Origin of the sequence: Bradyrhizobium sp. CSA112, assembly GCF_029051645.1 — a bacterium.
Classification (GTDB): Bacteria; Pseudomonadota; Alphaproteobacteria; order Rhizobiales; family Xanthobacteraceae; genus Bradyrhizobium.
Genome location: NZ_JAACFS010000001.1, coordinates 847,876 through 961,668, shown reverse-complemented (window position 1 = coordinate 961,668; position 113,793 = coordinate 847,876). Strand labels below are relative to the sequence as shown.

Below are 113,793 nucleotides of genomic sequence, written 5' to 3'. Positions count from 1 at the left end.
GGGATGCCGCTCGCGGCCGCCTTTCCCAGCCCGAGGGCATCGGCCCGGTTGGAAATGACGGCGACGATCTCGGCCGGAAAATCCGCAGCCTTCGCCGCATCGATCAGCGCGGCCATGTTCGATCCGCGCCCGGAGATCAGGATGGCGACACGGCGCTTCATTGCGCGAGATCGAGATGGCCGTTGTAGACCACGCGATGTTCGCCCGTAGCCGGGATCACTTCGCCGAGCACGGCGACGGTCTCGCCGCTTTCGGTCAAAACTTCCGTCACCTGCTCGATTGCGTCCGGCTTGACGATGGCGATCATGCCGATGCCGCAGTTGAAGGTGCGCAACAATTCGAGTTCGGCGATGCCGCCCAGCTCCGCCAGCCACTTGAACACCGGCAGCACCGGCAGCCGTGCCAGATCGATGCCGACGCCGAGGTGCTTTGGCAGCACGCGCGGGATGTTGTCGGTGAAGCCGCCGCCGGTGATGTGGGCGAGCCCCTTGATCGCGCCGGTCTCGCGAATCGCGCGCAGGCAGGACTTCACATAGAGCCGCGTCGGCACCAGCAGCGCGCCGCCCAGCGTCATGACCGGCGAGAACGGCGCCGGCGCATCGAAAGCCACGCGGGATTGTGCGACGATTTTGCGGACCAGCGAAAAGCCGTTGGAATGAACACCGGATGACGCCAATCCGATCACGGCGTCGCCCACGGCAATGTCCGCGGTCGGCAACAGCGTGCCGCGCTCGGCAGCCCCCACCGCAAAGCCTGCGAGGTCGTAATCGCCGTCCTTGTAGAGCCCCGGCATCTCGGCGGTCTCGCCGCCGATCAGGGCGCAGCCGGACTCCCGGCACCCCTCGGCGACGCCGGCCACGATGGCCGCCGCGGCCTCGGGGTCGAGCTTGCCGCAGGCAAAATAGTCGAGAAAGAACAACGGTTCCGCGCCCTGGACCACCAGATCGTTGACCGACATCGCCACCAGATCGATGCCGATGCCGCCATGCAGGCCGGTCTCGATCGCGATTTTGACCTTGGTGCCGACACCGTCGGTCGCCGCCACCAGCACGGGATCCTTGAAACCCGCCGCCTTGAGATCGAACAGGCCGCCAAAACCGCCGATTTCGGCGTCGGCGCCGGCCCGGGCGGTGGCGCGGACCATCGGCTTGATGAGATCAACCAGGCGGTTGCCCGCATCGATATCAACGCCCGAATCCGAGTAAGTCAGCCCGTTTTTGCGGTCGATCATGCCCAATTTCCGTATGATGACCGCTGGTTACGAGGAATTCCGCGATCCTGCAATGGCTCGCGAACGCTTCTCGCATATACTATGTAGATAAGGTCCGTAGATAAGGTCCGGCCGAACCCGCCAAGGGCCGGATCTAGGCCGGGAGCCGGGAAGCGACCGAGTTGAGCATTCCAAATATCATTACGCTGGGGCGCATCATTCTGGTGCCGGTAATCGTCTGGGCGATCGTTTCCAGCCAGATGGAAATCGCCTTTGCGATCTTCGTCATCGCAGGGGTCAGCGACGCCGTCGACGGCTTTCTCGCCAAGCGATTCAACATGTCGAGTGAGCTGGGCGCCCTGCTCGACCCGCTCGCCGACAAGGCGCTCTTGGTTTCGATCTTCGTGGCCCTCGGCATCTGGGGCGCGGTGCCGCGATGGCTCGTCATCCTCGTGGTGTCGCGCGACATCATGATCGTCACGGCCGTCATCGTGTCATGGCTGTTCGACAAGCCTATTCCGATGAAACCGCTGATGGTCTCGAAGCTCAACACGGTGGCACAGGTGGCGTTCGCGGCGCTGGTGCTGGCTTCGCTCGGTTTCAACTTCAAGCCGGCGCCCTATGACGTAATCCTGATGGGTTTCGTAACGGTCTTTACTTTGGTTTCCGTCTCGCTCTATCTCGTCGAGTGGGTGCGGCACATGAGCACGATCGAAGCGCGCTAGATCATGCATTTGCCTGAGATCCCGGCCTGGAGACTTGCGTGGCAGTCCGCGTTCAACCTCGTCAGCTTGCCTTTGCACTGCCGCATGCGGAGAGCCTGACCCGCGACAATTTCCTCGAAGGGCCGGCCAATGAAGCCGCTCTCTCGCTGATCGAAAGCTGGCCGGACTGGCCGAACCGCATCATGCTGCTGGTAGGACCGGAGGGCTCCGGCAAGAGCCATCTCGCCGCGATCTGGGCCGAGCAGGCCGGCGCGCGCTCGACATCGGCGCATGCGCTTAACCCTGCTGCGGTCCCCGGCGCGCTCGCCACCGGGGCCCTGGTGGTCGAAGACCTGAGGCCGGCCGACTTCGACGAACGCGCGATGTTTCACCTCCTGAACCTGGCGCGCGAGGACGAAGCCTTTGTCCTGATCACGGGGCGGGTTCCGCCGGCGGCGTTCGAGGTCGAACTGCGCGATCTCGGGTCGCGGCTGCGCGCCGCACCCGTCGTTTCGCTATCGCCGCCCGACGACCTTCTGTTTCGCGGCCTGATCGTCAAATTCTGTGCCGATCGCCAGTTGAGCATCGACGAGACGGTCGTGAGCTACCTCGCGACCCGGATCGAGCGCTCCTATGCGGCCGCCCGCCAGGCAGTCGACCTCCTGGATACCGAGGCGCTGCGGCTCGGCCGGCCGGTGACCCGGGCACTGGCCGCGGAACTGCTGCGCAACGCCTGATCGGTCGGCGCGTGCTGCTTACTGCCGCCTTGACGGCGGCTGTAAGCGGACCATCAATGTCATTGAAACGTCATCGGCGTATCACATGCTGTGGGCCGCATTCCCATAAAGTCAGCCCGCACCGCCAGAGATGGATCAAAGCCTTATGGAATTGGTACAAGCTGTTGAAATAAAAGAGAAAGAGCCAGTTGTTGAGGCTCTGCCGACGATTGCCGCGAGTCCGGAGCGCTTCATCAATCGGGAACTTTCCTGGCTGCATTTCAACCGCCGGGTGCTCGAGGAATCAGTCAATCCCGGCCATCCGGTGCTGGAACGGGTCCGGTTTCTGTCGATTTCCGCCAACAACCTTGATGAGTTCTTCATGGTCCGTGTCGCCGGCATCAAGGCGCAGGTCCGTGAAGGCATCGCCGAACGCAGCCCCGACGGCCTGACGCCGGCCGAGCAGCTCACTCTCATCAACAGGTCGGTTTCGGAACTCGCGTCCGACCAGCAGGCGATCTGGCGCGATCTACGCAATATCCTGTCCGACACCGGCATCATACTGGTCGACGGCCACGACTTCACCAAGGCGGAGCGCGGCTGGCTCGAGGATCATTTCCTCCGCAACATCTTCCCGCTGCTGACGCCGCTGGCTATCGATCCGGCGCACCCGTTCCCGTTCATTCCGAACCTCGGCTTCACCATCGCCCTGCAATTGTCGCGGACCTCCGACGGCAAGGCGATGAACGCGCTGATCCGCATGCCCGGCAAGATCGACCGGTTCATCCGCATGCCCACGGGCAAGGATGGTGCCGTGCACCTGATTCCGCTGGAACAGGCCACCGGCCTGTTCATCGGCCGCCTGTTCCCAGGCTACACTGTCAAGGGCCAGGGCGCCTTCCGCATCATCAGGGACTCCGAACTAGAAATCGAAGAAGAGGCCGAAGATCTGGTCCGCCTGTTCGAGACCGCGTTGAAGCGGCGGCGGCGAGGTTCGGTGATCCGGCTGGAGATGGAAGCCAAGATGCCGGAGGAGCTGCGCGCCTTCGTGCAGCAGGCGCTTTCGGCTGCCGATGACGAGGTGTTTCTGGTCGATGGCGTGCTGGCGATGAACGAACTCTCACAGCTCACGCGGCTCGACCGGCCCGATCTTGAATTCATGCCCTATGTTCCGCGCCATCCCGAGCGGGTGCGCGACCATGGTGGCGACATCTTCGCCGCGATCCGGCAAAAGGACCTCATCGTCCATCACCCCTACGAATCCTTCGACGTCGTCGTGCAGTTCCTGCAGCAGGCCGCGCGCGATCCCGACGTCGTCGCCATCAAGCAGACACTCTACCGCACTTCGAACAACTCGCCGATCGTGCGCGCGCTTGCCGAGGCTGCAGAGGCCGGCAAATCGGTGACGGCCCTGATCGAACTGAAGGCGCGGTTCGACGAAGAAGCCAATATCCGCTGGGCGCGCGACCTCGAACGCGCCGGCGTGCAGGTCGTGTATGGTTTTCTCGAACTGAAGACGCACGCCAAGCTGTCAATGGTGGTACGGCGCGAGGGCGGTAGCCTGACGACCTATGTGCATACCGGCACCGGCAATTATCATCCGGTCACCGCGCGCATCTATACTGACCTATCCTACTTCACGTCGGACCCGATCATCGGCCGCGATGCGGCACGGGTATTCAATTACATTACCGGCTATGCCGAGCCGAGCGACATCGAGCGGATGGCGGTGTCGCCGCTGACGCTGCGCAAGCGCATCATCGAACACATCAAGGGCGAGAGCAATCACAGCAGGCACGGCAAGCCCGGCGTGATCTGGATGAAGATGAACTCGCTGGTTGACCCCGATGTCATCGACGCGCTGTACGAGGCTTCGCAGGCCGGCGTGTCGATCGAGCTGGTGGTGCGCGGCATCTGCTGTCTGCGCCCGGGCATTCCAGGACTTTCGGAGAACATCCGTGTCAAATCCATTATCGGCCGCTTCCTGGAGCACGGCCGTGTCTACTGCTTTGGTATGGGTCAGGGCCTGCCCGGCCCGAAAGCGGCTGTGTATATCTCGTCCGCCGACATGATGCCGCGGAACCTCGACCGCCGCGTCGAAATTCTCTGTCCATTGCAAAATCCCACGGTACATCAGCAGGTTCTCGAACAGATCATGGTCGCGAATCTGAAGGATACCGAGCAGAGCTGGCAGTTGTTGCCGGATGGGTCGTCAACGCGTATGAAGGCCGCGAAAGGCGAAGAGCCATTCAATCTGCACAACTATTTCATGACGAATCCGAGTCTGTCAGGCCGTGGAAAGTCTCTCAAGGAATCTTCGCCGCGCCGCCTCACGCGCCGTAACGAACGTCAGCAATCGTCATAAGGAGTTGCGGCTGTGAAGCGGCCGCGTAAGCGCGCTTCCAGCGTCGCCGTCATCGACATCGGTTCGAACTCGGTTCGTCTCGTCGTCTATGAGACGATGGCGCGCAGCCTCGTCACTCTCTTCAACGAGAAGGCGCTGTGCGGGCTCGGCCGCGAGGTGCAGAGCACCGGCCTCTTGGCCGAGGACGCGGTTGCCAAGGCGCTGACCGCGCTGCGGCGATTCCGGGCGCTGTGCCGCATCCAGCAAGTGGGGCGCGTCTTCGCCATCGCCACCGCCGCATGCCGCGACGCCAAGAACGGTCCCGACTTTATCGCGAAGGCCGAGCGCATCTGCGGCGCGCGCATTCAAATCCTGTCGGGGCCGCGCGAGGCGAAGCTTTCCGCGCTCGGCGTCGTCTCCGGCATCCACAATCCCGACGGCATCGTCGGCGATCTCGGCGGCGGTTCGCTCGAACTGATCGACGTGCAGAAAAACCGAGTCCACAGCGGCGTCACCCTGCCGCTGGGAAGCCTGGCGCTGCAGGATCTCTCGGACAAATCGCTGAAGCGCGCCGAGCGCATCGTTCGCGACGATCTGTCCAACGTCGCCCAACTCAAGGCCGGCCATGGCCGCACCTTCTATGCGGTCGGCGGCACCTGGCGCGCGCTGGCGCGTATCCACATCGTCCAGAGCGGCTATCCACTGCGCGTGATGCACGGCTATTCGATACCTGCCGCCGACGCGCTCGATTTCGCCCGGCGCCTGCGCCGGCTGGCGGCCGCCAACATGCTCGCCGATATCGAGGTGGTCGCGGATGCCCGGCGTCCGCTCCTGACCTATGCGGCGCTGGTGCTCGAATACATCATCCGCGTCGGCCAGCCGAAGACGATCGTGTTCTCGACCTTTGGCGTACGCGAAGGCCTGCTCTACGAAATGCTGCCGCCGCAGGAGCGCACCAAGGACGGCTTCATCTGCGCCGCCCAAACCCTGAACGGGCTGCTGTCGCGGTCCGCGCGCCATGCCGAGGAATTGGTGGCATGGACCGACCGGCTGGTGCGAGTCGTGAGGCTGCGCGAGACCGCGGAAGACCGCCGACTGCGCCACGCCGCGTGCCTGCTTTCCGATATCGGCTGGCGCGTACATCCCGACCATCGCGGCGAGGAAACGCTGAGCCTGATCACCAACGGCAATTTCGGCTCGATCAGCCATCAGGGCCGCGCCTTTGTCGCGCTGTCGGTGTTCTACCGTTACGCCGGCCTGAGCGAAGAGAACGAACCGCCGACGCAGATTCGCGAACTGGTGCCGCCGGCGATGGACGAGCGCGCCCGCATTCTCGGCGCCGCCTTCCGCGTCGCGCATCTGATCTCGGCGGCGCGCACCGGCGTGTTGCCCGCGACGCATTTCCGCAGCGGCAGCCGCAAACTGATGCTGGTGTTCGAGCATCGCATGGTCGATCTCGTCGCCGACCGCGTCGGCAGCCGCTTCAAGCAACTGGCACGGCTGGTCGGCCGCGCCGGCTCGATCGTGCGGAAGTGAGGTTCGTCGTAGAAGTAGATCATATCGCGTGAGGCAACGCCCCGCCCTATAGCCCGCGCACGAATGCTTCGAGCGCCGCGTTGGTCTCCTTTGCCGCTTCCTGCTGCACCCAATGTCCGATCCCCGGGATGATAGTTGAGCCGCGAAAATCGGAGCAGGCGATTCCGGGTTCGGCGTAGAGGTCCACACCTGGAATGAAGGCGCGCACGGGATCGCGCTCGCCGGCGATGAAGAGCGATGGCGGCGTAATGCCGCGTCCGGTCAATTCAGCCAGGTCGGCGAAGTCGAGGGTCTGCGCGCGGTATCGGTTGAGTGGGCCGCGAAAGCCGCCGGCCCCGAAGGCATCGGCATAGACCGCCAGATCGCTCTCACTCATCCAGTCCGGAAAGGGCAGCGGATCAACGAGCCCGTCCAGCAGCCTAGCCTCCGGCGGTTTCGACTCCAGCCACTTGTTGTGGGGCGCCGCCCCGGACAGCGCGAAATACACCTTGCGCAGGGCACCCGCGACATCTGCCTCCAGTTCCGCTTCCGCGACGCCCTCTTGCTGGAAGTAGATCTGATAGAAAAAGCGCCCCTTGTAGATGGATCGGGCCAGTTCGATGAAAGGCGCGGGTCCGCGCGGACGGAATGGCACGCTCAGACCGGCCACCGCCCTGATTTTGTCGGGATGAAGCAGTGCCGTGTGCCACACGATGGGCGCGCCCCAGTCGTGGCCGAACAGAACGGCCGGGCCATCTCCCACATGATCGACCACGGCAACAACGTCCGAAGCGAGATGACGTAGCGTATAGGCCGAGATTTCTTTTGGCTTCGAGCTTCGCCCGTAGCCGCGCACGTCGAGCGCGGCCACCCGAAAGCCGCGTGCCGCGAAGTGCGCCATCTGATGCCGCCAGGAATACCAGAGCTCCGGGAATCCATGGACGCAGACGATCAGTGGGCCCGAGCCGCTGACCGCCACATTGAGTTCCGTCGCTCCATTTCGGACGGTGAAAAATTCCATCGCGGTTTCCCCCAGCACTGTCCCATCATATCAGCGACATCACGCGCGCCGCCAGCATCGGCTCTCGCAGCGCCGCCTGCGGCTTGAGTAGCTGGGAGACTTCCACAGTCAGCCGGTGCACCTCGGGATCCTGCGCGGCGAGCTTGGTCAAGGCCATGCCGTATTGCAGGCGCTGGGCTAGATCGGTCGGCCGAACACCGCGCGTGGCAGGGTAGACGAAATCGTTGACGGCAACACCCCACGGCGTCGCGATGGTGTCCTGGATGGCAGCGAAGAAGTCACGCGCCAGGCGCTCCATCGGGACATCTTCCGCCAACAACCGGTCCAGGATTACGGCTTCCTGTGCCGCCACGCTCATGCCCTGGCCGAAGATCGGATTAAAGCGGCAGATAGCATCGCCTGTCGCAAGCAGCCCCGCCGGGAAAGACTCAAGGCGCTCGAAATGCCGCCGTGTGCTGCAAGGCAACTGGTAGCGGACAATATCAGTCACTGGTCGGGCGTCCCTGACAGCGTCATAGATGGTCGAGGTACGCAGGCTCCTGACGAAATCCATGAAGTCCGCGCGGTCGCCCGGAGGCGCGTCGCCGTGATTGCCTCCGATGGAAAGCAGCCATCGCTGCTTCTCGATCGGAAACAGGAACGCCCCGCGGCTGCTGGCGGGTGCGGATGGCAGCATGATATTGCCCAGCCAGTCGGCATTGTGATCGAGCGGCCGCTCGACGATGGTGCTCGCGTAAGCCTGATCAATGCCGATCTCGGTTTCTTCGGGCTTCTGCAGCGAAAGCTCTTCAAGCAGCTTCAGCGTCAGGCCGCAGCGGCCGGAGGCTTCAACAACCAAGTCAGCCTCCACCGCCATAGCAGGTCCATCTTCGCTATCATAACGGACCGCCTCGATCCGCATTGCATCGCGCGACGGGACAAGGCTGATCGCGCGAGAGCGGACACAAATTTTGATGTTCGGGGTCTGCTGAACGCGTCGTCGCGTAACGGCTTCGAGCAGTGGGCGCGACATGCTGAAAATATCGAAGCCGAGATCGCGAATCGGGAAAGGATCGAACCCGGGACGCTCGAACCTTATATCCTTCCCGGTGCGGATCTTCACGGCGCCCGCCTCCGCCAGATCGCTCTCAAATCCCGGAAACAGAGTCTGCAGGGCCTTCAGCCCGCCCGCGAGCAGCATGTGGGCATGCTGGGCCTGCGGCGTGCCGCTTCGTGGCGCGGCCTCGGCGGGAAGCATATCCCGCTCGATGATCGTGACTTTCCCGAAATGCCTGGAGATCGCCTGAGCGGCCGTAAGGCCGGCCATGCCCGCACCAATGACCACGGCATGACTTCTCGCAAAATCTGGCACGTGTTCCTCCTGCGGAAGGGAGTAGCGGTATACCCGACACAGCGCCTCCGATTGCCCGGAGCTTATCCGATCTTTTTTGGCGCGATAGTGAAAGGCGTCACAAGTGCAAAGCTGAAGCTGCCAGTCTAGATCTAGCCCGGCCGAGCGCTGCCCTCGTACATGAACGTCATCGCCTTGGGTCCGGGCATATAGCCGGTCTCCACCCGATCAATCTTGAAGCCGGCACTTTCGATCATCGCGCCGATCGGTCGATTGAGATGACAACCGCCGCTGATGCGCTTCCAGGCAGGCGTCAGCCAGTCCTGCCATCGCCGTACATTCTTGTCCGGCGCCATGCCGTGCTCCACGAACAAGAGCTTGCCGCTCGGCCGAAGCACGCGATGCATTTCGGTGAGCGCCATGGCGGCATCTGGGATGCTGCATAAAGTCCAAGTGGTCACAACGGTGTCAACGCTGTGATCGTCGAGCGGAATGGCTTCTGCTGACGCTTCGACGAAGTTGACCTGCATGCCCGGATGCTGAGCGTGGCGAGCCATCACCGTGAGTTGAGGAGACGGCTCCAACGCCAGCAATTCGGTTACTCGTGGCCGATAGAATGGCAGGTTCCGGCCCGAACCGATCCCGATCTCGAGCACGCGGCCTTCGGCCGCGCCGATCACCCGCTCGCGATACGGCCGAAGTTGCTTGTTCCGCATCGCGAGATCGCAGAGCCTTGGCAGGATGATGTCACTATAAAAGGCCATCGATTTCACACCTGCGATTGCCGAGACCATAGTATGTGGAGGCGGCCGGCCGCCGATACCAGGCCTCTCAACACCGCGCTTCGATCGCCTTGCTGATCTCTTCCGGTGCGGCAAAAATCACGTCTGCCCGGTCACCCATCATGCCCGCGGGCACAAGCGCCGGTGCACCGCTTTGCGGACCATCCTTTCCGGAATCGGTTTTCAGGCGGAGATTGCGCTCCCAAAAGGCGCGGGTTTTGCCATCGGCCGTGGTCACCCGATAGGTGTCGCGACAGTAGGTGATCGTCTTCACCTGCATGTTCGATTCCAGGCTCTTCAAATTGGGAACGCGGCCGCCGCCCATCATTCCACCCATCATCCCGCCCATGCCTCCCATTTGCCCTTCAGCGTACCGCTCCGGCGCGGCTCCCGGTTTTGTTGCTTCCTTCAGAAAGGCGAGCAGGTCTGCGCGGTGCTGCGGCTCCTTGATGCCGTTAAACGGCATTTCATTGTCCGGCACCATGCGGTTGGGATCGGTCAGAAAGGCGTCCAGCGAGCGGTCGTCCCAGATGATGCCGGACGATTTGAGCGCATCGGAATAGCGTTCAAAGCTTGGCAACGATCCGGCCTTCCGCTCCCACAGACCGGCAAGGCTGGGCCCCGTCATGTTTAGGTCCGGCTCAAGCGAATGGCATGGCGCGCAGATCCGGAAATTCCGCTGGCCCCGCGCCGCATCGCCCGGCTCGGCAACAGCGGGAGACAACCATGCGACCGTCGAAAGCGCGATTACAAAGAGTCTGTTCATTGCCAACCTCCTCGTTTCCGCATCTGCTCCGAGAGATTCGCGCACGCCTCATCGGGCCGTCTCCAGAATCCGCTTCTTCAGCCGGCTGGACGGAGCCGTCGAAGGCGGAAGCCCTGCCGCGGAATCGTCGTCGGTCTTCAGCCCAAATCCCTTCACCAGGCCGAAGATCGCCGGAATCACAATCAGCGTCAGCAAGGTCGAGGAAATCATGCCGCCGATCATCGGCACCGCGATGCGCTGCATGATCTCCGAGCCGGTGCCGCTGCTCCACATGATCGGCAGCAGCCCGGCCATGATGGCTACCACCGTCATCATCTTCGGCCGCACCCGCTCCACGGCGCCCTCCATGATGGCGTCATAGAGATCGCGCTTCGTCAGCGGCCGCATCTCGGCGTCGCGGCGGGCCCTGATTTCGGCAAGCGCCTGGTTCAGGTAGATCAGCATCACCACGCCGGTCTCGGCGGCGACGCCAGCGAGCGCAATGAAGCCGACCGCGACCGCCACCGAAAGGTTGAAGCCGAGCCACCACATCAGCCAGAACCCACCGACCAGCGAGAACGGCAGGGACAGCATCACGATCATCGTCTCGGTGACGGATCGGAAGTTGAGATACAACAGGAGGAAGATGATGAGCAGCGTCGTGGGCACGACGATCTTCAGCCGCGCCGTGGCGCGCTCGAGGTATTCGTACTGGCCACTCCACATCACGTAGTAGCCAGGCGGGAACTGGATGCTGGCCTGCACCGCGCGCTGGGCGTCAGCTACGTAGCCGCCGAGATCGCGGTCGCGGATGTCGACGTAGATGTAGGTCGCCAACTGGCCGTTCTCGGTGCGAATCGAGGACGGCCCGCGCGCCGGCGCGACCTTTGCGACTTCGCCGAGCGGGACGGCGCCGCCGGCCGGCATCGGCACCAGCACGTCGCTTGCAATCGCCTTCGGATTGTCGCGCAAATCCCGGGGGTAGCGCATGTTGACGGAGAAGCGCTGGCGTCCCTCGACTGTCGTCGTGACCGTCTGCCCGCCAAGCGCAGTCGCAATGGTATCCTGGACGTCCTGGACCATGATACCGTAGCGCGCCATCGCTTCGCGGTCCGGCTCGATCTCCAGATAGTAACCGCCGATGCCGCGCTCAGCGTAAGCGGACGAGGTGCCCGGGACCGCCTTCAGGACCTGCTCGATCTGTTTCGCGAGCCTGTCGATCTCGACCAGGTCGGGGCCGATCACCTTGACTCCGACTGGGGTGCGGATGCCGGTCGACAGCATGTCGATGCGGGCCTTGATCGGCATGGTCCAGGCGTTGGAGACGCCAGGAAACTGCAATGCCTTATCCATCTCCGCGATCAGGCTGTCGATCGTTACGCCGGGCCGCCACTCCTGCTTCGGTTTGAGATTGACGATGGTCTCGTACATTTCCGACGGCGCCGGATCGGTTGCGGTCGCGGCGCGGCCTGCCTTGCCGTAGACGGACTCGACTTCCAGAAAAGAACGGATGATCCGGTCCTGGGTCTGCATCAGTTCAGCGGACTTGGTGACAGAGATGCCCGGCAATGTCGTCGGCATGTAGAGCAGCGTGCCCTCGTTCAGGTTCGGCATGAACTCGGTGCCGAGCTGGCGCGCCGGCCAGATGCTCACGGCCATAATCGCGAGTGCGAGCAGGACGACCAGCGTCTTGGCGCGCAAGACACCCTTGATGACGGGCCGATAGATCCAGATCAGGAAGCGGTTGATCGGATTCTTGTGCTCGGGAACGATTTTGCCGCGGATGAAAATCACCATCAGCGCCGGCACCAGCGTCACCGAAAGCAGCGCGGCGGCGGCCATGGCGAAGGTCTTTGTGAAGGCGAGCGGGCTGAACAGACGCCCCTCCTGCGCCTCCAGCGTGAAGATCGGCATGAACGACACGGTGATGATCAGCAGGCTGAAGAACAGTGCCGGCCCGACCTGGGCGGCGGCCTCGATCAGAATGACCACCCGGGATTTTCCGGGCTCCGCCCGTTCGAGGTGTTTGTGGGCATTCTCGATCATGACAATCGCGGCATCCACCATGGCGCCGATTGCAATCGCGATGCCGCCGAGGCTCATGATGTTGGAGCCGATGTTGAGCAGCTTCATCGCGCCGAACGCCATCAAGATTCCGACCGGCAGCATCAGAATCGCAACCAGCGCACTGCGGAAGTGCAGCAGAAACACGATACAGACCAGCGCGACGACAACGCTCTCCTCGAACAAGGTGTGCTTGAGCGTGTCGATGGCGGCGTAGATCAGATTCGAGCGGTCGTAAACCGGCACGATCTCGACCGATTTTGGAAGGCTGGTGGCGATTTCCGCAAAGCGCTTCTTGACGTTCTCGATCACATCGAGCGCGTTGACGCCGAAACGCTGCAGCACGATGCCGCTCGCGACCTCGCCCTCCCCGTTCAGTTCGGTGATGCCGCGCCGCTCATCGGGTCCGAGCTCCACCCGTGCCACGTCGCGCAGCAGGATAGGCGTTCCATTGCTGACCTTCAGGACGACGTTGCCGAGGTCGTTGATCCCCCTTAGGTATCCCTTGCCGCGGATGACGTACTCGAATTCGGACAGCTCGACGGTGCGGCCGCCGACGTCGGCGTTGCTGGCGCGGATCGCCTCGCGCATCTTCTGCATGGTGATGCCGCGGTCGCGCATGCGCTGCGGATCGAGGATCACATTGTACTGCTTGACGAAGCCGCCGACGCTCGCCACTTCCGCCACACCTTCGGCCTTGGCGAGCGCAAACTTCAGATTCCAGTCCTGGATCGTGCGGGTGTCGGAAAGGTTCAGCTCCTTCGACATGATGGCGTATTGGTAGACCCAGCCGACGCCGGTCGCGTCGGGACCGATGGTCGGCGTCACGCCGGCGGGAATGCGTGAGGTCGCTGCGTTCAGGAATTCGAGCACCCGCGAGCGCGCCCAATAGATGTCGGTACCGTCCTCGAAGATGACGTAGACGAACGAAACGCCGAAGAACGAGAAGCCGCGAACCACTTTCGACTTCGGTACCGTCAGCATCGCCGTCGTCAGCGGATAGGTGACCTGATCCTCGATGACCTGCGGCGCCTGACCCGGATACTCCGTGTAGACGATCACCTGCGTGTCAGAGAGGTCGGGGATGGCGTCGAGCGGCAGATGGATGAGTGCATAAAGGCCGGCCGCGGCAGCGAAGCCGGTGCCGAACAGCACCAGCAGCAGGTTACGGGCCGACCAGGCGATCAGGCGGGCGATCATTGCTGCGCTCCCTCGGCAAAGCCCTTGAGAGCCGCCTTCAGGTTACTCTCCGCATCGATCAGAAAATTGGCGGCAACGACAACGGGCTCGCCGTCTTTCAGTCCGCTGCGGATTTCGATTAGCCCACCTCCCCGGCGGCCGATCTTGACGTCGCGAGGCTCGAACCGGCCCTCGCCCTTGTCGACCAGAACCATCTGGCGAGAGCCCGTATCGAGCACCGAGCTGTCAGGAACCGTCAAAACGGATTCCGAACCGCCGATCTCGATGTCGGCGTCGACGTACATGTCAGGCAGCAACGCCAGGTCCGGATTGGTGAGTTCGACTCGCACGCGGGCTGTCCGCGTCTCGCGATTGACCTGGGGATAGACGACCGCGATTTTTCCGGAGAAGTCCCGCGTAGGGAAGCTGCGCGCCCGAACGGTCACGGGCTGCCCGACCGCAAGCGAGCCGAGGTCGCGCTCGGCCACGTCGATCATCGCCCAGACAAGCGAGGTGTCGGCGACGCGGAAGAGCACGTCGCCTGGTTGGGCTCGCATGCCCTGGACTGCGTTGCGTTCCAGCACGATGCCGTCGCGCGGGGCCGACCACTCGACCGTCACAGGAACGACCCGCGTCCGTTCGATCGCGGTGATCACCGCGTCGGGTACGTCGAGATTCATCAACCGCTGCCGCGAGCCGCGCCCGTAGGAGGGCTCGCCCGCCGTGGTCCTGGACGTCAATGTCGTCACATATTCGGCGGCTGCACTGGAAACTGCGGGACTGTAGATCTCCATCAAAGGCTGCCCCTTCTTGACGAAAGTGCCGGTCGTAACGTCGGCGACCGATTGCAGGTAGGTTTCCGCACGCATCGCGATGACGGAGACCCGGCGCTCGTCGAGCTGGATCGCGCCCGGCGCCCGCACCACAGTCCGGATCGGACGGAGGGCCGCCGGCTCTGATTTGACCCCGGTGCGCTGGATCTTTCCGGGCGAGACCTTGACCGATCCGTCGTCGCTGTCCTCGCCGTCATGGACGGGGATGTAGTCCATCCCCATCGAATCCTTTTTGGGCGTCGGCGAAACATCCGGCAGGCCCATCGGATTGCGGTAATATTTGACCTTGCGATCAGCGGACGGCGCAGCCGCCGCGCTTTCCTCTGGCGGATCGTTAAAGTTGATGTCGGCGTGGCGAGGGACGGCGCGGTAGTCACGGCCATCAGGCGTCTTTTTCGGCGTCAGCGAATAGAATGGCTTGCCGTCGGGGTCCTGATAATAGATTGCAGCGGAAGCCGGTTCGGCCTGTGCCACGACGTGGGTGTGCTTGGTCTCTCCACTCGACAGGATGAATGGACGCGCGACAATTCCGGCCACCGCCGCCGCCCCGATGGCGGCAGTCACGATGGCGATCAGGACTGACCGTTTCATTTGTCGGCCTGAATGATGAGCTTGTTTTCGATCGTTCCGGTTTCACCCTGCACCTTGGCGCCGAGCGACAATTGCCACCGGCCGGCCATGCTGAAATTTGCCTTGAACCGGTAGGTGCCCGGCTCCGATGCTGGCAGCGGGGTGAGTTTGGTCGCCATCTCCTGCATGCCATCAGGCGCCATATCGAGGCGCGTGGCGAAGATGACCGCGTCCGGAACAGACTTGCCCGTGGTCTTGTCGATGAGCTGCACGGCGATGGTTTTGTCGGGGCCGGTCTTGACGGTCGGTTCGACAAGTTTGAATTCGTAATTCTTGATATCCGCGAACGCGACGGTTGGGCCGCACGTCAGGGCAGCGCCGATCAGCGCGAGCCGCAGGCTGCGCGAAAACTGACTGAACTTCATAGTGATAACCTCGATCCCTGGTCAGCTGCGATGGCAGCATGGAGCGGACGCCACGAAGCGCCGCGCGATTTTGGCGTTACGCCAAAAGGTCCAGGGATCGGGGGGGTCTAGGAGGGGGTGAATAGCCGAGGCTTTCCACCTCGGGATCGCTGCCGGGACGCAGCATTCGCAGAATGACCGGCTGGAACTCGGCAACGCCGGCCGGCAGCGGCGCCTGCACCGTCGTCGACACGCAGAGCGCCATCAACGGGCAATCGGCACAATCCATCGGCGCGGATTTCTCCGGGCAGCACGGCATGTCGTCGGACATGGAGGCTGCGTCGCCGGCCATGAAGGTTAGCGCCATCGATGCCGACGGATTCGCATTCGCGCGCTGGGCAAGCGGGGCGAACACGAGGCCTGCGATCAAAAAGACCGCCAGCAGCCGGCAAAGGTGGATCGAGCGTTTCACGGGTAATAGTTTCGCATAATCCGCCCCATGATGGGAAGCCAAGTTCCATCACGAAACCGCGGGTTTCGTTAACATAATTCGGGCGCACCAAGTTTGCGTTAAATCAATCGGGTCTTGATCCAGGACGCGGCATTTGTTGCGGAGGGCCAGAACATTTTTGCTGGCTGCGGCTTGAAATAGCGGCCGCCGCGTTTGCGGCCAGCCTTCAAGCAAGGAGCCCGCCATGCACGCCCGCGAAATGATTGGCACCCACCCGGCCGTCCAGGGGCAGATCAATGACGCCCTGATCCGCTGCATCGAGGAATGCTATTCCTGCGCACAGACCTGCACCTCCTGTGCCGACGCCTGCCTGTCCGAGCGCATGGTGCAGGAGCTGACCCAGTGTATCCGCCTGGACCTGGATTGCGCCGACATCTGCAACATCACCGGCCGCATCATGACCCGCCGGACAGGTTTCGATGACGAAGTGATGCGCCGCATGCTCAGCGTATGCGCTGCCGCCTGCCGGCTTTGCGCGGAGGAATGCCAGAGGCACGCCGCCATGCATGAACATTGCCGCATCTGCGCGGAAAGCTGCCGCCGCTGCATGGAGGCCTGTCAGGAGGTATCACGCAGCATGGCGCATTAGCGCACGCGGCGGGTGCGAGCTAGCCCTCGCGCCGAAACACGCTGAACTGGAAGTTCTGCCGGGAATCCCAGGGCGTTGCGTGCTCGTGCCGCTGCGTGTGGACCAGCTTGAACGTGGCGCCGAGCGTGCGTCCGAGGCTTGCACTGTCGTAGCGCGCGACCGGCAGGCCGCTGCACTTTTCAGGGCCGTCGGGCGCGAAGGTGGCGATGATGGCGTGCCCGCCGATTTTCAGGGCCCGCTCGAGACGGGCGATATAGGCGGCGCGATCGCTTGCCTCCGTAAGAAAATGGAATGCCGCCCGGTCATGCCAGATGTCGTAAGCCCGGCCCGGCTCCCAGGTGGTGGCGTCCGCGACAATCCAGCTAACCCGTTCGGCGTCGGCACCAAGGCGGCTTTTGGCGGCAGCCAGCGCCGCGCCCGACAGATCGAGCACGGTGACATCCTCAAACCCCTGCTCGATGAGATTGTCGACCAGCCGCGAAGCGCCGCCGCCGATGTCGATGATCGCCGGCGTTCGGGTGGCGCCCGCCTGCACGATCAATTCGAGCGAAGGCGCCGGGCTTTGCTGAAACCAGCTAACCTCGTTCTCGCCCTTCGTCGTGTAGACGTTCTCCCAATGGGCCTGACGGCCGGCATCTTCCATGAGCCTCTCCTCCCGGTCTGTACATGGTCATGCCGCCCGTCTTCGACAACGAGCCGACGATCATGTCCCGGCGTTAGCGCCTGCGTGCTGCTTCACGGGTGGCCGCGGGACTAGATGATGCATAACCAGCGGGATATAGTAACTGGAACCGGTGGTTCCGCTGATGAAACCCTCGGTGCCTTTCTTTTCCTGCTTGACTAACCCATACCTCCGCGGTTATGCGTCAATCAATAACCAACTGGTTATGGATTCAGATGCCGAACGCCCACGACGTACTCTTCAGAACACTCGCCGATCCGACCCGTCGGGCGATCTTCGAGCGCCTGTGCCGCGAAGGCGAGCAGACGGTCGGAGCCTTGACCGCGCGGGCCGGGATCTCGCAACCGGCCGTCTCAAAGCACCTTGGCGTTCTGAAGCAGGCCGGGCTGGTGCGCGACCGTCACGAAGGCCGACAGACGCACTATAGCGCCCAGCTCGGCGCCCTGGCCCCGCTGATCGACTGGACGAGCCAAATGCACGGCTTCTGGCAGAATCGGTTCGATCACCTCGAATATCTGCTCAAACGGATGGACCAATGACCAACACAGCAACTGAAACACGCACTGTCGTCGTCGAACGCGAGATGCCTCATCCGCCGGAAAAGCTTTGGCGCGCGCTCACGCAACCACACCTGATGGAGGAATGGCTGATGAAGAACGACTTCAAGCCTGTCGTGGGTCACCATTTCAATCTTCGTGGCGACTGGGGCGGCGTGCTGGACTGCGAGGTGCTCGCCATCGAGCCGAACAAGGAGCTGTCCTACACCTGGAATTTCAAGCATGAGGATGCGGCCTTCAATCTGCAGAGCGTGGTGACGTTTACGCTCATTCCAACGCGCACGGGGACCCTCCTGCGCATGGAGCAGTCGGGCTTCCGGCCGGATCAGAAGCAGGCCTATGGCGGCGCGCACGCCGGATGGCAGCAATTCTTCGCGAAGCTGGAAGAGCTCGTGGCGCGGACGGACTGAAATCCGCCGCGTTACGCTCCGGCTCGTCTACAAAGTCTGCAAAAGAGGAACTGGAACATGTGGATTCGGCAGATTCACCGCTGGCTGTCGATCGCCTTTACGTCGACCGTCGTCGCCAATTTCATTGCCATGGGACTGGGGGAGCCTTCCCCGTGGGTGGTATATTCCCCATTGCCGCCGCTCTTTTTACTGATGTTCACCGGCCTCTACATGTTCGTGCTGCCCTACGCCGCCAAATGGCGCAGCGGCTGACGTACCGGCGACAGGAGCGAACACAATGGCGCAAACGACGTCGAGAAGCCCGGCGAATGCCGCAAAGAAGGCCGCTGCCAAGCGGCCCGCAGCAACAAAGCCGACCCTCCTCTCAGGCGGCAATCCTCAGATCGCGAAGGGATATGGTGACGCTCCCGTGCAGGCCTACATCGCGGCCATGCCGGGCTGGAAACGCGACATCGGACGCCACCTCGATGCGCTCATCGTGCGCACCGTCCCCGGCGTGTACAAGGCCGTCAAATGGAACACGCCCTTCTATGGCTTCGAGGGTCAGGGCTGGTTCCTCGGCTTTCATTGCTTCACGAAGTACGTCAAAGTGACGTTCTTCCGCGGTACATCGCTGCACCCTATTCCGCCTGGCGAGTCCAAGCACAAGGAAGTGCGCTACCTCGACATTTACGAGGACGTTCCGCTCGACGAAGCCCAATTCGTCGCCTGGGTGCAGCAAGCCAGCCAGTTGCCCGGCGAACGATTGTGAGCGAAATGACAACAGCCACGAAGAAAGCGACGACAAGCATGAAGAAGAGCGGCGCAAAGGAAGCAAAAGGAGCGAGCTCTCCCTCTCAGCACATCGATGCGAGAATCAAGGAATTGGGCGATTGGCGCGGCGAGATGCTCGCGCGCATCCGAAGCATCATCAAGCAGGCCGACCCTGAAGTGGTCGAGGAATGGAAGTGGCGCGGCGTTCCGGTGTGGGAGCACGACGGAATCATCTGCACCGGCGAGACCTACAAGGCTGTCGTGAAGATGACCTTCGCCAGGGGCGCCGCGCTGGACGATCCAACAGACCTCTTCAACTCCAGCCTCGAAGGCAACACCAGGCGCGCCATCGATTTCCATCAGGGCGACAAGATCGATGAGAAGGCGTTGAAGGCGCTCATTCGCGAGGCCGTGGCACTGAATACGTCGAAGCGAGCGGCCCGCGCCCAGAAGAGACCGAAGAGCGCCTGACGAGACGTGCCGCGGCGATTCTGCTTTGGCGCGCTGGTTCGAAACGCGCGACCGTAGCAATCGGCTGACCAATTTTTGGGCAGACCGCACGCATCGGCACTGCCCGGATGTTTTTTCTACCCAATGGTTCCGTCTTTTTGCATAATGGTATTGCAAATGCGAAGCGGCTCGACGAGGGCGACAGTTTGGACCAGCGGCTGTTCCGTTCCCGAAGCAGGACTGCACCCAATCCACGCGGCCTGTCCCGATCTGCAGCAAGCCAATCAAGTCCCGATGCTGCCGCTGAGATGGCGCGCATCTTGGACGAGCCACCGGTACTGGTGCCTGAGGTTTTGCATGGTGATACGCGCCTGACACGGAAGTGGGCGCATGGCGGCCTGCAAGAGGATTACATGCGCGGCGTGACTGGATACGTCGCCGTCGGCTGCTACGAAGGACAGCACGAGATATCCTGGCGGATCGAGAACAAGCGCCTCGTTTCCAGAACCAACCCGAAAGCCTTCACTCTCATTCCGAAAGGCGTTGACGGCCACTGGAACATTGCCGGCCCCGTAGTCGTTTCGCACGTCTACCTCACTCAGGAACGCCTCCAGGCCTGCGCCGACGAGATTGCAAGTGGAAGACGTATCGAGATTCTTCCGCGCGTGGCTTTCGCCGATCCGGCGGCGGCGGGGCTGCTTGAAATTCTCAGTCACGAGGCGGAGCGGGATAGCGCATCGTCCCGTCTTTTCGTGGAGCAGGCGATCGACCTGCTCTGCGCGCGGCTGATCCGTGAGCATTCATCATTTGACAGCTTGCATGCTCAGGTCAGAAAGGGCGGTCTTGCTGATTGGCAGGTACGGCGTGTCACGACGTTCATGCGCGAGAACCTCGAACACCATATCGGGCTCAATGAACTCGCCACCCTTGTCGGCCTGAGCCGCTTCCACTTCTGCACGGCCTTTCGGAACTCGACCGGCCAGACCCCGCATGCCTGGTTGACCGCACAACGTATGCGGCGCGCCCGCGAGCTTCTCGCCCATACAAGCTTGAGCGTCACAGACGTCGCACTTGCAGTTGGTTACGAGACGCCATCAGCCTTCACGGCGGCTTTCCGAGCGATAGTCGGAGTGACCCCATCGGCGTTCCGACGCGCTCTGTAAGTGCGCGGGCAGAATTCATCGCAACACCGCGATAGTCGCCGCAATATCCGAACGGTACACCCTGTGGGTTCATGCTTAGTTCGCGGTGCTCATCTGAGACGATGGCTCGGCTGCGCTTGATGCTCCGCTGCGCAGCGCAATCCGGCGGCTTCCGAGCGTCGAAGAGGAATTATGGCGCCATCTTGTCGCAGTCAGCGAGCGATCATCTCAATAGGCAAGCGAGAGACGACCATGAAAAACGACGAGCCGTTCACCGACGGTGCTGTTGAGACCGAAGAAAGGCGTGGCGGATTATCGCGCCGTTCGATCCTGCTTACGATCGGGGGAGTGGCCACTCTCGCGGCAGCACCGGAAGCTGCCGCGCAACCCATATCTGAACGGCCTCTCGCCGCATCCACCGGACCGGTCCGCCTGGTCGTCAACGGCAGGCAGCATGAGCTTGACCTGGACCCCCGCCGCTCACTGCTCGATGTGCTGCGCGAGACACTCGATCTCACCGGCACGAAGAAGGGGTGCAATCAAGGCGCCTGCGGCGCTTGCACCGTGCTTCTCAACGGCAGGCGGATCGTCTCCTGTCTGACGCTGGCTGCGATGCATGAGGGGGCTGAGATCAAGACGATCGAGGGCCTTGAAACAAATGGCGAGCTTCATCCGCTCCAGACTGCATTCGTCGAGCACGATGGTTTGCAGTGCGGCTTCTGCACCCCGGGACAGATCATATCTGGAATAGGCTGCATCGCGGAAGGCCACGCGGGTACGCTGGATGAAATCAGCTTCTGGATGAGCGGCAATATCTGCCGTTGCGGGGCCTATCCGGGGATCGTCGCCGCGGTCGCCGACGCTGCCAAGAGGGCCTGACCATGCTTCCATTCACGCTCGAGAAGGTGACCTCCGTCCAGGACGCTATCGCCGCTGCATCGTCCGGCCGGCGTTTCATCGCCGGCGGCACGACGTTGATCGACCTCATGCGGGAGGAAGTGGAGCAGCCGGACCACCTCATCGACATCAACATGCTCCCGCTTTCCGAAATCCGTATCGATGGCTCCGATCTCGTTATCGGCGCGCTCGCCCGCATGGCCGATGTCGCCGCCCATCCCGACGTGCAACGCCTGCACCCGCTCATCGCGGAAAGCCTGATCGAGGGCGCCTCACCGCAATTGCGCAACATGGCCTCCATCGGCGGCAATCTGCTCCAGCGCGTGCGCTGCCCCTATTTCCGGATGCACGATGCGCCCTGCAATAAGCGCACCCCGAACTCCGGTTGCGCCGCGATCGATGGTCTCAATGCCGGCCACGCCATTCTCGGCACCAGCAATCATTGTATCGCAACGCATCCATCGGACCTCGCCGTCGTGCTGGTCGCCCTCGACGCCACGATGCTGGTGAGGGGGCCGCGGGGCGAGCGCTCCTTTCCAGTCGAGGAACTGTTTCGTTTGCCGGGCGATACGCCGCATCTCGAACACACACTGCTGCCTGGCGAACTCATCCTCGCGGTGCGGGTCCCTGGTGGCTTCTACAGCCGGCGGGCGCGCTATCTGAAGGTGCGCGACCGCGCCTCCTATGAGTTCGCGCTCGTATCCGCTGCCGCCGCGCTCGACGTTGGAGACGGCGTTATCCGTCAGGTGCGGCTTGCTGTCGGCGGTGTCGGCACTCGACCTTGGCGCCTCCGCACCGTGGAGGAGGCGCTGATCGGAAAGGCGCCGGATCGCAAAATTTTCGAAACAGCCGCCCGGTTGGCACTCGAAGGCGCCCGGCCCTTGTCGGGCAATCACTACAAGCTCGAACTCCTGCCCCGGACGATCGTCCGCGCCCTTGAAATGACGGGAGAAGCCGCATGACGGTGAACGTGATCGGGAAGCCGCTGCCGCGCGTGGATGGTCGCGCCAAGATCACGGGCGTCGCGCGCTATGCGGCCGACTTCAACCAGCCGCGCCAAGTCCATGCGGTGATCGTCAGTGCCACGGTGGGTCTCGGCCGCGTGACCGGCATCGACACCGCGCAGGTTGAGAAGATGCCCGGCGTTGTCGCGGTCATCACGCATCGCAACGCGCCGCGCCTGCCCTACGCACCTCACAAGAGCTACATCGATCCGGCAACAGGCGAGCGGCTGCATGTGCTGCAGGACGACCAAGTCCGCTTCTACGGGCAACCGGTAGCGATGGTCGTCGCCGATACGCCCGACCAGGCAGAGCGCGCGGCTGTGGCGCTACGTATTTCCTACACGGCCGAGCGGCCGATCGTTGATCCTGCCGACCCAAAAGCCCGGCCTGTCGTTCCGGAAGCCGGGAAGCAGCCTGATGCGAGGCTGCCGGCCGACACCGCGCGCGGCGCTGCCGACAGCGCTCTCGCGGATGCGCCGATGAGGGTCGACGAGATCTACGAAATCGCGCGCGAGAACCACAATCCAATGGAGCCGCACGCCACCGTCGCGGCCTGGAATGGCGATCGGCTGACACTTTGGAGCAAGAGCCAGTTCGTCATCAATGAACAGGCCGAGATCGCGGCTATCTTCGGCCTGCCACCCGAGAACATACAGGTGATCTGTCCGTTTATCGGCGGCGCGTTCGGCACGTCGCTCAGGACTTGGCCGCATGTGACGCTTGCAGCGATGGCGGCGCGACAAGTCGGACGTCCCGTCAAGCTCGTTCTCACGCGCAAGCAGATGTTCTTCACGACGGGCCATCGGCCCCGCACCTTGCAGCGGATGGCTCTCGGCGCCACGGCGGACGGCAAGCTCACCAGCATTGTTCACGAAGGAACCGGCGAAACGAGCCGCCACGAAGAGTTCATGGAGGCCCTGACCTCGGTCACGACCTTCCTGTATTCCTGCCCCAACGTGCGAACCCGCTACAGGCTGCAGCCGCTCGATACCGGCACGCCGAATCATATGCGCGGCCCTGGCGAGGCAAGCGGCGTCTTTGCGCTCGAATGTGCCATCGATGAGTTGTCCTACAAGCTCGGTATCGATCCCATAGATCTGCGGCGCCGCAACGAGCCGACGATCGATGAAGGCGAGAACAAGCCCTTCTCCAGCCGATCCCTCATGAAATGCCATGACCTCGCCGCCGAACGTTTCGGGTGGTCACGGCGAACACCCGAACCGCGTTCGATGCGCGATGGCCGGCAGCTGGTCGGCATGGGTATGGCATCGGCGAGCTATCCGGCCTTCCATGCGCCGGCGAATGCGCGGGCGCGGCTGCTTGCGGACGGCACTGCTGAAGTTGAAGTCGCGGCAAGCGACATGGGTCCCGGCACCTATACGTCGATGACGCAGGTTGCCGCTGAAACTCTGGGACTGCCCGTTGAACGGGTGCGCTTCAGCCTTGGCCGCTCTGACTATCCGCCCGCGCCATCCCATGGTGGCTCATGGACGATGGCCTCGGTCGGCTCCGCGATCCGTGCCGCCTGTATTGCCGTGCAAGAGGAAGCCGCAAAGCGCCCCCGGGAGGGCCGACCCATCGAGGCTACTGCTTCTTCTCAGCGCGATCCTGATGTCGCGGCCCGTTTTTCCATGCACTCCTTCGGAGCCGTCTTTGTGGAGGTGGCCGTCGATCCGGACGTCGGCACAATCCGGGTGCGCCGTGCCGTGGGCGCCTATGGCATCGGCCGCGTCGTTAATCCGCGACTCGCGAGGAGCCAATGCACTGGCGGCATGATCGGCGGTATGGGCATGGCCCTGATGGAACGCACTGTCCTTGATACGCGGGACGGTCGCCCGGTCAATGCGCATATGGCCGATTACCTTATGCCCGTGAATCTCGACATTCCCCCGCTCGAAGCGCACTTCGTCGAGGAGATGGATCCACACGTCAATGCCCTTGGCGTTAAAGGGATTGGCGAGATCGCGCTCGTCGGCATGGCGCCGGCCATCGCCAATGCCGTCTTTCACGCGACAGGCAAGCGCGTGCGCACTCTGCCGATCCGGATTGAAGATGTGCTGACTGCTTAGCTCCCGCCGCCCCCTCCGCCTCTTGCTGTTGGCCCCTCAGGAAGGAAGGCCGGACGGTCGCAATCTCGCCGCCTGGATCGCATGCCAGATGCGCGAGGGCGTTGCGGGCATGTCGAGATGCCGCACGCCGAGCGGCGTCAGCGCGTTCATCACGGCGTTCATGATGGTGGCGGGTGCTGCGATGGCGCCGGCCTGACCGCTTCCCTTGACGCCGAGCCGGTTGGCGCGGCTTGGGAAGTCAGCCGTCAGGCTGCCCTCGAACGCGGGAAGATCATCTGCGCGCGGCAGCGCATAATCCATCAGCGAGCCTGAGAGGATCTGGCCTGTCTGCGCATCGAACAGCGCCTGCTCGAACAACGCCTGGCCGATGCCTTGCGCGACGCCGCCATGGACCTGCCCCAGCGTCAGGCGAGGATCGAGCAGGCGGCCGTAGTCGTCTGATATGACGTAGCGGTCGAGCCTCACCTCGCCGGTCTCAGGGTCGATCTCGACCTCGGCGACGTGGCAGCCGTTGGGAAAGGTGTAGCGGTCGCACAAATGGGTCGCCTTGTGCGCAAGGCCGGGCACAACATCGTCGCCGGGCGTCTGGTGGGAGGCGCGCGCCACCTCCTCGAGGCTGATCTCCTGCCCGGTCGCGGCCACCCGCAACATACCGGCTTCATAGCTGACGGCATCGACGCTGGCCTGCAGCAGGCGCGCGGCAAGCCGCCGCGCATTCTCGATCACCCCTTCCGCCGCCATCAGCAGTGCGGTGCCGCCCTGGTGCATGGAGCGCGCCCCGCCATGGCCGCCGCCGGAGTCGAGATCGTCGGTGTCGCCCTGCCGAAACCGGAAGCGCGCGAGCGGCAAGCCAAGCGCATCGGCCGCGATCTGGGCGAACGTAGTCTCGTGGCCCTGACCGCTGGAATGCGTGCCGACCTTCAGATCGATCAGGCCGTCCTCACTGAACTTCACCTCAGCCACTTCATTGGGCTGGCCGCGCGCTGTTTCGAGAAAGCAGGCAAGCCCAAGGCCACGCAGCCTGCCTCGCGCGCGCGAACTTTTCTGGCGCGCCTTGAATCCTTCCGCGGCAGCGACCGCGTGATCGATCGCATGCGAAAAGCTGCCCTGCTCGACCGAGAGTCCCATCGCGCTCTGGTGCGGAAAACGGCGAAAGATGTTCTTGCGCCGCAGCTTCAGCGCATCCATTCCGAGTTCGGCAGCGGCGATATCGATGCAGCGCTCGATCAGATAATTCGCTTCCGGCTTGCCGGCGCCGCGATAGGCGTCGATCGGCGTGGTGTTGGTGAACACACCTTTCGTCTCGAACGCGATCAGCGGGATATTGTAGACGCCGCCCATCGCGCTCCCCATCGCCATCGTCGGCACAGCCGGCGCCACCGTCGAGACATAGGCGCCCAGATTGGCGAAAACTTTCGTGTCGAGCGCCAGGAAGCGGCCATCGCGATCGAGCGCCAGGCGGGCCCGCACCAGACTGTCGCGACCATGCGCAGAGCCGGTGAAATCCTCGCTGCGATCCCCGATCCACTTGACCGGGCGGCCGAGCCGGCGCGCCGCCCACAGCACCAGCACCCATTCCGGATAGAGAACGTTCTTCATCCCGAAGCCGCCGCCGACGTCGGGAATGCTGACGCGAAGCTTTTCGCGGGCCACGCGGAAAACGGAGTCGGCGAGCAGGTCGCGGATCATGTGCGCGCCGGCGGCCGAGGCGGTCAGGTGCAGGCGGCCGCTCGAGGCGTCGAACTCGCCGAGCGCACCACGTGTTTCCAGCGGCGCAGCGACGACGCGGTTGTTGACGAGCTCGCATTCCACGACGTGTGCGGCGTCGCGGATCGCCGCTTCCACCGGGCCGATCTCGCCACGGTTGAACTGGAACGCAATGTTGCCCTTCGCCTCCGGCCAGATCGAGGGGGCGTCCGGCAGAGTTGCATCTGCGATCGAAACGAGCGGCGGCAGCGGCTCATAGTCGGCGACGATGGCCTCGGCGGCATCGCGCGCGGCTTCGGCGCTTTCGGCGAGCACGAATGCGACCGGCTCGCCGACATAACGAACGACGTCGCGCGCCAATGCGTGATAGGCCGGCACCACGAGCGGCGTAGTCATCGGGATACTGGTCACCGCGCACGGCAGCGGGCCAATATTGTCGGATGCCAGTTCGGTTCCCGTGAGCACAGCGGCGACGCCGGGCATCTTGCGCGCCACGTCGACGCTGATCGCGGCGATCCGCGCATGCGCATGCGGCGAGCGAACGACGACGCCATGAAGCGCGTTGGACGCCACGAGATCTGCGATGTAGCGCCCGTGTCCCCGCACGAAGCGCTCGTCTTCGAGGCGATCGATGCTGCGCCCCAATAGCGGCTCGGTCATGTGAAGCTGTATGGAACCGGCCGCCGGCAAAGGCAATACCGCGTGCTTACCGCTGGTGCACGGGCCACCAAAACAGCGGGCATCTGGCTCCGAGGCCTGCAGTTTCCCTAACGTTGCGTGAGCTGCAATTCCAGCAGTGCCAGCCGTTGCAGGACGGCTGGATCGCGCTCGCCGCCATGGGCCGCGCGCAGGATCGCTTCGGCGATGATTTGAACGTGACTGGAATGGACCGGCTCGGGAAGTGAGGCCACCGCGGCATCAAGCGCCACCTCCATCACCGAGATCACCTCGGGAGGGAAGGACGCATTTGAAAAATCCTTCATGGCGACGACCAAAAGGAGCGGCTGCCAAGGCGTCTTGGCAGCGGGAATGCAGTCGGCAGCCGCTTGGAGTTTTGATGTCTATCCCCTCGACACAAGCTGCATAATTTTCCCGAATTGAAATCGTTCCTTGAAGGCGAACAAAATCCCCGTTCATCGGTCCGATACCGAACACGCCCGTGCACGGAACGAATCAAAATTACCGCACTTGAATCCTGGTTCTGTGGCGTGAGAGTTCGACGATGCGTACGTCTTTCGGAACTCCATCGATCGTGCCCGACGGCGGGGAGCCTGACGTCTATGTCGTCGAGCATGATCCGGGCATACCGGGACGGGTTTGGGGCGGAGTGGATTCCAGGACAACCGGATTCGAGAGTGTCGTGATGGACCTTTTGACCGGACAGTACACCAAGCCGATCCGGGTCGTCGCCTTCAACGTCGCCGGCGGCTGGTGCCGTGACGCATCCGTGGAGGTCGCGTACGAGCTGCGGCGACGCTGCGACCTGCAGCTTCGCGACATTCCGTTTTTCCTGCAGGATTTCGTCGACCGTTACGAAGGCCGCTATCGCGATGTCCAGCTTCCGCTGCCGATGCGCCTGTTCTAGCGGGATTTGTCGCTCCCCAAAAGGCAACCCGCGCCGGCATCGGATGACGCGTAAAAAATTCAAGCGGGATGCCCGGTGCTCCGTACATCCCGCTTGCCTTGATTCCCCTTAGTCGCAGCGATGGAACCAGACCTCGGGTAATCGATGCCACGAGGTCGCAGTCTTCCCTATGCGGTGGCGGAGTGCTCGGCGCCTTCCAGCTTTCGCCTGCGCCAGATCGATCCCGCCACGAGCACCACGGCGATGCCGATCAGCCCTAGCAGCACCTCGCCGCCGTGGCCGCCATTGCCAAAGCGCAGCCCCAGACCAAGCGAGCTCAGCACGCCATCGAGGCCGACACCGACCGGGCCGTTGAAGAACGCATGCATCGCCGGCTGTATCGCGGGGTCGGTCGCCATCACCTCACCGGCGACCCAGCCGAGCAGGCCCGCACCGGCCCACACCAAGGCGGGCAGGCGCGTGAGCAGCGCCATGATCAGCGCTGCGCCGGCGACGATCAAGGGAACGCTGATGGCAAGGCCGATGACCAGCAGCGGAATGCTGCCATTGGCGGCGGCGGCAACCGCGATCACGTTGTCGAGGCTCATGACGATGTCGGCGATCGCCACGATCTGCACGGCTGCCCAGAGATGCGCAGCCGCGTCCACGTCGCCTTCGCCCTCGTGTTCAGGCACCAGCAGTTTTGCCGCGATCACGAGCAGCGCCAATCCGCCGACCAGCTTGAGGAATGGCAGCCCCATCAACGTCACGACGATACCGGTGAAGATGATGCGCAGAAGAACGGCAACGCCGGCGCCAAGGATCATGCCCCAGAACCGCTGGCGCGGCGGCAGCCCGCGGCACGCCATCGCGATGACAAGCGCGTTGTCACCTGACAGCAGGATGTTGATCCACATGATCTTGCCGAGCGCAACCCAGAACGCCGGTTGCTGCATCTCGGCCTGGAACTGGGTGAAGAACGCCGAGATAGTCGCAGGATCGAAGATTTGCCACAGCCAGTTCACAGCGTTCCCCCCTCGGCTCTTCAGCCGTTACTGCGCGGCTATTGCTCGCCGCTACCCAAATTGTTCAGCCGACGATTTCGTTGCCCGAAAAGAATTGCGCGATTTCGATCGCGGCGGTCTCCGGCGCGTCCGAACCGTGCACCGAATTCTCGCCGATCGACTTCGCATGGACCTTGCGGATCGTGCCTTCCGCCGCCTTCGACGGATCAGTGGCGCCCATCACGTCACGGTATTTGAGCACGGCGCCCTCGCCCTCCAGCACCTGCACCACGACCGGGCCCGAGGTCATGAACTCGACCAGCTCGCCGAAGAAAGGACGTTCCTTGTGAACGGCGTAGAAGGTTTCCGCCTGTTCGCGGGTCATGCGAATGCGCTTCTGGGCCACGATCCGCAGCCCTGCCTTCTCGATCAACGCGTTGACAGCGCCGGTCAGATTGCGCGCGGTCGCGTCCGGTTTGATGATCGAGAAAGTGCGTTCAATCGCCATTGTGTTTACGTCCTTACAAAACGCGGGATGGAGAGTTGCGGGGCTTATATCGGCGCCACCTCACGACGGCAAGCGGCCCGGTGACGCGGCCGCCACCCCTTTTTGGGGTGTTTTCGTGCGGCGGACGCGACGCGGGTGCGAAAGATTACTGCAATTTCACGGAGATGAACCCTGTCTGAAACTGCCGTGCCGCCTTCATTCAGCTTCGCGGCCGTAGACTTACGGACGATCGAACGCAGGGCACGCGCGTCCGCCGGCCCAGGGCGTCACGGGACCCGATCTCACTGATGGTGCCGACTGGCGCCGAAACTTTGAGGAGACGATCATGTTACGCAAACTCTCGCTCGTTGCAGTGGCCGCGGCTTCGCTGGGTGCCGCCGCGCTGGCGCCGACAGCGGCTTCGGCCGGCGGCTGGCACCATGGCGGCTGGCATCATGGCGGTTGGCATCGTCACCATCATCATCATGGCTGGGGTGGCCCCCGTGTCTTCATCGGCGGCCCCGCCTATTACGGCGGCGGTTACGGCGGCTGCTACGCGCGGCGCCTGGTCCCAACTCCCTGGGGTCCGCGCTGGCGGCTGGTGAACCGCTGCTACTGACCTGATTCGAGCTTCCCCCTGACTGACGCCCCGGCCGCCGCGCCGGGGCTTTTTTTAAGGAACCAGTTTTGGAAGGTTGATTCGACTACTTGCAGGCGAATGCATGCAGCCATGCGCGGGAAACAAATCGCGCTGTTGTGACTTGATCCATCGACACCCTCGAACCTTGCGAGTGCTGCGAGGTGGAACTCGTCAAGTCAGAGAGACTGGCCCATGGATTCTCGAATCTACAGCGACTTCGCGCAACTCGACCACAAGACCTGCCAGTCCATCTGCGACGCCGTGGGCGAACGGCTGCAGCAAAGCATGCGCCCGGAAACAGAACTTTCGCCCCGGCTGCAAGAGCTGATGGATGAACTGCGTCGGCACGATGACGAGCTGCACTGAATGATGCTTCGCCGATAGAATTTGGCGATCAGTCGATAGATTTCCCCGATAATAAATAGGTTGCGTTTGCCGGCCGCTCCGGTGACAACCCCGCATGCTTTCAATAACAGACATTTCGGTCCGCATCGCCGGGCGGCTTTTGATCGACGACAGCACGGTGCAGATCGTGCCCGGCGCGCGCGTCGGCTTCGTCGGCCGCAACGGCGTCGGCAAATCGACGCTGTTTCATGCGATCCGCGGTGACCTGCCGGTCGAGTCGGGCAGCATCACCCTGCCGCCGCGCTGGCGCATCGGCAGCCTGGCGCAGGAGGCGCCGGACGGCCCGGAGAGCCTCATCAATGTCGTGCTAAAGGCCGATCTGGAGCGTGACGCGTTGCTCCGTGAAGCCGAAACCGCCGCTGATCCGCACCGGATCGCCGAAATCCAGACCCGGCTGGTCGACATCGACGCGCACTCCGCGCCGGCGCGCGCGGCAGCGATCTTGAGCGGCCTCGGATTTTCCACCGCGGACCAGGCGCGGCCGTGCTCGGAATTCTCCGGCGGCTGGCGCATGCGGGTGGCGCTGGCGGCGACGCTGTTCGCAGCGCCCGATCTCTTGCTGCTGGACGAGCCGACCAACTATCTCGACCTCGAAGGCACGCTGTGGCTGGAAGACCATCTGGCAAGCTATCCGCGCACCGTCATCGTCATCAGCCACGACCGCGACCTGCTCGACACCTCGGTCGACCAGATCCTGCACCTCGATCGCGGCAAGCTGACACTCTACAAGGGCACCTATTCCTCGTTCGAGGAGCAGCGCGCCACGCGGGAAATGCTGGACGCCAAGCACGCCAAGCGCCAGGCCGACGAGCGCAAGCGGCTGCAGGCCTTTGTCGATCGCTTCAAGGCGAAAGCCTCGAAAGCCCGCCAGGCTCAGTCGCGCGTCAAGATGCTGGAACGGATGAAGCCGGTCACCGCGCTGGTGACGCAGGACGTGCGCGAAATCACGTTCCCGACGCCGGAGAAAATGCTGTCGCCGCCGATCATCGCCGTCGATGACGTCTCGGTCGGCTATGATCCGAAAAAGCCGGTGCTCAACCGCGTCACGCTGCGCATCGATACCGACGACCGCATCGCCCTGCTCGGCTCCAACGGCAACGGCAAATCGACGCTGGTCAAGCTTCTGGCCAACAAGCTGGCGCCGTTCTCTGGTCGGATCACGCGGGCGGAGAAATTGTCGGTCGGATATTTCGCGCAGCATCAGGTCGACGAGCTCAACCTCGACGCATCGCCCTATGACCACATCCGCAAGCTGATGCCCGATGCGCCGGAAACCAAGGTGCGCGGCCGTACCGGCGCGATCGGATTTTCCGGAAAGGCCGGCGACACCCTGGTCAAGAGCCTGTCAGGCGGCGAGAAAGCGCGGCTGTTGCTCGGGCTCGCCACATTCTTCGGCCCGAACATGATCATCCTCGACGAGCCGACCAACCATCTCGACATCGACAGCCGTGCGGCGCTGGCCGAAGCGATCAACGATTTTCCCGGCGCTGTCATCATGGTCTCGCATGACCGCTACCTGATTGAATCCTGCGCCGATCAATTGTGGGTCGTCGCCAACCAGACGGTGACGAGCTACGACGGTGACCTCGACGATTACAGGCGAATGGTGTTGTCGATCGGCGACACGCGCAACCCCTCGCGCGAGCGGCCCAAAGGAACCGCAAGACCGGAGCGAGGGAAGAGCGAAAGGCGAACGCCGCTGAGGCAGCGGATCGCCGATGCGGAAGCCGAGATCGAGCGCATCAACGGCATCATCGCCAAGATCGACACCGCGCTTGCGTTGCCCGACCTGTTCACGCGCGATCCCAAGCAGGCCGCGCAGCTCAGCAAGGCGCGTGCCGGTGCGGAAAGCGCGCTGCGGCGTGCGGAGGAAGTCTGGCTGGAAGCCAGTTCACAATACGACGAAGCGGCGGGCTAGGCGCAGCTTGCTCGCCTAGGATCCTGCGTTCGCGGGCGACAAGGCTTCAGCCACAAAGGCGCCCGGCCGGGCCCTCGCCCGCAGGCGGGACACCGCCTCGGCCAGCGGAACGTCGGCCTGTGAGCCATCGCGCTCGCGCAGGCTCACTCGGCCGTCCCTCATCTCGCGCCCGCCGACGATGGCCATCACCGGCACCGCCATTTCATGCGCCGCCACGATGCGCCGCGAAAGGGTGTCGGCGCCGTCATAGGCAACGGCCCGGATCCCGGCATCCTCGAACGCCGCCAGAACGTCCGCGCTGTATGCGGCCTGGTCTTTCGAGATCGGCGCGACCGCGACCTGGTCCGGCGACAGCCAGAACGGAAGCACGCCGCCATGGTGCTCGAGCAGGATCGCTATCATGCGACTGAGCGATCCAAAGATGGCGTGGTGGATCATCAGGGGCCTGGCACGGCTGCCGTCGGGAGCGACGTAGGACGCCTCGAGCCGCTGCGGCAGCACGCCGTCGAGCTGAACCGTGCCGCACTGCCAGGATCGTCCCAGCCGGTCGCGCAACGCGAATTCCAGCTTCGGTCCGTAGAAAGCACCTTCGCCTGGATTGATTTGAGGCGCGAGGCCGCATTGCCGCGCGGCATCGCCGAGCTTCGCCTCCGACAAGTCCCAGGTCGCGTCGTCGCCGGCGCGCACCGCCGGCCGCGTCGCCAGCGCCACCTCGTAGTCGGGAAAACCGAGGTCGCAATAAACCTCGTCAAGCAGGGCGATAAAGCGCGCGACTTCGCCCTCCACGTCCTGCTCGCGGCAGAACACATGCGCGTCGTCCTGCTCGAAGGCGCGCGTTCGCATGATGCCGTGAAGCGAACCGGAAGGCTCATTGCGGTGGCAGGCGCCGAACTCGGCATAGCGGATTGGAAGCTCCCGCCACGAGCGCAGCCCCTTGTTGAATATCTGCACATGGCATGGGCACGACATCGGTTTCAGCGCCATCGCCAGATCGCCGTCGTCGACCCGGAACATGTGCTCGCCGAACTTGTCCCAGTGACCGCTGCGACCCCAGAACTCCTGCGGCAGCAGTTGTGGCGTCCGGACCTCGGCGTAGCCGGCTCGGCGCATCTTGCGCCGGACATAGTCCTCCAGCACTCGATAGACCGCGTAGCCGCGCGGATGCCAGAACACCATGCCCGGCGCATCTTCCTGAAGGTGCCAGAGCTTGAGCTTTACGCCGAGATTTCTGTGGTCGAGATCGTCCATTGCTGTGTTCCTTGTGACGGGAAAAAGCGCGGACGGGGATCATCAAAAGCCGGAAAAGGCCCCGTCCGTCGCCGGCGGGGCCTTTTCTGGGTGAAGTACGCTTGTCTCTAGCGCGCGCAACCAGCAGGCGATCCGCCGTAAGCGGTCGCCGTGGTGGTCAATGCGGCTGATCGAAGCTTGTTCATGCTCGGTATATGGCCGTAAAGCGCTCAGCCGTCAACGCCAGCCGCTTGGCCCAGAGCATCAGTCTGGCGGGCTTGGACGCGTTTTCTTAACGCGAACCGGCATCCAGTTCGTTCGAAAACGCTATAGCCAACGCGAGGCGCGCAAGCACAGGGTTACGTCGCCGCCGGCTTCTTCTTCGGCTTTGCGCCCTTGGCTGGCGCCGCCGGCTCCGGTGCACGCTCGATCGACGTCAGGCGTCCCGCGGTGAACGTGTAGATGCCGGCCCGCTGGCCGCGCGAATAGCTGACGACCGCCACGCGATCGCCGCGCGGGTTGTTGGAGAGGCCGACGTTGTCGGGCGCACCGATGCCGCGCACGACGTCGCATTCGGTATGACCAAGCGCCACTGTGCCGCTCGTCGAGGGCGGCGGGCTGCCGGCAGCACCGTCCGCCAGCGCGTTGGCACCGGCGCCTGGCGCTCCCATGCCGGGACAGGCTCCGTCGGCACTGACGAGTTCATCGGGCGTGACCGGCTTGGTCGGGGAGAGCGGAGGCGTTTCGATCGACACGTTTCGAATGAACACGCGCCCCGTTCGCGAAAACCAGTCCGCGTCCCTCGACAACAGGTCCGACGCACCCGAGCAACCCGCAAGCGCGGGCCCGAGCAACAACAAAGTCAGCAGTGGTTTTCGATCGATCGTTCCGCGTCGCACGCTAGACCCAGGCTCCCACCCCTTACTGTAACCACTTGTCCGACCATCACTTTGCGGCACGACCATGGCTGCCCGCAAGGTCCGGCGCAGAAACCGCAGATTATCATTGATTCCCAGGGATCACCAATTTCATCGTTAATTTTCAAGCATCGCTACTGCCGCCGTTGCCACCGGCCCCGCTCGTCGGCCTGCCAATAAGTCACTTCGAACCCGCGCGCCTTGCAGTCGGCCCAGGCACCACGCGCCGCGGTCAGCGCATCGGCATCATCACCGCTGAAGACCAGCACCACCCGCTCGTAGCTATCGCAATCGACCGGCAACGCCGCGTTGTCGATCAGGAACCTGACATTGGCCCGATTCGGGTTGCCCTCCTCGATAGAGAGAATGATGGGCTGGTCCTGCGCATCACCGGCGCGCCACGTAGCGTGCGGCAGGAAGGAATCGTCGCTGTAGGTCCACAAATGCGCATCGAGCGCCTCGGTGCGCTCCGGCGAGGTCGATTGCACGACCACGCGCCAGCCTCGCTCGAGCGATTTTTCCAACAACGGCGGCAATACACTCTCGAGCGACATGCCCTGCAAATGATAGAACAGGATTTCCGTCATCCACCTGCAACCGAATTACTTCGTGGCTTCGTAATATTCCGCGACCAGCCGGTCGAGCAGGCGAACGCCATAACCGGAACCCCAACTGTGGTTGATGTCGGTTTTCGGTGCGCCCATCGCGGTTCCCGCGACGTCGAGATGTGCCCACGGCGTGTTGTCGACGAAACGCTGCAGGAACTGCGCAGCGGTGATCGAACCGCCGTGGCGCCCGCCGGTATTCTTCATGTCGGCAAATTGCGAATCGATCAGCTTGTCGTATTCAGCGCCGAGCGGCATGCGCCAGACGCGTTCGCCGGTTTCGGTTCCGATCTCGCTCAACCTATCAGCCAGTTCGTCGTTGTTGGAGAACATTCCGGCATACTCGGTACCGAGCGCGACCATGATCGCGCCGGTGAGCGTTGCGAGATCGACCATGAATCTGGGTTTGAACTTCTTCGCCACGTACCAGAGCACGTCGGCCAGCACGAGCCGGCCTTCGGCGTCGGTGTTGATGATCTCGATCGTCTGCCCCGACATCGAGGTGACGATATCGCCGGGGCGCTGGGCGTTGCCGTCGGGCATGTTCTCGACCAGGCCGATGGCGCCGACCGCGTTGACCTTAGCTTTACGGGCAGCCAGCGCATGCATCAGTCCGACCACGCAGGCAGCGCCGCCCATATCGCCCTTCATGTCTTCCATGCTGGCGGCACCCTTGATCGAAATGCCGCCGGTATCGAAGCACACGCCCTTGCCGACGAAAGCGACCGGCTGATCGCCCTTCTTGCCGCCGTTCCAGCGCATGATCACCGTGCGGCCGGGCTGCGTTGAGCCTTGTGCGACGCCAAGCAAGGCGCCCATGCCGAGCTTCTTCATCGCCTTGACGTCGAGCACCTCGATGTCGACCCCGAGCTTCCCAAGCTGGCTCGCACGCCGCGCGAATTCGACAGGATACAGCACGTTCGGCGGCTCGTTGACGAGTTCGCGCGCGATGATCACGCCGTCCACGACGTGGGACGCCGGCGCGAAGGCCTTTCGCGCAGCGGCGACATCCTCGACGGCGATCGAAACGTCTGCGCGAAGCGTCCCATTCTCGCCGTCTTTCTTCTTGGTCTTGTAGCGGTCGAATTTATACGCGCGCAGCCGGATGCCTGACGCGATCGCGGCGGCAGCATCGCCCTGCATCGCGCCATCAGGCAGTTCGGCGATCACCGTGACCGCTTCGCTGGCACTGTTGAGCTTGCCCGCCGTCACCCCGCCGAACTTTAGAAAATCCTTCTCCTTGATGTCGGACGCCTTGCCGATGCCGACCACGATCAGGCGCTCCGCCTTGATTCCCTCGGGCGCCGGAATATCAAGCGTCGACCCGCTTTTGCCCTTGAATTGGTTGGCGGCCGCCGCCCGCTTGACGGTGTTGGCGGCCGTCCCCAGCGCCTTCCGCGTGGCTTCGCCGAACTTCAATGTGTCATCGCAAAACACCACGAGAACGCCACGGGGCGCTGCGGAAAAAGCGACGAAGCCGACCTTGACGGCGTCGGACATAGGTAAATCCTCCAGAATTCAGGGCTGTCTTGCGGGTCCGGAATCGGCCCGTATGATGGAATATTCTCTTCGGTGGCGGCCCCAAATCGCTGGGGACCTGATGTTTTCGGCACTATGACCCGCAAGCCGCGGCGCTGCCAAGCGCCGCAGTGACCGGAAGGCCACATGGGTCAATTATTAACCGTGTCGAGGGGACGCCACGGCCCGGCCATTTTGTTGACGGATCAAAGGGATGGTAGTGAGAATGTAGACGGCTGTATTGGCGGCCCGACCAAAGGGGAACCCTAAAAGCAGGGGTTGGTCGGTAGCCGCTCTTGGGGCGCGCAAGGTGGGATCGTGCGGTAGCGATGGGGTCGATCGACAGGTACATTTTCCGCACGACGCTCGCGTCGTTTGCGCTGATCCTGGTCAGCCTCACCGGCGTGATCTGGATTACGCAGGCGTTGCGCGGCATCGACCTGATGACGAGCCAGGGCCAGACCATCATTACCTTCCTCGGCATCACCAGCCTGGTGATTCCGGCGCTTGTTCTGGTCATCGCGCCGATCGCGCTGATGATTGCGATCTCGCACACGTTGAACAAGCTCGCCACCGATTCCGAAATCATCGTAATGAATGCCGCCGGCTTTTCCCCATTCCGGCTGTTCCGCCCGTTTTTCTTCGCCACTTGTGTAGTGGCGATCCTGGTCACCTTTATCGGTGCCTATCTCGCTCCCGACGGCCTGCGCCGGATCAAGCAATGGGACGCCGAGATCACGGCCGACGTGCTGACCAACATCCTGCAGCCCGGACGTTTCGCCCAGCTCGATCAGAACCTGACGATTCGCATCCGGGAACGGCAGCCGGGCGGCGTGCTCGCCGGCATCTTCGTCGATGACCGCCGCGATCCCAAGGAGCGCGTCACCATCATTGCCGACCACGGCACGGTGCTGAAGAACGAGAACGGCTCCTACCTGGTGCTGGAGGACGGCAACCTCGAACGTTTCGAGGCGGGAAAGCGCGATCCGGCGCTGGTGGCTTTCGCCCGCTATGCCTTCGACATGTCGAAATTCTCCAATCGCGGCCGCGACGTCGCGCTGGGAATTCGCGAACGCTATCTCTGGGAGCTGGTTTCGCCACCGGAGGACGATCCGGTTTTCAAGCAGCTTTCCGGGCAGTTTCTTGCCGAGTTGCATGACCGCTTCCTGGCGCCGGTCTATCCCTTCGCCTTCGCAGTGCTGACCTTTGCGTTCCTCGGCACGCCGCGCACCACGCGCCAGAGCCGCAATTTTTCGATCGGCGGATCGATCCTGGCGGTGTTTGGCCTGCGCATGGCGGGATTCGCCTGCTCGGTGATGACGGTGAAGACGCCGGGCATGGCTTTCGTCCAGTACTCGATGCTGTTCGCCGCGATCGGCGGCGGGCTGTGGATGATCATCGGCGGCGTCGTGGTGGAGCCGCCGGCAGCGCTAATAGAGGCGATCAACAGGTCGAACGCGCGCCTTGCGCGGTTCTTTGGACGGCCCGCCACAGCATGAGCATGATGACCAACACGCTCGGGCGATACTTTGCCGGCCGCTTCCTGGTCGCGGCGGTGGGCGTGTTTGCGAGCATTTTCGTGCTGCTCGTGCTGGTCGACTACATCGAAATGGTCCGCAAGACCTCCGGGCTGGTATCGGCCTCCGCGATCACGGTGGCGCAGACGTCGCTTTACCGGGTGCCGCAACTGCTGGAAAAGCTGATGCCGTTCTGCGTCCTGATCGGCGCGATGACCTGCTATCTGGCGCTGTCGCGGCGGCTCGAACTGGTGGTCGCACGTGCGGCCGGCGTATCCGCCTGGCAGTTCATCTCGCCTGCGCTGGCAAGCGCGATCATCCTCGGCACCGTGGCGACGGTCGCCTACAATCCGATGTCAGCCAACCTGCGCGAGCTTTCCAAGCGGATGGAGGCTGAGCTGTTCGGCTCGGCGCCCGGCGCCGGCATCCAGGATGCATCCGGCTTCTGGCTCAACCAGATCAACAGCGACGGCCAATCGATCATCAATGCGGCGCGCAGCGAGCAGCAGGGTGTGCGGCTGACCGGACTGACCGTGTTCCGGTTCGACACCGATCTCCAGTTCAAGGAGCGAATCGAAGCGCGCGAAGCCTCGCTTGAGGAAGGCCGCTGGGCGTTCAAATCGGTACGGAGATACTCCCTAGATAAACCTCCGGTTGATCAGGAGAACTATTACCTCTCGACCACCCTCACCCCGGCCCAGGTCCGCAACAGTTTCTCGACCCCGGAAACCGTGTCTTTTTGGCAACTGCCCGGCTATATCCGCTCTTCCGAAAGCTCCGGCTTCGCGACCGCAGGCTACCGTCTGCAGTACCATAAGCTCATCGCACAGCCGTTTTTGCTGGCTGCAATGGTGATGTTGGCGGCTTCCGTCAGCCTTCGCTTCTTCCGGATGGGCGGCGTGCAAAAGATGGTTTTGAGTGGCGTGGGCGCAGGCTTTCTGCTCTACGTTCTATCGAAAGTTACTGAGGATTTGAGCAAGGCTGAGTTGATGCATCCCATCGCTGCGGCGTGGTTGCCCGTCTGTGTGGGTGGCCTCACCGGCTTTTTGGCCTTGTTGTACCAGGAGGACGGGTAGTGGCCGTTGTCGCCGCCCGCCAATTGAGGTCGCCTGCGTTCAGGCGGCGCACCAATGTGCGCCGCTATCGAGCCCGCATGGCTGCCTTTGGCGTCCCTATGATTGCGCTGCTCGCCGGATTCGTTTTCGCGGGCTCGATCGAGCTTGCCCTGACGGTGCCGGCCTCGGCGCAAAGCTTCACTTACAATCCACGGCCACCCAAGCCGCCGCCGCGCCCCGTCAACAATGACGGCAAGATGCTCGTGCAAGCGGTCGAGGTGGACTACGACTACAACAACCAGCGCGTGTCGGCGGTCGGCAACGTGCAGATGTTCTACAACGGCACCAGCGTGGAGGCCGACAAGGTCATTTACGACCAGAAGACCAAGCGGCTGCACGCGGAAGGCAACATCCGCCTGACCGACGCGGAAGGCAAAGTCACCTACGCCAACATCATGGATCTGAGCGACGACTACCGGGATGGTTTCGTCGACTCGCTGCGCGTCGATACGGCGGATGACACGCGCATGGCGGCGACGCGCGCCGACCGTTCCGCGGGCAATTACACCGTGTTCGAAAACGGCGTCTATACCGCGTGCGCGCCGTGCAAGGACAATCCGAAGAAGCCGCCGCTGTGGCAGGTCAAGGGTGCGCGCATCATCCACGACCAGACCGACAAGATGCTGTACTTCGAGAACGCGCAGCTCGAGTTCTTCGGCGTGCCGATGGCGTATCTGCCGTATTTCTCGACGCCCGACCCGACCGTCAAGCGCAAGACGGGCTTCCTGATGCCCGCCTACAGCTCCAACTCGACCTATGGCTACGCGGTCGAAACCCCGTTCTACTGGGCGATCGCGCCGGACTATGACGCGACCTTCAATCCGCGCTTCACCACAAGGCAGGGCGTGCTGTTCCAGGGCGAATTCCGCCAGCGGCTGATCAATGGCTCGTACCAGATCCGCGGCTACGGCATTAATCAGCTCGATCCCGGCGCCTTCGCCGGACAGCCGGGCGACCGTGACTTCCGCGGCGGTATCGACACCAAGGGGCAGTTCGCGCTCAACGACAAATGGGTCTGGGGCTGGGACGGCGTACTGCTGTCGGACTACCTCTTCTTCTCGGACTACCGGCTGGCCCAATACAAGGATCCGCTGGGCTCGTTCCTCAGTCTTCCGACGGAAGCGATCTCACAGCTGTATCTGACCGGCGTCGGCAACCGCAGCTTCTTCGATGCGCGCACGATCCACTACCTCTCGTTCTCCGGCAACCAGGACAAGGTGCCGGTGATCCACCCGGTCGTCGACTACAACAATGTCATCAACCACCCGATCCTCGGCGGTGAGGTCAGCTACAAGACGAACTTCACCAGCCTGTCGCGCACGACCGCGGCCTTCGACCCGATCACGACATTGGCCAACACCAACGGCCTGTGCCTGAACGCATCGGCCGATCCGCTGGCCCGGATTCCCTCGCAGTGTCTGCTACGAGGTATGCCTGGCACCTATACGCGGCTGACGGCTGAGGCGCAGTGGCGGCGCTCATACACCGATCCGATCGGCCAGATCTGGACGCCGTTTGCGATCATGCGCGCCGATGCCATCGACGCCTCGATCTCGAACCAGCCCGGCGTCTCGAACTTCCTCCCCGTCGGCGACACGCAGGCGGTCCGCCTGATGCCGGCGGTCGGCCTCGAATACCGCTACCCCTTCATCAACGTTCAGCCTTGGGGCACCACCACGATCGAGCCGATCGCGCAAATTATCGCGCGTCCCAACGAGACCTTCGCCGGCAGACTGCCGAACGAAGACGCGCAGAGCATGGTGTTCGACGCCAGCAACCTGTTCGCTGTCGACAAGTTCTCGGGCTACGACCGCGTCGAAGGCGGCGGCCGCGCCAATGTCGGCGTCCAGGCGACCACGCAGTTCGACCGCGGCGGCAGCATCAACGTGCTGTTCGGCCAGTCCTACCAGTTGTTCGGCCTGAATTCGTATGCGGTGCAGGATGCGACTAACACCGGCCTCGAATCCGGCCTGCAGAACACCCGGTCGGACTACGTCGCCCGCGTCAATTATTCGCCGAACCGGACCTATACGTTCAGCGTGCGCTCGCGCGTGGATGAGGCGACGCTGAACGTCAATCGTTTCGAAGCCGAGGGACGCGCCTCGTTTGATCGCTGGTCGGTCAGCATGTTGTACGGCAACTATGCCGCCCAGCCGGAACTCGGATACCTGACCCGGCGCGAAGGCCTGCTCGGCACCGCCTCGATCAAGGTGGCTTCGAACTGGGTGGTGTCGGGAGCGGCGCGCTGGGATCTTGAAGCCAACAAGCTGAACCAGTACATCATCGGCGCCGGCTATGTGGACGATTGCTTCGTGCTGGCAGCCAACTACGTCACGTCCTATACCTATCAGGCTGGGACGACGCCGCCGGTGCTCAACCACGCTTTCATGCTGCAGATCGGCCTGCGGACCATTGCGAATTCGTCCTCGTCGTCCGGCAGCAGCGGCATTCAGTAGCGTGAGGCCCGACCTTGCCGGACAGTACCCAGCGCACCGCGGTACGAATTGGTTGATACGGCTGACATGACCATGACGATCATTGCGCTTCCTCCTCGCCGACTTTGGTCCCTGATCGCCGGCTGTGCCGTCGCGATTGCCATGCTCGCCGGCGGCGTTTCACCGCTGCGGGCACAGTCCGTGGTCGTGATGGTCAATGGCGAGCCCATCACCAGCCTCGACATCGAGCAGCGCACCAAGCTCAACTTCCTGACCACGCGCAAGCAGATGCCCCGGCAGGAAGTGATCGACGAGTTGATCAACGAAAAGGTGAAGATCAGGGAAGCCAAGAGATTCGGTGTCGATCCTACCGCGAGCGATATCGATCAAGCCTATGGGCAAATGAGCCAGCGGATGCGTCTGTCGCCCGAACAACTGACCAAATCCCTGGAGGGCGGCGGTGTCCGGCCGGAAACGCTGAAGGCCCGACTCAAGGCCGAGATGGTCTGGGGCAGTCTGGTGCGCGGCCGCTTCAAGGAGAGCCTGCAGGTCGGCGAGAAGGAAGTTGCCGCCGCAGCCCAGGAAAGCGGCGAGGCGACCCAGACCGAGGCGTTCGAATACAAGCTGCAGCCGATTGTCCTGATCGTGCCGCGCGGCTCGGCGCAAAGCGCGATCGATTTGCGACGCAAGGAAGCCGAAACCCTGCGCGAGCGCGTCCAGAGCTGCGAACAGGCCAACTCCTACTTCAAGTCGATGCAGAATGCCGCAATCCGCGGCCTCGTCACCAAAACGTCGGCCGACATCCCCGGCCCGCTTCGTGAACTCCTGGACAAGACGCCGGTCGGCCGTTTGACCCCGCCCGAAATCACCAAGCAGGGCGTGGAGATGGTGGCGTTGTGCGACAGGAAGCCGACCAAGATCGACACGCCGAAGAAGCGGGAAATCCGCGAAAAGATGTACACCCAGAAATACGAGGCAAAGTCGAAGTCTTACCTGGCCGACATCCGCAAAGCCGCGATGATCGAATATCGTTGATGGCCAAGGATCCGAAGACGACGCCCCTTGCGCTGACATCCGGTGAACCTGCGGGCATCGGCCCCGACATCGCCCTCGCCGCCTGGCTGCGGCGCCGCGAACTGGACCTCCCGCCGTTCTATCTGCTCGGCGATCGCGCGTTCTTCGCCGACCGCGCCAAAATTCTGGGATCGCAGCTCGAACTCGCCGATGCCGTCCCTGAGGAAGCCAGCGCAGCATTCGCGAAAGCCTTGCCTGTCGTGGCAACAGGCGAAATCGCCACGGCGCGGCCCGGACAACCCGACGATACCAGCGCGAACGCCGCCCTCGCCTCCATTCGCCACGCCGTCGACCATGTCAGGCGAGGAAGAGCGGGCGCCGTCGTCACCAACCCGATCGCCAAGAGCGTGCTCTACCGCGCCGGATTCCGCCATCCCGGCCACACCGAGTTTCTCGCCGAGCTTGCCGCCAATGGCGGCAGCGTGCTCCAACCCGTGATGATGCTTTGGTCGCCGGCGCTCGCCGTCGTTCCCGTGACCATCCACCTCTCGCTGCGCGAGGCGCTGACACAGCTGTCGAGCGAGCTGATCGTGACGACCGCCCGGATTGCGGTCGCGGATCTGAAAGCGCATTTCGGGCTGGCCCAGCCGCGGCTCGCAATATCGGGCCTCAATCCGCATGCCGGCGAAGACGGCTCGCTCGGCAGCGAAGACATCGACATCGTCGCGCCTGCCGTCGAAACGCTGCGCGCGGAAGGTATCGACGCCAGGGGGCCCTTGCCAGCGGATACGATGTTTCACGCCGCGGCGCGCAAGACCTACGACTGCGCCGTCTGCATGTATCACGACCAGGCGTTGATCCCGATCAAGACGATTGCGTTTGAGGACGCCGTCAACGTCACGCTGGGCCTGCCGTTCATTCGCACCTCGCCGGACCACGGCACGGCCTTCGACATTGCCGGCACCGGCAAGGCCAACCCGTCCAGCCTCGCCGCGGCGTTGCGGCTCGCCGCGCGCATGGCGACGACCAAGGCTATATGAGCGCGATCGACGATCTGCCGCCGCTGCGCGAGGTCATCCGCGAACATTCCCTGTCGGCACGCAAATCCCTTGGCCAGAATTTCCTGCTCGACCTCAACCTCACGGCGCGGATTGCACGCGCCGCGGGCCCGCTCGAAGGCGCCACCGTCATCGAGGTCGGCCCCGGCCCCGGCGGCCTGACGCGCGCGCTGCTGGCGCTGGGCGCCAAGCGCGTCATTGCGGTCGAACGCGACGAGCGCGCGCTGGCCCCGCTTGACTATATCGCGAAGCGCTATCCCGGGCGGCTCGAAATTGTGCATGCCGACGCCCAGCGTTTCGATCCGCGCCCAATGCTGGGCGGCGAGCCGGCCAAGATCGTCGCCAACCTGCCCTACAATATCGCGACCGCGCTCTTGGTGGACTGGCTCTCGATCGAGCCATGGCCGCCCTGGTACGACATGATGGTGCTGATGTTTCAGCGCGAGGTCGCCGAGCGGATCGTAGCTCAGGAGAATGATGAGGCCTATGGTCGGCTCGCGGTGCTCGCCAACTGGCGTACTGAAACCAAAATCCTGTTCGACATTTCTCCGGCCGCTTTCGTGCCGCAGCCCAAGGTGACCTCCTCGGTGGTGCGGCTGGTGCCGCGCAACGCGCCTGAAACCTGCGACCGCCGTGCGCTTGAACAGGTGGCGGCCGCGGCCTTCGGCCAGCGCCGGAAAATGCTTCGGCAGAGCTTGAAATCGCTGTCGGTCGATCCGGCCAGGCTGGCCGGGGCTGCAGATATCGACCCAACGAGGCGCGCCGAAACCATTCCGGTCTCGGGTTTTGTTGCCATGGCCCGTAAATTGACCGATATACGAAACACAAAATCGTAAAACGTCCTGAAGAAACGTGCTCAAGGAGAAGCGCCATGGCGCGAATGGTCCGCCAGTCCCTCGTCAAATTCGATGCGCCATTGTGCGAAACCATCATCGACACGCCGGAGCCGATTGGACGCGAGGTCCTCGTCCGCATCGAACGCTGTGGTCTGTGCCATTCCGACCTGCACATCCAGGACGGCTATGCCGATCTCGGCGGCGGCAAAAGGCTCGACACCACGCGCGGCATGACGCTGCCGTTCACGCTCGGGCACGAGATCGCAGGTGTCGTCGATGAAGTGGGTCCCGATGCCTCGAACGACCTGATCGGAAAGAAGCAGGCGGTATTCCCCTGGATCGGCTGCGGCAAGTGCCGCGACTGCGCCAATGGCGACGAGAACCTCTGCGTCAAGCAGCGCTTCCTCGGCGTCTCGATCGATGGCGGCTTTGCCACTCACGTGCTGGTGCCCGACGCCAAATATCTCTTGGATTACGATCCGCTGCCGGTCAATCAGGCGGCGACGCTGATGTGCTCGGGGGTAACCGCCTATGGCGCGCTGAAGCGGCTGGTCGACCGCCCGCGGCAGCGCAATTTGCTGCTGATCGGGCTCGGCGGCGTCGGCATGATGGGGCTTTCGTTCGCGCAGGCGATGTTCAAGCAGAACATTACGGTCGCCGATCTCTCCCCTGCCGCGCGCGAAACCGCGCTGCAGAACGGTGCTGCTGTCGCCTACGATCCGGCCGAGCCCGAAATCGTCAGGCGCATCCTGAAAGAAACCGAGGGCGGCTTCGACGGCGTCGTTGATTTTGCGGGTAATGAGAAATCAATGGCGTTCGCCGTTGCGACCGTTGCGCGCGGCGGCAAGATCGTTGTCTCCGGCCTGATGGGCGGCAATTTCAGCCTGCCGATGGTGCAATGGGTCTACAAGCGCATGACCATCGAGGGCTTCATGGTCGGCACGCTCACTGAAGCCAAGGAATTGATGGCACTCGCCCGCGCCGGCAAGATCAAGCCGACGCCGATGAAGGAAGAGCCGATGGCCGACGTCCAGAAATGGATCGACGAGCTGCGGGCCGGCAAGGTCGTCGGACGCATCGTTCTGAAGAACTGAGGCGGTGGTTCGCACATCGTTGGAATCCGTAGCAACCACTAAACGCCGAGGGGCCTTTCGGTCCACGGCGTTCGCAGAAAGCACGAGCCCGACCGGCGAGCGCCGCGCGTTCCAAGTTATTGTCGGCGCTCCAGCTCCTGCACAAAGCGGGCGTCGGTGTGCCGGCCCTCGTACGCGTCATCGATGTGCTTGAGGAGTTCGTCGCCTTTCTTCGGCTCTACGGCCAGCAGGATCGCGTCGATCTTCGCCTCCATCCGGTCGTCGCCTTCCTTTGATTGCGGCGAGCCTACGTGCAGGAGGATGGCGAGCCCGGCAACCTGCCACATCAGTTGCAAGAATTCGGATTGCCAGTTTTCCAAAGTGTCTCGCATCATCTGGATCGTATAGGCGCCGATCTCGATCGGCTGCTGGTGCGCCTGCTGCTCGTCGACGTAGGCAAACCAGCCGAAGATCCAGTGGCCGGAGAGCGTGATGACGAACAGGGCGCCAGTCACCCAGGCGAATCCAAAGCGTTTCCAGATTGAATGTCGGGTCATCATGAAGGACATCCTTTTACCTAAGGTTAGCCCTTTAATGACGCCGACGTAGTCGTGTTCCGAAGACAAACCGCGGCATCGGCGAAGAATTCACCGCCGCGGTCTGCAATGCAGCCGGCCTTGTTCTCCAGGCCGAGTTCTCCGGGCCAAGTTTCACCTTCGCAATAGTCATTTCAGAGGCGGCAGACCCGGTGATTTCAACCACTGGCTCATATGCGCTGCGGTTTCAGCGAGCCGGGCCCGCCTCAAGAGCAACTCCTGAGCGGTGCCGGGAGGAAGCGCTTCGGCCGCTTCTTTAAAGCGTTGAGCTTCTTCCGCTAGCCGTTCTTCAAAGCTTTTCTCATGCTTGATGTGGCGACGCTTCTGCATGCGCTGCTCCATTCCGTTAGAAGAGGCAGGAGCGCAACGGGCGTTCTCATCACCGCAAAATGCCGTGGGACCGTGCGTGACCGGAACATTCTGCTCCCCCACTTCACCCCGTGCCATATGTTTATTTTTGCTCCCGGCAGGAACTTCTCGGTTTTGGCTGAGGCGATAACACCTGAAGTGCCACCACCCCCCAAGGAAAAATCCCCCAGACGCGTGATCGGTGAACAGAGCAGAGCGAACACAGCGGCCGTCGATCTTGAGATGGCAGTCAATCGCGAGTCGCCCTTATCATGCAGCACGGGCGGTTCGACCATTACCGCGTTTCTGTCTTTTGCGCCGAGACCAGGAGCATCATCGGCCGCTCCAGCTCTTCCGCCAGTTCGGGCGAGCGCTCGATCTGTTCGCGCGTCGGGGCGAATTCCTCGACGCGGCGCAACTCGAAGCCCGCATCAATCAGCGTGTTGAGCGTCGTGCCGAGGGGCCGGTGATACTTCAGCACGTCCTTGGCGAACCAGTCCGTGCGGCGCTCGCCCTCGACCGCGTAGCCGTTGACCGGCCAGGTCTTGCGGCCGTCTTCGTCGGCGATCCAATGCGGATGCGCCGCAGCCATGAAGATCGGATGTTCGATCGTGAAGACCAGATCTCCGCCGCCGACCAACGCCTTGTGGATCATGCGCGCGAGGCGCCGGAAATCCTCGACATAGTGAAAGCTCAAGGCGCTGTAGACGAGGTCGAATGCCGCTTCGGGCAGTTCCAGTGTCTCGAGATCGGCGAGCAGATATTCGATGGCCGGGTCCGAGGTATCGAGCTTGGCGCGTGCGATCATGTTCTGCGACAGATCGAGGCCAAGCACCGAGACCGCACCCTGCGCGCGCATCCAGCGCGAGGCCCAGCCGAAGCCGCAGCCCAGATCGGCCACGCGCTTGCCGGTTAGCGCGGGCAGCATGGCCTGGACAGCCGGCCATTCGGGCGCGCCGTCCAGCCCATGCACTTGGCGAGGCAACTGGCGGTAGCCCGCGAAGAAATCGGGATTGTCGTAGATATTCTGTGCCACGTTTATCTCTATATGATGAAGGTCGGCCTTGGCGATGATGTCCGTAGACCTTCTCGGTCTAGTCCAACGGGCGCTCCAGCGTCTTTCGTCCTATCCGACTTGCCCTCGGAAGCGAAGCGCATCCACGATCAATGAGAACGCCGGGGAAACTTGTCGCCGGCTGGGATAGTACAGGTGATACCCGGAGAATGGCGGGCACCAATCCGAAAGAACGCGGACGAGTTGCCCCCTCGAAATATACGGCTGCACGTGGCCTTCGGTGAGGTAGGCTAGCCCGAAGCCCCGCAGAGCTCCTTCCAGGAGGAGGCCCGCGCTGTTGAACACAAGCTGGCCTTCAACACGAACGTTGACCTCTCGCCCGTTCTTTTCGAATTCCCAGGCGCAAAGGCTGCCGCCGTGGGTCGGCAAATAACGGTGTCAGTGCACTGCGCCGGATTCTCGACGCGTCTATTGAGTGCACTGGCACCGTAACTCCAGGCCGCGGAAAGCTTAGCAGCCGGACCTGGAACGACTGTCATGTTCCTCGGCGATGTCGCTGGGCGCAGGCTCCAGTGAACTCAACGCTGCGTCGACCTTCTCCAAAAGGCGCTCCAGTTCGGCGCGCTCATTGGGCCCCGGGCCCTCCTCCAGCCTGCCCAGCAGTTGTTGCTTCTGAGTGAGAAGTTTCGCAAGTGAAGTCATGCTGTCCTCGTCCGAGTACGTGGCCGGAGGGGAGCGTCGAACCAAGCGATCAACCATTCGGAACGGCGTCAAGTTCCTGCGCTCGTTAGCGTGAAACCTGCATCGAGTTATTATAATGGCAGCGAGTTCGCCGGTACCGTGCATGGTCGGCAGTCGAAACCGAGGTGGCTCGCGCAATGTTCCTTGCCGGAACCTAAGATGAGCGCGCGATCAAAATCTCCGCCAAGCGGAACGAATGCCTTCCGAAGCCTTTGATTCTTATCGGCAAGAGGAGGTATCCATGAAGCTATCTGCCTTGACGATTGCCACACTGCTTACGGTCGGAACCATCGGGTCGGCCAACGCTATCGAGTTTGGCGTCGGTCCCGGCGGCGTCTACGTTGGTCCCGGGTATGATCGTTATGATCGTCCCTACTACCGTGATTACAGAGATGACTGCCGGATCATTATCCGCGAACGCACCAACCGCTTTGGTGAACGCGTTAGGATTCGCGAGCGCATCTGCGACTAAACATGTGCTCAACGGCTAGCGACGCTGGACCGACCGTTAGGTCGGGAATTGGCACGATGCCCCGCCCCCGCTTGGAAGTGCTGGGCACACAAGTTCGGAGAACCGGCATCGAGGGATCAACTGATTGAAACGTTCGATGCCGTAGAAGATTATGCGGCACGGTGAGCGAACAGGAATGAGTGATGTCCCGTCATTGGGAGGAGTTCAAAGCGCGCTTCCTCCCGATAAGCTGTCCGATCTAACCTGCAAATCGGAGGTTAGTAATTCGAGGCAGCGATTCAGCGTCGGGCCGAGAGCCAAACTCAATCGGCATCGGCCCGTCTGATTGCTGTCAAGTACGCGGCCCACTCAAACTCAAAGGGGCCCACCTACCCGCGCCGCGAGATCGCAATGTCACATCCAGCGTTGGCTGCCGCTATCGAAAACAACCATACGTATTGGAGCACCGGCATAACCCTGCCCGACATGGGTTTCCATTGCCGTTTCGCGGGCCGCAGCGGCTCCGGTTCATTCGTGCGATCCGATGGCTGCAACCGACGCTGGACCGCCTCCAAAACAGTAGAAAAACAGGCCTAAACAGAAGAAAAGCGCGCCGTTTTGTGGGGCTTCCGCCGGCCCCAATTGAGGCGGGCCGGCGAGCCCCAATTATACCCCATCCGCTCCGGATTTGCGGCGCATTGCCACCCAAGTCTCTGACCAGATTGGCGGCAATCAAGCGTCGCGTAGCGTTGCGTTGCCGGGGATACAGATGTCGAACCGTTCCGTGAAATTCGTCCCGGCCCTCTTTGCCGGCATTGTGGCAGGAGCCAATCTGGCCACCGTGACGGATCTCTCGGCCCAAGTCATAGCAACAGCAGCGGAAGCCGCCACGCCAGCGACCCAAGCCGCCGCCGACGGTTGCCTCGCCGCGCCGACGGGCGCGACCCCCTCGGGCAGCCATTGGTACTATCGCATCGACCGCGTCACCAAACGACAATGCTGGTATCTCCGAGAGGAGAGCGAGAAGGCCGACGACAAGTTCGCGCGCGCCGCGCCGCCAGCCTCGTCCCAGCCGCCGACGTCGGCAGCCGCAGAACCGGCTCCGGCGCAGGCGCCAACGATCACAAGCAAGTCGGTCGCCGATGCGCGTGCCGAATGGATCTCCCAGCAAAACCGCACTGATCCAAACTCGCCCGCCAAGGTCGAGCGGACGGCGGGTGCAGCCCCGGCGCCGACCGCTCAGAATGGCCAGCGCGCGACCGTGCCGAACGTGCTCGCACCGGCGCCGCTGGCGACGATGCGGTGGAACGACGCTCCCACCGCGCGCGCTTCAAGCAATCCAGCCGATCTCCAGGTTGCCGCCGCCAACGCGCCCGCAGACCAGCTGCCGCAGGCCGTGGAAGTGCAGCAGCCCGCAACAGATCAGGTTACCGCTGCCGCAGCGGAGCCGGCGACGGCAAAGCCGACCGCATCGTTGCAGATGCTGCTTCTGGTGATGGCGGCTGCCCTCGCACTGGCGGGCCTCACGGTTAGCGCGATCGTCAGGATCGGCCGCATGCGGGCACGCCGCGCCATGCGCCGCAAACGGCGCGCGATGTGGGACTCCGCAAAGACCATGCGGCGTTCGCCGCCACCAATGTTCCATGACGAGGACGCCCGGCTGCGGCGTACCGAAGGCGTGCACCATCCGCACGTGCCCCAGGAAAGGACAACACGCGTGCCCAAAGAGCGGCCACGCGTACCTCAGGAGCGGCCACGCGCACCTCAAGAACGGCCGCGCGCGCCCCAAGAGCGGCCCCGCGCACCTCAAGAACGGCCGCGCGCGCCCCAAGAGCGGCCCCGCGCGCCCCAAGAGCGGCGACACGCGCCCCAGGATCGGGAGCGGGAGCGGCAGGTTACGGAAATGCTGTCCCGGCTTGCCCGCAGCGCGCAGACTTAACTGAGACGAAAGCGGCGGCTATTTTTCCAACTGGCGCTGCAGTTTGCGAACGAACTCGGTCAGCCCAGTGCGGCGCTCACGCTTGAGTCGCTCGGCCTTGAGGATCGACTGCACCTCGGCGAATGCGTCGTCGACGTTCTGGTTGACGACGATATAGTCGTATTCCGCCCAGTGGCTGAGTTCATGGGTGGCGCGGCTCATGCGCCCACGAATCACCTCGTCCGAATCCTGCGCACGCGTGTGCAGCCGTTTCTCGAGATCGGTGGCCGATGGCGGCAGGATGAACACGCTGACGACGTCGGCGCGGGCCTTCTCCCGCAATTGCTGCGTGCCCTGCCAGTCGATGTCGAACAGCACGTCCTGCCCGGCCGACAACGCGGCCTCGACCGGCACGCGCGGCGTGCCGTAGCGATTGTCGAACACGGTTGCCCATTCCAGCAATTCGCCCTGCGCGACCATCGCCTCGAATTTAGGTTTGTCGACGAAGAAGTAATCTCGGCCGTCGACCTCGCCCGGCCGCATCGGCCGCGTGGTGGCGGAGACCGACATTTTCAGACCCGGCATCCGTTCGATCAGCAGACGCGACAACGTGGTCTTGCCCGCGCCCGAAGGCGACGACAACACGAACATCAGTCCGCGCCGCTCAACCCCGTCGAAACCAGAAGCCACCATCCATCACTCCAGATTCTGGACCTGCTCGCGGAATTGCTCGACCACGTTCTTCATCTCGAGCCCGGTCTGGGTCAATTCCAGATCGTTCGATTTGGAGCAGCAGGTATTGACCTCGCGGTTGAATTCCTGGGCGAGAAAGTCGAGCCGCCGTCCAACCGGCCCGCCCTTGCCGATCATTTCGCGGGCCTGCGCGACGTGCGAGGCGATGCGGTCGAGCTCTTCGCGAATGTCGGCTTTGGTCGCGATCAGGATCGCTTCCTGATTAAGTCTATCAGGGTCGAAGCGCTCGGAAGTCTCCAGCAGCGCCGCCACCTGCTCGGCCAGGCGCGCCCTGATCGCCTCGGGCTTGCGGCCCGGCGCAGCCTCGGCCTTCTTCGCCAGTCTCTCGATTTCATCCATGCGCTGGATCAGGATTTGCCCGAGCGTCACGCCCTCGCGGCGCCGCATCTCGACCAGATGAGCGAGCGCCTGCTCGAAGGCGGCGGCTGCCGCATCCCTGGCCGCCTTGTCTTCCGCCTCGTCGCTTTCGGGCTCGACGACCTCGATGACGCCCTTGATGCCGAGCAGCCCATCGATGCTGGGCGCCACCGCGTCGATTTTTCCGGCGAGCTCGCCCGCAACCCTTACAATCGAGGACAGCACGTCTTCATTGATGCGCACGGTGGAGACCGCGTTGGCGCGCTTGACGCTCAGGTTGGCGTACACCGTGCCCCGCGACAGCACCTCCGCGGCGCGCTTTTTGGCAAAGGCTTCCAGTTCATCCCAGCCAGGCGGCAGCCGCAAGCGCAGGTCAAAACCCTTGGCGTTGACGGACTTCAACTCCCATTCAAACGCATAGGGACCGCTAGCGCCGTGGCTCCGGGCAAAACCGGTCATGCTCGATAGCGCCATCGCGTAATACTCTCCAAAAGACGGGGATTTCGAGACTCGAAAGGAACAGCAGGACCTTAAGCCGATTTCCGCCAAAGTGGAATTACGTTCCGGCGATGGCGGGAACGCCGATTGAGCCGGCCGGGGTCAGCGCTGAACCACCGGCGGCGTCGTGGTCGACTGCGCAGCGCCCTGACGGGCCGGGGCCGCCGCAGGACGGGGCGGCTTTTTCGCCGGCGCCGCGGGCCGGGGCGTCGTCGCAGTTGGATTGGTGTCGGCCGGCGCTCCCCCCGCAGTGGGCGGCGGCGCATCCTCTGATGGTTCGACGGTATCGTTCTGAATCTGTTTTTCGAGCGCCCGCAGCTTGACGACGTTCTTCTGGTGCTGATCGTAGGTTTCGGTGAAGGCGTGCCCGCCGGTGCCGTCGGCCACGAAGAACAGGTCGCGCGTGCGCGCCGGATTGGCCGCCGCTTCGAGCGAGGCGCGGCCCGGATTGGCGATCGGCCCAGGCGGCAGACCCTCGATCACGTAGGTGTTGTAGGGCGATGGCTGCGTAATCTCGGAGCGCTTGATCGGCCGGCCCAGCGTTCCCTTGCCGCCGACCAGCCCGTAGATGATGGTCGGATCGGACTGCAGCTTGATCCTCTGCCGCAGGCGATTGGTGAATACGGCGGCCACGCGACTGCGCTCGTCGGCCCGGCCGGTTTCCTTCTCGATGATCGAGGCCAGCGTGATGAGCTGATCCAGCGACCTGACCGGAACGTCCGGGTTGCGGCGCTCCCAGATTTCCGTGAGCACCCGCTTCTGGGTCTGCTGCATGCGCTGGATCACCTGCTCGCGCGTGGTGCCGCGCGGAAACTTATAGGTTTCGGGCAGCAACGTGCCTTCGCGGGGTATTTCCCGCACCGAGCCGGCAAAGATGTCGTTGTCGAGGAGTCGCGTCACGATCTGCTCGGAGGTCAGACCTTCCGGTATCGTGACGGCGTGCTGCACCACCTTGCCCTCGACGATGGTGGCGATGACGTCGCGCAGGCTGGCGCTCTTCTGGAAGGAATATTCGCCGGGCTTGAGGTCGGAGCTCGCCTTCAGCGCAAACACGCCGCCGATGAATACCCAGGGATTGACGTTGATCACGCCTTCGCGCAGCAGCGCATCGGCGATATCGCGCTTGCCGGCACGCGAGGGAATGTTGACGATCTTGTCTTCCTGCAGCGGGCCCGGCGTTTCCAGAATTTGTCTGCCGTAATAGTACACCGTTCCTGCCCCGATCATCAGAAGGATCAGGATGGTGAAGATGGCATTGCCAACCACCACGAACGGATTGCGGGCGCGCTCCGACCGTTTCGGCGGCGGCGGCACCTGCTCGGGCTCCAGCGCAGCGCGCGGGCTTCGTGGTGAAATGGGCGGCCTCTCACTCATCGATGCAACCTGAATCCTGTCGGTTCAATCGCGGCCCGGCAATCCCCTGCCCAGCCGATAGCATACGCCCGCATGTAGAAGTCATAGCCGAATACGGCAAAACGGTGGAGTAGTTCTAAACACTTGTTAGTCAGTCACGCGCTGCAAGATCACGGAGGCGTTAGTCCCCCCGAAGCCGAAGGAATTCGACAGCGCGACGTTAATGTCGCGCTTGCGCGCCGTCTGCGGCACCAGGTCGATCGCCGTTACCACCGACGGATTTTCCAGATTGATGGTGGGCGGAGCGATGTTGTCGCGAATCGCAAGGATGCTGAAAATGGCCTCGATCGCACCGGCAGCACCGAGCAGGTGCCCGGTCGACGATTTCGTCGACGACATCGACACTTTGGAGGCGGCGTTGCCGAGCAGCCGCTCGACGGCGCCGAGTTCGATCTCGTCGCCGATCTGCGTCGAGGTTCCGTGCGCATTGATGTAGTCGATATCGGACGCTGAGATTCCGGCACGCTTCAGCGCGGCGGTCATGCTGCGAAAGCCGCCATCTCCATCCGGCGCTGGCGAGGTGATGTGATAGGCATCGCCCGACAGGCCATAGCCCACTACTTCCGCATAGATCTTCGCACCGCGCTTTTTCGCGTGCTCATATTCCTCGAGCACCACGATGCCGGCGCCCTCGCCCATCACGAATCCATCGCGATCCTTGTCATAGGGTCGCGAGGCCTTGTGCGGTGCGTCGTTGTAGCCGGTCGAGAGCGCGCGCGCGGCGCAAAAACCCGCCATCGCCAGCCGGCAGATCGGCGATTCCGTTCCGCCCGCGACCATCACGTCGGCGTCGCCGAGCGCAATGAGGCGCGCACCATCGCCGATCGCGTGCGCGCCGGTCGAACATGCCGTCACCACGGAATGGTTGGGGCCCTTGAGGCCGTGCTCGATCGAGACATAGCCGGAAGCGAGATTGATCAATCGCCCCGGAATGAAGAACGGCGAAACCCTGCGCGGCCCGCGTTCCTTCAGCAGCAGCGAGGTTTCGGCGATGCCGGACAGGCCGCCGATCCCCGAGCCGATCAGGGTGCCGGTGGCGCATTTGTCTTCTTCGGTCGAGGGATGCCAGTCGGCGTCGTCGAGCGCCTGGCGCGCTGCAGCCATCGCAAAAATGATGAAGTCGTCGACCTTGCGCTGTTCCTTCGGCTCCATCCACTGGTCGGGATTGAAAGTGCCGTCGCTGCCGTCGCCTCGCGGAATTATGCAGGCGATCTGGCTGGCGAGATCGGCGACTTCGAACGTATCGATCTTCTTGGCGCCGCTCTGGCCACTCAGGATACGCGCCCACGTTGCGTCAACGCCGCAGGCGAGTGGCGTAACCATGCCCAGCCCCGTGACGACAACCCGCCTCATGTCCAAACTCCAACCCGAAAACGGCGGCCCAAAACAAGAAACCGGGGGACCGTTCGACAACGGCCCGTCCGGCTCTGTCTCTACCCGCCCGGGACGTCAGCTTTTCGCGTTCTTCTCGAGAAACTTCGTGGCGTCGCCGACAGTCAAAATCGTCTCGGCGGCGTCATCGGGAATTTCGCAACCGAACTCTTCTTCAAATGCCATCACAAGCTCGACGGTGTCGAGGCTGTCGGCGCCGAGGTCGTCGATGAAACTTGCGTTGTCGACAACCTTATCGGGTTCAACACCGAGGTGTTCGACCACAATCTTCTTAACCCGCTCGCCAATCTCACTCATCGTTCAACCTCGTGCTTGTTCCAATGGACCCGACCCCAAGACGCTACAGAGACGCTACGAGCTATCGTGGTCGTTAAACTTCCTTCGCTATCGCGCATAGTCTTGATTCGGCCCGGTGGTAGCCGACAAAGCCCCGGCGAACGGCAGGCGTCGCCACGCCAATATACAGGGTTTCAAAATCCTGCAATGGCCTTGTTTGCCCATCCGTCGAGGGTTCGGTTATCATACTTCCCAAGCCTTGACTACAAGCCTCACCCGCCCCGGAAACGGCCTTTTGGCCGCATCGATCGGGGCAATAACTCGCTCAAATCATGGCCATTCCGCCGTTGACGTGAATCGTCTGGCCGGTGACATAGGCCGCTTCGTTCGAGGCGAGATAGACCGCTGCCGCCGCGATGTCCTCCGGCGTCCCCAGCCGCGCTGCAGGAACCTTCGTCAGGATCGTCTCGCGCTGCTTGTCATTGAGCGCGTCGGTCATCGGCGTCTTGATAAATCCCGGTGCGATGCAATTGGCGGTCACGTTGCGCTTGGCGTATTCCGCGCCCAGCGTCTTGATCAGGCCGATGATTCCGGCCTTCGACGCGGTGTAGTTGGCCTGACCGGGGTTGCCGGTCACGCCGACGATCGAGGTGATCGCAATGATCCGGCCGAAGCGCTTGCGCATCATCAGCTTGGTTGCCGCGCGGGCGAGACGGAAGGTCGCGGTCAAATTGACCTGGATGACGTCGTCCCAGTCTTCGTCACGCAACTGCACGAAAAGATTGTCGCGCGTGATGCCGGCATTGGCGATCAGAATATCGACCTGCCCCATCGCGGCTTCCGCTGCCGGCACCAGTGCCTCGACATCAGCGCTGTCGGAGAGGTTGCACGGCAGCACGTGGACGCGATCGCCAAGCTTGCCGGCAAACGAATCCAGCACCTCGCGGCGCGTTCCGGAAATCGCCACCGTTGCGCCCTGCCCATGCAGCGCTTGCGCGATCGCCCCGCCAATGCCGCCCGTCGCGCCGGTCACCAGCGCCGTTCTGCCCGTCAAATCGAACATCAATGTCTCCTTCCGGGAGCTTTAGGCTGAAGCCGCCAATGCGTCCTTGGCGGCGGCAATGTCGTTGGGTCCGCCGACTGGAACGCCGACCGCGCCGTCGGCGATACGCTTGACCAGTCCGCTCAGCACCTTGCCGGCGCCGATTTCGAAGAACCGCGTGGCACCATGCGCTGCCATGTAGGCCACCGATTCGCGCCAGCGGACGGTGCCGGTGACCTGTTCGATCAGGCGGCGGCGAATCTCGTCGGGATCAGTGATCGGCGCAGCCAACACGTTCGACACCAGCGGCGAGGCCGGCGCGTTGATCGTCACCCCGGCCAGCGCCTCGGCCATCGCATCGGCCGCCGGCTGCATCAGCTTGCAATGGAACGGCGCGGACACCGGAAGCAACATCGCGCGCTTGGCACCCTTGGCCTTGGCGATTTCCACCGCACGGTCGACGGCCGCCTTGTCGCCGGACACCACCACCTGCCCGCCGCCATTGTCGTTGGCGGCCTGGCAGACCTGCCCCTGCGCGGCTTCGCCGGCAACTGCCATCGCCGCCTCATAGTCGAGTCCGAGAAGTGCCGCCATGGCGCCGGCGCCAACCGGCACCGCCTTTTGCATCGCAAGGCCGCGGGTACGCAGCAGGCGCGCGGCATCGCTGATGGTCAGGCTGCCGGCCGCAGCCAGCGCGGAATATTCGCCAAGCGAATGGCCGGCGACGAAGGCCGCATCCCGCCCGACGGAAAAGCCCGCCTCGGTCTCCAATACGCGTAGCGTGGCGATCGAGACAGCCATCAGGGCCGGCTGGGCATTTTCGGTGAGTTGGAGGGTTTCGGCCGGGCCGTCCCAGATAATGGCGGTCAGCTTCTCGCCGAGCGCCGAATCGACCTCGTCGAACACCGCCCGCGCAGCCGGAAAGGCTTCCGCCAGGGCCTTGCCCATGCCGACCGCCTGGGAACCCTGCCCCGGAAAAGTAAATGCAGCCGTCATCGGCGCTCCCTCATTCGAATGGGGCCGTAAGACACTGACCGAGGCCGGGATGTCAAGCCGCGGTGCGGGATGACGCATGCCGTGGGGAAGATTGGGAATCGGGGGCGGACAGGTTCAGCGTTCTTGCAGCGCTAATCGGGCACCCAGAGCGCAATAGATGCCGCCAACTACCTTGCCCTGCCATTTTTGCACGGCGGGATTTCGACGGAGAAAATTTCCCAGTCCTCCCGCGCACACCGCAAACACCACAGTACTGACAAGCCCCAACAGGACAAAAAGGATCCCCAGCATCGTCAATTGAAGCATGACCGATCCGTTTTCGGGCACCACGAACTGGGGGAGGAACGCGAGAAAAAAGAGCGCGGTTTTTGGGTTTAACACCTCTGCCAAAATAGCCTGCCTGAATGCCTTGCCCGCCGAGATTGGTAGCGCACCGGCCGTCAGATTTGCCGGGGTTCTCTCAAGAATTGCACGAATGCCGAGGTAAACGAGATACGCCGCGCCAATGTATTTGATGATGCTGAACAGCAACGCCGACGTGGCAATGATCGCCGAGATGCCGACGATCGCCATAAAGGTATGAATCACGTCGCCAGCGGCGATCCCGACGCCGGTGGCTATGCCCACCTTGGTGCCCGAACTCGTTGCCCGTGCAATGGTGAGAAGCGTGGCGGGACCCGGAATGAATACAAAGCCGAGCACAACAGCGCCATAAGCAGCCAAGGTCGTCAGATCGATCATTCGCCGGCTCCTTCACGGTTATTGTCGACCAGGGAAGTTACCCTATGGGCGAAAGGAGATGTCCACCTCTAGAAGCCACCTGCGGCCTGATCACCGCCGACCTCCTTCCCGGCCCGTGCGCGGCGTGCGCCGCTTACCAGCTTACCTGGGCGATCCTCGTGGTCTGGCTTGGCGGTCGCGAGCCGCAGCACGGCGGCGTAGTTCGGCTGCACCTCCATACGGTCCGCATACCGGCTTTCACTGAGTATGCGGTGGACGCGCGGCAGGTTGTAGCAGGGCACGTAGAACAACAGATGATGTTCGAGGTGATAGTTGACGTAATAGGGTGCGATGAACAGCCGCTCGAGGAAATTCGCGCGCGTGGTGCGGGTGTTGCGCAAGGGATCGCTGGAATCCGGAACAACCGCATGCTCGGCAATGTTGCGGATGCGCGTGATCACCATCTGCCAGGTAAGTAACGGCAACAGCCATAGCAGCGGATAGGCCCACCACACGCCCGCGGCGGCAAAGCCTGCAAACAGCACGGCGTTGACAGCAAATTGCGGACCGAGCTTTTCGCGGAAATGTGCGGCACGCCGCGCCAGCGGCCATTCCTTTGGGCCGAGCGCATTCAAGAATTGCGCCTTGCGCTGCTGATAGCCGGTCTGGCCGGTGATATCGCGCACGAACTTGCGACGGTAGCTGATCCCGGTGATCGGAAACGGCGCCGACAGCACCAGATCCGGATCGTCTTCCTGCTGCGTGCGCGCATGATGCTGCAGATGATAGCGACGATAGGCGCGGGTCTCGGCGAAGATCGGATAGGCGCAGAACCATTGGCTCAGCGTCAGGTTCACCTTCTCGTCCGCCGACAGGCATCCATGCGCGCCGTCATGCATCAGGATAGCAAGCCCAAGCTGGCGCGAGCCGATGATGCCGACTGCGATCAGAAAGGTCAGCGGGTTGGGCCACCACGCGACCAGCGCGATCGAGCCCAGAATGAGCGCCCAAGCATGTGCGATCAGGGCGATGCCTTTCCAGGTTACCCGCTGGCGGACGGCGATCAATTGATCCTCGCTCAGAAAGTCGCGGGCACGCATGCGCAGTGCCGTCATGCTGATCTCTCCCCGTCCGGTGAACCTGGATTCGACGCGTCGCCGACGAGGCGCAGCCGCGCATCGTCGGCAGCGGGCTTTGGGGTCGCCTGGTCGCCCAGCACGCGCAGCATCTCGCTGCTCAATTCCTCGGCGGAGCGGCCCATGGCGAAGCCCTCGACCATCACGCCGATCGCGACCGCCCAGAACCGCCGTGAGCTGGCGTCGGGATCGCGCAGGCTCTTCCAGCCGTGCCGCTCGATCTGGCCGGCATAGGCGCGCATCCCCTCGCCGTGCAGCCGCTCGATGGTGCGCTCCACCAGCGGTGCGAGATCCTGGCGGCGGCGGGTCAGCGTCAGCGCTTCAGTAAAGAAGGCGACCGAATCCGTCGCTGTGACCGTCTCGACCAGCGCGCGAGTGTACTCGTGCGGCGTATGGGCCGGCAACGCGGCCTGCTCGGCCGCGCGCGCGACGTACAGCATGTCGCGGCAGGCGGCTTCGACGAACAGGGCTTCCTTGGTGCGGAAGTAATAGGTGATCTGGCTCGGAAAGGCGTCCGCGGCCGCCGCAATGTCCGAAATCGAGGTTCCGGCGAGGCCCCGCTCCTTAAATAGCCGGCTGGCGCCATCGAGCAGCCGCGAGCGCATCTGGCGCCCGGCCGTACGCGTGGCCCGGGCAGCGTGCTTCGGATCGCTGGCAGGCATTTCGGATGTGCTGTGGACAGACTTGGGAGCCAATTTGTCCTCCGTCGATTGTTTGTATGATGTACAAACAAATCTGTCAACCGGCCAAGTGAGGTCCCACCACCTCTTGCGGGTGAAAAGCCAGAAGGCCTTTCGAGTTCCCGTAAGCCCTTGCCAGCAGAAGCCTTGCCAGCGCGCTGAAAATCCTTATAAACCGCGCCATCCGTGGATCCCGGCCGGGAGCTGAACGGACGGTCTCAGCAATCTCACCTTTCCAGGCGTTATTGATGTGGCAGGGCCAGTCGGCCCGTCGTCCCGTGCTTCCGCCTTCTGAGCTTATCCCGAGTCCTTTCCGAAGGCCTCGAAGGGCTTGCCGCCGGGAAACGCGCCAACACCAGGAAAGGACACCCATGCCTCTTTACGAGCATGTTTTTCTCGCACGTCAGGATGCGAGCACCCAGCAGGTCGAAGAACTGACCACCCAGATGACGGGCATCGTCGAAGGGCTTGGCGGCAAGGTCACCAAGACCGAGAACTGGGGCGTACGCTCCCTCACCTATCGCATGAACAAGAATCGCAAAGCGCATTTCGTGCTGATGAATATCGAAGCGCCCTCCGCCGCGGTCACCGAGATCGAGCGCCAGGAGCGGATCTCTGAAGACGTCATTCGTTACCTCACCGTCCGCGTCGAAGAGCACGAGGAAGGTCCCTCGGCGATGATGCGCAAGGCCGATCGTGACCGCGAGCGCGACGATCGCGGCGGCGGTTTCCGTGGCGACCGCGAAGGCGGCTTCCGCGGCGATCGTGAAGGCGGTGGTTTCCGCGGCGACCGTGGCCCGCGCCGTCCGCGCGAAGACGTTGCTGTTGAAGCGACGGAAGAGGAGTAAGAATCATGGCTGAAGCTGGTGCACGCCGTCCGTTTTTCCGTCGCCGCAAGACCTGCCCGTTCACGGGTCCGAACGCGCCGAAGATCGACTACAAGGATTCCAAGCTGCTGATGCGTTACGTCTCCGAGCGCGGCAAGATCGTGCCGAGCCGCATCACCGCCGTCTCCGCCAAGAAGCAGCGCGAACTCGCGCGCGCCATCAAGCGCTCGCGTTTCCTCGGCCTATTGCCCTACGTCATTCGCTAAGACATCTTCGACCGGCGGCGTCCGCGCCGCCGGTCGTTATTATTCATGAGATTTTCGGGTCTGCCGCCGACAGTTGGGGTCCAGGACCTCTGTCCAAGACCTCTGATCGCTCATTGGACCCACAAGTTCTTCACCCATATTTTTTGCAATGCATCCAATGCCGCCTGTTCGCATCGTGTACCAGGCTTTCCCGCGCGCCCTAGCCCTACCGCGATAAATCCCTGCCGCACCCCTGCTCATGAAGCGAGCACACGTCGTTGACAATCGCCGCGGCGGCCACGTACGCTGCTCGGCAGCAGGACGGATGCTAAATTTCCGCATGCTACGGGTGTCGAAGCTGCCGCCGACAACGTGCGCACACGAGCCCCAATGAGCTGCGCCAACGAGCGCGAACGCCAGAGGGAGTGCAAGCGATGTCCGTCCACATCTGTGGTCTACGGCGAGTTGTACGCTTGGCCGCCATTGCAGCAATGTCCGTCGCCGCAGCAGGCGCTGCCCATGCCCAACAGAAAACCGATGTCATCTTCAGCGCCGGCCCGACCGGCGGCAGTTGGACACCGATGGCGGCGGCAGCGTCGCAGGTCGTCAACAAGCGATATCCCGAACTGAACGTGCAGGTTGAGCCGGGCGCGGCCCTCGTCAACATGGAGAAGATCCGCAACGACAAGGCCGATATCGGCTGGTCCATGACGACAGTCATGTCCGACGCGCAGAAGGGCGAGGGTCAGTTCGCCGGCAAGCAGACCGACAAGGGCCTTTTCGTGGCCAATTTCTACCCCAACGTCTGGCAGTTGGTGGTCCCTGCGAACAGCGACATCAAGAGCGTCAAGGATTTGAAGGGTCAGCCGGTGGCGCTGCCGTCACGCGGCAACACCAGCCTGGCGGCCGGCTGGGAGTACCTGCTCAAGGTCAACGGCATGACGCTGAACGACCTGGGCGCAAAGAGTTACGGGCCGGTATCCTCCAATGCGGAAGCCGTGAAGAACCGGCAAGCGATGGCGGTCGGATGGTTCACGGTGGTGCCGGCGTCCTTCATCATGGACATGGGCTCGGCGATGCAGGTGCGGATCCTTGGAGTCACCGACGAGGAGATCGCCGCACTGCGCAAGCTTAATCCGGGCTTTGTGCCCTACACCCTCAAGGCCGGAATCTACAAGGATCAGGGCGTGACCGAGGCGGTTCAGACCTTCCAGTCGCCCACCGTGCTGATTGCATCCTCCAAGACGCCCGCCGACGTGGTCTACAAGATCACCAAGGCCATCGTCGAAGAGCGGGAGGAGTTCGGCAACGTCACGAGCGTCATGAAGGGCGTGACGGCGGCGGAGATGGCAGAGAATTTCGACATGCCTATTCATCCCGGCGCGGAGAAATACTACCGCGAAGCGGGATTGCTCAAGAAGTAGGGAGCGCGCCGTGCGCAAGCTCACCGGCTACGCGGGCCTGGTCGTCGGCGTGGTGGCGGTCGCAATGTCCGTGTACCACGTCTACGCCCGGCTGACGGTATACGCTCCCGATCAGCAGGCGCTGCTCTATATCACGCTCGCCTTCAGCCTGGTGCTGTCGTTCCTGTTGTGGCCTCGCAGCAAGGACGCGACACTCGGCGGCGTGCCGTGGGAGGATCTCGCTTTGGCGGGTCTTTCGCTGGCGTGCATCGGCTACATGTTTGCGAATTACGACTACATCGTAAACCGTTTCCCCACTGCCGATGCGCTGACCCGAATGGACATGGCGGTGGGAATCACCGCCACTCTCCTGGTGCTGGAGGCGACGCGACGCACCATCGGCGCGGCACTGCCGATCGTGGCGATCGTCTTCTTGCTCTACGGGTTCGCCGGCCCCTGGCTGTACGGCTGGCTTTACCATAGAGGTCTCACGCTCGAGATCGCCGTCGACCAGACCTTCTTCACCACCGAGGGCATTTTCGGCGTGCCGATGACGGTGGCCGCGACCTACGTCATCCTCTTCATCATCTTCGGTACGTTCCTGGAGCGATCCGGGGCAGGCCAGTTCTTCATGAACTTCGCCAATGCGATCGCCGGCGGCGCACGCGGCGGCCCCGGCAAGGTGGCGGTCGTCTCCTCGAGCCTGTTCGGCACCATCTCCGGTTCCGCGGTCGCCAATGTCATGGTCGACGGCTGGCTGACCATCCCGATGATGAAGAAGACCGGCTTCAAGCCCGAGGCGGCAGCAGCCATCGAGGCGGTAGCTTCCACCGGCGGGCAGATCATGCCGCCGATCATGGGGGCAGCGGCGTTCGTCATGGCCGAGTTTCAGGGCGTCAGCTACACGCAGGTGATGATCGCCGCGGCGATCCCCGCGTTCTTCTACTATGGGGCGCTGTTCGCCGCGATCCACTTCAACGCCGTGCGTTCGGGGCTCAAGGGCTTGCCGCGCGAGGAATTGCCCATTCTTGGCTACATCATGCTGCGCCAGGGCCACCTCTTCCTGCCCGTCATCGTGCTGCTGGCGCTGCTGCTCTACGGCTTCACGCCGACCTATGGCGCGATCATCGCTACCGTCGCGCTGGTCGGCATCTCGTGGCTGCGGCCTTCGACCGGGCTCGGCTGGCGCGCGTGCCTCGAAGGCCTGCGCGACGGAGCGGTGCAGACCGTGCCGGTGGCGATGGCGTGCGCGTCCGCCGGAATCGTGATCGGCATCGTGCTGCAAACCGGGCTGGCGCTGCGGTTCACGGCGTTTCTCATCGACTTCACCTATGGCTCGCTGCTGCCGGCGCTGCTCATCACCATGGTCGCCGGCGTCATTCTCGGCATGGGCATGCCGACCACTCCCGCCTACATCATGCAGGCGGCGCTGCTGGTGCCCGCGATCATGAAGCTCGGCGTAGAGCCGATGGCGGCGCACATGTTCGCGTTCTACTTCTCATGCCTATCGGCGGTGACGCCGCCGGTGGCACTTGCCGTGTATGCTGCCGCATCGATCGGCGGGGCCGGCCTGTGGGCCTCGGGCGTGCAGGCGATGAAATTTGCCGCCGCCGGCTTCATCGTTCCGTTCTTCTTCGTCTACAACCCCGCGCTGCTATTCCAGGGGCCATGGCCCGATATCCTGCGCGCCGTGCTGACCGGCACGATCGGAGTGATTGCGCTTGCAGCCAGTCTTGAAGGCTATTTCCTGCGTAGAACAACGTGGTTCGAGCGGATACTTTTCTTTGCGGCCGCAATGCTGCTGATCGATCCCAATGCCGTCACCGATGTCATCGGCGCGGGCCTGCTTGCCATCATCCTGCTGTTGCAGAAGCTGTGGACTCCACAATCCACCATAACGCGGGAAGCGAGCACGTGACCCGCGCACAGTCCATCGCCCTGACGCTTATCGCAGCAGCCCTCATTGTTGGCACCGTGCTCTACGGTGTTCTGCGCATTTACGCCTCCTGAGACCGCGAAATCTCGCAGGAACGGGAATCCCATTGTGCCCGCCGGTCGCCAGCTAAACGCCGGGAACCTTTTCTGAAATCGTCTCGGGCTGACACTCTTGATCGGCTGGGGCTACTGCTCTAAAAGGCGCACCAAGTCATCTCGGCCCCCCGGTGGGGCCGTGAATGTTTAAGGGGTACCGCGGTACGGACGTCTCCCTTAACTCTCTAACTAGTTGGTAAGGCGGCATAATTTGCTGACCTCTATCTAACCGCTCGAAAGGAGCGGGACAGCTGATGATCGCGATCATACCCATTGGTCTTGCAGCCGGCTGCGCGTCGGCGCTGATGTTCGCCTCGATCATCTCGGGCGCGCTGTTCTCATTGCTGCTGTTCTATCTGGCTCCGCTGCCGCTGATGGTGGCGGCACTCGGTTGGGGTCCGCTCGCGGCAACGATCGGCGGCATTGCCGCCGCCTCCGGCCTCGGCGCGATCTTCGGCCTGCCCTATTGCATCGCCTTTGCGATCACCGTGGCGGTGCCGGCGTGGTGGCTCGGCCATCTCGCCCTGTTGGGACGGCCGCTGCCCGCCACCGCTCCCGAAGACGGTTCAGCACCCGCTGCGGTTCAGCTCGAATGGTATCCGATCGGCCGCGTCCTGCTCTGGATCGCCGGCTTTGCCGCACTGACCACGATCGCGGCCATGCTGACGCTTGGCGGCGACGCCGATACCATCACCGGTGTGCTGCGCCGAGGCCTTACGCGAATTCTGGCGCGTGAGGCCGCGCCGTCGGCAGATGTCGAGCGCCTGGTAGCCGCTCTCGCCATCATCGCTCCTGCGGCCGCAACGATCGTCGCCATGATGACGCTGACACTCAATCTCTGGCTTGCCGGGAAGATCACGGCTACCTCGGGCCGGTTGCAGCGGCCGTGGCCTGACCTGAAGAGCGCGGAATTGCCGCCGATGACGCTAGTGGCGCTGTCGGTCGCGCTGGCCTTTTGCTTTGTCGGCGGGCTCGTCGCGATGTTCGCGCAGATCATGACGACCGCGCTGTTGATGGCCTATGCCCTCACCGGCTTTGCCGTGCTGCACACGCTGACACTTGCGTTCAAGAGCCGTGTCTTCTGGCTCTGCTGCACTTACGCGATCGTCGTCGCGTTCGGCTGGCCCGCGCTCGCGATGATCGCGCTCGGTCTCGCGGACGCCGTCTTCGGAATTCGCCAACGCTATCTGCGCAGCAGGCCGCCACCCCTGCCCGCATCCTGAAGCCCCACCATTCACGTCAACCGCATATCGAACACTCAAAGGAGAACGAAAATGGAAGTCATCCTGCTGGAACGTGTCGTCAAGCTCGGTCAGATGGGCGAAGTCGTCCGCGTCAAGGACGGGTTTGCCCGCAACTTTCTGCTCAAGCGCGGCAAGGCGCTGCGCGCAACCGCCGACAATCGCGCCAAGTTCGACGGCATGAAGGCCGAACTTGAGGCCAACAACCTCAAGGCCAAGGGCGAAGCGACCAAGGTCGCGGAGAAGATCGACGGGCGCAACGTGATCGTGCTGCGTCAAGCCTCCGAATCCGGCCAGTTGTTCGGATCGGTGAGCATACGCGACATCGTCGCCTCGTTCGAGGCCGATGGCGTCGCGATCGACCGCAGCCAGGTGCTGCTGGATGCGCCGATCAAGAACATCGGCAAGCACCAGGTCGCAATTGCCGTGCATCCGGAAGTCGAAGTCAACGTCAGCGTCACCGTGGCGCGCAGCGCCGACGAGGCCGAGCGCATCAACCGCGGCGAGGACATCTCGACCCGTCAGGAAGATCAGGACGCCGCCGCCGAGGCGCTCGCTGCCGCCGGCGAGTTCTTCGATCCGGAAGCCCAGCACGACGAGGTCGCGCCGGCACCCGCTTCGACCGAGAAGTAACGCGCTTCCAGCTCAAACTTCCCTGTGACTACCCCAAGCCCGGCCGCTCAGGCCGGGCTTGGGATTCTGGCAGCCGCTTTCTCGTCGAGCATGGCAATCGACGCCAACGCGGTCGCAGTGTGCTTCTCGACGCCATCGGTCACGCAGAAAACGTCAGCCGCGACCACGGCGACCTGACGTCCGGGCTTGATCACGCGCGCCCGGCAGATCAGCCGCTCGCCTATAGCCGGCGACAACAGATTCAATTTGTATTCCGCCGTAAGCGCCGATTGCCCGCACGAGGTCGCGGCCGCGATCGTGGTCGCATTGTCGACGAGGAACGCGGTCACGCCGCCATGGAACAGACCGTGCTGTTGCAACAGCTCCGCCCGGCGGTCGACCGCGAGTGTACAGGTACCGCGCGTCAGCTCGGATAATTCCGCACCGATATGGGTCATAAAGCCCTGGCGGCCGACATTGTCGCGGATGCGGGTCGCGATCGGCGCGAAGTCGGGATCGTTATTCGCACTCATACGGTTTCTCCCGGTGTGTGGATCGCATCAGGCGCGACCACCGCGCGGATGGCACAGGCGATCAGGATTTCGGCTTGCTCTCTTGGATCAGTGCGGTCGCGGCCCGACAGCCATGCGCGGCAGAAGATCTGCGCCGGTCCGATGATCTGACTGAAGAACACTGACGACGTCATCGGCAGCAATTCGCCGCGCGCAACCAGCGGCGCACGCCATCGCTCGACGGCTTCCGCAAGGCGCGAGTTTTGCGCACGCTGCGCGCCGCGGATCTCCTCCATCCATTCGCTGCGGGAAATCTCGAACAGATAGCGGGCCTCGCGCCTGGAGTTGAAGACCCATTCGAGATGCGCGCGGATCAGCCGCGCCACGCCTTCCCGCGCTCCACAGGATTCATCGACCGCCGCCATGACGGCTGCGTGATAACGGGCGAGGATTTCCAGGAACAGCGTGCCGGCCAGTTCCTTCTTCGATCCGAAGAAATGGAAGAAGCTGCCGTTGGACGCCCGCGCGCGGGTTCTGATGGCGGCCACGGTGGCGCCCTCAAAGCCGTCGCGGTCGAATACCGCCAATCCCGCCGCCAGCAGATCCTCGCGTGCCGTACTCACTCGCGCTCGCCCCTGATCCGATTAGATCATCACTCTAGAGTATTACTCTAGAGTCGGTCAAGCAACGCCCCACCGCTGACCGGCGCCGGAAGTCTGAAAATCTTAGCGCGAGATGGGCGGCTCAGGCTGGCCGGCGGGCGCGACCGGCGGCAATGCGGGCGCCGTAGCCTCTACTGGCGGAGGCGCCGCGGGTACTGGCGCCGCTGCGGAGGAACTCGCGGACGGCTCGGGCGCGGTCGTTGCGGAAGCTGGCGGCGCCGGCGTGACCGGTGGTGCCGGATCGGGCCGGAGCGGCGTCGGCTCGCTGGGTGCGCTCTCCTTGGGAGCATCGACCTTGGCAGTGTCTGATCTGCCCTCGCGTTCCGGCTTTTCCGACTCGCCGGCGGGCTTCGCTGCCTCGCCAGCCGGCTTGTCGTCCTCGCCCTTGATCGCGTCGGTCTTGACTGGATCGGTCTTGACTGGATCGGCCTTGGCAGAATCGCTCGCGGCCGTTTCAGCCTTGGCGGCATCCCGAGATGCATCTTCCTTCGCGGCGTCGTCGCGCGCCGCCGGCTCGGTTTTCGGCGGCTCTTCGGCAGCAGGCCTGCTCCGCCTGCCCTGTTTCTGCCTGACGCCCGATTTGCTGTCGGTAGCGGCCTGCACCGGGGCCTGCCCATCCGCAGGTTTAGCGGCTTCGGGCGCCGGCTGCGGCCGTGCGAGCCGCTTCGCGTCTCGGCCCGGACGCACTCCCTCGCCTTGCGGCGTAGCTCCGTCTGCGCCCGGCCGGAAAGCCTCCTGAGCAGGTGCTGCAGATGGCTGCCGGCGACCGAGCCGGTCAGATTGATCCGGTCTTCCGTCCTGCTTGGCATCCTTCTTCGCCTGATCCTTGCCCTGATACCGGGGATCGGCAGCGCCGTTGGATAGCAGGTAGGAGGAAAGCACCGAGGCCATGTCGGTACCGGTCGTATAGTGCTGGCGCAGGAACCCGGGCAACGACGAAGCCGACGTGTTCTTCAACAGGCCGCGGGGGCTCCTGTGGCACGCGCTGCAGGTGCTCGAGAATATCTGGGACGGGCTCTTGCCGGCGTCGAGATTTTCCGCCGCCTGCGTCACCCCTGCTGTGAGGCAGCCGATCAGGAGCGTCACCGTCGCCAAACTGAGCGCTCGGCTCAACATTCCCTGCTTCTCCAGACGTCGAATCGCTGCCTGCGACGCGCAACGTCGCCAGCGGCGGGGTCACCTTTTAGCCGATTATGACGCGAATGGAAGCGCGCTCCAACGGACTGGCGCTACGGCATTCGTACTTGTGACAATTTTGATCCATCCCTGGAACCAACCTTTCCGTGGTGCGTCGGTATAAGGGTAGCTTGTTCCATTGGTGCATCGATGGACCGGTTGTTGCGTTATTTTTTGGGCCAGTTCATTCGCCGCGGCACGATGACATTTACGGCCGCGAACGGGGCCAGATTTACCTGCGGTGACGGAACCGGCCGCCCAGTGTCAGTGCGATTCCTGAGCGAGCGGACGCAGCTCCGGATTCTTCTCAATCCCGAACTGGCGCTTGGCGAAGCCTATATGGACGGCACGTTCGTGGTCGAGGACGGCTCGATCGCGGACGCGCTGGAGATCCTGCTCAGCCAGCCCGAAATGCTCCCACGTTGGGCCAAGCTGCAATGGTGGCTGCGCTATTTCAGCCGGCACGCCAGGCAATTCAATTGGCGCGGCCGGGCGAAAAACAACGTCGCTCATCACTACGATCTCGACGGGCGGCTCTATTCCCTCTTCCTCGACGCCGACAAGCAATACAGTTGCGCCTATTTCGAAACGCCGGATGCGGCGCTCGACGATGCCCAGCTTGCAAAGAAACGCCACCTTGCCGCCAAGCTCCTGATCGGGCGCGGCAACCGCGTGCTCGATATCGGCTCGGGGTGGGGCGGACTTGGCCTCTATCTCGCCGAAATGACCGGCGCCGATGTCACCGGCATCACGCTGTCGTCGGAGCAGTTGCGGGCCTCGAATGCCCGCGCCGCCGAGAAGAACCTGACGGGATCGGCCAGATTCCTGCCGAGCGATTACCGCGATATTGCCGGCCCGTTCGACCGCATCGTGTCGGTCGGGATGTTCGAACATGTCGGCATCGACTTCTATGAAACTTACTTCCGGCGTTGCGCCGAACTTCTCAGCGATGACGGCGTCATGGTGCTGCACTCGATCGGCCGCTCTACCGGGCCCGATGTGACCAGCCCATGGATCACGAAATACATCTTCCCGGGCGGCTATATTCCCGCCCTTTCCGAAGTCATCCCCGCGATCGAGAAGGCGGGCCTTCTGGTCTGCGACATCGAAATACTGCGGCTGCATTATGCGGAAACGCTAAAGGCCTGGCGCGACCGCTTTATGGCCCGGCGCGAAGAGGCAGTACGCCTCTACGACGAGCGTTTCGCGCGCATGTGGGAATTTTATCTGGCGGCGTCGGAAATGTCGTTCCGGAAGCAAAACCTGATGAATTTCCAGATCCAGCTCACCAAGCGCCAGGGAATCGTGCCGATGACACGCGATTACATCACGCGGGAAGAAGCGAGACTGCGCGGGGTGGAACTTGGAAAACAGCCGCGGCTGCAGTTGGCGGGCGAATAGGCCGCCGCAATGGCGGTGGCGTCAGTTTCGCAGGCTGTAGGCCGAGGCATAGGGCATGCGAGCCGACGCCGGACGGGCGAGCTGGGCTCGCAGCGCAGCGAGCACTTGACCATCGCAGGGCACGGCACGCCGTTCCGGGCGCGAAATCTCTTCCATGGTGTCGATCAGCATCGACAGCCACAAACGCTGGGCGTTTGCCGTTCGCCATCCCTTGAGCTGCTGACCCATCGTCCGTCCTTTGATCCGATACGGCTGGCAACCCGAAAATCGCCGGTCCGTTCCCGATTTCGTAGCCAATCCATTCTGCCGCCAAGAAAATCACGCTCGATGTGATCTACTTCACAGAAGCCCGTGACGGCCCGTCGTACATCACCGGCATGAACCAGCAGACCCACCCAAGCCCGTTCGATTCCGACATCCGGATCGATTACGCCCTGATCGCAACCGGGGTGGCTGCTGCCGTGTTCGCGTTCATCTACCTGGTCCTGGTTTGATCAACGCTTAAGATCGCGGCTCGAAAACACCGCTCGCCTTCGGATATGTCTGTCGAACTCGCGGTAAGGTTCAGGCTCTCCTAAGATTTTGCCTGGCATTTTCACGGAAAACGCTCCCGCACCGCCTGGTTTTGGGCTGAAAGCCCGTCAAGCGGAATGCGCCACGCGATCCGGATTCACACCCCGCATGTGGGAATCGTGCATAAGGCACCTTCGTGCTTTCGCCGGACGCGTGAGTGGCGCTTTATCGCCCCCCGCTTTCGGGAATCCCGACTATCCCGGAATCCAAACAACGCCAAGAATCTGAGCATAATCCGACCAATGGCACTGACTGATTCGAACGTCCTCAAGCTTGCTCCCGACGCGGGAACTCCGGTCTACCGGAGCGCGCCGCACAACATCGAGGCGGAACAGAGCCTGCTGGGCGCGATCCTGGTCAACAACGACGCGTTCTACCGGGTTTCCGACTTTCTGGAGCCGAAGCACTTCTTCGAGCCGCTTCACCAGACCATTTTCGAGACCGCCAGCAGCCTGATCCGGATGGGCAAGGTTGCTACCCCCGTCACGCTGAAGACGTTCTTGCCCGCCGATACCGATATCGGCGGCATGACGGTTGGCCAATACCTCGCTCGCGTGGCGGCCGAGGCCACCACGATCATCAACGCGCAGGATTACGGCCGGACGATCTACGATATGTCGCTGCGCCGCGACCTGATCCGGATCGGCGAGGACATGGTCAACGTCGCCTTCGATGCGCCGGTGGACTTTGCCCCGCGCGCGCAGATCGAGGATGCCGAGCGCCAGCTCTATGAACTCGCCGAGTCCGGCCGCTATGACGGCGGCTTCCAGCGCTTCTCGCAGGCGCTGACCACCGCCGTCGACATGGCGGCCAAGGCCTTCCAGCGTGACGGAAGTCTGTCGGGCGTCGCTACCGGCTTGCGCGACCTCGACACCAAGATGGGCGGGCTGCAGGCTTCCGACTTGATCATCGTCGCCGGCCGCCCCGGCATGGGCAAGACGGCGCTCGCCACCAACATCGCCTACAACATCGCGAGGGCGCATCGCGCCGAGGTGCAGGCCGATGGCACGATGAAGACCGTCAATGGCGGCATCGTCGGCTTCTTCTCCTGCGAAATGTCGGCCGAACAGCTCGCCACCCGTATTCTGGCCGAACAGACCAGCATCGCCTCCAGCATGATCCGCCGCGGCGGTATCAGCGAGGCCGATTTCGAGAAGATCCGCGACTACTCGATCGAATTGCAGTCGCTGCCGCTTTATGTCGACGAAACCGGCGGCCTGTCGATCTCGCAGCTCACGGCGCGTGCGCGCCGGCTGAAGCGGCAGAAGGGCCTCGACCTCATCGTGATCGACTACATCCAGCTTCTACAAGGCTCGGGCAAGAAGTCTGATAATCGCGTGCAGGAAGTGACTGAAATCACCACCAACCTCAAGGCGCTCGCCAAGGAACTGAACGTTCCTATCATCGCCTTGTCCCAGCTCTCGCGTCAGGTCGAAAACCGCGACGACAAGCGCCCGCAACTGGCCGACCTGCGTGAATCCGGTTCGATCGAGCAGGACGCCGACGTCGTGATCTTCGTGTACCGCGAGGAATATTACCTCGCCAACAAGGAGCCGCGGATCGGCACCCCCGAATACGAAAAATGGCAGCTCGACATGTCGCTGGTGCACGGCAAGGCCGAAATCATCATTGGCAAGCAGCGCCACGGCCCCACCGGAACGGTGGAGGTGCAGTTCGAGGGTCAGTTCACCCGGTTCAGCGATCTAGCGCAGGACGGCAATCTGCCGGATCGCGGCTATTGAGCGCCGAGCACAGTTGAACCGCCGCGTTCCGCCGCGTAAAACTATGGCATGAACGTGGCCCCCGATCCCAAGTCCATCCCGCAAGTCACCCTGCTGTCGCCCGAGGCGAACCAGGCTGCCTCGCTCGCAACCGCAACCGGCGTGCTGACGGTCGATCTCGACGCTATCGTCGCCAACTGGCGCAAGCTCGAGAAGACGGCGGTGCCGGCCGAATGCGCAGGCGTCGTCAAGGCGAACGCCTATGGCTGCGGCGCCGAACAGGTCGCGCGCGCCCTCTCTGCCGCCGGCTGCAAGACGTTTTTCGTCGCCACCCTCGATGAGGCGCGCGTGGTTCGCGCCGCGGCACCTGCGGCCACGATCTACGTGCTCGACGGCTTCTTCCAGAACACCGGCGACGCCTACGCTAAGTTCGACTGCAAGCCCGTGATCGGCGACCTCAACGAACTCGCCGAATGGGACGTGTTCTGCCGCCGCTCGGGGTGGTCGGGCGGCGCGGCCATACACATCGATACCGGCATGAACCGGCTCGGCCTCACCGTCACCGAGGCGCAGGGCCTCATCCCGCGTATCAACGCCGGAGACCACGGCATTACGCTTGTGATGAGCCACCTCGCCTCCGCCGAACTGCTCAACAATCCCGCCAACGCCAGGCAGCTCACGGCCTTTCGCGAGATCGCGAGTCTGTTTTCCGGTGTGCCGGCGTCGCTTGCCAATTCCTCCGGCATTTTCTTGGGCGCCCAATTCCAGTTCGACCTGGCCCGCCCGGGCTGTGCCCTTTACGGCATCAATCCGACGCCCGAAGCCGACAATCCGATGCGGCCGGTCGTCGAATTGAAGGCGCGTATCGTGCAGATCCGCAACGTCGAACGCGGCGATACCGTCGGCTATGGCGGGACCTGGACGGCGCGACGTCCGACCCGAATAGCGATCGTCTCCGCGGGCTATGCCGACGGATATTTCCGCGCGGCCAGCGCCAATGACGGCACCCGTGGCGCCGAGGTGGTGGTCGCCGGCAAGCGCTGCCCGATCGCGGGGCGGATTTCGATGGACCTGACAGCGGTCGACGTCACCGATCTCGACAAGAATGCGGTGCGGCGCGGCCATATGGTGACGTTGATCGGCGAAGGCATTACGGTCGACGAACTCGCCCACCATTTCGGCACCATCGGCTACGAGGTGCTGACCAGCCTCGGCAAGCGCTATACGCGGATCTACAAGGGCGGAAACGCCACCGCAGAGCCCCCTGCTCCGTCGCCAGCGGAGCCGGCTGCCGCTTCCACATAGGACGCGCACCGCAGGTGCCAAATACAAAATTGCTAAAACAACCCCATGCAAAGTAGCATGGGACTGGGCTCGCAGCTCTCTGGCCGCTTGCGTCCGGGGCACGAGATGGTCCGTCGTGCCGGGCTCATTGCAATCCATTTTTCGTTTGCGGCGTCTTTCGGCGCCGTGCTTCCCGATTATTGAAAAGCGCAAAAAGTCCCAATCTTACAGCAACGCCGTGGCTTCCCGCTCCACATCGTATTGAAATATCCATCCCGCCGCCGACATCCATTTTCCCATGCGCCGGCTTCGCTCCGCCGCGTCCTCGTTTTCGGATCGGTAGAATCGCCCGGCGTCGCGCGAGGCAGCTTGCACCCGGCTGGTGTGCCCGAGCCGCAATCTTTCGTAGGCCTTCAGCCGCGCAGGAACGTCCGCAGGCTTTGCGTCTTCAAGCAAAACGGCCAGCGCGAAACCGTCTTCGATCGCCTGCCCCGCGCCCTGGCCGAAATGCGGCACCATCGGGTGGGCGGCATCACCGAGAAGCGTCACGCGCGCCGTCGACCAGTATGGCAATGGCGCCCGATCGTAAATTCCCCGCCGAAAGGTCTCGTCGAGCGCGGCGATGGCTTCCACTACAGGGGCGTCCCAGCCATCATATTCAGCGGCCAATTCCCTGAGATCACCGGGAGCCGACCAGGATTCTTCCGACTCGAGGTTGGTTGGCACGAACGCGACGATGTTGATCACGCGTCCCTGTGAAATCGGGAAACAAATGAAGCTGCGGCCTGACCCCATCCACATGTTCAACCCGCGAAGATCCTTCGCCCATGGAAATCTTTCAGACGGAATCAGGCCGCGGTAGGCCATGATGCCTTCACTCGTCGGGTGCGTGGCCAGCCCGATCTTGCGCTGCACGACCGAATGGATACCATCCGCACCTATCACGACGTCCGCACGGGCAGTGGCACCGCTCGCAAAGGTAAGCTGTACACCGTCTTCCGTTTCCCTCACGCCGGTACAGTGATGACCATAGCGAACCGCAGCATCCGCCTGGGCTTCATTCAGCCTTTCCAGCAGTTCCACGCGGTGGATCTGGTAAGTTGGTCTATCGTCGGAGATTGGCGGCCTTTGAACGGGTTCGCCGCGCGACGTCCGCAGTGAAAGACCGACGCTCCTGGTGCTGATATTCTCGAGCCAGTCCCGGAGGCCGACGCGCCCCAGCAGGCGTGCTGCATTGGGGTGGATCGAAACCCCGGCACCGAGTTCGCGGGGTGAGGCAGCCCGTTCGAATACCGTCACGTTCAGGCCACGCGCCCGCAGCGCAAGGGCGGCGGCCAAGCCACCGATCCCGCCTCCCACGATCGCGATTTGAAGTTTGTCGGTCATTGCATCCGTCCAAACGGAAAGTATCGCTGTTGATCCGTCAGCGCCTCAACGAGAGGCTCGATTGTCAGCGGGAACGGCAACGATGTCGCCGAACAGCACCCATTTGGCGCCATCGAACCGCGCCATGCTGGCCTGGCGCCACGCAACGCGGCTGGTCGGTGAAATGTTTACCTTCAAGCCGGGAAGGAACAGCGGCAGTTGAAGATCTTGTATGTTGGTCGCCTGCTTCAGAAGGTTTTCGCGAGTGAGATCGTCTCCGCACCTTTTCAGGACTTCCACGATCATTTGGGCGGTGGTGTATGCGAAGGCGGACTCTTCGATCAACTCTCCCGGCGCCCACTGCTTCATGAAAGCGCGATATTCTTTGATGTCCGGGTCGTTGTCCCACATCGGATCTTCCGGCGATTTCAGCCAGAAGGACGTCACCGCGCCGGTGGACGCTTCGAGTCCCGCGGGCCGAATCACGCTCGCAATGACGCTGACACCGGAGAGCAGCACATGCTGAACTTTCCATCCAAGCTCATGGGCTTTGCGGATCGACTGCGCGGCGAACCGTGCATTGGATGCGTGGAACAGGGTATCGGCGCCTGATGCTTTCAGGGTTACAATCTGCGAGTCGATCGTCGGCTCCGTCACATCGTATGCCGCCTCCTTCACGATCATGGTCGAGGCCTTGGCTCCGAGTGCTGCCTTGAACCAGCCCAGATTGCCTTTTCCCAGGTCGTCGTTCTGGTAGATCACCGCGATCCTGGCATCGGGCTTCGATTTCAGCAGGTACTCTGCATAGATCCTGGTTTCGACCGGCTGCGGCATCATGAACGTCGTTGTCCAAGGTAGATTGTCGGAATTGTCGAGCTTTGGCGTGCTGGCGAGCAGCAGTATTTGCGGCACGCCTTTGCTGTTGAGATATTTTGACGTGGCGAGGTTTGTCGGTGTTCCGATCGATCCCACGATGGCGAGAACCTCGTCGCCCTCCACCAGCTTGCGCGTCTGTTCCACCGTCTTGGGCGGCGAGAAGGCGTCGTCGAGCGAGATCAAGGTAACCTTCCGGCCGTTGATGCCGCCGGACTCGTTGATCTTCCTGAGATAGGCCGCCTCAATGCGGGCGAAGGTGCTCAGCGACGAGAGCGGACCGCTATAGGGCGCGGTTTGCCCGATCTTGATCTCGGTGTCGGTAACGCCCGGGCCGTATTTTTTCTGGGCTCCGGCGTCAGGCGCAAAGCCCACCGTCAGCAGGATAGAAGCGGTCGCCAAGGTCATTGAAAGCTTCATCGGGCAAGCCCTATAATCCCAGAGTTTCGATGTGCCAGAGGCACGGCAGCGCCCCGAATGTTAGTGGGGCACTATGGGGCGCGTCCCGAAATCTTTCCGAAATTTTCCGAAAGCATCCCGGCGGCCAAGAATCAGATGGACCCATCTCGCCAGACAATTGTCATCGGAAGCCATGCGGTCGACTTTTCCCGCGAAGCGCTGATCGACCCGAGCGGTTCCATTGTTCAGCTACGCCCGCGGGCCTGGCTAGTGCTCAGGTTTCTTGCCCTTCATGCCGGACGGCTGGTCAGCAAGAGCGAACTGATGGACGAGATCTGGGCCGACTGCGAAGTCACTGAAGACTCTCTCGTTCAGGCGATCGGCGACGTTCGTCGGGCGCTGGGTCAGGATGGGCGGACAGCGCTGCGCACCTTGCCGCGCCAGGGCTATATGCTGGTCAGCGAGGAGAGCCGGCCCGCTACTGTTCCCCAAGAGAGGTTGGTCAGTATTGGCGATCGGCTGGGCGGTCGCGCCTGGAAGCGCTTCGTCGGAAGAGAGAGCGAACTCGTTCTGCTTCGCGAGGCGATCTCGCCGAGCCAACCGGGCACGCCGCTGTTCTTCGTGTACGGTCCGGGTGGCATCGGCAAGACAACCCTGATCGAACATCTGCGGGCCGAAGCGGCCGTCAACGGGATCGTCTTTGGCAGGATCGACGCCACCGGCGTAGCGCCTGAGCCAAACGCCATCCTGGCTGCGCTGGCCAACGCGCTTGGCCTCAGCGAACCCGCGGGCACGATCGAGGAACTGGCGGCGGGCTTTTCACGGCATCGCAGCGTGCTCGTCGTCGATTCCTTTGAACATTTGGAGCCGATGAGCGGCTGGGTACGAGACACGCTACTGCCGGCGCTACCGTCGCAGGTCACCGTCGTGTTGGCCGGTCGGCAGGCTCCCGACACGCGCTGGACTGCGCACCCGTTGTGGTGCGATGCGATGCGCTGCATCGGCCTGGATTCGCTCTCGCAGGCGGAATCGAGCCGTCTGCTGGATGCTCATGGCGTTGCCGCAGACGCGCATTCCGGCGTGCTTGACCTTTGCCATGGCCACCCACTGGCGCTGGTGCTGGTTGCCGATGAAGTGCGGCGGCTTGGCCGCGTCCCCACGGGATTGGGCCCGGACCTAGTGCGGGCGCTGACCAAACGTTGCGTCGCGCAGGCACCGACGACACTGCACCGCAAGGCGCTCGAGGCCTGTGCGCGAACGCGCACCACGACGGTCTCCCTGCTGTCCGACGTGGTTGATGCATCGAGCGCGGTCCTGCTATTCGAGTGGCTTGCCGAGCAGAGCTACGTCAGCGCCGGTCCGGAAGGACTTTGGCCGCACGAGTTTGTGCGGGACGCCATTGATGAGGAGTTACGCTGGCGGGACCCGGAGGGTTCACGCGTGCTCCACCATGCCGTCAATCGGCACTTGATACGGCAACTGCAACATGGCTTGAGGGGCGCGCACGCGGAATTGCAATATCTTGAGCGCCGTTCGCCTATAATGAAACGCTTCTTCAATTTTGCCGCGCTCGGCACCATCTCGGTCAAACCGGCCACGGCAGCCGACGCGGACGGCATTGCGCGATTGCGGGATGCCGGGCTGCCGACCGGCGAACGCGCGCTGTTCGATCACTGGCGCCACCATCCTGCAACGCGGACTTCGACGGCACACCGCCATAACGGTGAGTTATGCGGCGTGACCCAGGTCCTGAGACTCGACGGATTGGACGATCTCAGCGCGGCCGCCGACCCGGTCGTTTCCGCCGTGCGGCAGGCGCTGGGTGACGCGCTGACGGACGGGGCCGGTGTGTCATTGATGTCTCGCTTCACCGTTCCTGAGGGCGGACGTCGCGCATTGAACCCGGCGATGAACGCGCTGCAGAACAGCCACGCGATCCTATGGGCCACCGAGCCCAATTTACGGTTTTATGTCTTGGCTGCGATGCATCCGGATCATTTCGCGCCACTGCTCGAAGGTACCGGCTTCCAGCGCCTCGCCGGCTGCGAGCGCATCGTCGACGGAATCCCGATTGGCTGTTTTGTGCATGACTGGCAGGCCGAACCCTGGGCGGAGTGGCGTGACCGGTTAATCGACGTCTGAGTTGCCGCAGCGAAACCGACTCCCGCACGGACGTTCATAGAGTAGCGAATAACATGGCGTTCGGCATACGGCACCCGGCCGCCGAAAGCCTTTGTCTAAGACAAGCTTGCAGGCCGCCAGTTGCCAGGGACGCGACAATCAAGCAATAACAGCGAAACCCGATCCTGGCAGTTTGCCCCGTATTACTGCGCCTTCCGGCTAGCCAACACTTTCTTGCAGGTGTCGCTGAGTTGGTGATGCTGCTTGTTCAGACATGCGACAACGCGGCCGCCGCCGGGCAGCGTACCGGCGCAATATTTGTCATAGTCCGCCTTGCAGGCACCGCGCTGCTCGGCGACTTGAGCAACCGCGGATCCGGAGCATCCGATAGCGAGCACGAGAACGGCGAAGCGCAATTTCGACATGGAATCTCCAAGCGTCAGGCGAAGCACAGTGATGCCAGTTAGCTCTACATGAAGATCGCGACCTTCAACATTAATAATGTCAACCGCCGCCTGCCTAACCTATTGCGCTGGCTGCATGCGGCGAAGCCCGACATCGTTGCTTTGCAGGAACTGAAATCGACCGATGCAGAGTTCCCGATTCTGGCGATCAACAAGGCCGGCTACGGCGCGGTGTGGCGCGGACAAAAAACCTGGAACGGCGTTGCCATCCTGGCGCGGAACACCGAGCCGATATTGACCCGGACCGCGCTTCCCGGCGATCGCAATGATGACGAGGCGCGCTACATAGAAGCTGCCGTCAACGGCGTCATCGTGACCAGCCTCTATCTGCCGAACGGCAATCCGCAGCCCGGACCGAAATTCGACTACAAGCTCGGCTGGTTCAGGCGGCTGCGGTCGCATGCCGGCAAACTGCTCAAGCAGGACATCCCGGTCGTGCTGGCCGGCGACTACAATGTCGCGCCGACGGTGTCAGATATCTATCCGACGAAATCCTGGGACAAGGACGCGCTGATCCAGCCTAAGAGCCGTGCTGCGTTCAAGGCGCTGGTGGACCAGGGCTGGACGGACGCGATCCGGACACTTCATCCGACAAAACCGATGTTCACGTTCTGGGACTACAAGCGCAACCGCTGGCCACGCGATGCCGGGCTACGGCTTGATCATCTGTTGCTGAGCCCGGCAGTAGCGCCGCGCCTGATCAAGGCCGGCGTCGATCGCGAGATACGCGGCGAGGAAGGCGCCAGCGACCATGCGCCGGCCTGGATCGTGCTGAGCTAATCAGCGCCGAATGGTTGGGTCGAATAGCCGCTTGCGAAGCAGCAACGCCCTTTTCCGCGGCACAAGCAGGACCGAGATACAAACCGCGAAAACAACCCCATGCAAAGTAGAAATGGGCTCGGCTCGCAACACTCACGCCCAGCGTCCGCCGGCACGACGTAATCAGTCCCGTCCAGTCTGATCAGATCCCAAGCCGGCGGGAGACCTGACGGCAGTCAGCCTTTTCGCGTGTGTCCCCAGGCCGCGTCCCAGTCTTCGCCCGCGGCGTCGATGACGCGGCCATCGGCCTCGAAGAACTTGTTCGGGACCTGGAAAATCGCGAGCATCAGCCCGCCCTCGGGGCACCAGGCGACATGACGGCTGCCTTCCTCGCGCCAGATGAATTCACCGGCCTTGCATTCTATGCCCTTCGCCGGACCTTCCTTGTCGACGAGCGATCCTTCGAGCACGTAGGTCTGCTCGATGTTGACGTGCTCGTGGTCGGGCAGCACCGCGCCCGGCGCGAACCGCATCAGCGCAGTCATTAGCCCGGTCTTGCGATCGAACAGCAGCGTCTTGGCTTCGCAGCCCGGGAAACGGGTCTTCTGCCATTCCATGGTGTCGGGGCGAACCAGATGGGAATGCGTGTCCGCGGTCTGCGCGTTGGCCGGCGTCACGACGTCCATGGGCGATCCTCCGTTCTGATTATTTTGACGCGATCCTAGCAGCTTTGCCTGTCGCCGCCAGACGGCTGGTGTGCGCTGCGGTGGCCTGTTTTGCTCAGCCCTGCTGTGCCACCATGATGTCAGCATCAGGGAATCGCGAAAGACTGCATGGGCTTCCTCTTTGTCCTCATCGTCGGCCTGCTCGCCGGCACCATCTCAGGCATTGTCGGCACGGGCTCGTCGATCATGCTGATGCCGGTATTGGTTTATCAATACGGTCCGAAGGAAGCCGTGCCGATCATGGCGGTGGCGGCCGTGATGGCGAACTTGTCGCGGATTCTCGCCTGGTGGCGCGAGATCGACTGGCGCGCCTGCCTTGCCTATTCGGCAACCGGGATTCCGGCCGCCGCGCTTGGCGCGCGGACGCTGCTGGCGCTGCCCTCACACGCCGTCGATGTCGCGATCGGCCTGTTTCTGATCGCGATGGTGCCGGTGCGGCACTGGCTCGCCCGTCACCAGCTCAAGGCGCAACTTTGGCACCTTGCAGTGGGTGGCGCCGTCATCGGCTATCTCACCGGCATCGTGGTTTCGACCGGGCCGCTCAGCGTGCCGCTGTTTCTGTTCTACGGGTTGACCAAAGGCGCCTTCCTCGCCACGGAAGCCGCAAGCTCGCTCGGGCTCTATCTGAGCAAGTCGGTCACGTTCGAGCGCTTCGGCGCGCTGACGCCTGATATCGCGTTGAAAGGCCTGATAGCGGGCTCTTCCCTCATGTTCGGCGCCTTCATCGCCAAAAGCTTTGTGCTGCGGCTTAAGCCCGACGTCTTTCGGCTGTTGATGGATGGCATCATGCTGGCCGCTGGTCTCACCCTGCTGTGGACGGCATTTTCTTAAGGATTCGGCGGAACCCGTCATTCCCCAACGCAGCGTTAATCAAACATGACGCCATCGATTGGTGGTCGCACGTTCTCAGACGTGCCATCTTGATCGACGATACCGTGCAAGTTGCACGGCCTGATTATCGACTGGGGAGAATGTGCCTTGAGCGTGATGGCGGAAGCGGCTGACGTCCCCTATCTGGGCGACCAGCGAACCGGACGGACCGGCGCCCGGCAAGATGCCCTGAAATTCGCGGAAGCCGCCCTTGTCGACAGCAAGCGCGAAGGACTGCTGCTCGCCGTCCGGGCCCGCTGGGTCGCGCTGGCAGTCACTGCCGTTACCCTGCCGATCATCAACCCGAACTGGGACGTGATCTATTACGTCCTGATGCTGGGCTTCTTTGCTCTGATCGGATGGGCCCAACTCAAAGTCGGCAAGGTCGGCCGTTCGCCGCTCGAGGTTTTCCTGATCATTTGCGATCTTGCGCTGCTGACGTTCCTCAGCGTCGTACCCAATCCATGGAGCACCGAGCACTGGCCAATCGGAATGCAGTTCCGGTTCGACAGTTTCATCTATTTCTTCATCTTCCTTGCCACCGCCACCCTCGCCTATTCGTGGCGAACGGTTGTCGCGATGGGCGGATGGACTGCTGCCCTGTGGGCCATTGCCGTCGGTTGGGCGTACCTGCAGCCAGCAAGCCATGCCGCGCTGTCGGAGCGGGTCAGGGAAGCGGTCGGCGCTGATATTCGCCTGTTCGAGATCATCGACCCCTCGTCGATCGGCTTCGGCGCACGCTTCCAGCAGGTTACCGTGTTCATCATCGTCGCCGCGATCCTGGCGCTGGCGGTGCGCCGTTCGAATGCGCTTCTGATCAGCCACGCCGGAATCGAACGCGAGCGCGCCAACCTCGCGCGTTATTTTTCGCCCAATGTCGTCAATGAATTGTCCGGCAACGACGAGCCGCTCACGCGGGTTCGCACGCAGGACGTCGCGGTATTGTTTGCCGATATCGTGGGATTCACCGCCTACGCCGATGGACGAGACCCGAAAGAGGTCATCGATACGCTGCGGCAATTCCATGAACGAATGGAAAGAGAGGTGTTCCAGCACGGCGGAACGCTCGACAAGTACCTCGGCGATGGCCTGATGGCGACGTTCGGCACGCCGTTCGCCGGCGATTCTGACGCGTTGAACGCCTTGCGTTGCGCGAGGGGCATGATCGGCTCGATCGCCGAGTTGAACAGAGAACGCAGTGGTCGCAACGAGCCGCCGATTCAGGTCAGCGTCGGATTGCACTATGGTCAGGTCGTGCTGGGAGATATCGGCCTTAACCGGCTCGAATTCGCTGTCATCGGCACCACCGTGAATGCAGCGAGCCGGCTCGAATCGCTTACCCGCGAATTCGGATGCGCCATCGTGGTCAGCGACGCGCTGGTGCGGCAGGCCCAGACGGAGTCGAACCATTCGAGCGCCGACTTCGCGTCACTCGTCGAGCAGCCGGCACAGATCATTCGCGGTCTCGAGCAACCGGTCGGCATCTGGACATGTGCCAACGTCGCTTGCTGATGCTCTGAAGCGCGCGATGGATGCATCCTCACGAATGCGCGAGGCCTGCATCCGAACCGTACCCTGAATTCGTACCGGCAGTCGGGAGCGACAATCACGCCGCTCCGATGACAGCAACCTAACGTCGCTCACATGAGCGAAACAGGAGAGCATCATGCCGGACAAGTTCCGCACTGCACTCGCCGTGACCACCTTGGCTCTGGCGACCGTGTCGGCCGTCGATAGCGCGTCGGCGGGCATATTTAACTGGAGCTGGTTCGCAGTGCCTCTGTATGGCATTCCGTACTGAGCGCTTGCTGCAAGACGCAGAGGCCGCCCGCCGCCGGGCGGCCTCTGGAGCTGTCGCCAGGCGCGACCATCGCGAAGCTTGCGGCCGGACGAAGCCGTAGCTACGCCGTTCCAAAAATAGCAGCGGCAGTGCGCGTGGTTACCGCGGCGAGGCAATTCATGATGCGATTACATGGAATCGCATCATGATCTCATCGCTCTTTGTTTGAGAACATGATCTCTGCGCAAACGCTTCGCGCTTGCTAGCTAAGGGAAAACCGGTTTCCACTTTGCGCTAACGCGGTCCTCCGGGTCCGGATCATGCTCTACCCCACAACCAGCTCACGAATGCGCGAGGCCTGCATCCGGCCCGCCCCCTGAATTCGTACCGGCAGACAGGAGCGACACACGCCGCTCCGATGACAGCAACCTAACGTCGCTCACATGAGCGAAAAACAGGAGAGCATCATGCAGGATAAGTTCCGCATCGCACTCGCTATGGCCGTCCTGGCTCTGGCGACCGTGTCCAACGTCGCCCCCGCGTCGGCACACTGGTTTAGCTGGAGGGCAGTGCCTCTGTATCTCGTACCGCTCTGATTGCTTGCAGCAGACGCAGAGGCCGTCCGCCACCGGCCGGCCTCTGCCGCCGTCGCAAGGCGCCCATCACGCGTCACGCGGCACTCAACTGGAGAACGGAGGGGATCGTCACAAATGCGCCGCCTGTTGATCACTCTGCTTGCCATCGCCGCTGCCACCGCAGGCACATTCCATTTCTTTCCGCAATGGAGCGGTGCACCAGCCCAGCCGTCCTACCGACTCGCCAAGGCAAACGAAGGCGAAATCGTTGCCACGGTGAGCGCGAGCGGCACCATCAATCCGACCACGACAGTCATCGTCGGCTCGCAGCTCTCAGGCCAGGTCGTCGAGCTCCTTGCCGACTACAATTCCAATGTGAAGGCGGGCCAAGTGGTGGCGCGGCTCAACTCGGACCAGATCCTCGCCAAACTCGATGCCGCGCGCGCCGATCTCGAGCAGGCCCGTGCCAAGAAGCTGGTGCAGAAAGCGCAGATCGAGCGCGTGCGCGCGGACACGGAAAAGGCCCGGGCTGCCGAGGCGGAGATCGAAGCGCAGATCGCCCGCAATGGGGCGCTGCTCGCCGACGCTGAGCGCGCTTACCAGCGCCAGAGCGAACTGCACGCACGCGGCATCATCGCCGCGGCGACGCACGATGCGGCCCGGACGACACGCGATGCCCAGCGTGCGAGCCTCGACTCGGTGAAAGCGCAGCTCAAGTCCGCCAAGGCGCAACTCGTTGGCCTCGAGGCTGATCAGCGCGTCGCAGAGGCGCAACTTGCGGCCGCGGCCGCGCAGCTCGCCGCGCGCGAGGCCACGGTCAGACAGATCGAGGTCGATCTACGGAACACGGACATCCGCTCGCCGGTTTCCGGCGTCGTGGTTCAGCGTCAGGTCGAGCTTGGTCAGACGGTCGCGGCCGCGCTGCAGTCCCCGACCTTGTTCCTGGTGGCGGACGATCTCCGGAAAATGGAGATCTCGGCCAATATCGACGAGGCCGATGTCGGCCGAATCAAGCCGGGCCAGCGCACGACGTTCACCGTGAGCGCCTTTCCCGGGCGATCGTTCGAGGGAACTGTCAAGCAGGTGCGGTTGGGGTCGCAGACCATACAGAACGTGGTGATCTACACGGCAATCATCTCGATCGAGAATCCGCGTCTCGAGCTGCTGCCGGGAATGACCGCCACGCTGCGGATCGAAACCGACCGGCGCGACGGGGCCGTGCAGGTCCCGAGTGCCGCCTTGCGCTGGCGCCCCCCGGCGACCAGCGATGTTTCGGGCGCACAGGTTTCGCAGTCACAAGGAAGCAATCTGTCCGGCGAACCGAATGCCGCCCTCGTCGAGCGCAATCGGGCCACGCAGCCAGGGCGTGTCTTCGTAGTCGGGCCGGACGGCAAGCCGCAAGGGGTCACGGTCCGCATCGGCGCAACCGAAGGAGCCGCAACCGAGATCGTATCGGGCCTCGAGCCCGGCCGCGAGGTGATCATCGGCGGCGGGCCGCGCACCGCCGAGGCGAAGACCACGCCACCCGGCAGCTTGTAGAGAGGACACCATGTCGCTCATCGAGACCGAGCAGCTCACCCGCGTCTATCGGCTCGGCGACGAAGCCGTACATGCGCTGCGGGAGGTGACGCTTTCGGTCGCGGCCGGCGAATTCACCGCCATCATGGGCCCATCCGGCTCGGGAAAATCGACGTTCATGAACGTGATCGGCTGCCTCGACCGGCCGACTTCCGGCAGCTACCGCCTCGGCGGCGAGGAGGTGTCGGCGATGAGCCGCGATGCGCTCGCCGCCGTGCGCAACCGCAAGATCGGCTTCGTGTTTCAGCAGTTCAACCTGCTCGAGCGTCTTGATGCGCTTGGGAACGTGGAACTGGCGACGATTTACGCCGGCGAGGACCGCAGGCGACGACGCGACAAAGCCGCGGCCGCACTCACCCGCGTTGGCCTCGCCGAGCGACTGCATCATCAACCGACACAGCTCTCGGGAGGCCAGCAACAGCGCGTCGCCATCGCCCGCGCACTCGTCAACGCACCAAGATTATTGCTCGCCGATGAGCCGACCGGTGCGCTCGACAGCCGCACCTCGCTCGAGCTGATGGCGCTGTTCCAGAAGCTGAACGATGAAGGGACGACCGTTGTCGTCGTCACACACGAGCCCGAGGTGGCGCGGTTTACGTCGCGCCTCGTGCGTTTCCGCGACGGTCGCGTGCAGAGTGACAGGCCGCAGCGCCCGGACGACGCTGCCGCCGAGTTGCTCGCAAGCCAAGTCGAGATCATGCCAGACTTCGCGGAGACCGCAGCATGACATTTTCCGATGCGGTCATCTCTGCGCTCGACGCCCTGCGGCTACACAAGCTGCGCAGCTCCCTGACGATACTCGGCATCATCATCGGCGTTGCAGCCGTGATAGCGATGGTGGCGGTCGGCAGCGGTGGGCGCGAGCAGGTCGTCGCGCAGTTCCGCAGCCTCGGCACCAACCTGCTCGTGGTCATGCCGGGCAGCATCACGAAATCCGGCATCGGCCTCGGCTCAGGCTCCGCCTCCTCGTTGACTGACGAGGATGCAGCTGCGGCCGTACGGGAAGTGACGCTACTGCAGGTGGCCGCGCCATTCGTTCGCGAGAACGCCCAACTGATCGCTGCCGGCGTCAACTGGTCGAGTCTGGTCTACGGCGTCGATCTTGGCCTGTTCGAGGCGCGCGATTGGGACGTGGAATCCGGTCGACTGTTCGCGCCGGACGAGATTGCCCGCGGGGCGCAGGTGGCGTTGATTGGGCAGTCCGTGGCGCGCGCGCTCTATGGCGGGCTCGATCCGGTCGGGCAGGAGTTGCGGGTGCGCAACGTGCCGTTCCGCGTGATTGGCGTGATGGCAAGGAAGGGCCAATCCGCCTGGGGCCACGACCAGGACGATGTCGTGCTCCTGCCGCTCAACACGGCACGTCAGCGGGTGATCGGCCGCAATGCAGCCAATTCGCGCTCGGTCGACTCTATCTATCTCAAAGTGCGCGAGGGGGAGAGCCTCGCCGCCGCGGAGAGCGACGTGAAGATGCTGCTACGCCAGCGTCACCGTCTGCAACCGATGCAGGACGACGACTTCACGGTCCGCAATCTCGCCGACATTGCGGCTACGCAGGAGGAAAGCGTGGGCACGCTTGCCTTGCTGCTGGCGATCGTCGCTGGGGTCTCGCTCGCGGTCGGCGGCATCGGCATCATGAACATCATGCTGGTGTCGGTGACCGAGCGCACGCGCGAGATCGGGCTGCGGCTCGCGATCGGCGCGCGCCCACGTGATATCCTGAAACAATTCTTGTTCGAGGCTATCGCGTTATCGCTCATTGGCGGCGCCATCGGCATTCTGACCGGGATCCTTGCCGCCTGCGCAATCGCGAGCCTGGCCCAGTGGCCCCTGCTGATTGAGCCGGAATGGATCGTGCTGGCGGTGCTGTTCTCCGGGTTCGTCGGCGTGTTCTTCGGCTGGTTTCCGGCGTTGCGCGCGTCGCGGCTCGATCCGATCGAAGCGCTGCGGTACGCGTGATTGCCGAGCCAGCCTCGTGCTGACCGATTGTTGGAGATGCGCTGGCACAACTACCACGCACGTCCGTGGAACCCGTCACGCACGTCCGTGGAACCGCGTCGTGTACGATCAACTTGTTGGCTTAAGTGTCCGTCGGGTTGGTGCTAAGGTTAAAGGCGATGAGAGCAGGCGCGCTCGCTACCTTGCTGTCGACTACGCACAATACCCGCGCAGTCGTTGCCGACCGCCCGCTGCGGGCGCGGTTCGGTCAGGCGGCAAGGGCGAACAAGCAGATGCCGTCGCATGTGACCTCGCGCAGAAGAATCCGACGAGTCGAAATGCCGGAAATCAAGACGGTCAGCTTCGTGCCGAGCTCTGATGAGCGGGTGATCAGCCGATCCATCCGACCGGCGGCCCCAGATGCGGACACGACGCAGAGTCCCGAGACCCTGCTGCAGGCCTGTGCCAGCGGCGATCAGACTGCCCTGCACTGCCTCTATAAGGGAACGGCACCGCAGCTATTCGGACTCGCCCTGCGTATTCTCAGGAGTCGCGAAACGGCCGAGGAAATCATACAGGATTGCTTTGTTCTCGTTTGGCGCAATGCGCACACCTTCGATCCCAGTCGCGGTGCTGCGATGGCCTGGCTCGCCCGCATCGTCCGGAACCGGTGCATCGATGTCATACGACGGCGCGGGCGCGAGGCGCCACTCGATGATGCACCGATTGAGGACCGCGAGGACCCGGCATCGCGTCCGGCCGATCAGGCGGTGCTTAGTCCCGATGCCCGCCGCCTGCAGGACTGCCTTGACAAACTCGAGGAGGGACCGCGCAATACCCTCAAGCTGATATATTATGAGGGTATGACGTACCAGGAGGTGGCAGCCCATGTGGGCGTGCCACTCGGCACCGTGAAGAGCTGGGTTCGGCGAAGCCTGATCCGGCTCAGGGGGTGTTTGGAGCGATGAACTACGTCGATCCGGAAACGCGTGACCTTCTGGCGGCCGAATACGTACTCGGCACGCTGAGTGGCGCCGAGCGCCGCCGTTTCGAGCGGCTGTTGTCCGGCGACCGTGACCTACGCGATCTCGTGGAACGCTGGGAACAGAGGCTCAATCCCCTCGCCGAGTCGGTCCCGGCCGAGGAGCCGGCTGCGCATGTCTGGGACAAGATTGCTCGGCAGATCGCGCTGGCACGTGCACCGGCAGCACCGATACGCGAAGGCCGGTTCGATCGGCTGTGGGACAGCGTCGGCTTCTGGCGCGGCGCGGCTGCCTTGGCCGCGGCCACGGCGGCGGCCTTGCTCCTCTACGTCGTTTCGCTCCCGCAGAGTTTTGCGCCGGAGCAGATTGCGGCGCTCGACAAGCGGCTTGCACGCATCGAGGACACAACGAAGGGCCTGGTGGCCTCGCCGCCCACGCACGTGGCGGTGCTGCTCGACAAGGATCAGCGTCCGATGATGACGGCGGATCTCGACGTTGCCGACGGACGTCTGGTGCTGCGGCTCAACCTCACGCCGCCCCGTGATTTCAACCGCAATGTGCTTGAGGTCTGGCTGGTGTCCCCGGACGGCACGCGCCGCTCGCTTGGCCTTTTCCCGAGCGAGCGCCCCGGCACAACGACGGCTTTCGTACTGCCGCACGCCACTGCCGAAGCGCTGGCCCAAGCGGCGCTCGCCGTCAGCCTGGAGCCAAGGGGCGGCTCGACGACAGGGGAGCCGTCGGGTCCGGTCCTGTTCACCGGCTCGCTCATGCCTGTCGCTCTCTGACAAGGCAGTCCCACCGAAGCGCGCTTTTAAGGTCGGCGTCGCCGCGATCGACGCTGCGCGTTCGTGCTTCCGGGCCTAACCGTGTTATGCACGATGCTCGACAGGAAGCAGCGACTCACATTCGATGGCCAAATCCACCCTCTCCTTCGTCTGCCAAAACTGCGGTGCGGCTTATAATCGTTGGCAGGGGAAGTGCGATTCCTGCGGCGAATGGAACACGCTCAGCGAGGAAGACACGACCGGCGCGACCTCGATGCCGGTCTCGATTCGCTCCCGCCGCAAGGGCCGGACGTTTGCCCTGGAGAGCCTCACCGGCAAGAGCAACGACGCCCCGCGCCTGTCCTCCGGCATGACGGAGCTCGACCGCGTCACCGGCGGCGGATTTGTGCGTGGCTCGGTGCTTTTGGTCGGCGGTGATCCCGGCATCGGCAAGTCGACGCTGCTGACACAGGCGACCAGCATGCTGGCCCGGGCCGGGCATCGCGCGGTCTACATTTCAGGCGAAGAGGCCGTGGCACAGGTGCGGCTGCGCGCCGAACGGCTGGGATTGGCGGATGCACCGGTACAGCTCGCCGCCGAAACCTCGGTCGAGGACATCGTCTCGACCCTGTCGGAGGGCGCGGTGCCGCGCCTGATCGTCATCGATTCGATCCAGACCATGTGGACCGACACGGTGGAATCGGCGCCGGGAACGGTGACGCAGGTCCGCGCCTCGGCGCAGGCGCTCATCCGTTTCGCCAAGAAATCCGGTGCCGCGATCATTCTGGTCGGGCACGTGACCAAGGACGGCCAGATCGCGGGTCCCCGCGTCGTCGAGCATATGGTCGACGCGGTGCTGTCGTTCGAGGGCGAAGGCTCGCAGCAGTTCCGCATCCTGCGCGCGGTCAAGAACCGCTTCGGCCCGACCGATGAAATCGGCGTGTTCGAGATGACGGGCCTCGGCCTTCGCGAGGTCTCCAACCCCTCCGAATTGTTCCTTTCTGAACGAGATCTCGGCAGCCCGGGCACGGCGGTTTTTGCCGGGATCGAAGGCACCCGACCGGTTCTGGTGGAATTGCAGGCGTTGGTGGCGCCGACCACACTCGGCACCCCCAGGCGGGCCGTTGTGGGCTGGGACCCTAGCCGGCTGTCGATGGTGCTGGCGGTGCTGGAGGCCCATTGCGGGGTCAAACTGTCCGGCTACGACGTCTATCTGAACGTGGCGGGAGGCCTGCGGATCCAGGAACCGGCGGCCGATCTTGCAGCCGCCGCAGCCCTGGTCTCGTCGTTGGTGAATGGTCCGTTACCGACAGATGCGGTCTATTTCGGCGAGATTTCGCTATCGGGCGCGGTCCGGCCGGTGGCGCAGACCTCGGCGCGGCTGAAAGAGGCCGCCAAACTCGGGTTTGGCCGTGCCGTTCTGCCCGAATCGGCCCGTGGCGAGGTCGGCGGCGATGGCGGCCTCGTGCTCAACAGCGTCGGCGGGCTTACCAGCCTGGTCGCCGAAATTGCGGCGCGCGGCAATCCCAGAGGCAACCGGGACACCAATCGCGAGGGTGCGGCGGAGAAAAATGCCACACCGACGCGATTCCGACGTGAAAACAGCTAAAGCGGCGTGACGCGCCCCGCCCTCGCCGCTATACAACGCGCGCGAAAGGCGGGCGGGATGGCGCGATATCCGGCCTTGCGGGATGCGCCGTCTAACCCTCACTTGGGGTGACCCTGACCCGCCGATTCGCTGCTTGAGAACTTACGAGCGGACCTGACCAGCCGATGCCGATAACGATACTTGATCTCGTCCTGCTCTCGGTGATGCTGATTTCGGGCCTGCTTGCCATGGTGCGCGGCTTCATGCGCGAAATCCTGTCGATCGCAGCGTGGGGCGCGGCGGCGCTGGTGACGCTTTATGCTTTCTCGAAGCTGTTGCCGACCGCCAAGACTTATTTCAATAACGACACGGTCGCGGCTGTGGTGGTGGTGGCCGGCACGTTCATCGGTACCTTGGTCGTGGTGTCCGTCATCACGGTGCGGATTTCCGACATGATCCTGGATTCCCGGATCGGCGCGCTGGATCGCACCCTCGGCTTCCTGTTTGGCCTCGGCCGCGGCCTCCTGATCGTGGTGGTCGCCTTCCTGTTCTTCAGCTGGCTTGTCCCTGACAAGCAGCGGCCGGACTGGATCACCGGCGCGAAGTCGCGGGTGGTGCTGCAGGGAACCGGGGATTGGTTAATGTCGCTCTTGCCGGATGACCCCGAGAACACCATCTTAAAGAGATTCAAGAAGAATAAACCGGAAGACGAGCAAACTGACGCCGAGCAGGCAGCTCCTGCGTCCGGCGATGGCTACAGCAAACCTGCCCGCGACAGCCTTAAAAAGCTGATCGAGAAACCCGCGGGCCGCTAATTCTGGCCAAAGAAGAGAGGCGATGGACGCGATGCAAAACCCTTCCGATCCCGCCGGCAATCTCGACCCAAATTCCGGCATCGAGTTGCAGGACGATCTAGAAGGCGACACGCTACGCGAGGAATGCGGCGTGTTTGGCATATTCGGCCACCCCGAGGCCGCCGCCATCACCGCGCTCGGACTACACGCCCTCCAGCATCGCGGCCAGGAAGCCGCCGGCATCGTCTCGTTTGACGGCAGCCGCTTCCACTCCGAACGCCGCCTCGGCCTCGTCGGCGATACTTTCTCCCGCCGCGAAGTGATCGAGCGCCTGCCCGGCATCATGGCGGTCGGCCATGTCCGCTATTCCACGACCGGCGCCACCATCCTGCGCAACGTGCAACCGCTGTTCGCCGAGCTCAATGCCGGCGGCTTCGCGGTCGGCCACAACGGCAATCTCACCAACGGGCTGTCGCTCCGCCGCGAGCTGGTGAAGAACGGCGCCATGATGCAGTCGACCACCGACACCGAAGTGATCCTGCATCTGGTAGCGCAGTCGAAGCGCGGCCGATTCATCGACCGTTTCATCGAAGCGCTGCGCGCGATCGAAGGCGCCTATTCGCTGGTGTCGCTGACCAACAAGAAGCTGGTCGGCGCCCGCGATCCGCTCGGCATCCGTCCGCTGGTACTCGGCGATCTCGATGGCTGTCCGATCCTGACTTCGGAAACCTGCGCGCTCGACATGATCGGTGCGAAATATGTGCGCGATGTCGAGCCCGGCGAGATCGTCGTGTTCGACGAAGAAGGCGCCCACAGCCACAAGCCGTTTCCGCCAAAGCCGCCGCGGCCCTGCATCTTCGAGTACATCTACTTCTCGCGGCCGGACTCGATCGTCGGCGGCCGCTCGGTCTATGAGGTCCGCAAGGCCTTCGGCGCCCAGCTCGCCCGCGAAAGCCATGTCGAGGTCGACGTCGTGGTGCCGGTGCCGGATTCCGGCGTGCCGGCGGCGGTCGGTTACAGCCAGCATTCCGGCGTGCCGTTCGAACTCGGCATCATCCGTAACCACTATGTCGGCCGTACCTTCATCCAGCCGACGCAGAGCGTGCGCGAGCTTGGCGTGCGCATGAAGCATTCGGCGAACCGTGCCGCTATCGAAGGCAAGCGCATCATCCTGATCGACGACTCGCTGGTGCGCGGCACCACGTCGAAAAAGATCGTGCGCATGATGCGGGATGCCGGCGCGCGCGAGGTGCATTTCCGCCTCGCCTCGCCGCCGATCCTGTATCCCGACTATTACGGCATCGACCTGCCGGACCGCGGCGGACTTCTCGCTGCCACCCATTCGCTGGAAGAGATGCGCGACATCATCGGTGCGGATTCGCTGGCGTTCCTGTCGATCGACGGCTTGTACCGCGCGATGGGCGAACCGGGGCGCGATCCCGCCAATCCGAAATTCTCGGATCACTGCTTCACGGGTGCCTATCCGACGCACCTCACCGACCAGACTCAGGTCGAACCGCAGCCCCGGCAATTGTCGCTGCTGGCGGAGGCAAGCTGATTTGTCGTCCCTGCGAACGCAGGGACCCATAACCACAGGCCTTCGTTTTTCGAACGCCATAGCGACAAGCACCGTCTGCCATCATAACTTTCACGGCGTATGGGTCCCCGCGTTCGCGGGGACGACCGTGGAGAGAGTTTCGTTCCATGACCAAACCCCTCGCCTCCCGCATTGCGCTCGTCACCGGCGCCTCACGCGGCATTGGCTATGCCACGGCGCTCGCGCTGGCAAAGGCCGGCGCGCACATCATAGCCGTCGCTCGCACGCAAGGCGGCCTTGAAGAGCTCGATGACGAGATCCGGAAAGACGGCGGCAGCGCCACGCTGGTGCCGCTGAACCTCACCGATTTCGACGGCATCGCGCGGCTCGGCGCGGCGCTGCATGAACGCCACGGCAAGATCGACATTCTCGTCGGCAATGCCGGTGTCGCCGGTCCTTCTTCGCCGCTAGGGCATATCGAATTGAAGCCGTGGAACGACGTGATGGCGCTCAACGTCACCGCGAACTTCCAGCTCATCCGATGCATGGACCCGCTGCTAAGAGTCTCGGACGCCGGCCGCGCCGTGTTCGTGACCTCGGGCGCCGCCAGCAAAGCGAACGCCTATCAGGGCCCCTACGCAGCCTCGAAGGCCGCGCTGGACACGCTGGTTCGCTCCTGGGCCAACGAGACCGCGAGCACCAAACTGCGTGTCAACCTGTTCAGCCCCGGCCCGATCCGCACCCGCATGCGCGCCAGCGTATTTCCCGGCGAAGATCCGACGACGTTGGATACACCGGAACAGGCAGCGGAATTTATCGTGCCGATGTGCGCGCCCGACTGGAACGAGACCGGCAAGCTCTATGACTACAAGACCCGCACGCTGATGAGCTTCCGCGCGCCGGAGTAAGCGTCTGGCGGACTTCGCTCATCAACCCCATGAATTGCGCGATGATCGCCAACGACGGGTTGCTCTACTTCCGCGACCACATGAACAACCGCATTCAAGAAAGATGGAACTTTCGCTAAGGAATAGTTTTACGAAAAGGATAACGATTATACCAGTCGATACCGGATCCAGAAGTTCAAGCTGGTCTCGGAGGCGCTACGATAAGTGCATTGCCCGTCCCAGCGAGAAGGATTATCGCAGGGCCGCTGGCAGGTTCCGAAAAGAGAGCCGGCGAACAACCATTTCTGGAGGAATACCATGACGACTGGAATTGCGCGGCGCCTCGCCGCCTCCGTGGCACTTGCCGCACTCGGCCTCGCGACGCCAGCATTGGCTCAAGACAAGACCTCGGACAAGACCGTCAAGATCGGCGTGTTGAACGATATGTCGAGCCTCTATGCCGACATTGGCGGCCCCAATTCGGTGGCTGCAGCGAAGATGGCGATTGACGATTCCGGCCTCGCCGCCAAGGGTTGGAAGATCGATCTGGTCAGTGGCGATCACCAGAACAAGCCCGACGTCGGCGTCAACATCGCCAGGCAGTGGATCGACAACGACAAAGTCGACGTCATCGCCGACACACCAAACTCCGGCGTCGCGCTCGCGGTGAGCAACCTAGTCAAGGACAAAAACGTCGTCCTGCTCAATTCGGGCGCAGCCACCGCCGATCTCACCGGCAAGGCCTGCACGCCGAACACGATTTCCTTCACCTACGACACCTACATGCTAGCCAACGGAACCGGCAAGGCGCTGACCAAGGCCGGTGGCGATAGCTGGTACTTCCTGACCGCAGACTACGCGTTCGGACATGCGCTGGAACGCGACACCTCGGCGGTCGTCACCGCCAGCGGCGGCAAGGTGCTGGGCGGCGTCAGGCACCCGCTGAATACGTCGGACTTCTCGTCGTTCCTGTTGCAAGCGCAGTCCTCGAAGGCAAAGGTGGTTGGCCTTGCCAACGCTGGCGGCGACACCACCAATGCGATCAAGCAGGCGTCCGAATTCGGCATCGTTGCGGGCGGTCAGAAGCTTGCGGCGCTCCTGCTCTTCATTAACGACGTTCACTCGTTGGGCTTGAAGACCGCGCAAGGTCTGACCTTCACGGAATCGTTTTACTGGGACCTGAACGACAAGACGCGCGAATGGTCCAAGCGCTTCCAGAAAGTATCACCGAAAGGCACGATGCCCTCGATGACGGTGGCCGGGGTTTATGCAGTGGTGCTGCACTATCTCAAGACGCTCGACACGATGGGAGGCAATCCGCACGACGGCGCCAAGGTCGTCGCCAAGATGAAGGAACTACCGACCGACGATCCGCTGTTCGGCAAGGGCCCGCTGCGCGCCGACGGCCGCCGTCTCATTCCGGCCTATCTGTTCGAAGTGAAGAAGCCGGAAGAGTCGAAGGGCCCGTGGGATTACTACAGGCAGATCGCCACGATCTCGGCGGAAGACGCCGCCAAGCCGCTCGAAGCCAGCGAGTGTCCGCTGGTGAGGAAATAAGAATTGTAGGGTGGGTTAGCGAAGCGTAACCCACCTCTTTTCACGCAAGCGATCGGTGGGTTACGCCTTCGGCTAACCCACCCTACTTTTTGAGCGTGCGCCAGGCGATCACCAGCGCCGCTCCCAACAGTGCCGCCGCCAGCATGAACGGTGCGCCCGGCATTTTGACAGGCGCCTGGTCGCTGATCGAATAGGCAAATGTCAGCGTAAACAGAAACGGTCCCGCCATCTGCGCGATGCTGTTGACGCTGTTGGTCGCTCCCTGCAACTGGCCCTGCTGATCCGGTGCGACGAGCTGCGTCGTCAGTGCCTGGATCGCCGCCCCTGCCACGCCCCACAGCGCCATCACGGGAATGCCGATCCAGAACAGCGGTCCGGTTGGGGCCGCGCCATAGATGAAAAATCCCAGCGCACCGCAGGCGAGTCCGAGCAATAGCGCCCGGCGCTCGCCGAGGCGCTTGACGATCGGCCCGACGCCCGCGCCCTGCACCACCATCGCGCAGACGCCGACCAAGGCCAGCGTGAGCCCTACCGTCGTCGTATCCCAGCCGTAGCGGTAAGTAGCGTAGAGCACGAAGGTCGACGGCAGCACCACATGCGCGACCTGCCCGAAGAAATTCGCCAGCGACAGGCCGGCGAGAATCCGGTTCGAGCGCAACAGATGCAGCGCACCGAGCGGGCTGGCGCTTTTCCAGTGGAACGGTGCGCGGCGTTCCAGCGGCAGCGACTCGGGGAGAATCAGCCAGCCGTAGAGCGTATTCGCAAAGCTCAAGCCTGCTGCGACCCAGAACGGCAGGCGCGGGTCCATGCCGCCGAGCAGGCCGCCGATCGCGGGGCCGAGAATGAATCCGGCGCCGAAGGCCGCGCCGATCTTGCCGAACACCGCGGCGCGCCGTTCCGGCGGCGTCACGTCGGCGATATAGGCAAAAGCGGTCGAGATACTCGCCGAGGTGATGCCTGAGATCACCCGCCCGATGAACAGCCAGGTCAGCGACGGCGCCAGCGCCATCAACACGTAATCCAGCGCCAGCCCGAAATTCGACAGCAGCACCACCGGCCGCCGGCCGAAGCGGTCCGAGAGCGCGCCGAGGATCGGCGAGAACAGGAACTGCATCAGCGCCCAGGCGGTGCCGAACAGGCCGAAGATGCGTGCGGCGGTCGCAGTATCGTTGTCGACAAAACTTTCCACGAGCTTGGGCAGGATCGGCAGGATCAGACCGAGCGCAAGCATGTCGAGCAGGATGGTGACGAAGATGAAGGCCGCCGCGCCGCTGCGCACCGGCGGCTTGTCGTCGGCAACAGCGGTGGACGCCTGTTCGCTCATGACGGCCGCTTGCGCTTGTGGGCGAACGGATTGGCCTTCTCGCGCAGCGTAATCCGGATCGGCGTGCCCGGCAGGTCGAAGGCCTCGCGCAGGCTGTTGGTGAGATAGCGCAGATAGGATTGCGGCACGGCATCCGCGCGCGAGCAGAACAGCACGAAACTCGGCGGACGTCCCTTTGTTTGCGTGATGTAGTTCAGCTTCAGCCGGCGGCCCGACACCGCGGGCGGCGGGTTGGCATCGACCGCCTGTTCGAACCAGCGATTGAGCGCGGCCGTGGGCACGCGCTTGTTCCACACGGCATAGGCGTCCTGGATCGCGGTCATCAGGCGGTCGATGCCCTCGCCCATCAGGCCGGACACCGCAACAATGGGGGCGCCCTTAACCTGCGGCAGCCAGTGATCGGCATCGCTGCGCAGCGCCGAAATCAAATGAGGCTTGCGCTCCATCAGATCCCACTTGTTGACGGCGAGCACGATCGCCCGCCCTTCGCGCTCGATCAGATCGGCAATGCGCAGGTCCTGCTCCTCGAACCGGTTCTGCGCATCCATCATCATCACCACGACTTCGGCAAAGCGTATCGCGCGCAGCGCGTCCGCCACCGACAGTTTCTCCAGCTTCTCCTCGATCCGCGAGCGCCGACGCAGGCCTGCGGTGTCGAACACGCGGAAATCGCGTCCCTGCCAGGTGATCTCCACCGAAATGGAATCGCGCGTCGTGCCGGCCTCGGCGCTGGTCAGCAGCCGTTCCTCGCCGAGCAGATGATTGATCAGCGTCGATTTTCCCGCATTGGGACGGCCGACGATGGCGACACGAATCGGACGTTGCGCGAGTTCCTCGTCGGACACGATGACGTCGTCATCGTCGAACTCTTCGGGCTCTTCGACCGGCTCCGGCATCAGCACCCGTAGCGCGTCGTAGAGATCGCTCATGCCCTCGCCGTGCTCAGCCGAAATCTGGATGGGGTCGCCGAGGCCCAGCGCGTAGGATTCCATCGCGCCGATTTCGCCGTGCTTGCCCTCGCTCTTGTTGGCGACCAGCACCACCGGCTTGTCGGCGCGGCGCGCGAAATCGGCAAAGGCGCGATCGTTCGGCGTTAGCCCAGCGCGCGCGTCAATCACGAACATCAGCGCATCGGCCAGGCCGATCGCGGTTTCGGTCTGCTCCTGCATCCGCGCTGTGAGCGAGCCCTTGGCGCCCTCGTCGAGGCCGGCGGTGTCGATCACGGTGAATTCTAGATCGCCGAGACGCGCACTGCCCTCACGGCGATCGCGGGTGACGCCGGGCTCGTCATCCACCAGCGCGAGCTTCTGCCCGACCAGTCGGTTGAACAGCGTCGACTTACCGACATTGGGGCGGCCGATGATGGCGATCGTAAAGGACATAAATGATCCAAACGCCCCTTTTTGAAGGGCGTGTCAATCGAATGAAAAGAGCAAATCAACGCGTGAAAGTACCGCTCGGCACCGGCGCCGGGAAAGGCGAGGCCGATTGCGAAGATTGCGCCGGCGCCGACGATTGATCCGGTGGCGGCGCAGTGGTGCGCTTGCGCACGATCTTGGCCGGCTTGGGCGCCGGCGGCGCAGCGGCGGTGCTGCCGTCTTCCTCGGGTGCGGCGTCGGGGTCCGCAGCGGCGGAGGCGGCGGCCTGTTTGCCCTTGGCTTTCGTGCCACGCTTCGATTTCGGTTCTTCCGGCGGAGGAGCTGCAGCCTGCGCGTTCGGATCATCGACCTGCTGACGAGCGCCCTTATAGAGATCCTTTGGCACGCCCTGCTCGAGGCCCGGCACGCCTTCGGGGAACACCGGCTTGCGCTCACCGGGCAGCTTCTTCTTGGTATCGAGGAAGTCGAGCAGGTCGCTCGGATCGAAACCGCCCATGCTGCCACAGCCTGCCAGCGCGCCCGAAAGCGCGATGAGGACGGTGGCGGCGATCAAACGTTGCGGGCGGCGCATATTGGTTTCCCAACTCGTTTTGCTGGTATCAGCTCTTGGCGACCGGCGGCAGCAAGGCCTGCAGCGCTTCGGCACGCGAGCGCAGGCTCGGAGGCGTTTCGCCGTCATTGGCGATCAGGTCCAGCCATTGCCGCGCCGCGGCGGCATCATTGGCGCGCCAGGCCGACAGCGCCAGCAATTCGCGCGCGGTATGGCGAAAGGTGGCGCCCGGCGCAGCGGCGGCTTCGAGGCGCTCTTTCATGTTGGGATAGCTGGTGCTTTCCAACAGCAACTGGGCGGCGCGAATCCGCGCCAAATCCTGCTGGGCAACGCCGACGCTGCGGTCGGCGGCGATCTCATCGAACATTTTTGCGGCGGCCTGCACGTCGCGATGGGCGACCTCCGCCGCCAGACGCAACCGCGACAGCACGCGATATCCGAACGGCGCCTTCGCGGCCAGATCGGCAAAGGCCGCTTCGGCCTCCGTATGCTTGCTCGATTCCGCAAGCTCCACAGCCCTGTCGAACGCAGCGCCCGCCTCGGCCGCCTTCTTGGCCTCCAGATATTGGTAGCCACGCCAGCCGCCCACGGCGGCGATGATCAAAATCACGCCGGCAATGATGTAGAGCGAATATCGGTCCCACAGCTTTCTGAGCTGATCGCGACGGACCTCCTCGTCTACTTCATCAAATAATTCAGACACTTAACGATATCCCATCCCCGAGGAACCGCGACTTGGACGGCAGTATCGCACGCCCGATCCCCGCATGGCGCGACGTAGCCTATCGATATGGCGGTGGCAAGGCAAAGCGAGGTGGATCAAAGCGTTAACAGCGGCTCCGACCCACCTCCGAAACCGGCTGACAATGTTGACATCGCGGTTCAAAGTTTGGCGTAATCCGCCCGCTGTTATTGACCTACTCTTACCCGATTTTTCAGGTGTTTCATGCTTCGCCACGCGCTTGTCTTGATGCTCGCCATGGGACTGGCATCCCTGTCCACAGCAGCGTCGCTGGCCGACGACATCAAGCCGAAGGCGCCCGAGACGGCATTCTCGGGAAAACTGCGCCCGGACATTTTGGGTATCTCGACCGAATCGAATGCCGAATCCGCGCGCGCCATCTTTGATTCCCTGTTCAAGAGCCGTACCGACACCAAGACCGACATCCAGCAGCAGAAATTCGGCAACGGCGGCGCCAGCTACGTCGCTGCGCTGAGTTTCAGCCTCCCTGCCGGTTCGAAACAGAACGGCGAGATGCTCTCGACCAGCTTCTCCTCGCCCGCGAGCGCCAACCGCGCCTATTTCGTGGCGCGCAACCTCACCTTCGCGCCGGACCAGCAGCCGTCGAAGGCGGACATGATCAAGGAAGTCATGGGCAAATACGGCGTGCCCACCATCGTCGGCGACCAGCACCTGTATTACATCTACCGCAAGGGCTCGATCATGTCCGTCGGTGGCAAGTACAAGCAAGCGACCGCGCTGGAAGCCATCGACAAGCCGCTTGACCCGAGGGCCGCTGTCAAGCTCAACGGCGACACCGTCCGCGGCAGTTGCGTAGCGGTCGTCAAGCGCGCGCAGTCCAAAGCCAAGGAGCCGAGCACCATGCTGGCCGAGGCCAAGGGCGCGAATTGCGATGGCGTGTTGAGCGTGCAGCTCGTTCCGGGCACGGCGGCCGACCGCGTCGGCATCGCGCAATTCACCCTGCTGGACGTCAAGCAACTCGTCAGCGCCGCCGCGATCGACAGTGCGGCGCTCGCCGCCGGGCAGAACGAGGGCGCGATGCCGAAGGGCAGCGCTCCGAAGCTCTAGCTGCCGCTTGGCGCAAGCCCGGCGCCGCCGCTCAGGCCGCGGCGAGCGCCTCGCGGAGCTGCCGCTTCATCACCTTGCCATTGGCGTTGCGCGGCAACGGGTCCGTCCGTACGTCCATGGTTTCCGGCACCTTGTAATCGGACAGCCGTTCGGCGCACCAGGCGCGCAGCACCTCGACGTTGACGGCATTCCGCGTTACGACGACCGCGTGCACGCGCTCGCCCAGCACCGGGCACGGCTTGGGGATGATCGCGCTCTCCACCACATCAGGATGGCCCGCGAGCACTGACTCGACCTCGGCTGAATAGATCTTCAAGCCCCCGCGGTTGATCATGTCCTTCTGCCGGTCGAACACGCGAACGAAATTCTCTTGGTCGATCGAGCCGAGATCGCCGGAATGCCAGAAGCCGGCCGTAAAGCTCTCCGCCGTCGCCTTCGGATTGTTCCAATATCCCTTGATGACGGATCCGCCATGAATCCAGATTTCGCCGATCTCGCCGCGCGGCAATTCGCGGCCCTCGGCATCCACCACGATGATCTGCGCGCCGGGACAGGGCAAGCCGACACTGTCGATATGGCTGGCGGTCAATTCGCCCGGCATCATGGTCGACGGCGACGTGGTCTCGGTCGCGCCGTAGCAATTCATCAGCTTCAGGCCGGGAATCTTGGCATCCAGCCGTTCGATCGTGGCGATCGGCATCGGCGCGCCGCCAAAGCCGCCGATCCGCCAACTCGACAGATCGTAGCTATCGAAATCCGGCTGCAGCAGGCAGAGATTGTACATCGCCGGCACCATCACGGTGTAGGTGACCCGCTCGCGCGCCGCCATCTTCAAATATTCCGCCGCCTTGAACTCCGCCATGATGATCAGAGCGCCGGCGCAACGGACCATGGTCATGATGTTGGCGACCACGCCGGTGACGTGCCCGAGCGGCACCGCGGCAATCGATCGATCCGCGGCTGTGAGCTTCAGGCACGACACGAATACCATGGCCGAATGAATGATGGTGCAATGGGCCAACATCGCGCCTTTCGGCCGCCCCGTGGTGCCCGAGGTGTAGAGGATCATGGCGGTGTCTTCTTCGCCGACCTCGACCGGCGCCGCCAGCGGCGCGTTGTCGGCCAGATCGGAAAAGCGCGAGAGCCGCGGATCATCATCGATGGCGATCCGGTGCGTGACTTCAGGAATGTCAGCCGCATCGGGCACGTGGTCGGCCAGCGTGGCCTCGTGGATCAGGAGCCGCGCGCCGCAATCGGTCAGCACATAGGCGATCTCAGGCTTTTGCTGGCGGGTCGAAAGCAGCACCGTCACCAGCCCGGCATGCGCCGCGCCCAGCATCGTCAGTACGAATTCGATCCGGTTGCCGAGCAGCAGCGCGACACGGTCGCCGCGCTGCAGGCCGAGTTTCTGAAGCCCCGCTGCGATTTGCGCCGATTGTTGCGCGACGTCGCGCCATGTCATTCGCGTGGTGCCGCAGACCAGCGCCTCGCCGTCCGGGCTTCGTGCCACCGCTTCGGCCACCATCGCCGGGATACTCTTGGGCCGTTCGCAGAACGCCGGAATGATACGATCGCCGAAGCGCGGTTCGAGCCGCATCGCCGGAATGGAGTGCTGCGACCAGTCCATGGCGCGCCTCGTCAGCTCTTCTTCATCTCGTAGACGTGTTCGGGTCCAGGGAAAGCGCGCGAGCGCACGTCGCTGGCGTAGCCCTCAATCGCCGCTTCGATCGCCGGGCCGAGATTGCCGTAGCGACGAACGAATTTCGGCGTCCGCGGCGACAGGCCCAGCATGTCCTCCAGCACCAGCACCTGCCCGTCACAGGCCGCGCTCGCGCCGATGCCGATGGTCGGAATGGCGATGGTCTCGGTGATCTTTCGCGCCAGCGGCTCGGCGACCGCCTCGATCACGACCGAGAACGCTCCGGCATCCGAGATCGCCTGGGCATCCTTCAGAATCGGATCCCAACTGCCCTCATCGCGGCCCTGCGCGCGGAACGAGCCGAGCGTGTTGATCGATTGCGGCGTCAACCCGATATGGCCCATGACCGGCACGCCGCGCTCGGACAGGAACGCCACGGTCTCCGCCATCCGCGCACCGCCTTCGAGCTTCACCGCGCCGCAATGGGTTTCCTTCAATATCCGCACCGCGGAATGAAACGCCTGCTCCTTCGAGGCCTCATAGGAGCCGAACGGCATATCCACCACGACCAGGGCGTGCTTCGAACCCCGCATCACCGCATGTCCCTGCAGGATCATCATGTCGAGTGTTACCGGCACGGTGGTCTCGAAACCATGCATGACATTGCCGAGGGAATCGCCGACCAGAATGACGTCGCAGTAACGGTCCACCAGCGCCGCGGTATGCGCATGGTAGGACGTCAGCATCACGATCGGCTCGCCGTTCTTCCGCGCACGGATATCCGGCGCCGTCTTGCGCTTGATGGCAGATTGCACGGACATATTAGGCTCCAACCACGGGGACGCCGATCACGACCGGATGGAACGCGAATGCAAGCGCCAGATAGGCGACGAGACCGACCGCGATCGCGATCAGATCGTTGCCGGGACCACCGACGGGAATCGGCGGCGCGCCGGCGTCGGTACGATATTTCAGCGAAATGCGGTCATATACCGCCCATGCGAGAAACGAGCCGAACAGGATGATCGAGCCGAGATCGCCGTTGGCGAGCAGATGCGTCGCAGCCCACAGCTTGATACCCGCCAGCATCGGATGCTTCAGCGTCGTATAGATCCGGCCCCGGATGTAGGAAGCGACTACCATGATCACCGCGGGCAGCATCAGCGCGACCGCGATGTGCTTGAGGAAGGTCGGTGGATCCCAAATTGGCCGCATCCCCGTCGCACGATATTGGGCAAAGCCCCAGATGATCAGCGCCAGCCCTGCGAACGAGGCCAGCGCATAGCCGATCTTGTAGCCGCCCTCACCCGTCGCGGCGATGACCTGCGCGCGCAGCTTGCGCTGGATAGTAAGCGTGTGGACGCCGAAGAACAGGATCAGGCCTAGGATCAACACCAGCAGTCCCATGACGTCCTCCCGCTGCGCGGCTGATTTTCCGTATTACCCGCGTATCACTTTAGGGGCTCCGACTGCAACGTGCCATAATGCGCCTGATGTGACGTCATTCCGGGATGGTCCGAAAGACCAGACCTCGGGTGTGGAAATCTCGAGATTCTCCGATGTGCAATTGCACATCGTAGTTCGATGCTTCCGCATCGCCCCGGAATGACGTGCTCTACTATGGTTTCTCCGCCTGCTTTCCCAAATCGCGGTTGTCGACGTAGCGGATCGCAATCGGCCGCCCGGCAAGTGCGCCGCCCAATCCGGCCGTGAATTTGAGCGGCATGCAGGCCGTGAGCGAGGAGTTGATCGCTTTCAGATATGCAGCGCGGGTTTCGGCCGGAACGCCGGCCGTGGCATAGGTCACGCGCGGCGCGGCGATGATCTCGCCCGAGCGCTTGAAGCTGAAACGAACCGACATCTGCATGCCCCCGCGCGCGATATCGGACGGTGGCGGCGACCAGCAGGACCGTAGCGCGGAAAACAGGTCGCCGATCGTATCGAGATCGCGGTCGGGCTTGCGGTATTTCGCGGCCTGATCCTGCGGCGGCACGGTTTCGATCGTGAGTTGCAGGTTCTGGCCGTACGGATAGTCGATCTCGGGAATGCACGGACCATCGTTGAACACGCTGCAATACGACGGCGTGCACGGCTGGCCGTCGAGCACGCTGCAAGGCGCATGTGAAAACGGCGTGGCATCGATCTGACGCCGCCGCTGGGCATCGGCAGCGCCTATCCCGACGAACAGGCCGATCAGGCAGACGACGGCTAATCGAAACATGCAGCGTGTCCTTGGGCGACCCCCACTAAGCTGATGCGTGCTGCAGGCGCTATCAAGGCCGATAGCGTTCACATCCCTGCGTTCATGGCGGACAGTTCCGCAATCAGGGCCTTCTCGCTGGGCTGGTCGAGGACGCCGGCCGTATAGAGCGAGATGCCGCCATAGAGCGTAATGTAGACCTTCATCACCGCGCGGCGACGCTCGGCCGGGCTCTCGATATCCTGACAGAATATCCGCATGGCCTGGGCGATGACCTTATGAACCGCGGCCTGCAGCGGCGGATTGTGCTTCATCGTGGCGTGCGGGCGGCTCGTCATCAGGGCGTACAGCGCGCGGTTGGCGAGCGCGAAGCGGACATATTTCGCGGTGTAGTCCTCCGGCGTCTCCGCCTTGACCAGGATCGCGGCAAGCCGCGTGTAGGCCTCGGTCGCGACCGCATCCAAGAGCGCCTCCCGGTCGGCGAAATGATTGTACAGCGAACGATGCGCGACGCCGACGGCATCGGCGACCTCGCGCAGGCTCAACTGCTCATGGCCGGACGTGGCCACCAGACGGGTGGCGGCCTTCAGCGCGGCGGATTTCAGATTGCCATGGCGATAGGTCGCCCGGCGCGGCTTTGCGGTCATGTCTCCTTCATACAAAGGCATGAGACGCAACGCTACTGTCGGGCGGCCGAAGTTTTCCGTCAGGCAGACACCCGCCTGGCAACACGGTCCTCGCCATATTGCGGCGTAATGTCCTCGTCGATCATGTCGCGGATCATCTTGATCACCGCCCCGCGCGCTCGCGCCTTGGTGGCGGCATGGGCCGTCATGTTGAGCGTGGCGAGCTTTTGCGCGACTTCCTCGGCGCTGCGCTCCAGCGCGTCGGCTGGAACGACGCGGTCAAAGAAGCCGGCGGTGACCGCTTCGGTGGGGCCGAACATTTCCGCCGTCGTGACCACCCGGCTGAAATAGGCCGGCGTCAGCCGCTGCCGCGCGATCTCGATCGCAAAGCGCGGCACGGTGAGCCCGATCGCGACCTCGTTCATGCCGATCCGGTAATCGCCCTCGGCGGCAATGCGATGGTCGCTGGACATGATGAGGAAGGCGCCCATCGGATAGGCGTTGCCCTGGCAGGCCGCCACGACCGGCGTCGGGAACGAGAGAATGCGAAGCGCCAGCTCCGCGCCCGCCTTCACCATCAGATATTGGTCCTCGGCGCTCCCCTTGGCGAAGACACCGAGGTCGAAGCCGCCGGAAAAATGCTTGCCGCGGGCCTTCAAAATCACGACGACCTTGTCTTTCTCCGCCCGGTCGAACGCCGCATGCAGGGCATTCAGCATGGCAAGCGACATCACATTGGCCTTGCCGTCGTCGATCACGATGGTGCCGACCGGGCCGGAACGGGAATAGGTCGCGAGATCAGTCATGGTTTGCCTCCCTGTTAACATAAGCATCCAGCGGATACTTTAACGGAAGCCGATAGGGCGCAAGGGGGTTGCGATTTCGCGAGATGCATGCAGGCATCCACTGGATGCATAGGTGGGCAAGAGACCACCTTGCCTCACCCGTCATCGTCCGGCTCGACCGGACGATCCAGTATTCCAGAGACGTCAGTGATTTACGGATAAGCCGCGGCGTACCGGGTCCCCCGCTTTCGCGGAGGACGACAGTGGAGGTTGGCGGCGCGGGCCCTTACGCCTTCTTCTTCACGTCCTTGACGTTGGAAAAATTGATGCCCTCGGCGCGTTCGCGGGTATAGCCGAGATAAAACTCATTCTTGGCCATGAACACCGGATCGCCGTCGACATCGTCGGCGATGCCGGAGCCGTTGGCGGCGATGAAGGCGTCCAACTTCTTGCGGTCGTCGGACGAGACCCAGCGCGCGAGCTGGAATTCCGAGACCTCGAATTCCACCGGCAGCGAATATTCGGCATCGAGCCGCGCTTTCAGCACGTCGAGCTGCAGCGGACCGACGACGCCAACCAGCGCCGGCGCGCCGTCGCGCGGCCGGAACACCTGCACCACGCCCTCTTCCGACATCTGCTGCAGCGCCTCTTTCAGCTTCTTCGCCTTCATCGCGTCCGTCAGGCGCACGCGGCGGACAATTTCCGGAGCAAAGCTGGGAACGCCGACGAAGGTAATGTCCTCGCCTTCCGTCAGCGTATCGCCGATCCGGAGCGTACCGTGGTTCGGAATGCCGACGACATCGCCGGCAAATGCCTCGTCCGCCACCGAACGGTCCTGGGCGAAGAAGAACTGCGGCGACGACAACGACATGTTCTTGCCGGTGCGCACCAGTTTTGCCTTCATGCCGCGGCTAAGCTTGCCTGAACACAGGCGTGCGAAGGCGATGCGGTCGCGGTGGTTCGGATCCATGTTGGCCTGGATCTTGAACACGAAGGCGCTCATGCGCGGCTCGGCGGCCTCGACCTTGCGAAGGTTCGAGTCCTGCGCGCGCGGAGCAGGCGCAAACTTGCCGAGGCCTTCCAGCAAGTCGCCGACGCCGAAATTGCGTAGCGCGCTGCCGAAATAGACCGGCGTCAGATGTCCTTCGCGAAACGCCTCCAGCTCGAACGGCTTGCAGGCCTCAGATACCAGCGCGAGTTCATCCTTGATCTCGGCGACGTCGAGATTGGCGTTGCGCCCGGCGAGATCGGCAATATCGATCTGCTCGGTCGCACCGGTCTTGGCCCCGCCGCCTTCGAGCAGGCGCACGCCGCCATTGACGACGTCGTAGGTACCGAGGAAGTCGCGGCCGCGGCCGACCGGCCAGGTCATCGGCGTGGTATCGAGCGCCAGCGTCTTTTCGATCTCATCCAGCAGCTCGAACGTATCGCGGCTCTCGCGATCCATCTTGTTGATGAAGGTGATGATCGGAATGTCGCGCAGCCGGCACACCTCGAACAGCTTTCGCGTCCGCGCCTCAATGCCCTTGGCTGCGTCGATCACCATCACGGCGGAATCGACCGCGGTCAGCGTGCGGTAAGTGTCTTCGGAAAAGTCCTCGTGGCCTGGCGTATCCAAGAGGTTGAAGACCAGGTCCTGGAATTCGAACGTCATCACCGAGGTCACGACCGAGATGCCGCGCTCACGCTCGATCTTCATCCAGTCGGACCGGGTATTGCGCCGCTCGCCCTTGGCCTTGACCTGTCCCGCCAGATTGATGGCGCCGCCGAACAGCAGGAGCTTTTCGGTCAGCGTGGTCTTGCCGGCGTCCGGGTGGGAGATGATCGCAAACGTGCGCCGCCGCGCCACTTCATCTGCAAGCGGCGAGCGCGACGGCGATTCGGCTGTAACGGCAATGTCGGACATGAGGCTCGAGCGTTTGGCAGGGAAAACCGAGCTGATCAAGCCTCATTTGGTGGTTGCGAGGGCTCCTGGCCAGTCCCATATCGGCAGCGGAAGGACGGCCTTCCAATTTTGCAGCTCATCCGCGGGGACGACCCTGCCTGGTTCGGAGGGTTGTCATGGCCTGGATCGTGTTGTTCGTCGCTGGTCTTATGGAAGTTGGCTGGGCGATCGGCCTCAAATATACCGAGGGCTTCACGCGGCTCGTTCCATCCGTCCTGACGCTCGCCTGCATGGCAGGCAGCATCCTCCTGCTCGGTCTTGCCTTGAAAGTGCTGCCCATCGGAACCGCCTACGCGGTATGGACCGGCATTGGCGCGGTCGGAACCGCAATCCTGGGCATCGCACTGTTCGGCGAGCCTGCGACCGCCGCCCGCCTCGCCTGCATCGGCCTGATAGTGGCCGGCATAGTCGGGCTCAAACTCGTCAATGGATCAGCGTAGCAACAGCACGGCCCAATAGGTCAGCGCTGCGATAATCGCCGACGCCGGAATAGTGATCACCCAGGCGTAGACGATCGAACTCGCCACGTTCCAGCGCACCGCCGAGACCCGCCGCGCCGCGCCGACTCCGACGATGGAGCCGGTAATGGTGTGGGTCGTGGATACGGGAATCCCGAGATAGGTTGCCATGAAGAGGGTCGCAGCGCCGCCGGTTTCGGCGCAAAAGCCCTGCATCGGCGTCAGCTTCGTGATCCGCAGCCCCATGGTGCGAACGATCCGCCAGCCTCCCATTAGCGTGCCGAGGCCCATGGCCGCCTGGCAGGAAATCACGACCCAGAACGGGATTGCGAAATCCGCCCCGAGGTAGCCCTGCGAATACAAAAGCACCGCGATGATGCCCATGGTCTTTTGCGCATCATTGCCGCCATGGCCGAGCGAATAGAGCGATGCCGACACGAATTGCAGGATGCGGAAGGCGCGGTCGACCGCAAACGGCGTCGAGCGCACTGACAGCCAGGACACGATCGCGACCAGCACCAGCGCCAGCAGAAACCCGACCAGCGGCGACAACACGATCGCCAGCAGCGTTTTTGACAGGCCGCTCCAGACCGCCGCGGAAATCCCGGCCTTGGCCACGCCCGCACCGACCAGTCCTCCGATCAACGCGTGCGAACTCGAGGATGGAATGCCGAGCCCCCAGGTAATCAGGTTCCAGACAATGGCGCCGACCAGCGCAGCGAAGATCACGGCCGCATCGACGACATCCGGCTCGATGATTCCCTTGCCGATCGTGTTGGCCACGTGCAGCCCGAACACAAGGAAGGCGATGAAATTGAAGAAAGCCGCCCAAAACACCGCATAATGCGGGCGCAGCACGCGGGTCGAGACGATCGTGGCGATCGAATTGGCGGCGTCGTGCAATCCGTTGAGGAAGTCGAACAGCAGCGCGACCGCGATCAAAAAGATCAGCATCGGAAGACCAAGCGTGGCGTCCACTGAATTGGCCCTGCCCTATACCTGTTCGATCACGATCGAGTTGATTTCGTTCGCGACGTCGTCGAAGCGGTCGGACACTTTCTCGAGATGCTTGTAGATCTCGGCGCCAACGATGAAATCCATCGAATTGCCGTTGCGGTGCTTGAGAAACAGCTCCTTCAAGCCGATGTCGTGGAGATCGTCGATACGGCCCTCCAGCTTTCCGATTTCCTCGGTGATCGCGGTCAGCATCGCGACGTTGTTGCCGATCGCCTGCATCAGCGGGAGCGCGCGGCTGACGAGATTGGCGCATTCGACCAATAGCGTTGCGATTTCACGCATCGGGGGTTCGAACGTCCGGACTTCGAACAACACCACCGCTTTCGCGGTCTGCTGCATCTGGTCGATGGCGTCGTCCATCGCCGTGATCAGGTTCTTGATGTCGCCGCGATCGAACGGGGTGATGAAGGTGCGGCGGACCGCGGTCAGCACCTCGCGGGTGATGCCATCGGCGTCGTTCTCGAACTGATTGACGCGCTGGCAGAATACCGGCGTCTCATCACCGCCCCGCAGCATGTCCTGCAACGCCAGCGCCCCCTGCTCGACCGTCTGGGCATGCCGGGCAAAGAGGTCAAAAAACCGCTCCTCCTTGGGCAAAAAGGCACGAAACCAGCGCAGCATGGGCATTTTCCGTCTTCAAAAACGGCCGCCCGGAGCGACCTGTCACAAAACTGTCATAGAACATTCGAGGGAAAAGCGCGCCGTGGCGGGACCCGGGAACGGGGTCATCCACCGCTTTGTGTAGCCGAAAACTGCGCCAAAACCGGCGGTTTTACAGGGATCGGCGGAAATAATGCGCGATCTCACCGATCACGCCGCGGCGGAAGGTCAGCACGCAGGCGACGAAGATGACGCCTTGGATCACCGTCACCCACTGGCCAAACCCGGCCAGATACTGCTGCATGGCGATGATGACGAAGGCGCCAACCACCGGGCCAAATATGGTGCCGAGGCCGCCGACCAGCGTCATCAGCACGATTTCACCCGACATCGTCCAGTGCACATCGGTGAGCGAGGCGTTTTGCGCCACGAACACTTTCAGCGAACCGGCAAAGCCTGCAATGGTCCCCGAGAGGATGAAGGCGAGCAGCTTGTACTGATCGGTTTTGTAGCCCAGCGAGATCGCACGCGGCTCGTTCTCGCGGATCGCCTTCAGCACCTCGCCGAACGGCGAATTGATGGTGCGGTAGATCAAGAGGAAGCCGCCGAGGAAGCCGGCCAGCACGACGTAGTAAAGCACCGTGGGCCTGGCGAGGTTGAAAATCCCGAACAGATAGCCCTGTGGAATGCCCTGGATGCCGTCTTCGCCATGGGTAAACGGCGCCTGCAGATAGATGAAATACAGCAGTTGCGAGAGCGCCAGCGTAATCATCGAGAAGTAGATGCCCTGCCGCCGGATAGAGATGAAGCCGGTGACGACCGAAAGCACGGCGGCGCCAGCGATGCCGACCACAATTCCGATTTCCGGCGACACGCCCCACACCTTCAGCGCATGCGCGGAGCAATAGCCTGCCGTCCCCAAGAACATCGCGTGCCCGAACGACAGCAGGCCGCCATAGCCGATCAGCAGGTTGAACGCGCAGGCGAGCAGCGCGAAGCACAGGGCCTGCATCACGAAGAATGGATAGATGCCGGTCAGCGGCACGAGCCCCAGCAGCACCGCCATCGCGGCGAACACGATCATCTCGTCGCGCATCGCGCGCGGCGTTACGGGGATTGAATCGTCAGTCAATGCGCTCATGTCAGGCCGCCCGTCCCGTCAGTCCCGTTGGCTTCACCAGCAACACCAGCACCATCAGGACGAACACCACGGTGTTGGAGGCCTCGGGATAAAAATATTTCGTCAGCCCCTCGATCACGCCGAGCGCAAAGCCGGTGATGATCGATCCCATGATCGATCCCATGCCGCCGATCACCACCACCGCGAACACGACGATGATCAGATCAGCGCCCATCAGCGGCCGCACCTGGTTGATCGGGGCGGACAACACGCCGGCCAGCGCGGCGAGACCAACGCCGAGCCCGTAGGTCAGCGTAATCATCCTTGGCACGTTGATGCCGAAAGCGCGCACCAGCGTCGGATTTTCGGTCGCGGCCCTCAGATAGGCCCCGAGCCGCGTCTTTTCGATCAGGAACCAGGTGGCGAGGCAGACGACGAGCGAGAAAATGACCACCCAGCCGCGATAGACTGGCAGGAACATGAAGCCGAGATTCATGCCGCCCTGCAGGCCGCGCCATTCGCCGATCTGCGGGTAATCGGGAATCGCATAGGGCAGCCCGGACGAGCCAAAATAATTCTGGAACACGCCCTGCACGATCAGCGCAATGCCGAAGGTAAGCAGCAGGCCGTAGAGATGGTCGAGGCCGGCCAGCCATTGCAGCATGGTCCGCTCCAGGACCATGCCGAAGATGCCGACCACGATCGGGGCGATGAGCAGCGCCCACCAATATCCGATGCCGGTCAGGTGCAGGAGGAAATACGCGGTGAACGCGCCCATCATGTAGAGCGCGCCATGAGCGAAATTGATGATGTTGAGCATGCCGAAGATCACGGCGAGCCCGAGACTGAGCAGCGCGTAGAACGATCCGTTGATCAATCCCACCAAAAGCTGTGCGTAAAGAGCTTGCATCGGTCTCGCACTCAATCTCGTTGTGACACGGAAGTTCGCCCGCCGGCGTGTTGCCGGCGGGCGAACTTGTTTACTTCTTTACCAGCGGACAGGCGCTCTCCGAAAGCGGCCGGAATGCCTGATCGGCCGGAGTGGTCCCGACCAGCTTGTAATAGTCCCACGGCCCCTTCGATTCGGCAGGCTTTTTCACCTCAAACAGGTAGGCCGGATGAAGCTTGCGGCCGTCGGCGCGGATCGTGCCTTTGCCGAACAACGGATCGTCGGTCGGCGCTTCCTTCATCTTCGCCACAACCTTGACGCCGTCATGCGGATTGCCGCCCATGGCATCGATCGTCTTGAAATAGTGGATCAGGCCCGAATACACGCCGGCCTGCACCATGGACGGCATCGCCTTGTTCTTCATGCGCTCGGAGAAGCGCTTCGAAAATGCGCGGGTACCGTCGTTCAGATCCCAGTAGAACGTTTCGGTGAAGTTCAGGCCTTGCGCCACCTTCAGCCCGAGCGAGTGAACGTCGTTGATGAACAACAGCAGACCAGCGAGTTTCTGGCCGCCCGAGACGATGCCGAACTCCGCGGCCTGCTTGATGGTGTTGGTGGTGTCGCCGCCGGCGTTCGCCATGCCGACGATCTTGGCCTTGGAAGCCTGCGCCTGCAGCAGGAACGAGGAGAAGTCCGACGAATTCAGCGGATGCCTGACGGTGCCGATAACCTTGCCGCCCGACTTGACCACGACCGCGGCGGTATCGCGCTCCAGCGCGTGGCCGAAGGCGTAGTCCGCGGTCAGGAAGTACCAGGTGTCGCCGCCGGCTTTCACCAGCGCCTGTCCTGTGCTGTTGGCGAGCATGTAGGTGTCGTAGACCCAGTGAATCGTGTTGGGCGAGCACTGGGTATTGGTGAGGTCCGACGTCGCCGCGCCGGTATTGATCATGACGGCGTTCTTTTCCTTCACCAGATTGTTGACCGCCAGCGCGACGCCGGAGTTCAACACGTCCACGAAGATGTCGACCTTCTCAACGTCGATCCATTGACGCGCGATGGTGGTGCCGATGTCGGGCTTGTTCTGGTGGTCGGCGGAGACGATGTCGATCTTCCAGCCTTTGGCCGCAAGCCCGGAATCCTCGACCGCCATCTGAGCGGCAAGCGTGGAGCCCGCGCCGCCGAGGTCCGAGTAAAGTCCGGAGTTGTCGGTAAGCACGCCGATCTTGACGGTCTTGTCCTGCGCCATGGCGCCGCCCGCGGCAAGCGCCAGGGCGGTACCGAGCAAGAGAGCTGAAATGCGCTGTTTCATAGTATCTCCATTAATCCAGAGTGAAGCCAAAGTGCCGATTAAACGCCGAGATAGGTGTGGAGCTTGTCCATATTGGCCGACAGCTCCGAATTCGCGAACCCGTCGATGACCTTACCGTGCTCGACGATGTAGTAGCGGTCGGCCACCGTGGAAGCGAAGCGGAAATTCTGTTCGACCAGCAGGATGGTGAAGCCTTCCGACTTCAGCCGCGCGATGGTGTGGCCAATCTGCTGGATGATGACAGGCGCGAGGCCCTCGGTCGGTTCATCCAGCATCAGGAAGCGTGCGCCGGTGCGCAGGATTCTGGCGATCGCCAGCATCTGCTGCTCGCCGCCCGAAAGCTTGGTGCCCTGGCTGTTGAGGCGCTCCTTCAGATTCGGAAACAATTCGAAGATCTGATCCAGCGACAGGCCACCGGGTCGGACGATCGGCGGCAGCAGTAGGTTTTCGCGCACGTCGAGGCTTGCGAAGATCCCCCGCTCCTCGGGACAGAATGCGACGCCCAGCCGCGCGATCCTGTCGGAGGAGGCGCGGATGATGTCTTCATTGTTGAAGCGGATCGAGCCGGTGCGCTTGCCGATAATTCCCATCACCGACTTCAGCGTCGTGGTCTTGCCGGCGCCGTTGCGGCCGAGCAACGTGACTACTTCGCCGGCTTTCACATTGAAGTTGATGCCGTGAAGGATGTGGGACTCGCCGTACCACGCCTGCAGGTCCGAAACGGAAAGAACCTCCGCGCCGGCCGGTTTGTTGGCGGCTTCGGCCATTTTCGGATCAGGCATGACCGGCCCCCAGATAGGCTTCCTTGACGCGCTCGTCCCTGGAAAGCTCGGCATAATCGCCTTGCGCCAGCACCTGACCGCGCGTCAGTACCGTAATGATATCGGACAGGTTGGCCACGACCGACAGATTATGTTCGACCATCAGGATGGTGTGCTTGGCCGAGATGCGCTTGATCAGCGCCGCGATCTTGTCGATGTCTTCATGGCCCATGCCGGCCATAGGCTCGTCGAGCAGCATCATTTCCGGGTCGAGCGCCAGCGTCGT

Annotated in this window: 113 protein-coding genes and 1 pseudogene (2 of these 114 cut by a window edge); 54 read left to right on the top strand and 60 right to left on the bottom strand. The window is 63.1% G+C overall.

What is annotated here, in order from left to right:
• On the bottom strand, positions 1–161 hold the start of the coding sequence (gene purN / locus GWE18_RS04780; protein ID WP_275184615.1) for a phosphoribosylglycinamide formyltransferase. It extends 493 nt beyond the left edge of the window; only the first 161 of its 654 coding nucleotides appear in the window; the start codon lies at positions 159–161; its stop codon lies off the left edge, out of view.
• On the bottom strand, positions 158–1,231 hold the full coding sequence (gene purM, locus GWE18_RS04775) for a phosphoribosylformylglycinamidine cyclo-ligase (RefSeq protein ID WP_275184614.1): 1,074 nt from the start codon (positions 1,229–1,231) through the stop codon (positions 158–160). The genes purN and purM overlap by 4 nt, the downstream gene beginning before the upstream one ends.
• A gap of 161 nt (positions 1,232–1,392) precedes the next feature.
• On the opposite strand from purM, the gene GWE18_RS04770 reads away from it, so the two are divergent.
• From GWE18_RS04770 to ppx, 4 genes are all read left to right on the top strand, one after another.
• Complete coding sequence (locus tag GWE18_RS04770) at positions 1,393–1,935, top strand: CDP-alcohol phosphatidyltransferase family protein (RefSeq protein WP_028346428.1); 543 nt, start codon at positions 1,393–1,395, stop codon at positions 1,933–1,935.
• Positions 1,936–1,973: 38 nt separating this feature from the next.
• Positions 1,974–2,651, top strand: coding sequence for a DnaA/Hda family protein (locus GWE18_RS04765; protein ID WP_275184613.1), 678 nt, complete (start codon positions 1,974–1,976; stop codon positions 2,649–2,651).
• A gap of 145 nt (positions 2,652–2,796) precedes the next feature.
• Complete coding sequence (locus GWE18_RS04760) at positions 2,797–4,995, top strand: RNA degradosome polyphosphate kinase (RefSeq protein ID WP_275184612.1); 2,199 nt, start codon at positions 2,797–2,799, stop codon at positions 4,993–4,995.
• Between the two features lie 12 nt (positions 4,996–5,007).
• Positions 5,008–6,510, top strand: coding sequence for an exopolyphosphatase (gene ppx / locus GWE18_RS04755; RefSeq protein WP_275184611.1), 1,503 nt, complete (start codon positions 5,008–5,010; stop codon positions 6,508–6,510).
• 46 nt (positions 6,511–6,556) lie between these two features.
• Here ppx and GWE18_RS04750 read toward each other — a convergent pair whose 3' ends face one another.
• From GWE18_RS04750 to GWE18_RS04715, 8 genes are all read right to left on the bottom strand, one after another.
• Positions 6,557–7,510 carry an alpha/beta hydrolase gene (locus GWE18_RS04750; RefSeq protein WP_275184610.1) on the bottom strand — a complete coding sequence of 318 codons (954 nt, stop codon included), beginning with the start codon at positions 7,508–7,510 and terminating at the stop codon, positions 6,557–6,559.
• A 25-nt stretch (positions 7,511–7,535) separates the two neighbouring features.
• Entirely contained in the window at positions 7,536–8,861 is a 1,326-nt protein-coding gene (locus tag GWE18_RS04745; RefSeq protein ID WP_275184609.1) for an FAD-dependent monooxygenase, read from the bottom strand.
• Positions 8,862–8,992: 131 nt separating this feature from the next.
• Positions 8,993–9,604, bottom strand: coding sequence for a class I SAM-dependent methyltransferase (locus GWE18_RS04740; protein ID WP_275184608.1), 612 nt, complete (start codon positions 9,602–9,604; stop codon positions 8,993–8,995).
• A 67-nt stretch (positions 9,605–9,671) separates the two neighbouring features.
• Positions 9,672–10,388, bottom strand: a complete 717-nt coding sequence (locus GWE18_RS04735; RefSeq protein ID WP_275184607.1) for a c-type cytochrome — start codon at positions 10,386–10,388, stop codon at positions 9,672–9,674.
• A 48-nt stretch (positions 10,389–10,436) separates the two neighbouring features.
• The gene (locus tag GWE18_RS04730) at positions 10,437–13,631 is read right to left on the bottom strand and encodes an efflux RND transporter permease subunit (protein WP_275184606.1); all 3,195 of its coding nucleotides are present in this window, start codon (positions 13,629–13,631) and stop codon (positions 10,437–10,439) included.
• The gene (locus tag GWE18_RS04725) at positions 13,628–15,034 is read right to left on the bottom strand and encodes an efflux RND transporter periplasmic adaptor subunit (protein ID WP_275184605.1); all 1,407 of its coding nucleotides are present in this window, start codon (positions 15,032–15,034) and stop codon (positions 13,628–13,630) included. The genes GWE18_RS04730 and GWE18_RS04725 overlap by 4 nt, the downstream gene beginning before the upstream one ends.
• Entirely contained in the window at positions 15,031–15,438 is a 408-nt protein-coding gene (locus GWE18_RS04720) for a FixH family protein (RefSeq protein ID WP_275184604.1), read from the bottom strand. The genes GWE18_RS04725 and GWE18_RS04720 overlap by 4 nt, the downstream gene beginning before the upstream one ends.
• A gap of 76 nt (positions 15,439–15,514) precedes the next feature.
• On the bottom strand, positions 15,515–15,889 hold the full coding sequence (locus tag GWE18_RS04715; protein ID WP_275184602.1) for a hypothetical protein: 375 nt from the start codon (positions 15,887–15,889) through the stop codon (positions 15,515–15,517).
• A gap of 223 nt (positions 15,890–16,112) precedes the next feature.
• On the opposite strand from GWE18_RS04715, the gene GWE18_RS04710 reads away from it, so the two are divergent.
• Complete coding sequence (locus GWE18_RS04710) at positions 16,113–16,517, top strand: four-helix bundle copper-binding protein (protein ID WP_275184601.1); 405 nt, start codon at positions 16,113–16,115, stop codon at positions 16,515–16,517.
• Positions 16,518–16,536: 19 nt separating this feature from the next.
• Here GWE18_RS04710 and GWE18_RS04705 read toward each other — a convergent pair whose 3' ends face one another.
• Positions 16,537–17,160, bottom strand: a complete 624-nt coding sequence (locus tag GWE18_RS04705) for a class I SAM-dependent methyltransferase (protein WP_275184600.1) — start codon at positions 17,158–17,160, stop codon at positions 16,537–16,539.
• A gap of 254 nt (positions 17,161–17,414) precedes the next feature.
• Here GWE18_RS04705 and GWE18_RS04700 point away from each other — a divergent pair, with 254 nt between their 5' ends.
• The 9 genes from GWE18_RS04700 (at position 17,415) to GWE18_RS04660 (ending at position 24,481) form a co-directional block, all read left to right on the top strand.
• Positions 17,415–17,738: a metalloregulator ArsR/SmtB family transcription factor gene (locus tag GWE18_RS04700; RefSeq protein ID WP_275184599.1), complete on the top strand. Its 324-nt coding sequence runs from the start codon at positions 17,415–17,417 to the stop codon at positions 17,736–17,738.
• Entirely contained in the window at positions 17,735–18,166 is a 432-nt protein-coding gene (locus GWE18_RS04695) for an SRPBCC domain-containing protein (protein ID WP_275184598.1), read from the top strand. Before GWE18_RS04700 ends, GWE18_RS04695 begins: the two co-directional genes overlap by 4 nt.
• 57 nt (positions 18,167–18,223) lie before the next feature.
• The gene (locus tag GWE18_RS04690) at positions 18,224–18,418 is read left to right on the top strand and encodes a hypothetical protein (RefSeq protein ID WP_275184597.1); all 195 of its coding nucleotides are present in this window, start codon (positions 18,224–18,226) and stop codon (positions 18,416–18,418) included.
• 25 nt (positions 18,419–18,443) lie between these two features.
• A complete protein-coding gene (locus GWE18_RS04685) occupies positions 18,444–18,917 on the top strand; it encodes a DUF1801 domain-containing protein (RefSeq protein ID WP_275184596.1) in 474 nt (157 codons plus the stop codon).
• Positions 18,918–18,922: 5 nt separating this feature from the next.
• Complete coding sequence (locus GWE18_RS04680) at positions 18,923–19,390, top strand: DUF1801 domain-containing protein (RefSeq protein ID WP_275184595.1); 468 nt, start codon at positions 18,923–18,925, stop codon at positions 19,388–19,390.
• A gap of 107 nt (positions 19,391–19,497) precedes the next feature.
• On the top strand, positions 19,498–20,532 hold the full coding sequence (locus GWE18_RS04675) for an AraC family transcriptional regulator (protein ID WP_275184594.1): 1,035 nt from the start codon (positions 19,498–19,500) through the stop codon (positions 20,530–20,532).
• A gap of 231 nt (positions 20,533–20,763) precedes the next feature.
• Positions 20,764–21,390 carry a (2Fe-2S)-binding protein gene (locus GWE18_RS04670; protein ID WP_275184593.1) on the top strand — a complete coding sequence of 209 codons (627 nt, stop codon included), beginning with the start codon at positions 20,764–20,766 and terminating at the stop codon, positions 21,388–21,390.
• Between the two features lie 2 nt (positions 21,391–21,392).
• Complete coding sequence (locus GWE18_RS04665; RefSeq protein WP_275184592.1) at positions 21,393–22,370, top strand: xanthine dehydrogenase family protein subunit M; 978 nt, start codon at positions 21,393–21,395, stop codon at positions 22,368–22,370.
• A complete protein-coding gene (locus tag GWE18_RS04660; RefSeq protein ID WP_275184591.1) occupies positions 22,367–24,481 on the top strand; it encodes a xanthine dehydrogenase family protein molybdopterin-binding subunit in 2,115 nt (704 codons plus the stop codon). Before GWE18_RS04665 ends, GWE18_RS04660 begins: the two co-directional genes overlap by 4 nt.
• A 36-nt stretch (positions 24,482–24,517) precedes the next feature.
• Here GWE18_RS04660 and GWE18_RS04655 read toward each other — a convergent pair whose 3' ends face one another.
• The gene (locus tag GWE18_RS04655; RefSeq protein ID WP_275184589.1) at positions 24,518–26,848 is read right to left on the bottom strand and encodes a xanthine dehydrogenase family protein molybdopterin-binding subunit; all 2,331 of its coding nucleotides are present in this window, start codon (positions 26,846–26,848) and stop codon (positions 24,518–24,520) included.
• A 107-nt stretch (positions 26,849–26,955) separates the two neighbouring features.
• Complete coding sequence (locus GWE18_RS04650) at positions 26,956–27,171, bottom strand: hypothetical protein (protein ID WP_275184678.1); 216 nt, start codon at positions 27,169–27,171, stop codon at positions 26,956–26,958.
• Between the two features lie 239 nt (positions 27,172–27,410).
• Between GWE18_RS04650 and GWE18_RS04645 the strand changes: the two genes are divergently transcribed.
• Positions 27,411–27,773, top strand: a complete 363-nt coding sequence (locus GWE18_RS04645) for a hypothetical protein (RefSeq protein ID WP_275184588.1) — start codon at positions 27,411–27,413, stop codon at positions 27,771–27,773.
• A 167-nt stretch (positions 27,774–27,940) separates the two neighbouring features.
• Here GWE18_RS04645 and GWE18_RS04640 read toward each other — a convergent pair whose 3' ends face one another.
• Complete coding sequence (locus GWE18_RS04640; RefSeq protein WP_275184587.1) at positions 27,941–28,777, bottom strand: TerC family protein; 837 nt, start codon at positions 28,775–28,777, stop codon at positions 27,941–27,943.
• 64 nt (positions 28,778–28,841) lie between these two features.
• The gene (ndk, locus tag GWE18_RS04635) at positions 28,842–29,264 is read right to left on the bottom strand and encodes a nucleoside-diphosphate kinase (RefSeq protein ID WP_275184586.1); all 423 of its coding nucleotides are present in this window, start codon (positions 29,262–29,264) and stop codon (positions 28,842–28,844) included.
• A gap of 325 nt (positions 29,265–29,589) precedes the next feature.
• Between ndk and GWE18_RS04630 the strand changes: the two genes are divergently transcribed.
• From GWE18_RS04630 to GWE18_RS04620, 3 genes are all read left to right on the top strand, one after another.
• Positions 29,590–29,862: a sulfur globule protein precursor gene (locus GWE18_RS04630; protein WP_275184585.1), complete on the top strand. Its 273-nt coding sequence runs from the start codon at positions 29,590–29,592 to the stop codon at positions 29,860–29,862.
• A 213-nt stretch (positions 29,863–30,075) separates the two neighbouring features.
• The gene (locus tag GWE18_RS04625; protein WP_275184584.1) at positions 30,076–30,249 is read left to right on the top strand and encodes a hypothetical protein; all 174 of its coding nucleotides are present in this window, start codon (positions 30,076–30,078) and stop codon (positions 30,247–30,249) included.
• A gap of 94 nt (positions 30,250–30,343) precedes the next feature.
• A complete protein-coding gene (locus GWE18_RS04620) occupies positions 30,344–32,206 on the top strand; it encodes an ABC-F family ATP-binding cassette domain-containing protein (protein WP_275184583.1) in 1,863 nt (620 codons plus the stop codon).
• Between the two features lie 15 nt (positions 32,207–32,221).
• Here GWE18_RS04620 and thrS read toward each other — a convergent pair whose 3' ends face one another.
• The 4 genes from thrS to GWE18_RS04600 form a co-directional block, all read right to left on the bottom strand.
• Positions 32,222–33,454, bottom strand: coding sequence for a threonine--tRNA ligase (thrS, locus tag GWE18_RS04615; RefSeq protein WP_275184582.1), 1,233 nt, complete (start codon positions 33,452–33,454; stop codon positions 32,222–32,224).
• 338 nt (positions 33,455–33,792) lie between these two features.
• A complete protein-coding gene (locus GWE18_RS04610) occupies positions 33,793–34,299 on the bottom strand; it encodes a hypothetical protein (protein ID WP_275184677.1) in 507 nt (168 codons plus the stop codon).
• A gap of 185 nt (positions 34,300–34,484) precedes the next feature.
• Complete coding sequence (locus GWE18_RS04605) at positions 34,485–34,937, bottom strand: DNA polymerase III subunit chi (RefSeq protein WP_275184581.1); 453 nt, start codon at positions 34,935–34,937, stop codon at positions 34,485–34,487.
• A 15-nt stretch (positions 34,938–34,952) separates the two neighbouring features.
• A complete protein-coding gene (locus tag GWE18_RS04600; RefSeq protein WP_275184580.1) occupies positions 34,953–36,455 on the bottom strand; it encodes a leucyl aminopeptidase in 1,503 nt (500 codons plus the stop codon).
• A 347-nt stretch (positions 36,456–36,802) separates the two neighbouring features.
• Between GWE18_RS04600 and lptF the strand changes: the two genes are divergently transcribed.
• The 7 genes from lptF to GWE18_RS04565 all read left to right on the top strand — a co-directional run bounded on the left by lptF (position 36,803) and on the right by GWE18_RS04565 (position 45,542).
• Positions 36,803–37,972 (top strand): LPS export ABC transporter permease LptF, encoded by a 1,170-nt coding sequence (gene lptF / locus GWE18_RS04595; RefSeq protein WP_275184579.1) that lies wholly within the window; start codon positions 36,803–36,805, stop codon positions 37,970–37,972.
• Positions 37,969–39,066, top strand: coding sequence for an LPS export ABC transporter permease LptG (gene lptG, locus GWE18_RS04590; protein WP_057851440.1), 1,098 nt, complete (start codon positions 37,969–37,971; stop codon positions 39,064–39,066). Before lptF ends, lptG begins: the two co-directional genes overlap by 4 nt.
• Before the next feature lie 98 nt (positions 39,067–39,164).
• Positions 39,165–41,561, top strand: a complete 2,397-nt coding sequence (locus GWE18_RS04585) for an LPS-assembly protein LptD (protein WP_275184676.1) — start codon at positions 39,165–39,167, stop codon at positions 41,559–41,561.
• 72 nt (positions 41,562–41,633) lie between these two features.
• The gene (locus tag GWE18_RS04580; protein WP_275184675.1) at positions 41,634–42,575 is read left to right on the top strand and encodes a SurA N-terminal domain-containing protein; all 942 of its coding nucleotides are present in this window, start codon (positions 41,634–41,636) and stop codon (positions 42,573–42,575) included.
• A complete protein-coding gene (pdxA, locus tag GWE18_RS04575; protein WP_275184578.1) occupies positions 42,575–43,594 on the top strand; it encodes a 4-hydroxythreonine-4-phosphate dehydrogenase PdxA in 1,020 nt (339 codons plus the stop codon). The genes GWE18_RS04580 and pdxA overlap by 1 nt, the downstream gene beginning before the upstream one ends.
• Complete coding sequence (gene rsmA / locus GWE18_RS04570; protein ID WP_275184577.1) at positions 43,591–44,448, top strand: 16S rRNA (adenine(1518)-N(6)/adenine(1519)-N(6))-dimethyltransferase RsmA; 858 nt, start codon at positions 43,591–43,593, stop codon at positions 44,446–44,448. The genes pdxA and rsmA overlap by 4 nt, the downstream gene beginning before the upstream one ends.
• Before the next feature lie 35 nt (positions 44,449–44,483).
• On the top strand, positions 44,484–45,542 hold the full coding sequence (locus GWE18_RS04565; protein WP_275184576.1) for an alcohol dehydrogenase: 1,059 nt from the start codon (positions 44,484–44,486) through the stop codon (positions 45,540–45,542).
• Between the two features lie 116 nt (positions 45,543–45,658).
• Here GWE18_RS04565 and GWE18_RS04560 read toward each other — a convergent pair whose 3' ends face one another.
• The 5 genes and pseudogenes from GWE18_RS04560 to GWE18_RS04540 all read right to left on the bottom strand — a co-directional run bounded on the left by GWE18_RS04560 (position 45,659) and on the right by GWE18_RS04540 (position 48,182).
• The gene (locus GWE18_RS04560; RefSeq protein WP_275184575.1) at positions 45,659–46,147 is read right to left on the bottom strand and encodes a DUF6766 family protein; all 489 of its coding nucleotides are present in this window, start codon (positions 46,145–46,147) and stop codon (positions 45,659–45,661) included.
• 99 nt (positions 46,148–46,246) lie between these two features.
• The gene (locus GWE18_RS04555) at positions 46,247–46,447 is read right to left on the bottom strand and encodes a hypothetical protein (RefSeq protein ID WP_275184574.1); all 201 of its coding nucleotides are present in this window, start codon (positions 46,445–46,447) and stop codon (positions 46,247–46,249) included.
• Positions 46,448–46,760: 313 nt separating this feature from the next.
• A complete protein-coding gene (locus GWE18_RS04550) occupies positions 46,761–47,501 on the bottom strand; it encodes a class I SAM-dependent methyltransferase (protein ID WP_275184573.1) in 741 nt (246 codons plus the stop codon).
• Between the two features lie 90 nt (positions 47,502–47,591).
• A pseudogene (locus tag GWE18_RS04545) lies at positions 47,592–47,909 on the bottom strand (LysR substrate-binding domain-containing protein); the annotation flags it as partial.
• An 81-nt stretch (positions 47,910–47,990) separates the two neighbouring features.
• Complete coding sequence (locus GWE18_RS04540; RefSeq protein ID WP_275184572.1) at positions 47,991–48,182, bottom strand: hypothetical protein; 192 nt, start codon at positions 48,180–48,182, stop codon at positions 47,991–47,993.
• A gap of 280 nt (positions 48,183–48,462) precedes the next feature.
• Between GWE18_RS04540 and GWE18_RS04535 the strand changes: the two genes are divergently transcribed.
• Positions 48,463–48,693 (top strand): hypothetical protein, encoded by a 231-nt coding sequence (locus GWE18_RS04535; RefSeq protein ID WP_275184571.1) that lies wholly within the window; start codon positions 48,463–48,465, stop codon positions 48,691–48,693.
• 748 nt (positions 48,694–49,441) lie between these two features.
• Positions 49,442–50,611: a hypothetical protein gene (locus GWE18_RS04530; RefSeq protein ID WP_275184570.1), complete on the top strand. Its 1,170-nt coding sequence runs from the start codon at positions 49,442–49,444 to the stop codon at positions 50,609–50,611.
• 18 nt (positions 50,612–50,629) lie between these two features.
• On the opposite strand, the gene gmk is transcribed toward GWE18_RS04530, so the two are convergent.
• The 10 genes from gmk to GWE18_RS04480 all read right to left on the bottom strand — a co-directional run bounded on the left by gmk (position 50,630) and on the right by GWE18_RS04480 (position 59,835).
• Entirely contained in the window at positions 50,630–51,283 is a 654-nt protein-coding gene (gene gmk / locus GWE18_RS04525; RefSeq protein WP_275184569.1) for a guanylate kinase, read from the bottom strand.
• Between the two features lie 3 nt (positions 51,284–51,286).
• Positions 51,287–52,174, bottom strand: coding sequence for a YicC/YloC family endoribonuclease (locus GWE18_RS04520; RefSeq protein ID WP_275184568.1), 888 nt, complete (start codon positions 52,172–52,174; stop codon positions 51,287–51,289).
• A 126-nt stretch (positions 52,175–52,300) separates the two neighbouring features.
• Complete coding sequence (mltG, locus tag GWE18_RS04515) at positions 52,301–53,572, bottom strand: endolytic transglycosylase MltG (protein WP_275184567.1); 1,272 nt, start codon at positions 53,570–53,572, stop codon at positions 52,301–52,303.
• Positions 53,573–53,698: 126 nt separating this feature from the next.
• On the bottom strand, positions 53,699–54,964 hold the full coding sequence (fabF, locus tag GWE18_RS04510; RefSeq protein WP_275184566.1) for a beta-ketoacyl-ACP synthase II: 1,266 nt from the start codon (positions 54,962–54,964) through the stop codon (positions 53,699–53,701).
• Between the two features lie 96 nt (positions 54,965–55,060).
• Positions 55,061–55,300, bottom strand: coding sequence for an acyl carrier protein (locus GWE18_RS04505; RefSeq protein ID WP_008969609.1), 240 nt, complete (start codon positions 55,298–55,300; stop codon positions 55,061–55,063).
• A 304-nt stretch (positions 55,301–55,604) separates the two neighbouring features.
• Positions 55,605–56,342, bottom strand: a complete 738-nt coding sequence (fabG, locus tag GWE18_RS04500) for a 3-oxoacyl-[acyl-carrier-protein] reductase (RefSeq protein WP_057851455.1) — start codon at positions 56,340–56,342, stop codon at positions 55,605–55,607.
• Between the two features lie 21 nt (positions 56,343–56,363).
• Positions 56,364–57,317, bottom strand: a complete 954-nt coding sequence (gene fabD / locus GWE18_RS04495; RefSeq protein ID WP_275184565.1) for an ACP S-malonyltransferase — start codon at positions 57,315–57,317, stop codon at positions 56,364–56,366.
• Positions 57,318–57,431: 114 nt separating this feature from the next.
• Positions 57,432–58,058, bottom strand: coding sequence for a LysE family translocator (locus GWE18_RS04490; RefSeq protein ID WP_275184564.1), 627 nt, complete (start codon positions 58,056–58,058; stop codon positions 57,432–57,434).
• A gap of 68 nt (positions 58,059–58,126) precedes the next feature.
• Positions 58,127–59,152 carry a fatty acid desaturase family protein gene (locus GWE18_RS04485; RefSeq protein WP_275184563.1) on the bottom strand — a complete coding sequence of 342 codons (1,026 nt, stop codon included), beginning with the start codon at positions 59,150–59,152 and terminating at the stop codon, positions 58,127–58,129.
• Positions 59,149–59,835 carry a TetR/AcrR family transcriptional regulator C-terminal domain-containing protein gene (locus GWE18_RS04480; RefSeq protein ID WP_275184562.1) on the bottom strand — a complete coding sequence of 229 codons (687 nt, stop codon included), beginning with the start codon at positions 59,833–59,835 and terminating at the stop codon, positions 59,149–59,151. The genes GWE18_RS04485 and GWE18_RS04480 overlap by 4 nt, the downstream gene beginning before the upstream one ends.
• A 389-nt stretch (positions 59,836–60,224) precedes the next feature.
• On the opposite strand from GWE18_RS04480, the gene rpsF reads away from it, so the two are divergent.
• From rpsF to rplI, 6 genes are all read left to right on the top strand, one after another.
• Positions 60,225–60,701: a 30S ribosomal protein S6 gene (rpsF, locus tag GWE18_RS04475; RefSeq protein WP_275184561.1), complete on the top strand. Its 477-nt coding sequence runs from the start codon at positions 60,225–60,227 to the stop codon at positions 60,699–60,701.
• Positions 60,702–60,706: 5 nt separating this feature from the next.
• Positions 60,707–60,946 carry a 30S ribosomal protein S18 gene (gene rpsR / locus GWE18_RS04470; RefSeq protein ID WP_002711478.1) on the top strand — a complete coding sequence of 80 codons (240 nt, stop codon included), beginning with the start codon at positions 60,707–60,709 and terminating at the stop codon, positions 60,944–60,946.
• A 413-nt stretch (positions 60,947–61,359) separates the two neighbouring features.
• Positions 61,360–62,349, top strand: a complete 990-nt coding sequence (locus tag GWE18_RS04465) for a TAXI family TRAP transporter solute-binding subunit (RefSeq protein ID WP_275184560.1) — start codon at positions 61,360–61,362, stop codon at positions 62,347–62,349.
• 10 nt (positions 62,350–62,359) lie between these two features.
• Positions 62,360–64,246, top strand: coding sequence for a TRAP transporter permease (locus tag GWE18_RS04460; RefSeq protein ID WP_275184559.1), 1,887 nt, complete (start codon positions 62,360–62,362; stop codon positions 64,244–64,246).
• Positions 64,247–64,613: 367 nt separating this feature from the next.
• Entirely contained in the window at positions 64,614–65,582 is a 969-nt protein-coding gene (locus tag GWE18_RS04455; protein ID WP_275184558.1) for a hypothetical protein, read from the top strand.
• A 51-nt stretch (positions 65,583–65,633) separates the two neighbouring features.
• A complete protein-coding gene (rplI, locus tag GWE18_RS04450) occupies positions 65,634–66,233 on the top strand; it encodes a 50S ribosomal protein L9 (protein ID WP_275184557.1) in 600 nt (199 codons plus the stop codon).
• A 47-nt stretch (positions 66,234–66,280) separates the two neighbouring features.
• On the opposite strand, the gene GWE18_RS04445 is transcribed toward rplI, so the two are convergent.
• From GWE18_RS04445 to GWE18_RS04435, 3 genes are all read right to left on the bottom strand, one after another.
• A complete protein-coding gene (locus tag GWE18_RS04445) occupies positions 66,281–66,745 on the bottom strand; it encodes a PaaI family thioesterase (protein ID WP_275184556.1) in 465 nt (154 codons plus the stop codon).
• A complete protein-coding gene (locus tag GWE18_RS04440) occupies positions 66,742–67,347 on the bottom strand; it encodes a TetR/AcrR family transcriptional regulator (RefSeq protein WP_275184555.1) in 606 nt (201 codons plus the stop codon). The genes GWE18_RS04445 and GWE18_RS04440 overlap by 4 nt, the downstream gene beginning before the upstream one ends.
• A gap of 102 nt (positions 67,348–67,449) precedes the next feature.
• Positions 67,450–68,502: a hypothetical protein gene (locus GWE18_RS04435; protein WP_275184554.1), complete on the bottom strand. Its 1,053-nt coding sequence runs from the start codon at positions 68,500–68,502 to the stop codon at positions 67,450–67,452.
• Between the two features lie 210 nt (positions 68,503–68,712).
• Here GWE18_RS04435 and GWE18_RS04430 point away from each other — a divergent pair, with 210 nt between their 5' ends.
• Positions 68,713–69,963, top strand: a complete 1,251-nt coding sequence (locus tag GWE18_RS04430) for a cyclopropane-fatty-acyl-phospholipid synthase family protein (RefSeq protein WP_275184553.1) — start codon at positions 68,713–68,715, stop codon at positions 69,961–69,963.
• Between the two features lie 21 nt (positions 69,964–69,984).
• Here the strand turns inward: GWE18_RS04430 and GWE18_RS04425 are convergent, their stop codons facing one another.
• On the bottom strand, positions 69,985–70,191 hold the full coding sequence (locus tag GWE18_RS04425) for a transcriptional regulator (RefSeq protein WP_275184552.1): 207 nt from the start codon (positions 70,189–70,191) through the stop codon (positions 69,985–69,987).
• A 101-nt stretch (positions 70,192–70,292) separates the two neighbouring features.
• On the opposite strand from GWE18_RS04425, the gene GWE18_RS04420 reads away from it, so the two are divergent.
• The 3 genes from GWE18_RS04420 to alr all read left to right on the top strand — a co-directional run bounded on the left by GWE18_RS04420 (position 70,293) and on the right by alr (position 73,562).
• Complete coding sequence (locus tag GWE18_RS04420) at positions 70,293–70,457, top strand: hypothetical protein (protein ID WP_275184551.1); 165 nt, start codon at positions 70,293–70,295, stop codon at positions 70,455–70,457.
• 321 nt (positions 70,458–70,778) lie between these two features.
• Positions 70,779–72,278 (top strand): replicative DNA helicase, encoded by a 1,500-nt coding sequence (locus GWE18_RS04415; protein WP_275184550.1) that lies wholly within the window; start codon positions 70,779–70,781, stop codon positions 72,276–72,278.
• A gap of 48 nt (positions 72,279–72,326) precedes the next feature.
• Positions 72,327–73,562: an alanine racemase gene (alr, locus tag GWE18_RS04410; RefSeq protein ID WP_275184549.1), complete on the top strand. Its 1,236-nt coding sequence runs from the start codon at positions 72,327–72,329 to the stop codon at positions 73,560–73,562.
• A 204-nt stretch (positions 73,563–73,766) separates the two neighbouring features.
• Here the strand turns inward: alr and GWE18_RS04405 are convergent, their stop codons facing one another.
• Both GWE18_RS04405 and GWE18_RS04400 read right to left on the bottom strand, forming a co-directional pair.
• Positions 73,767–74,927 carry an FAD-dependent oxidoreductase gene (locus GWE18_RS04405; protein ID WP_275184548.1) on the bottom strand — a complete coding sequence of 387 codons (1,161 nt, stop codon included), beginning with the start codon at positions 74,925–74,927 and terminating at the stop codon, positions 73,767–73,769.
• 45 nt (positions 74,928–74,972) lie between these two features.
• Positions 74,973–76,187 (bottom strand): ABC transporter substrate-binding protein, encoded by a 1,215-nt coding sequence (locus GWE18_RS04400; RefSeq protein ID WP_275184547.1) that lies wholly within the window; start codon positions 76,185–76,187, stop codon positions 74,973–74,975.
• Between the two features lie 147 nt (positions 76,188–76,334).
• On the opposite strand from GWE18_RS04400, the gene GWE18_RS04395 reads away from it, so the two are divergent.
• Positions 76,335–78,320, top strand: coding sequence for an AAA family ATPase (locus GWE18_RS04395; protein ID WP_275184546.1), 1,986 nt, complete (start codon positions 76,335–76,337; stop codon positions 78,318–78,320).
• Between the two features lie 182 nt (positions 78,321–78,502).
• Here GWE18_RS04395 and GWE18_RS04390 read toward each other — a convergent pair whose 3' ends face one another.
• Positions 78,503–78,724, bottom strand: coding sequence for a cysteine rich repeat-containing protein (locus GWE18_RS04390; RefSeq protein ID WP_275184545.1), 222 nt, complete (start codon positions 78,722–78,724; stop codon positions 78,503–78,505).
• Positions 78,725–78,772: 48 nt separating this feature from the next.
• Between GWE18_RS04390 and GWE18_RS04385 the strand changes: the two genes are divergently transcribed.
• Positions 78,773–79,543: an exodeoxyribonuclease III gene (locus tag GWE18_RS04385; RefSeq protein ID WP_275184544.1), complete on the top strand. Its 771-nt coding sequence runs from the start codon at positions 78,773–78,775 to the stop codon at positions 79,541–79,543.
• Positions 79,544–79,758: 215 nt separating this feature from the next.
• Here the strand turns inward: GWE18_RS04385 and GWE18_RS04380 are convergent, their stop codons facing one another.
• Positions 79,759–80,208, bottom strand: a complete 450-nt coding sequence (locus tag GWE18_RS04380; protein WP_275184543.1) for a cupin domain-containing protein — start codon at positions 80,206–80,208, stop codon at positions 79,759–79,761.
• Between the two features lie 147 nt (positions 80,209–80,355).
• On the opposite strand from GWE18_RS04380, the gene GWE18_RS04375 reads away from it, so the two are divergent.
• The 13 genes from GWE18_RS04375 (at position 80,356) to GWE18_RS04315 (ending at position 95,095) form a co-directional block, all read left to right on the top strand.
• Positions 80,356–81,078, top strand: coding sequence for a sulfite exporter TauE/SafE family protein (locus GWE18_RS04375; RefSeq protein WP_275184542.1), 723 nt, complete (start codon positions 80,356–80,358; stop codon positions 81,076–81,078).
• 156 nt (positions 81,079–81,234) lie between these two features.
• Positions 81,235–82,629 carry an adenylate/guanylate cyclase domain-containing protein gene (locus GWE18_RS04370; RefSeq protein WP_275184674.1) on the top strand — a complete coding sequence of 465 codons (1,395 nt, stop codon included), beginning with the start codon at positions 81,235–81,237 and terminating at the stop codon, positions 82,627–82,629.
• A gap of 154 nt (positions 82,630–82,783) precedes the next feature.
• A complete protein-coding gene (locus GWE18_RS04365) occupies positions 82,784–82,918 on the top strand; it encodes a hypothetical protein (RefSeq protein ID WP_275184541.1) in 135 nt (44 codons plus the stop codon).
• Between the two features lie 689 nt (positions 82,919–83,607).
• Complete coding sequence (locus GWE18_RS04360; RefSeq protein ID WP_275184540.1) at positions 83,608–85,011, top strand: efflux RND transporter periplasmic adaptor subunit; 1,404 nt, start codon at positions 83,608–83,610, stop codon at positions 85,009–85,011.
• 10 nt (positions 85,012–85,021) lie between these two features.
• On the top strand, positions 85,022–85,777 hold the full coding sequence (locus GWE18_RS04355; RefSeq protein ID WP_275184539.1) for an ABC transporter ATP-binding protein: 756 nt from the start codon (positions 85,022–85,024) through the stop codon (positions 85,775–85,777).
• The gene (locus tag GWE18_RS04350; RefSeq protein ID WP_275184538.1) at positions 85,774–87,006 is read left to right on the top strand and encodes an ABC transporter permease; all 1,233 of its coding nucleotides are present in this window, start codon (positions 85,774–85,776) and stop codon (positions 87,004–87,006) included. Before GWE18_RS04355 ends, GWE18_RS04350 begins: the two co-directional genes overlap by 4 nt.
• A 317-nt stretch (positions 87,007–87,323) precedes the next feature.
• On the top strand, positions 87,324–87,953 hold the full coding sequence (locus tag GWE18_RS04345) for a sigma-70 family RNA polymerase sigma factor (RefSeq protein WP_275184537.1): 630 nt from the start codon (positions 87,324–87,326) through the stop codon (positions 87,951–87,953).
• On the top strand, positions 87,950–88,753 hold the full coding sequence (locus GWE18_RS04340; RefSeq protein ID WP_275184536.1) for an anti-sigma factor: 804 nt from the start codon (positions 87,950–87,952) through the stop codon (positions 88,751–88,753). Before GWE18_RS04345 ends, GWE18_RS04340 begins: the two co-directional genes overlap by 4 nt.
• A gap of 124 nt (positions 88,754–88,877) precedes the next feature.
• A complete protein-coding gene (gene radA / locus GWE18_RS04335; RefSeq protein WP_275184535.1) occupies positions 88,878–90,341 on the top strand; it encodes a DNA repair protein RadA in 1,464 nt (487 codons plus the stop codon).
• A gap of 164 nt (positions 90,342–90,505) precedes the next feature.
• Positions 90,506–91,135 carry a CvpA family protein gene (locus GWE18_RS04330; protein WP_057851478.1) on the top strand — a complete coding sequence of 210 codons (630 nt, stop codon included), beginning with the start codon at positions 90,506–90,508 and terminating at the stop codon, positions 91,133–91,135.
• A 31-nt stretch (positions 91,136–91,166) separates the two neighbouring features.
• Positions 91,167–92,672, top strand: a complete 1,506-nt coding sequence (purF, locus tag GWE18_RS04325) for an amidophosphoribosyltransferase (protein WP_275184673.1) — start codon at positions 91,167–91,169, stop codon at positions 92,670–92,672.
• A gap of 146 nt (positions 92,673–92,818) precedes the next feature.
• Positions 92,819–93,559: an SDR family oxidoreductase gene (locus GWE18_RS04320; RefSeq protein WP_275184534.1), complete on the top strand. Its 741-nt coding sequence runs from the start codon at positions 92,819–92,821 to the stop codon at positions 93,557–93,559.
• Between the two features lie 297 nt (positions 93,560–93,856).
• Positions 93,857–95,095: an ABC transporter substrate-binding protein gene (locus tag GWE18_RS04315; protein WP_275184533.1), complete on the top strand. Its 1,239-nt coding sequence runs from the start codon at positions 93,857–93,859 to the stop codon at positions 95,093–95,095.
• An 82-nt stretch (positions 95,096–95,177) separates the two neighbouring features.
• Here the strand turns inward: GWE18_RS04315 and GWE18_RS04310 are convergent, their stop codons facing one another.
• Genes GWE18_RS04310 through GWE18_RS04295 form a run of 4 tightly spaced genes read right to left on the bottom strand, consistent with a single transcriptional unit; the run spans position 95,178 to position 99,051 of the window.
• A complete protein-coding gene (locus GWE18_RS04310; protein ID WP_275184532.1) occupies positions 95,178–96,419 on the bottom strand; it encodes a TCR/Tet family MFS transporter in 1,242 nt (413 codons plus the stop codon).
• Positions 96,416–97,801 carry a ribosome biogenesis GTPase Der gene (der, locus tag GWE18_RS04305; RefSeq protein ID WP_275184531.1) on the bottom strand — a complete coding sequence of 462 codons (1,386 nt, stop codon included), beginning with the start codon at positions 97,799–97,801 and terminating at the stop codon, positions 96,416–96,418. Before der ends, GWE18_RS04310 begins: the two co-directional genes overlap by 4 nt.
• A gap of 55 nt (positions 97,802–97,856) precedes the next feature.
• Entirely contained in the window at positions 97,857–98,369 is a 513-nt protein-coding gene (locus GWE18_RS04300) for a hypothetical protein (RefSeq protein WP_275184530.1), read from the bottom strand.
• 28 nt (positions 98,370–98,397) lie between these two features.
• Entirely contained in the window at positions 98,398–99,051 is a 654-nt protein-coding gene (locus tag GWE18_RS04295) for a tetratricopeptide repeat protein (protein ID WP_275184529.1), read from the bottom strand.
• Between the two features lie 276 nt (positions 99,052–99,327).
• Between GWE18_RS04295 and GWE18_RS04290 the strand changes: the two genes are divergently transcribed.
• Positions 99,328–100,158 carry a hypothetical protein gene (locus GWE18_RS04290; RefSeq protein ID WP_275184528.1) on the top strand — a complete coding sequence of 277 codons (831 nt, stop codon included), beginning with the start codon at positions 99,328–99,330 and terminating at the stop codon, positions 100,156–100,158.
• 31 nt (positions 100,159–100,189) lie between these two features.
• Here GWE18_RS04290 and GWE18_RS04285 read toward each other — a convergent pair whose 3' ends face one another.
• From GWE18_RS04285 to GWE18_RS04255, 7 genes are all read right to left on the bottom strand, one after another.
• Positions 100,190–101,785, bottom strand: a complete 1,596-nt coding sequence (locus tag GWE18_RS04285; RefSeq protein WP_275184527.1) for a class I adenylate-forming enzyme family protein — start codon at positions 101,783–101,785, stop codon at positions 100,190–100,192.
• Positions 101,786–101,796: 11 nt separating this feature from the next.
• A complete protein-coding gene (panB, locus tag GWE18_RS04280) occupies positions 101,797–102,618 on the bottom strand; it encodes a 3-methyl-2-oxobutanoate hydroxymethyltransferase (protein ID WP_275184526.1) in 822 nt (273 codons plus the stop codon).
• Position 102,619: 1 nt separating this feature from the next.
• Positions 102,620–103,204, bottom strand: coding sequence for an NnrU family protein (locus tag GWE18_RS04275; RefSeq protein ID WP_275184525.1), 585 nt, complete (start codon positions 103,202–103,204; stop codon positions 102,620–102,622).
• Positions 103,205–103,415: 211 nt separating this feature from the next.
• Positions 103,416–104,018, bottom strand: coding sequence for a hypothetical protein (locus GWE18_RS04270; RefSeq protein WP_275184524.1), 603 nt, complete (start codon positions 104,016–104,018; stop codon positions 103,416–103,418).
• 68 nt (positions 104,019–104,086) lie between these two features.
• On the bottom strand, positions 104,087–104,644 hold the full coding sequence (locus GWE18_RS04265; protein WP_275184523.1) for a TetR/AcrR family transcriptional regulator: 558 nt from the start codon (positions 104,642–104,644) through the stop codon (positions 104,087–104,089).
• 59 nt (positions 104,645–104,703) lie between these two features.
• Positions 104,704–105,429, bottom strand: coding sequence for a crotonase/enoyl-CoA hydratase family protein (locus GWE18_RS04260; protein ID WP_275184522.1), 726 nt, complete (start codon positions 105,427–105,429; stop codon positions 104,704–104,706).
• 265 nt (positions 105,430–105,694) lie between these two features.
• A complete protein-coding gene (locus GWE18_RS04255) occupies positions 105,695–107,314 on the bottom strand; it encodes a peptide chain release factor 3 (protein WP_275184521.1) in 1,620 nt (539 codons plus the stop codon).
• 155 nt (positions 107,315–107,469) lie between these two features.
• Here GWE18_RS04255 and sugE point away from each other — a divergent pair, with 155 nt between their 5' ends.
• Positions 107,470–107,793 (top strand): quaternary ammonium compound efflux SMR transporter SugE, encoded by a 324-nt coding sequence (gene sugE / locus GWE18_RS04250; RefSeq protein ID WP_275184520.1) that lies wholly within the window; start codon positions 107,470–107,472, stop codon positions 107,791–107,793.
• Here the strand turns inward: sugE and GWE18_RS04245 are convergent.
• From GWE18_RS04245 to GWE18_RS04215, 7 genes are all read right to left on the bottom strand, one after another.
• Positions 107,785–108,789, bottom strand: coding sequence for an inorganic phosphate transporter (locus GWE18_RS04245; RefSeq protein WP_275184519.1), 1,005 nt, complete (start codon positions 108,787–108,789; stop codon positions 107,785–107,787). The two genes, sugE and GWE18_RS04245, sit on opposite strands and share 9 nt — an antisense overlap.
• Positions 108,790–108,804: 15 nt before the next feature.
• Positions 108,805–109,449 carry a DUF47 domain-containing protein gene (locus tag GWE18_RS04240; RefSeq protein WP_275184518.1) on the bottom strand — a complete coding sequence of 215 codons (645 nt, stop codon included), beginning with the start codon at positions 109,447–109,449 and terminating at the stop codon, positions 108,805–108,807.
• Between the two features lie 151 nt (positions 109,450–109,600).
• Positions 109,601–110,569, bottom strand: a complete 969-nt coding sequence (locus tag GWE18_RS04235) for a branched-chain amino acid ABC transporter permease (protein WP_275184517.1) — start codon at positions 110,567–110,569, stop codon at positions 109,601–109,603.
• A gap of 1 nt (position 110,570) precedes the next feature.
• On the bottom strand, positions 110,571–111,458 hold the full coding sequence (locus GWE18_RS04230) for a branched-chain amino acid ABC transporter permease (protein ID WP_275184516.1): 888 nt from the start codon (positions 111,456–111,458) through the stop codon (positions 110,571–110,573).
• A gap of 70 nt (positions 111,459–111,528) precedes the next feature.
• A complete protein-coding gene (locus tag GWE18_RS04225; protein WP_275184515.1) occupies positions 111,529–112,746 on the bottom strand; it encodes an ABC transporter substrate-binding protein in 1,218 nt (405 codons plus the stop codon).
• 38 nt (positions 112,747–112,784) lie between these two features.
• The gene (locus GWE18_RS04220; protein WP_275184514.1) at positions 112,785–113,528 is read right to left on the bottom strand and encodes an ABC transporter ATP-binding protein; all 744 of its coding nucleotides are present in this window, start codon (positions 113,526–113,528) and stop codon (positions 112,785–112,787) included.
• Positions 113,521–113,793 carry the final stretch of an ABC transporter ATP-binding protein gene (locus GWE18_RS04215; protein ID WP_275184513.1) on the bottom strand. 483 nt of this gene lie beyond the right edge of the window, so only the last 273 of its 756 coding nucleotides appear in the window; its start codon lies off the right edge, out of view; the stop codon is at positions 113,521–113,523. The genes GWE18_RS04220 and GWE18_RS04215 overlap by 8 nt, the downstream gene beginning before the upstream one ends.

Coding starts and splice junctions, on each gene's coding strand:
- purM (WP_275184614.1), bottom strand. CDS start 1,231: ATGATCGACCGCAAAAACGGGCTGACTTACTCGGATTCGGGCGTTGAT.
- GWE18_RS04760 (WP_275184612.1), top strand. CDS start 2,797: ATGGAATTGGTACAAGCTGTTGAAATAAAAGAGAAAGAGCCAGTTGTT.
- GWE18_RS04750 (WP_275184610.1), bottom strand. CDS start 7,510: ATGGAATTTTTCACCGTCCGAAATGGAGCGACGGAACTCAATGTGGCG.
- GWE18_RS04740 (WP_275184608.1), bottom strand. CDS start 9,604: ATGGCCTTTTATAGTGACATCATCCTGCCAAGGCTCTGCGATCTCGCG.
- GWE18_RS04735 (WP_275184607.1), bottom strand. CDS start 10,388: ATGAACAGACTCTTTGTAATCGCGCTTTCGACGGTCGCATGGTTGTCT.
- GWE18_RS04730 (WP_275184606.1), bottom strand. CDS start 13,631: ATGATCGCCCGCCTGATCGCCTGGTCGGCCCGTAACCTGCTGCTGGTG.
- GWE18_RS04725 (WP_275184605.1), bottom strand. CDS start 15,034: ATGAAACGGTCAGTCCTGATCGCCATCGTGACTGCCGCCATCGGGGCG.
- GWE18_RS04720 (WP_275184604.1), bottom strand. CDS start 15,438: ATGAAGTTCAGTCAGTTTTCGCGCAGCCTGCGGCTCGCGCTGATCGGC.
- GWE18_RS04710 (WP_275184601.1), top strand. CDS start 16,113: ATGCACGCCCGCGAAATGATTGGCACCCACCCGGCCGTCCAGGGGCAG.
- GWE18_RS04705 (WP_275184600.1), bottom strand. CDS start 17,160: ATGGAAGATGCCGGCCGTCAGGCCCATTGGGAGAACGTCTACACGACG.
- GWE18_RS04700 (WP_275184599.1), top strand. CDS start 17,415: ATGCCGAACGCCCACGACGTACTCTTCAGAACACTCGCCGATCCGACC.
- GWE18_RS04695 (WP_275184598.1), top strand. CDS start 17,735: ATGACCAACACAGCAACTGAAACACGCACTGTCGTCGTCGAACGCGAG.
- GWE18_RS04690 (WP_275184597.1), top strand. CDS start 18,224: ATGTGGATTCGGCAGATTCACCGCTGGCTGTCGATCGCCTTTACGTCG.
- GWE18_RS04685 (WP_275184596.1), top strand. CDS start 18,444: ATGGCGCAAACGACGTCGAGAAGCCCGGCGAATGCCGCAAAGAAGGCC.
- GWE18_RS04680 (WP_275184595.1), top strand. CDS start 18,923: ATGACAACAGCCACGAAGAAAGCGACGACAAGCATGAAGAAGAGCGGC.
- GWE18_RS04675 (WP_275184594.1), top strand. CDS start 19,498: ATGTTTTTTCTACCCAATGGTTCCGTCTTTTTGCATAATGGTATTGCA.
- GWE18_RS04670 (WP_275184593.1), top strand. CDS start 20,764: ATGAAAAACGACGAGCCGTTCACCGACGGTGCTGTTGAGACCGAAGAA.
- GWE18_RS04665 (WP_275184592.1), top strand. CDS start 21,393: ATGCTTCCATTCACGCTCGAGAAGGTGACCTCCGTCCAGGACGCTATC.
- GWE18_RS04660 (WP_275184591.1), top strand. CDS start 22,367: ATGACGGTGAACGTGATCGGGAAGCCGCTGCCGCGCGTGGATGGTCGC.
- GWE18_RS04655 (WP_275184589.1), bottom strand. CDS start 26,848: ATGACCGAGCCGCTATTGGGGCGCAGCATCGATCGCCTCGAAGACGAG.
- GWE18_RS04650 (WP_275184678.1), bottom strand. CDS start 27,171: ATGAAGGATTTTTCAAATGCGTCCTTCCCTCCCGAGGTGATCTCGGTG.
- GWE18_RS04645 (WP_275184588.1), top strand. CDS start 27,411: ATGCGTACGTCTTTCGGAACTCCATCGATCGTGCCCGACGGCGGGGAG.
- ndk (WP_275184586.1), bottom strand. CDS start 29,264: ATGGCGATTGAACGCACTTTCTCGATCATCAAACCGGACGCGACCGCG.
- GWE18_RS04630 (WP_275184585.1), top strand. CDS start 29,590: ATGTTACGCAAACTCTCGCTCGTTGCAGTGGCCGCGGCTTCGCTGGGT.
- GWE18_RS04625 (WP_275184584.1), top strand. CDS start 30,076: ATGGATTCTCGAATCTACAGCGACTTCGCGCAACTCGACCACAAGACC.
- GWE18_RS04620 (WP_275184583.1), top strand. CDS start 30,344: ATGCTTTCAATAACAGACATTTCGGTCCGCATCGCCGGGCGGCTTTTG.
- thrS (WP_275184582.1), bottom strand. CDS start 33,454: ATGGACGATCTCGACCACAGAAATCTCGGCGTAAAGCTCAAGCTCTGG.
- GWE18_RS04605 (WP_275184581.1), bottom strand. CDS start 34,937: ATGACGGAAATCCTGTTCTATCATTTGCAGGGCATGTCGCTCGAGAGT.
- GWE18_RS04600 (WP_275184580.1), bottom strand. CDS start 36,455: ATGTCCGACGCCGTCAAGGTCGGCTTCGTCGCTTTTTCCGCAGCGCCC.
- lptF (WP_275184579.1), top strand. CDS start 36,803: ATGGGGTCGATCGACAGGTACATTTTCCGCACGACGCTCGCGTCGTTT.
- lptG (WP_057851440.1), top strand. CDS start 37,969: ATGAGCATGATGACCAACACGCTCGGGCGATACTTTGCCGGCCGCTTC.
- GWE18_RS04585 (WP_275184676.1), top strand. CDS start 39,165: ATGATTGCGCTGCTCGCCGGATTCGTTTTCGCGGGCTCGATCGAGCTT.
- GWE18_RS04580 (WP_275184675.1), top strand. CDS start 41,634: ATGACGATCATTGCGCTTCCTCCTCGCCGACTTTGGTCCCTGATCGCC.
- pdxA (WP_275184578.1), top strand. CDS start 42,575: ATGGCCAAGGATCCGAAGACGACGCCCCTTGCGCTGACATCCGGTGAA.
- rsmA (WP_275184577.1), top strand. CDS start 43,591: ATGAGCGCGATCGACGATCTGCCGCCGCTGCGCGAGGTCATCCGCGAA.
- GWE18_RS04565 (WP_275184576.1), top strand. CDS start 44,484: ATGGCGCGAATGGTCCGCCAGTCCCTCGTCAAATTCGATGCGCCATTG.
- GWE18_RS04555 (WP_275184574.1), bottom strand. CDS start 46,447: ATGCAGAAGCGTCGCCACATCAAGCATGAGAAAAGCTTTGAAGAACGG.
- GWE18_RS04540 (WP_275184572.1), bottom strand. CDS start 48,182: ATGACTTCACTTGCGAAACTTCTCACTCAGAAGCAACAACTGCTGGGC.
- GWE18_RS04535 (WP_275184571.1), top strand. CDS start 48,463: ATGAAGCTATCTGCCTTGACGATTGCCACACTGCTTACGGTCGGAACC.
- GWE18_RS04530 (WP_275184570.1), top strand. CDS start 49,442: ATGTCGAACCGTTCCGTGAAATTCGTCCCGGCCCTCTTTGCCGGCATT.
- gmk (WP_275184569.1), bottom strand. CDS start 51,283: ATGGTGGCTTCTGGTTTCGACGGGGTTGAGCGGCGCGGACTGATGTTC.
- GWE18_RS04520 (WP_275184568.1), bottom strand. CDS start 52,174: ATGGCGCTATCGAGCATGACCGGTTTTGCCCGGAGCCACGGCGCTAGC.
- mltG (WP_275184567.1), bottom strand. CDS start 53,572: ATGAGTGAGAGGCCGCCCATTTCACCACGAAGCCCGCGCGCTGCGCTG.
- fabF (WP_275184566.1), bottom strand. CDS start 54,964: ATGAGGCGGGTTGTCGTCACGGGGCTGGGCATGGTTACGCCACTCGCC.
- GWE18_RS04505 (WP_008969609.1), bottom strand. CDS start 55,300: ATGAGTGAGATTGGCGAGCGGGTTAAGAAGATTGTGGTCGAACACCTC.
- fabG (WP_057851455.1), bottom strand. CDS start 56,342: ATGTTCGATTTGACGGGCAGAACGGCGCTGGTGACCGGCGCGACGGGC.
- fabD (WP_275184565.1), bottom strand. CDS start 57,317: ATGACGGCTGCATTTACTTTTCCGGGGCAGGGTTCCCAGGCGGTCGGC.
- GWE18_RS04490 (WP_275184564.1), bottom strand. CDS start 58,058: ATGATCGATCTGACGACCTTGGCTGCTTATGGCGCTGTTGTGCTCGGC.
- GWE18_RS04485 (WP_275184563.1), bottom strand. CDS start 59,152: ATGACGGCACTGCGCATGCGTGCCCGCGACTTTCTGAGCGAGGATCAA.
- GWE18_RS04480 (WP_275184562.1), bottom strand. CDS start 59,835: ATGCCTGCCAGCGATCCGAAGCACGCTGCCCGGGCCACGCGTACGGCC.
- rpsF (WP_275184561.1), top strand. CDS start 60,225: ATGCCTCTTTACGAGCATGTTTTTCTCGCACGTCAGGATGCGAGCACC.
- rpsR (WP_002711478.1), top strand. CDS start 60,707: ATGGCTGAAGCTGGTGCACGCCGTCCGTTTTTCCGTCGCCGCAAGACC.
- GWE18_RS04465 (WP_275184560.1), top strand. CDS start 61,360: ATGTCCGTCCACATCTGTGGTCTACGGCGAGTTGTACGCTTGGCCGCC.
- GWE18_RS04455 (WP_275184558.1), top strand. CDS start 64,614: ATGATCGCGATCATACCCATTGGTCTTGCAGCCGGCTGCGCGTCGGCG.
- rplI (WP_275184557.1), top strand. CDS start 65,634: ATGGAAGTCATCCTGCTGGAACGTGTCGTCAAGCTCGGTCAGATGGGC.
- GWE18_RS04445 (WP_275184556.1), bottom strand. CDS start 66,745: ATGAGTGCGAATAACGATCCCGACTTCGCGCCGATCGCGACCCGCATC.
- GWE18_RS04435 (WP_275184554.1), bottom strand. CDS start 68,502: ATGTTGAGCCGAGCGCTCAGTTTGGCGACGGTGACGCTCCTGATCGGC.
- GWE18_RS04430 (WP_275184553.1), top strand. CDS start 68,713: ATGGACCGGTTGTTGCGTTATTTTTTGGGCCAGTTCATTCGCCGCGGC.
- GWE18_RS04425 (WP_275184552.1), bottom strand. CDS start 70,191: ATGGGTCAGCAGCTCAAGGGATGGCGAACGGCAAACGCCCAGCGTTTG.
- GWE18_RS04415 (WP_275184550.1), top strand. CDS start 70,779: ATGGCACTGACTGATTCGAACGTCCTCAAGCTTGCTCCCGACGCGGGA.
- alr (WP_275184549.1), top strand. CDS start 72,327: ATGAACGTGGCCCCCGATCCCAAGTCCATCCCGCAAGTCACCCTGCTG.
- GWE18_RS04405 (WP_275184548.1), bottom strand. CDS start 74,927: ATGACCGACAAACTTCAAATCGCGATCGTGGGAGGCGGGATCGGTGGC.
- GWE18_RS04400 (WP_275184547.1), bottom strand. CDS start 76,187: ATGACCTTGGCGACCGCTTCTATCCTGCTGACGGTGGGCTTTGCGCCT.
- GWE18_RS04395 (WP_275184546.1), top strand. CDS start 76,335: ATGGACCCATCTCGCCAGACAATTGTCATCGGAAGCCATGCGGTCGAC.
- GWE18_RS04390 (WP_275184545.1), bottom strand. CDS start 78,724: ATGTCGAAATTGCGCTTCGCCGTTCTCGTGCTCGCTATCGGATGCTCC.
- GWE18_RS04385 (WP_275184544.1), top strand. CDS start 78,773: ATGAAGATCGCGACCTTCAACATTAATAATGTCAACCGCCGCCTGCCT.
- GWE18_RS04380 (WP_275184543.1), bottom strand. CDS start 80,208: ATGGACGTCGTGACGCCGGCCAACGCGCAGACCGCGGACACGCATTCC.
- GWE18_RS04375 (WP_275184542.1), top strand. CDS start 80,356: ATGGGCTTCCTCTTTGTCCTCATCGTCGGCCTGCTCGCCGGCACCATC.
- GWE18_RS04370 (WP_275184674.1), top strand. CDS start 81,235: ATGGCGGAAGCGGCTGACGTCCCCTATCTGGGCGACCAGCGAACCGGA.
- GWE18_RS04365 (WP_275184541.1), top strand. CDS start 82,784: ATGCCGGACAAGTTCCGCACTGCACTCGCCGTGACCACCTTGGCTCTG.
- GWE18_RS04360 (WP_275184540.1), top strand. CDS start 83,608: ATGCGCCGCCTGTTGATCACTCTGCTTGCCATCGCCGCTGCCACCGCA.
- GWE18_RS04355 (WP_275184539.1), top strand. CDS start 85,022: ATGTCGCTCATCGAGACCGAGCAGCTCACCCGCGTCTATCGGCTCGGC.
- GWE18_RS04350 (WP_275184538.1), top strand. CDS start 85,774: ATGACATTTTCCGATGCGGTCATCTCTGCGCTCGACGCCCTGCGGCTA.
- GWE18_RS04345 (WP_275184537.1), top strand. CDS start 87,324: ATGCCGGAAATCAAGACGGTCAGCTTCGTGCCGAGCTCTGATGAGCGG.
- GWE18_RS04340 (WP_275184536.1), top strand. CDS start 87,950: ATGAACTACGTCGATCCGGAAACGCGTGACCTTCTGGCGGCCGAATAC.
- radA (WP_275184535.1), top strand. CDS start 88,878: ATGGCCAAATCCACCCTCTCCTTCGTCTGCCAAAACTGCGGTGCGGCT.
- GWE18_RS04330 (WP_057851478.1), top strand. CDS start 90,506: ATGCCGATAACGATACTTGATCTCGTCCTGCTCTCGGTGATGCTGATT.
- purF (WP_275184673.1), top strand. CDS start 91,167: ATGCAAAACCCTTCCGATCCCGCCGGCAATCTCGACCCAAATTCCGGC.
- GWE18_RS04320 (WP_275184534.1), top strand. CDS start 92,819: ATGACCAAACCCCTCGCCTCCCGCATTGCGCTCGTCACCGGCGCCTCA.
- GWE18_RS04315 (WP_275184533.1), top strand. CDS start 93,857: ATGACGACTGGAATTGCGCGGCGCCTCGCCGCCTCCGTGGCACTTGCC.
- GWE18_RS04310 (WP_275184532.1), bottom strand. CDS start 96,419: ATGAGCGAACAGGCGTCCACCGCTGTTGCCGACGACAAGCCGCCGGTG.
- der (WP_275184531.1), bottom strand. CDS start 97,801: ATGTCCTTTACGATCGCCATCATCGGCCGCCCCAATGTCGGTAAGTCG.
- GWE18_RS04300 (WP_275184530.1), bottom strand. CDS start 98,369: ATGCGCCGCCCGCAACGTTTGATCGCCGCCACCGTCCTCATCGCGCTT.
- GWE18_RS04290 (WP_275184528.1), top strand. CDS start 99,328: ATGGGACTGGCATCCCTGTCCACAGCAGCGTCGCTGGCCGACGACATC.
- GWE18_RS04285 (WP_275184527.1), bottom strand. CDS start 101,785: ATGGACTGGTCGCAGCACTCCATTCCGGCGATGCGGCTCGAACCGCGC.
- panB (WP_275184526.1), bottom strand. CDS start 102,618: ATGTCCGTGCAATCTGCCATCAAGCGCAAGACGGCGCCGGATATCCGT.
- GWE18_RS04275 (WP_275184525.1), bottom strand. CDS start 103,204: ATGGGACTGCTGGTGTTGATCCTAGGCCTGATCCTGTTCTTCGGCGTC.
- GWE18_RS04270 (WP_275184524.1), bottom strand. CDS start 104,018: ATGTTTCGATTAGCCGTCGTCTGCCTGATCGGCCTGTTCGTCGGGATA.
- GWE18_RS04265 (WP_275184523.1), bottom strand. CDS start 104,644: ATGACCGCAAAGCCGCGCCGGGCGACCTATCGCCATGGCAATCTGAAA.
- GWE18_RS04260 (WP_275184522.1), bottom strand. CDS start 105,429: ATGACTGATCTCGCGACCTATTCCCGTTCCGGCCCGGTCGGCACCATC.
- GWE18_RS04255 (WP_275184521.1), bottom strand. CDS start 107,314: ATGTCCGACATTGCCGTTACAGCCGAATCGCCGTCGCGCTCGCCGCTT.
- sugE (WP_275184520.1), top strand. CDS start 107,470: ATGGCCTGGATCGTGTTGTTCGTCGCTGGTCTTATGGAAGTTGGCTGG.
- GWE18_RS04240 (WP_275184518.1), bottom strand. CDS start 109,449: ATGCTGCGCTGGTTTCGTGCCTTTTTGCCCAAGGAGGAGCGGTTTTTT.
- GWE18_RS04235 (WP_275184517.1), bottom strand. CDS start 110,569: ATGAGCGCATTGACTGACGATTCAATCCCCGTAACGCCGCGCGCGATG.
- GWE18_RS04230 (WP_275184516.1), bottom strand. CDS start 111,458: ATGCAAGCTCTTTACGCACAGCTTTTGGTGGGATTGATCAACGGATCG.
- GWE18_RS04225 (WP_275184515.1), bottom strand. CDS start 112,746: ATGAAACAGCGCATTTCAGCTCTCTTGCTCGGTACCGCCCTGGCGCTT.
- GWE18_RS04220 (WP_275184514.1), bottom strand. CDS start 113,528: ATGCCTGATCCGAAAATGGCCGAAGCCGCCAACAAACCGGCCGGCGCG.